87 protein-coding genes and 2 rRNA genes are annotated in these 114434 nt (G+C 38.3%); 58 read left to right on the top strand and 31 right to left on the bottom strand.

Annotated elements, in window-relative coordinates:
* Nucleotides 1–227: 227 nt before the first annotated feature.
* Nucleotides 228–2216 (bottom strand): heavy metal translocating P-type ATPase, encoded by a 1989-nt coding sequence (locus tag ASE74_RS07225; protein ID WP_055906310.1) that lies wholly within the window; start codon nucleotides 2214–2216, stop codon nucleotides 228–230.
* A 361-nt stretch (nucleotides 2217–2577) separates the two neighbouring features.
* Between ASE74_RS07225 and ASE74_RS07230 the strand changes: the two genes are divergently transcribed.
* The 3 genes from ASE74_RS07230 (at nucleotide 2578) to ASE74_RS07240 (ending at nucleotide 6288) form a co-directional block, all read left to right on the top strand.
* A complete protein-coding gene (locus ASE74_RS07230) occupies nucleotides 2578–4611 on the top strand; it encodes a M13 family metallopeptidase (protein WP_055906313.1) in 2034 nt (677 codons plus the stop codon).
* A 382-nt stretch (nucleotides 4612–4993) separates the two neighbouring features.
* Nucleotides 4994–5794 carry a DUF2625 domain-containing protein gene (locus tag ASE74_RS07235; RefSeq protein WP_055906316.1) on the top strand — a complete coding sequence of 267 codons (801 nt, stop codon included), beginning with the start codon at nucleotides 4994–4996 and terminating at the stop codon, nucleotides 5792–5794.
* Nucleotides 5795–5823: 29 nt separating this feature from the next.
* Nucleotides 5824–6288, top strand: coding sequence for a DinB family protein (locus ASE74_RS07240; RefSeq protein ID WP_055906319.1), 465 nt, complete (start codon nucleotides 5824–5826; stop codon nucleotides 6286–6288).
* A gap of 14 nt (nucleotides 6289–6302) precedes the next feature.
* On the opposite strand, the gene ASE74_RS07245 is transcribed toward ASE74_RS07240, so the two are convergent.
* Nucleotides 6303–6641, bottom strand: coding sequence for an MmcQ/YjbR family DNA-binding protein (locus ASE74_RS07245; protein ID WP_082458680.1), 339 nt, complete (start codon nucleotides 6639–6641; stop codon nucleotides 6303–6305).
* A 312-nt stretch (nucleotides 6642–6953) separates the two neighbouring features.
* Here ASE74_RS07245 and mnmD point away from each other — a divergent pair, with 312 nt between their 5' ends.
* The 7 genes from mnmD (at nucleotide 6954) to ASE74_RS07280 (ending at nucleotide 12795) form a co-directional block, all read left to right on the top strand.
* Nucleotides 6954–7634 (top strand): tRNA (5-methylaminomethyl-2-thiouridine)(34)-methyltransferase MnmD, encoded by a 681-nt coding sequence (gene mnmD, locus ASE74_RS07250; RefSeq protein ID WP_055906324.1) that lies wholly within the window; start codon nucleotides 6954–6956, stop codon nucleotides 7632–7634.
* Nucleotides 7635–7872: 238 nt separating this feature from the next.
* On the top strand, nucleotides 7873–8748 hold the full coding sequence (locus ASE74_RS07255; RefSeq protein ID WP_369800137.1) for an aldo/keto reductase: 876 nt from the start codon (nucleotides 7873–7875) through the stop codon (nucleotides 8746–8748).
* A 150-nt stretch (nucleotides 8749–8898) separates the two neighbouring features.
* Nucleotides 8899–10008 carry an AI-2E family transporter gene (locus ASE74_RS07260; RefSeq protein ID WP_055906328.1) on the top strand — a complete coding sequence of 370 codons (1110 nt, stop codon included), beginning with the start codon at nucleotides 8899–8901 and terminating at the stop codon, nucleotides 10006–10008.
* A gap of 2 nt (nucleotides 10009–10010) precedes the next feature.
* Nucleotides 10011–10307: a hypothetical protein gene (locus ASE74_RS07265; protein ID WP_055906331.1), complete on the top strand. Its 297-nt coding sequence runs from the start codon at nucleotides 10011–10013 to the stop codon at nucleotides 10305–10307.
* 11 nt (nucleotides 10308–10318) lie between these two features.
* On the top strand, nucleotides 10319–10768 hold the full coding sequence (locus ASE74_RS07270; RefSeq protein WP_055906334.1) for a hypothetical protein: 450 nt from the start codon (nucleotides 10319–10321) through the stop codon (nucleotides 10766–10768).
* Nucleotides 10769–10788: 20 nt separating this feature from the next.
* The gene (gene mazG / locus ASE74_RS07275; RefSeq protein WP_055906337.1) at nucleotides 10789–11595 is read left to right on the top strand and encodes a nucleoside triphosphate pyrophosphohydrolase; all 807 of its coding nucleotides are present in this window, start codon (nucleotides 10789–10791) and stop codon (nucleotides 11593–11595) included.
* Nucleotides 11596–11670: 75 nt separating this feature from the next.
* A complete protein-coding gene (locus ASE74_RS07280) occupies nucleotides 11671–12795 on the top strand; it encodes an ATP-binding protein (RefSeq protein WP_055906339.1) in 1125 nt (374 codons plus the stop codon).
* Here the strand turns inward: ASE74_RS07280 and ASE74_RS07285 are convergent.
* Nucleotides 12790–13173: a YchJ family protein gene (locus ASE74_RS07285; protein WP_055906341.1), complete on the bottom strand. Its 384-nt coding sequence runs from the start codon at nucleotides 13171–13173 to the stop codon at nucleotides 12790–12792. The two genes, ASE74_RS07280 and ASE74_RS07285, sit on opposite strands and share 6 nt — an antisense overlap.
* A 74-nt stretch (nucleotides 13174–13247) precedes the next feature.
* Between ASE74_RS07285 and ASE74_RS07290 the strand changes: the two genes are divergently transcribed.
* The 3 genes from ASE74_RS07290 to ASE74_RS07300 are packed head-to-tail and all read left to right on the top strand — an operon-like array spanning nucleotide 13248 to nucleotide 14931.
* Nucleotides 13248–14045 carry a tRNA pseudouridine(38-40) synthase TruA gene (locus ASE74_RS07290; protein WP_055906344.1) on the top strand — a complete coding sequence of 266 codons (798 nt, stop codon included), beginning with the start codon at nucleotides 13248–13250 and terminating at the stop codon, nucleotides 14043–14045.
* Nucleotides 14046–14081: 36 nt separating this feature from the next.
* The gene (locus ASE74_RS07295; protein ID WP_055906347.1) at nucleotides 14082–14531 is read left to right on the top strand and encodes a hypothetical protein; all 450 of its coding nucleotides are present in this window, start codon (nucleotides 14082–14084) and stop codon (nucleotides 14529–14531) included.
* A gap of 10 nt (nucleotides 14532–14541) precedes the next feature.
* Nucleotides 14542–14931 carry a hypothetical protein gene (locus tag ASE74_RS07300; protein ID WP_055906350.1) on the top strand — a complete coding sequence of 130 codons (390 nt, stop codon included), beginning with the start codon at nucleotides 14542–14544 and terminating at the stop codon, nucleotides 14929–14931.
* Between the two features lie 62 nt (nucleotides 14932–14993).
* Here the strand turns inward: ASE74_RS07300 and ASE74_RS07305 are convergent, their stop codons facing one another.
* Nucleotides 14994–16214 carry an FtsX-like permease family protein gene (locus tag ASE74_RS07305; RefSeq protein WP_055906352.1) on the bottom strand — a complete coding sequence of 407 codons (1221 nt, stop codon included), beginning with the start codon at nucleotides 16212–16214 and terminating at the stop codon, nucleotides 14994–14996.
* A gap of 179 nt (nucleotides 16215–16393) precedes the next feature.
* On the opposite strand from ASE74_RS07305, the gene ASE74_RS07310 reads away from it, so the two are divergent.
* The gene (locus ASE74_RS07310; protein WP_055906355.1) at nucleotides 16394–17662 is read left to right on the top strand and encodes an exo-beta-N-acetylmuramidase NamZ domain-containing protein; all 1269 of its coding nucleotides are present in this window, start codon (nucleotides 16394–16396) and stop codon (nucleotides 17660–17662) included.
* A gap of 149 nt (nucleotides 17663–17811) precedes the next feature.
* The gene (locus tag ASE74_RS07315) at nucleotides 17812–18018 is read left to right on the top strand and encodes a hypothetical protein (RefSeq protein ID WP_055906358.1); all 207 of its coding nucleotides are present in this window, start codon (nucleotides 17812–17814) and stop codon (nucleotides 18016–18018) included.
* 13 nt (nucleotides 18019–18031) lie between these two features.
* On the opposite strand, the gene ASE74_RS07320 is transcribed toward ASE74_RS07315, so the two are convergent.
* Together ASE74_RS07320 and ASE74_RS07325 are read right to left on the bottom strand one after the other, a co-directional pair.
* A complete protein-coding gene (locus ASE74_RS07320; RefSeq protein ID WP_055906361.1) occupies nucleotides 18032–19879 on the bottom strand; it encodes an ATP-binding protein in 1848 nt (615 codons plus the stop codon).
* 33 nt (nucleotides 19880–19912) lie between these two features.
* Complete coding sequence (locus ASE74_RS07325) at nucleotides 19913–20956, bottom strand: DNA topoisomerase IB (RefSeq protein ID WP_055906366.1); 1044 nt, start codon at nucleotides 20954–20956, stop codon at nucleotides 19913–19915.
* A 91-nt stretch (nucleotides 20957–21047) separates the two neighbouring features.
* Between ASE74_RS07325 and fmt the strand changes: the two genes are divergently transcribed.
* The gene (gene fmt, locus ASE74_RS07330; RefSeq protein ID WP_082458681.1) at nucleotides 21048–21956 is read left to right on the top strand and encodes a methionyl-tRNA formyltransferase; all 909 of its coding nucleotides are present in this window, start codon (nucleotides 21048–21050) and stop codon (nucleotides 21954–21956) included.
* 794 nt (nucleotides 21957–22750) lie between these two features.
* On the opposite strand, the gene ASE74_RS07335 is transcribed toward fmt, so the two are convergent.
* Together ASE74_RS07335 and ASE74_RS07340 are read right to left on the bottom strand one after the other, a co-directional pair.
* Nucleotides 22751–23590 carry an aminotransferase class IV gene (locus ASE74_RS07335; protein ID WP_055906372.1) on the bottom strand — a complete coding sequence of 280 codons (840 nt, stop codon included), beginning with the start codon at nucleotides 23588–23590 and terminating at the stop codon, nucleotides 22751–22753.
* A gap of 3 nt (nucleotides 23591–23593) precedes the next feature.
* On the bottom strand, nucleotides 23594–24622 hold the full coding sequence (locus tag ASE74_RS07340) for an RluA family pseudouridine synthase (RefSeq protein WP_055906650.1): 1029 nt from the start codon (nucleotides 24620–24622) through the stop codon (nucleotides 23594–23596).
* 103 nt (nucleotides 24623–24725) lie between these two features.
* On the opposite strand from ASE74_RS07340, the gene ASE74_RS07345 reads away from it, so the two are divergent.
* The 5 genes from ASE74_RS07345 to ASE74_RS07370 all read left to right on the top strand — a co-directional run bounded on the left by ASE74_RS07345 (nucleotide 24726) and on the right by ASE74_RS07370 (nucleotide 30362).
* Nucleotides 24726–25754 (top strand): DUF6588 family protein, encoded by a 1029-nt coding sequence (locus ASE74_RS07345; RefSeq protein ID WP_055906375.1) that lies wholly within the window; start codon nucleotides 24726–24728, stop codon nucleotides 25752–25754.
* 225 nt (nucleotides 25755–25979) lie between these two features.
* Nucleotides 25980–26849: a 1-aminocyclopropane-1-carboxylate deaminase/D-cysteine desulfhydrase gene (locus tag ASE74_RS07350; protein WP_055906378.1), complete on the top strand. Its 870-nt coding sequence runs from the start codon at nucleotides 25980–25982 to the stop codon at nucleotides 26847–26849.
* Nucleotides 26850–27468: 619 nt separating this feature from the next.
* Nucleotides 27469–28071, top strand: coding sequence for a TetR/AcrR family transcriptional regulator (locus tag ASE74_RS07360; protein WP_055906384.1), 603 nt, complete (start codon nucleotides 27469–27471; stop codon nucleotides 28069–28071).
* Nucleotides 28068–29216: an NAD(P)/FAD-dependent oxidoreductase gene (locus tag ASE74_RS07365; protein ID WP_055906387.1), complete on the top strand. Its 1149-nt coding sequence runs from the start codon at nucleotides 28068–28070 to the stop codon at nucleotides 29214–29216. The genes ASE74_RS07360 and ASE74_RS07365 overlap by 4 nt, the downstream gene beginning before the upstream one ends.
* Nucleotides 29217–29504: 288 nt before the next feature.
* Nucleotides 29505–30362 (top strand): SGNH/GDSL hydrolase family protein, encoded by an 858-nt coding sequence (locus tag ASE74_RS07370; RefSeq protein ID WP_055906653.1) that lies wholly within the window; start codon nucleotides 29505–29507, stop codon nucleotides 30360–30362.
* 431 nt (nucleotides 30363–30793) lie between these two features.
* Here ASE74_RS07370 and ASE74_RS07375 read toward each other — a convergent pair whose 3' ends face one another.
* The 4 genes from ASE74_RS07375 to ASE74_RS07390 all read right to left on the bottom strand — a co-directional run bounded on the left by ASE74_RS07375 (nucleotide 30794) and on the right by ASE74_RS07390 (nucleotide 37805).
* Nucleotides 30794–31876, bottom strand: a complete 1083-nt coding sequence (locus tag ASE74_RS07375) for a phytase (RefSeq protein ID WP_055906391.1) — start codon at nucleotides 31874–31876, stop codon at nucleotides 30794–30796.
* 1 nt (nucleotide 31877) lies between these two features.
* Entirely contained in the window at nucleotides 31878–33137 is a 1260-nt protein-coding gene (locus tag ASE74_RS07380) for a hypothetical protein (protein WP_055906395.1), read from the bottom strand.
* A gap of 23 nt (nucleotides 33138–33160) precedes the next feature.
* Nucleotides 33161–35938, bottom strand: coding sequence for a TonB-dependent receptor (locus ASE74_RS07385; protein WP_055906398.1), 2778 nt, complete (start codon nucleotides 35936–35938; stop codon nucleotides 33161–33163).
* A 262-nt stretch (nucleotides 35939–36200) separates the two neighbouring features.
* Entirely contained in the window at nucleotides 36201–37805 is a 1605-nt protein-coding gene (locus ASE74_RS07390; protein WP_055906401.1) for a tetratricopeptide repeat protein, read from the bottom strand.
* A 380-nt stretch (nucleotides 37806–38185) separates the two neighbouring features.
* On the opposite strand from ASE74_RS07390, the gene lat reads away from it, so the two are divergent.
* Genes lat through ASE74_RS07405 form a run of 3 tightly spaced genes read left to right on the top strand, consistent with a single transcriptional unit; the run spans nucleotide 38186 to nucleotide 40810 of the window.
* Nucleotides 38186–39517, top strand: a complete 1332-nt coding sequence (gene lat, locus ASE74_RS07395; RefSeq protein ID WP_055906404.1) for an L-lysine 6-transaminase — start codon at nucleotides 38186–38188, stop codon at nucleotides 39515–39517.
* Nucleotides 39518–39519: 2 nt separating this feature from the next.
* Nucleotides 39520–39921 (top strand): hypothetical protein, encoded by a 402-nt coding sequence (locus tag ASE74_RS07400; RefSeq protein WP_055906408.1) that lies wholly within the window; start codon nucleotides 39520–39522, stop codon nucleotides 39919–39921.
* Nucleotides 39922–39949: 28 nt separating this feature from the next.
* Nucleotides 39950–40810: a hypothetical protein gene (locus ASE74_RS07405; RefSeq protein ID WP_055906411.1), complete on the top strand. Its 861-nt coding sequence runs from the start codon at nucleotides 39950–39952 to the stop codon at nucleotides 40808–40810.
* A 788-nt stretch (nucleotides 40811–41598) separates the two neighbouring features.
* Here ASE74_RS07405 and ASE74_RS07410 read toward each other — a convergent pair.
* The gene (locus tag ASE74_RS07410) at nucleotides 41599–42960 is read right to left on the bottom strand and encodes an acyl-CoA dehydrogenase family protein (RefSeq protein ID WP_055906416.1); all 1362 of its coding nucleotides are present in this window, start codon (nucleotides 42958–42960) and stop codon (nucleotides 41599–41601) included.
* 153 nt (nucleotides 42961–43113) lie between these two features.
* Between ASE74_RS07410 and ASE74_RS24705 the strand changes: the two genes are divergently transcribed.
* Complete coding sequence (locus tag ASE74_RS24705) at nucleotides 43114–43488, top strand: YtxH domain-containing protein (RefSeq protein ID WP_157255367.1); 375 nt, start codon at nucleotides 43114–43116, stop codon at nucleotides 43486–43488.
* A gap of 70 nt (nucleotides 43489–43558) precedes the next feature.
* On the opposite strand, the gene bshB1 is transcribed toward ASE74_RS24705, so the two are convergent.
* Genes bshB1 through ASE74_RS07430 form a run of 3 tightly spaced genes read right to left on the bottom strand, consistent with a single transcriptional unit; the run spans nucleotide 43559 to nucleotide 45414 of the window.
* The gene (gene bshB1 / locus ASE74_RS07420) at nucleotides 43559–44275 is read right to left on the bottom strand and encodes a bacillithiol biosynthesis deacetylase BshB1 (protein WP_055906656.1); all 717 of its coding nucleotides are present in this window, start codon (nucleotides 44273–44275) and stop codon (nucleotides 43559–43561) included.
* Nucleotides 44276–44282: 7 nt separating this feature from the next.
* On the bottom strand, nucleotides 44283–44795 hold the full coding sequence (locus ASE74_RS07425; protein ID WP_055906419.1) for a glutathione peroxidase: 513 nt from the start codon (nucleotides 44793–44795) through the stop codon (nucleotides 44283–44285).
* 4 nt (nucleotides 44796–44799) lie between these two features.
* Nucleotides 44800–45414 carry a DUF4294 domain-containing protein gene (locus ASE74_RS07430; RefSeq protein WP_055906423.1) on the bottom strand — a complete coding sequence of 205 codons (615 nt, stop codon included), beginning with the start codon at nucleotides 45412–45414 and terminating at the stop codon, nucleotides 44800–44802.
* 109 nt (nucleotides 45415–45523) lie between these two features.
* Between ASE74_RS07430 and ASE74_RS07435 the strand changes: the two genes are divergently transcribed.
* From ASE74_RS07435 to ASE74_RS07450, 4 genes are all read left to right on the top strand, one after another.
* Nucleotides 45524–47731, top strand: coding sequence for a bifunctional (p)ppGpp synthetase/guanosine-3',5'-bis(diphosphate) 3'-pyrophosphohydrolase (locus ASE74_RS07435; protein WP_055906427.1), 2208 nt, complete (start codon nucleotides 45524–45526; stop codon nucleotides 47729–47731).
* Between the two features lie 153 nt (nucleotides 47732–47884).
* A complete protein-coding gene (locus ASE74_RS07440) occupies nucleotides 47885–48388 on the top strand; it encodes a Fur family transcriptional regulator (RefSeq protein WP_055906430.1) in 504 nt (167 codons plus the stop codon).
* A gap of 31 nt (nucleotides 48389–48419) precedes the next feature.
* The gene (locus tag ASE74_RS07445) at nucleotides 48420–49700 is read left to right on the top strand and encodes an adenylosuccinate synthase (protein ID WP_055906433.1); all 1281 of its coding nucleotides are present in this window, start codon (nucleotides 48420–48422) and stop codon (nucleotides 49698–49700) included.
* Nucleotides 49701–50051: 351 nt separating this feature from the next.
* The gene (locus ASE74_RS07450) at nucleotides 50052–51308 is read left to right on the top strand and encodes an anthranilate synthase component I family protein (RefSeq protein ID WP_055906435.1); all 1257 of its coding nucleotides are present in this window, start codon (nucleotides 50052–50054) and stop codon (nucleotides 51306–51308) included.
* A gap of 243 nt (nucleotides 51309–51551) precedes the next feature.
* On the opposite strand, the gene ASE74_RS07455 is transcribed toward ASE74_RS07450, so the two are convergent.
* The 4 genes from ASE74_RS07455 to ASE74_RS07470 all read right to left on the bottom strand — a co-directional run bounded on the left by ASE74_RS07455 (nucleotide 51552) and on the right by ASE74_RS07470 (nucleotide 54556).
* Nucleotides 51552–52358 carry a M48 family metallopeptidase gene (locus tag ASE74_RS07455; protein WP_055906438.1) on the bottom strand — a complete coding sequence of 269 codons (807 nt, stop codon included), beginning with the start codon at nucleotides 52356–52358 and terminating at the stop codon, nucleotides 51552–51554.
* Nucleotides 52359–52453: 95 nt separating this feature from the next.
* The gene (plsY, locus tag ASE74_RS07460) at nucleotides 52454–53101 is read right to left on the bottom strand and encodes a glycerol-3-phosphate 1-O-acyltransferase PlsY (protein ID WP_055906441.1); all 648 of its coding nucleotides are present in this window, start codon (nucleotides 53099–53101) and stop codon (nucleotides 52454–52456) included.
* Nucleotides 53102–53150: 49 nt separating this feature from the next.
* Nucleotides 53151–53996 (bottom strand): carboxylating nicotinate-nucleotide diphosphorylase, encoded by an 846-nt coding sequence (nadC, locus tag ASE74_RS07465; RefSeq protein ID WP_369800138.1) that lies wholly within the window; start codon nucleotides 53994–53996, stop codon nucleotides 53151–53153.
* Between the two features lie 161 nt (nucleotides 53997–54157).
* Nucleotides 54158–54556 carry a DUF4783 domain-containing protein gene (locus ASE74_RS07470; RefSeq protein ID WP_055906447.1) on the bottom strand — a complete coding sequence of 133 codons (399 nt, stop codon included), beginning with the start codon at nucleotides 54554–54556 and terminating at the stop codon, nucleotides 54158–54160.
* Between the two features lie 173 nt (nucleotides 54557–54729).
* Between ASE74_RS07470 and gpmI the strand changes: the two genes are divergently transcribed.
* Nucleotides 54730–56253, top strand: a complete 1524-nt coding sequence (gene gpmI / locus ASE74_RS07475; RefSeq protein WP_055906449.1) for a 2,3-bisphosphoglycerate-independent phosphoglycerate mutase — start codon at nucleotides 54730–54732, stop codon at nucleotides 56251–56253.
* Nucleotides 56253–56783, top strand: a complete 531-nt coding sequence (locus ASE74_RS07480; protein WP_055906452.1) for a hypothetical protein — start codon at nucleotides 56253–56255, stop codon at nucleotides 56781–56783. Before gpmI ends, ASE74_RS07480 begins: the two co-directional genes overlap by 1 nt.
* 51 nt (nucleotides 56784–56834) lie before the next feature.
* Here the strand turns inward: ASE74_RS07480 and ASE74_RS07485 are convergent, their stop codons facing one another.
* Nucleotides 56835–57455 carry a tetratricopeptide repeat protein gene (locus ASE74_RS07485; RefSeq protein ID WP_055906454.1) on the bottom strand — a complete coding sequence of 207 codons (621 nt, stop codon included), beginning with the start codon at nucleotides 57453–57455 and terminating at the stop codon, nucleotides 56835–56837.
* A 318-nt stretch (nucleotides 57456–57773) separates the two neighbouring features.
* Between ASE74_RS07485 and lon the strand changes: the two genes are divergently transcribed.
* Nucleotides 57774–60245, top strand: a complete 2472-nt coding sequence (gene lon / locus ASE74_RS07490) for an endopeptidase La (protein WP_055906457.1) — start codon at nucleotides 57774–57776, stop codon at nucleotides 60243–60245.
* Between the two features lie 81 nt (nucleotides 60246–60326).
* Nucleotides 60327–61277, top strand: coding sequence for a lipid A deacylase LpxR family protein (locus tag ASE74_RS07495; RefSeq protein WP_055906460.1), 951 nt, complete (start codon nucleotides 60327–60329; stop codon nucleotides 61275–61277).
* 180 nt (nucleotides 61278–61457) lie between these two features.
* Here ASE74_RS07495 and arfB read toward each other — a convergent pair whose 3' ends face one another.
* Nucleotides 61458–61865 carry an alternative ribosome rescue aminoacyl-tRNA hydrolase ArfB gene (gene arfB / locus ASE74_RS07500; RefSeq protein ID WP_055906463.1) on the bottom strand — a complete coding sequence of 136 codons (408 nt, stop codon included), beginning with the start codon at nucleotides 61863–61865 and terminating at the stop codon, nucleotides 61458–61460.
* A gap of 185 nt (nucleotides 61866–62050) precedes the next feature.
* Between arfB and cmk the strand changes: the two genes are divergently transcribed.
* The 7 genes from cmk to ASE74_RS07535 all read left to right on the top strand — a co-directional run bounded on the left by cmk (nucleotide 62051) and on the right by ASE74_RS07535 (nucleotide 72010).
* On the top strand, nucleotides 62051–62731 hold the full coding sequence (gene cmk, locus ASE74_RS07505; protein WP_055906466.1) for a (d)CMP kinase: 681 nt from the start codon (nucleotides 62051–62053) through the stop codon (nucleotides 62729–62731).
* A 194-nt stretch (nucleotides 62732–62925) separates the two neighbouring features.
* Complete coding sequence (locus tag ASE74_RS07510; protein WP_055906469.1) at nucleotides 62926–63756, top strand: DUF1080 domain-containing protein; 831 nt, start codon at nucleotides 62926–62928, stop codon at nucleotides 63754–63756.
* Between the two features lie 59 nt (nucleotides 63757–63815).
* Nucleotides 63816–65315 carry a YgcG family protein gene (locus ASE74_RS07515; RefSeq protein ID WP_055906472.1) on the top strand — a complete coding sequence of 500 codons (1500 nt, stop codon included), beginning with the start codon at nucleotides 63816–63818 and terminating at the stop codon, nucleotides 65313–65315.
* 9 nt (nucleotides 65316–65324) lie between these two features.
* Nucleotides 65325–66398 carry a hypothetical protein gene (locus ASE74_RS07520; protein WP_157255368.1) on the top strand — a complete coding sequence of 358 codons (1074 nt, stop codon included), beginning with the start codon at nucleotides 65325–65327 and terminating at the stop codon, nucleotides 66396–66398.
* A 187-nt stretch (nucleotides 66399–66585) separates the two neighbouring features.
* A complete protein-coding gene (locus ASE74_RS07525; protein ID WP_055906477.1) occupies nucleotides 66586–67584 on the top strand; it encodes an SH3 domain-containing protein in 999 nt (332 codons plus the stop codon).
* Between the two features lie 417 nt (nucleotides 67585–68001).
* Nucleotides 68002–69936 carry a 30S ribosomal protein S1 gene (gene rpsA, locus ASE74_RS07530; RefSeq protein WP_055906480.1) on the top strand — a complete coding sequence of 645 codons (1935 nt, stop codon included), beginning with the start codon at nucleotides 68002–68004 and terminating at the stop codon, nucleotides 69934–69936.
* A 400-nt stretch (nucleotides 69937–70336) separates the two neighbouring features.
* Nucleotides 70337–72010 (top strand): beta-N-acetylhexosaminidase, encoded by a 1674-nt coding sequence (locus tag ASE74_RS07535; RefSeq protein ID WP_055906483.1) that lies wholly within the window; start codon nucleotides 70337–70339, stop codon nucleotides 72008–72010.
* Here ASE74_RS07535 and ASE74_RS07540 read toward each other — a convergent pair.
* On the bottom strand, nucleotides 72007–72933 hold the full coding sequence (locus tag ASE74_RS07540; RefSeq protein ID WP_055906485.1) for an AraC family transcriptional regulator: 927 nt from the start codon (nucleotides 72931–72933) through the stop codon (nucleotides 72007–72009). The two genes, ASE74_RS07535 and ASE74_RS07540, sit on opposite strands and share 4 nt — an antisense overlap.
* A 333-nt stretch (nucleotides 72934–73266) precedes the next feature.
* Between ASE74_RS07540 and ASE74_RS07545 the strand changes: the two genes are divergently transcribed.
* The 3 genes from ASE74_RS07545 to ASE74_RS07555 all read left to right on the top strand — a co-directional run bounded on the left by ASE74_RS07545 (nucleotide 73267) and on the right by ASE74_RS07555 (nucleotide 75751).
* Nucleotides 73267–74772, top strand: a complete 1506-nt coding sequence (locus ASE74_RS07545) for an aldehyde dehydrogenase family protein (protein ID WP_055906488.1) — start codon at nucleotides 73267–73269, stop codon at nucleotides 74770–74772.
* Nucleotides 74773–74927: 155 nt separating this feature from the next.
* On the top strand, nucleotides 74928–75302 hold the full coding sequence (locus tag ASE74_RS07550; protein ID WP_055906491.1) for a DUF779 domain-containing protein: 375 nt from the start codon (nucleotides 74928–74930) through the stop codon (nucleotides 75300–75302).
* Nucleotides 75303–75550: 248 nt separating this feature from the next.
* Entirely contained in the window at nucleotides 75551–75751 is a 201-nt protein-coding gene (locus ASE74_RS07555; RefSeq protein WP_055906494.1) for a hypothetical protein, read from the top strand.
* On the opposite strand, the gene ASE74_RS07560 is transcribed toward ASE74_RS07555, so the two are convergent.
* Entirely contained in the window at nucleotides 75745–76140 is a 396-nt protein-coding gene (locus tag ASE74_RS07560; protein WP_055906497.1) for a thiol-disulfide oxidoreductase DCC family protein, read from the bottom strand. The genes ASE74_RS07555 and ASE74_RS07560 overlap by 7 nt on opposite strands.
* Before the next feature lie 370 nt (nucleotides 76141–76510).
* Here ASE74_RS07560 and pyrR point away from each other — a divergent pair, with 370 nt between their 5' ends.
* From pyrR to ASE74_RS07580, 4 genes are all read left to right on the top strand, one after another.
* Nucleotides 76511–77059: a bifunctional pyr operon transcriptional regulator/uracil phosphoribosyltransferase PyrR gene (gene pyrR, locus ASE74_RS07565; RefSeq protein WP_055906500.1), complete on the top strand. Its 549-nt coding sequence runs from the start codon at nucleotides 76511–76513 to the stop codon at nucleotides 77057–77059.
* A gap of 2 nt (nucleotides 77060–77061) precedes the next feature.
* The gene (locus ASE74_RS07570) at nucleotides 77062–77991 is read left to right on the top strand and encodes an aspartate carbamoyltransferase catalytic subunit (protein WP_055906502.1); all 930 of its coding nucleotides are present in this window, start codon (nucleotides 77062–77064) and stop codon (nucleotides 77989–77991) included.
* A gap of 416 nt (nucleotides 77992–78407) precedes the next feature.
* Nucleotides 78408–81431 carry a tetratricopeptide repeat protein gene (locus ASE74_RS07575; RefSeq protein WP_055906505.1) on the top strand — a complete coding sequence of 1008 codons (3024 nt, stop codon included), beginning with the start codon at nucleotides 78408–78410 and terminating at the stop codon, nucleotides 81429–81431.
* Between the two features lie 4 nt (nucleotides 81432–81435).
* The gene (locus tag ASE74_RS07580; protein ID WP_055906508.1) at nucleotides 81436–83133 is read left to right on the top strand and encodes a TonB-dependent receptor; all 1698 of its coding nucleotides are present in this window, start codon (nucleotides 81436–81438) and stop codon (nucleotides 83131–83133) included.
* Between the two features lie 1278 nt (nucleotides 83134–84411).
* On the opposite strand, the gene ASE74_RS07585 is transcribed toward ASE74_RS07580, so the two are convergent.
* The 4 genes from ASE74_RS07585 to ASE74_RS07600 are packed head-to-tail and all read right to left on the bottom strand — an operon-like array spanning nucleotide 84412 to nucleotide 90847.
* A complete protein-coding gene (locus tag ASE74_RS07585) occupies nucleotides 84412–86016 on the bottom strand; it encodes a SusD/RagB family nutrient-binding outer membrane lipoprotein (RefSeq protein WP_235526026.1) in 1605 nt (534 codons plus the stop codon).
* A complete protein-coding gene (locus ASE74_RS07590) occupies nucleotides 86016–89114 on the bottom strand; it encodes a SusC/RagA family TonB-linked outer membrane protein (protein ID WP_055906511.1) in 3099 nt (1032 codons plus the stop codon). Before ASE74_RS07590 ends, ASE74_RS07585 begins: the two co-directional genes overlap by 1 nt.
* A gap of 32 nt (nucleotides 89115–89146) precedes the next feature.
* Entirely contained in the window at nucleotides 89147–90160 is a 1014-nt protein-coding gene (locus ASE74_RS07595) for a FecR family protein (protein ID WP_055906515.1), read from the bottom strand.
* Between the two features lie 45 nt (nucleotides 90161–90205).
* On the bottom strand, nucleotides 90206–90847 hold the full coding sequence (locus ASE74_RS07600) for an RNA polymerase sigma-70 factor (RefSeq protein ID WP_055906518.1): 642 nt from the start codon (nucleotides 90845–90847) through the stop codon (nucleotides 90206–90208).
* A gap of 150 nt (nucleotides 90848–90997) precedes the next feature.
* Between ASE74_RS07600 and ASE74_RS07605 the strand changes: the two genes are divergently transcribed.
* The 11 genes from ASE74_RS07605 to ASE74_RS07655 all read left to right on the top strand — a co-directional run bounded on the left by ASE74_RS07605 (nucleotide 90998) and on the right by ASE74_RS07655 (nucleotide 109462).
* Nucleotides 90998–91894, top strand: a complete 897-nt coding sequence (locus ASE74_RS07605; protein ID WP_055906521.1) for an ROK family protein — start codon at nucleotides 90998–91000, stop codon at nucleotides 91892–91894.
* Between the two features lie 145 nt (nucleotides 91895–92039).
* On the top strand, nucleotides 92040–95150 hold the full coding sequence (locus ASE74_RS07610; protein WP_055906525.1) for a SusC/RagA family TonB-linked outer membrane protein: 3111 nt from the start codon (nucleotides 92040–92042) through the stop codon (nucleotides 95148–95150).
* 11 nt (nucleotides 95151–95161) lie between these two features.
* A complete protein-coding gene (locus ASE74_RS07615) occupies nucleotides 95162–96802 on the top strand; it encodes a SusD/RagB family nutrient-binding outer membrane lipoprotein (protein WP_055906528.1) in 1641 nt (546 codons plus the stop codon).
* A gap of 295 nt (nucleotides 96803–97097) precedes the next feature.
* Nucleotides 97098–98063: an endo-beta-N-acetylglucosaminidase H gene (locus ASE74_RS07620; RefSeq protein ID WP_082458683.1), complete on the top strand. Its 966-nt coding sequence runs from the start codon at nucleotides 97098–97100 to the stop codon at nucleotides 98061–98063.
* Between the two features lie 367 nt (nucleotides 98064–98430).
* Nucleotides 98431–100272 carry an SPOR domain-containing protein gene (locus ASE74_RS07625; protein ID WP_055906531.1) on the top strand — a complete coding sequence of 614 codons (1842 nt, stop codon included), beginning with the start codon at nucleotides 98431–98433 and terminating at the stop codon, nucleotides 100270–100272.
* Nucleotides 100272–100976, top strand: coding sequence for a MotA/TolQ/ExbB proton channel family protein (locus tag ASE74_RS07630; RefSeq protein WP_055906534.1), 705 nt, complete (start codon nucleotides 100272–100274; stop codon nucleotides 100974–100976). The genes ASE74_RS07625 and ASE74_RS07630 overlap by 1 nt, the downstream gene beginning before the upstream one ends.
* Nucleotides 100976–101377, top strand: a complete 402-nt coding sequence (locus ASE74_RS07635; protein ID WP_025144642.1) for a biopolymer transporter ExbD — start codon at nucleotides 100976–100978, stop codon at nucleotides 101375–101377. The genes ASE74_RS07630 and ASE74_RS07635 overlap by 1 nt, the downstream gene beginning before the upstream one ends.
* Nucleotides 101377–102216, top strand: coding sequence for a hypothetical protein (locus ASE74_RS07640; protein ID WP_055906537.1), 840 nt, complete (start codon nucleotides 101377–101379; stop codon nucleotides 102214–102216). Before ASE74_RS07635 ends, ASE74_RS07640 begins: the two co-directional genes overlap by 1 nt.
* 384 nt (nucleotides 102217–102600) lie before the next feature.
* The gene (locus ASE74_RS07645; protein WP_055906540.1) at nucleotides 102601–103890 is read left to right on the top strand and encodes a folylpolyglutamate synthase/dihydrofolate synthase family protein; all 1290 of its coding nucleotides are present in this window, start codon (nucleotides 102601–102603) and stop codon (nucleotides 103888–103890) included.
* Nucleotides 103891–103957: 67 nt separating this feature from the next.
* Nucleotides 103958–105616: an alkaline phosphatase PafA gene (gene pafA / locus ASE74_RS07650; protein WP_055906543.1), complete on the top strand. Its 1659-nt coding sequence runs from the start codon at nucleotides 103958–103960 to the stop codon at nucleotides 105614–105616.
* Nucleotides 105617–106066: 450 nt separating this feature from the next.
* Complete coding sequence (locus tag ASE74_RS07655; RefSeq protein ID WP_055906545.1) at nucleotides 106067–109462, top strand: methylmalonyl-CoA mutase family protein; 3396 nt, start codon at nucleotides 106067–106069, stop codon at nucleotides 109460–109462.
* Nucleotides 109463–109586: 124 nt separating this feature from the next.
* Here the strand turns inward: ASE74_RS07655 and ASE74_RS07660 are convergent, their stop codons facing one another.
* The 3 genes from ASE74_RS07660 to ASE74_RS07670 form a co-directional block, all read right to left on the bottom strand.
* Nucleotides 109587–110567: an acyl-ACP desaturase gene (locus tag ASE74_RS07660; protein ID WP_055906548.1), complete on the bottom strand. Its 981-nt coding sequence runs from the start codon at nucleotides 110565–110567 to the stop codon at nucleotides 109587–109589.
* A 601-nt stretch (nucleotides 110568–111168) separates the two neighbouring features.
* Nucleotides 111169–111280 (bottom strand): 5S ribosomal RNA (gene rrf / locus ASE74_RS07665).
* 140 nt (nucleotides 111281–111420) lie between these two features.
* Nucleotides 111421–114199: ribosomal RNA gene (locus ASE74_RS07670) — 23S ribosomal RNA — on the bottom strand.
* Nucleotides 114200–114434: the final 235 nt, after the last annotated feature.

Raw genomic sequence — 114434 nt, forward strand, 5'->3', positions numbered from 1 at the left:
TTAAATTTTCTTTTCTTTTAAAAAGGTGGTTGCACCATGAAATAGGAAAGCATGAGATTTGAGTATAGCTTCAAATTGGTATTAATTACGATTAATTGTTACTGAATGGACAGGTTTTTAGCTTTGTTTATCTTCTTATTTTTGGCATACCTCACTCACAATTAATAAATTAAGTTTTAAGTACATTCTTAATTACCTTAACTTCTTAATGGCAATAGTTTAAGGTATTAAAACTTCATTTTCTGAATCCTAACTGCATTTAAAATGGCCAGAAGTGCAACACCAACATCGGCAAAAACGGCTTCCCACATGGTGGCAATACCGCCTGCACCTAAAATTAACACCAATGCTTTTACTGCAAATGCCAATACAATATTCTGGATTACCACATTCTTAGTTGCCTTACCAATTTTAATCGCTGTTACAATTTTAGAAGGTTGATCCGTCTGAATAACAACATCTGCTGTTTCAATTGCGGCATCGCTGCCCATTGCACCCATCGCAATACCTATATCGCTAATGGCCAAAACCGGGGTATCGTTTATCCCATCGCCAACAAAGGCAACTACTTTGGTTTTATCCTTTTTAATTTCTTCAAGTTTCGCCACCTTATCCTCTGGTAATAAATCACCATAGTAAGCATCAATACCTAAGCCGGTTGCAACTTTTTTAACAATCGATGTTTTATCTCCACTCAGCATTACCACCTGTTTTATTCCAATTTCATGGAGCTGTTTAACGGCTTCGCCAGCATCTTCTTTTATCTCATCGGCAATGAGCACATAACCTGCGTATTTCTGATCAACAGCTACAACCACAATACTTTCTTCAATTGCTGCAATGCGGGTATCAAATTCAATATTAAATTTTTCTAAAAGTTTTACATTACCAGCTAAAACCTCTTTACCATTTACCACTCCCTTTAAGCCCATCCCTGCAATTTCCGCTATATTTTCTGCCGGATGGATTTCCTGATTACCCACATAGGCTACAATCGATTTGGCTATGGGATGCGTTGATTTTGCTTCTACAGCGGTTAATAAGTTCAAAAGTTCCTTTTCATCGATTACACTTTCTACTTTCTGAACATTAAAAACGCCTTTTGTTAAAGTTCCGGTTTTGTCCATCACTACCGTATTCAGTTTGGTAATCAGATCAAGAAAATTAGAACCTTTAAAAAGAATTCCGTTTGAGGATGCAGCACCAATTCCGCCAAAATAACCGAGTGGGATGGAAATAACCAATGCACAAGGACAGGATATCACCAGGAAAACAAGCGAACGGTATAACCAGGTTTGAAAATGATAATCGCTCCCTAAAACCAACATCGGAATGGTAACGAGTGCTAAAGCCAAAAAGAAAACAATTGGCGTATATACTTTAGCAAACTTGCGTATAAAAAGCTCAGTTTTAGCTTTACGTGTAGTGGCATTTTGTACCATTTCGAGTATCCGCGACAGTGCACTATCGGCAAAAGCCTTGCTTACCTGTACTTCTATTACTTTATCTAAATTAAGCATACCAGCTAAAATCGGCTCACCCTTATTAATTGTACGGGGTTTGCTTTCTCCGGTAAGTGCAGCGGTATTAAAACTGCTTTTATCACTCATCAATGCTCCATCCAACGGAATTTTCTCACCGGCTTTAATTTGTATCGTTTCGCCAATGGCTACTTTTTCGGGGTTAACATCCTCATATTTTCCATTGCGTAAAACGTGCGCTACATCGGCACGTACATCAAGCAAAGCTTTAATATTTCTTTTAGCCCTGTTTACCGCTGCCATTTGAAACAGTTCGCCAATGGTATAAAAAAGCATCACGGTTACACCTTCAGGATACTGACCAATGCCAAAGGCCCCTATTGTAGCAATTGACATCAGTGAAAATTCGGTAAAAAAATCTTTGGCTTTAAAAGTCTCCCAAACCTCGCGTAAAACCGGAATACCAACAGGCAGATAAGCTACAATATACCAATAAGGCCTTATGGTTTGAAAGGCAGGAACTTTAAAAATATTATCGAAAGCAATTCCGATCAATAACATAACCAGGGTTACAAGGGCCGGTAAGTAAGTTTTAAACGCCGATGGATCGCCTCCATGATCGTGGTCGTGCTCATCACCTTCTTCGTGATCGTGAACATGTTGGTGGTTATCTTTTGGTGCCGGATGTACTTTGGTGCTGCAACAGCTATCTTCTTTATCGTGGGTATGGCTCATTATATATTGTATACAAATACATTAGTTTTTATTTACCGCTAAACCTTGCGGGTTTCATAACCTGTGGGGTTTTGGATAAGTATTTCAAATTTATGGAAAATAAAATGCTTTATGCTGAATCATTCTTGATAGCAATAATTTTTACAAGCACACAATAAATTTTGTTAAAAAATGTTAATAGTGTATAAAAGATTTAAAATTATGAAATCTATTAAAATCCAATTTTCAGCATCCGAACTTATCAGACGTTTGGGTTTAGCAAAAATTTACTACTGGTTTAACAAGTAATATTATTAGTATATTGTTTCAGTATTAATTTGTATTTCATAAATTTCGCTTCAAATACTAACTTATTAAGCGAATGAAATACCAAAATTTGAAAAGATATTTTGCGGCACTGGGTATTATTGCTGCTGGCTTTTCTGCAAATGCACAAACCAAAAAGTTTATCGACCCTGCCAACATGGATCTTTCCGTTAAACCAGGCGACGATTTTTATACCTACGCAAGTGGTTCTTGGGTAAAAAACAATCCTGTTCCCGCTAAAGAAACACGCTGGGGTTCATTTAACGAACTGCGTGATTTTAACATTAACGCAGTAAAATCTTTAGTAGAAGATGCAGCCACAGATAAAGCTGCTCCGGCAGGCTCGGTAAAACGCAGAGTAGGCGATTTTTATACCGCTGCAATGGACAGCGCAACAATTGAAAAGCTAGGTTACACACCCATAAAATCAGATTTAGAAAAAGTTAAGCAAATTAAAAATGTTCAGGGCGTTTTAGATCAGGTAGCGTATATGCGTACCAACGGCCTTGGTGGTGGCATGTTTGGTTTGGGTGTTGGCCAAGACCGCAAAAACGTAAATAAATATATGGTAAACATTGGGCAAGGTGGCACTACCCTGCCCGACCGTGATTATTACCTGAAAGATGATGCCCGCAGCGTAAAAATACGCGAGGCGTACAATACTTACATGGTTACCTTATTTACGCTAACCGGAAGTACTGCCGAAGAAGCAAAACAAAAAGCTGCAACTGTTTATAAGATTGAAAAGCAATTTGCAGAGGCGCAAATGAGCCGTTTAGAAATGCGCGATCCTTACGCTACTTACAACAAAATTACTGTTGCCGAACTGAACAAAAAGACTCCTGATATTAACTGGACAACCTATCTGCCTAAATTCAAAATCAAAAATCAGGATACCGTTCTGGTTTCTTCGCCTAAGTTTATGGCAAGTTTGGATGGAATGCTAAAATCGGTTCCTGTAGAAGATTGGAAAACCTATTTAGAATGGAACATATTAAAAGGTTCTGCCTCAAGCTTAAGTTCTCCGTTTGTTAAGGCAAGTTTCGCTTTTACACAGGCACAAACCGGGCAAAAAGTACAAACACCACGCTGGCAGCGCATGTCATCCTTAACAGATGGTACCATAGGCGAATTGCTTGGTCAGCTTTATGTAGCCAAGTATTTTAAGCCTGAAGCAAAAGAACGCATGAACCAGATGATTGTAAACTTACGCAAAGCGTTCGAAATCAGAATCAATGGTTTAGAATGGATGAGTGCTGAAACCAAACAAAAAGCACTGGCTAAACTACACGCATTTACACCAAAGGTTGGTTATCCTGAAAAATGGAAAAACTATGATGGTTTAACAATTAATAAAGGTACTTATTTCCAGAATTTACGTAATGCAAGTGTTTGGGGATATAATGAAATGGTTGATCAATTGGGTAAACCGGTTGACCGTAAGCGTTTTGGCATGACGCCACCAACAGTTAATGCTTATTACAGCCCAACTTTAAACGAAATTGTTTTCCCTGCCGGAATTTTACAATTCCCTTTCTTTGATCCAAATGCAGATGATGCCGTTAATTACGGCGGAATTGGTGCGGTAATCGGCCATGAAATGAGCCATGGTTTTGATGATAGCGGCAGTCAGTACGATGCTGCAGGAAATTTAAAAAACTGGTGGACAGCTGAGGATAAAGCTAAATTTGACGCTAAAACCAAGGCATTAGGTGAGCAATTTGATGGTTATACTGTACTAGATACTGTTCATGTAATTGGTAAATTAACCATGGGTGAAAACATTGGCGATTTAGGTGGTTTAAATGCAGCTTATACTGCTTTTAAAATGACAAAACAAGGCCAGAGTAACGAAAAGATAGATGGTTTTACTCCAGATCAACGTTTCTTTTTAGCCTGGGCACAAGTTTGGAGAGGCAACATTTTACCAGAAAGCGCGGCACAGTTAATTAAAACCGATCCGCATTCTCCAGGTCCGTACCGTACCATTGGCGCGCCTGTAAATATGGATGCCTGGTACAATGCCTTTGATGTTAAACCTGGCGATAAATTGTACAAAAAACCTGAAGATAGGATTAGAATGTGGTAATTTAAGGCGAAAGCTTGGAAGGTTAAGGGCTAAAAGCTTTTTCATTTCACAGGCTAGCTTAAACTTAATAGTATCCCTATATTACAAACGCTCCGGATTATTCGGGGCGTTTTGTTTTTCCTGGTGTAAAATAATACCCTTGTACATTTTGGCTGCAATGATTAATTCCTTTTAGCTGGTTAGTTAATTTCCGATTGGTATCTAACAAATTATACCATGACAACATCTGACTGTAAGATTATTCATGCGACCTTGATTCATGTTTTCACGAATCAACAATTACCCCATGCTCAATATTCCTTCTGAACAATCAAAAATATTCAACTCCTTTCGGCAATTCTTAATTATCATCCTATCTTTGAAAAAACATAATCACCTTTTCATGAAAAGTGCATCCAGAACTATCTTTATCCTCGCTTTAACCTTATTTTCTGCAACAGTTTTTGCTCAAGACAATAAATTAATAAGCCTTGAGGCATTAGTAAATAAAACAGACCCTGCATGGCCTTTGGTAAAGAAATGGATTGATTCTGCCAAAAACAAGGTTGAGGTTTTACCTGTAGACTCTGCCAAAGCAAAAGAGGTTTTATACAATGCCCAAATGACAACCTATGCCACACTTGGCTCTGTAATTTACAATACCGGTGGTATTATGATTGATAACGGATGGATAAGAATTTTGGGCTCGGGAAGTGAGAGATTAACAAGAAATATAGCCGAATGGAACAAGGGAAAAACAATTAAAGAGTATGGCGACAATATCCCTTACCTTTTAATTGCTGATGATGCCGTTGGTGGCTTTTTCGCTATTAACTATGGCGGTTTAGGGAAAGACATTAAAAATGTGTACTACCTCGAACCAAATACTTTAACCTGGCAGCCATTGGGTGCTGGTTATGGTGAGTTTCTTGTTTTTTGTTTCGACAGTGATCTCTCTAAATTTTACAAAGGCCTGCGTTGGAATAACTGGAACCAGTTTATTGGAAATTTAGATGGCACCAAAACCTATAGTTTCCGACCGTATTTATGGCAAGAAGGTACAGATATTGAAAAATGTACCAGAAAACTTGTGGGCATTGAAGATATGTACCGTTTCAACATTATGAAATCGAAGGAGCTTAATGCTGATAAAGGCATTAAAAAAGACGAGAGTAAAAAACAAGAAACCAAAACTGAGCAGTAATACCGATTATTGCCTGTAAAAACAATTAAATGTTAAATACAACCGCTACCATTACACAAATTAAAAATACCAGGCTTTTCATTCTTGAGTTGGTTAAAGATTTAAGTATTGAGGCATTGAACAAAATTCCGACAGGTTTTAACAACAACATTATCTGGAATATAGCGCATTTAACCGCTGCACAACAAAATATGTGTTATGTAAGGTCGGGTTTGGAAATCACTGTTGAAGAAAATCATTTCGCCCCTTTTTTAAGTGGAACAAAGCCAGATACTTTTATTGATAAAGAAGCAATTGATGCTATTTTCAGCGCATTATTAAATAGTATAGATCGCTTAATGGAAGATTATACGCAAGGTATTTTTAAAAATTTCGATCCGTGGGACAAACGTTATGGCATGAAACTAAACTCGATAGAAGATGCCATAAATTTTATTCCCTTTCATGAAGGGATGCATATTGGTTACATTATGGCTTTAAAAAAGCTGATATAAAAACCTCGCAAAATTTAAATGTATTTGGCTTGTATTTTCTTTGGTAATTTGGCCATAACCATCGCTCTAGATTCTGCTACCCTACTTTTAAGTTCTTTATCGTTTAAAACATCCAAGTTTTCAATCTGTATCCATTGCCTTTTCGCCATGTGATACGCCTGCGCAATACCATCTCTTGCAGCAAGTTCATCAAACTCATCAGGATTGCATTTAATAGAAAAGCTATTACCCTCATCAATCGCAATGATAATGTATATTTTCTCCTCAATCATAAAACAAAGATGTTCCCATTTCATGCCCTCGGTTGTGCCTGGCAAACTCAAACAATATTCTCTGAAAGATTCGATATCCATATTTAGGGTTTAGGGTTTAGGGTTTAGGGTTTAGGGTTTAGGGTTTAGGGTTTAGGGTAAAACCAAAGCTAATAACAAAAGTTTAAAGCTGAAAGCGAAAATGTCCGGAGTTGGGAGCCAGTAGTCCAATGCCTCTTCGGCCAGGCAAAGCATGAAGCAGATTATCCTGAAATCTTAAAATCTTTCTTATCCTATTCCTGTTAGATCCTATAATCCTATAATCCTTTTTATCCTGATCCTTTTTTATCCTGATCCTTTCTATCCTATTCCTATATTTGCAATCTTAAAAATAATCAATCCAAATCCTAGCGCATGAATATTATAACCCCTACTGCTGATGGTTCGAATACACTTTACAATGAAACAATTGGCGAACATTACCATAGTAAGCATGGCGCATTGCAAGAAAGTAAACATGTTTTTATTGATGCAGGATTGAAATTTGCATCTTCCGACCAACCTCAGATTTCCATTTTAGAAGTTGGCTTTGGTACCGGACTTAATTTTATTTTAAGCTTCGAATATTGTGAAGCAAACAACATTAACCTTAATTACACCAGCATTGAAGCTTTTCCGCTTACCAGCGAAGTAATTGAGCAAACCGGTTATTCGGCTTATGTTCCGGATGAGATTTGGGCTCAATTTACCACCAATTATGCTAATGCGCTAAAATCTGAACAAAAACTCTCCTCACTTTGTACATTAGAAATTCCGCATACAACACTTGCCGAATACCATACTGATAAAAAGTTTGATGTAATATATTACGATGCTTTTTCGGTTCAGCATCAACCAGAAATGTGGAGCGACGAGATAATTGCCCATGCCTGCAGTTTCTTAAAACCTGGAGGTACTTTTGTAACCTATGCCATTACTGGGAAACTGAAAAGAGCAGTTAAAGCCTGTGGATTTACCATAGAGAAATTACCAGGAGCACCTGGAAAAAGAGAAATGCTGAGGGCGATAAAGTCTAGAGAGATTGAGACTGCTTAGGTTTTTGGGCATTTTACCGGAAAACACAAATAGCAGCAAAGGATTATTTACCTAAACCTGGGTGCAGCGGCAGCCTCCGTTTTTTCTACGGAGCTATAGCGTAAAACAGGACTGACGATAATTGAAATAGCAGGTTGCTTTCCAGGTAAAACATGCCCATCTCATTTTAATGCAAATTTGATCTTCTGGAAAAACCACAACTTCCAAAAATTGTTAGCATTAGATTAATATTCATATTATGGAAAAAAGAACTTTAGGAAAAACCGATTTAAATATTGCGCCCATTGTATTTGGAGGAAACGTTTTTGGCTGGACGATTGATGAGCAAAAATCATTTGAAATACTGGATCATTTTGTAGATAGCGGTTTCAATTTTATCGATACAGCCGATGTATACTCGCGTTGGGTACCAGGAAATAAAGGTGGAGAATCAGAAACAATTATTGGCAACTGGTTAAAACAACACAATAAACGCCACGATGTAATTATTGCAACCAAGGTAGGCTCAGATATGGGGCAGGGTAAATCACTTAAAAAAGATTACATCATCAACCAGGTAGAACATTCTTTAACGCGACTGCAAACCGATTATATCGATCTATATTTTTCTCATTTTGATGATGAGACCACCCCCGTAGAGGAAACTCTAAGTGCTTACGAAACATTAATTAAAGCCGGAAAGGTACGTTGGATCGGTGCTTCAAACTTCTCTGCTGACCGGTTAAAAGAATCGCTGATTTATTCTACCGAACATAACCTGCCACGTTACGAAGTTTATCAGCCAGGATATAACCTTTATGATAGAGCTGATTTTGAACAGGAACATGAAAAAATCTGTTTAGATCATGGTCTTGGTGTGGTAACTTATTATTCGTTAGCTAGCGGATTTTTAACAGGAAAATACCGCAGCGAAGATGACCTGAAGAAAAGCCAGCGCGGTGGAGGCGTAAAAAAATTCATGAATGAGCGGGGTTACAAAATCCTGGATGCATTGGATCAGGTTGCTGGTCAACATCAAGTAGAGCAGGCATCAGTAGCATTGGCCTGGTTAATTTACCATCCATCAATAACAGCCCCAATTGCCAGCGTTACCGATTTAAGCCAGCTAAAATAATTTGTTGAAGCTGCAAACCTGAAACTCACACCCGAAGATATTTCTCTTTTAGATAAAGCAAGTATCTATTAAAAATAATCCCTTATATTTAAATGCCCGATTAATGAAACAATTAATCGGGCATTTTGTATTAAACAGGATTTAAAATATATGAAAGACAAATTATCATTTCTACCAAAGCTTGCATTGGTTCTTTTCTGTTTAATAAGCCTAACCTACATAGCTATTTTAGGGCAATCGTTACTTGCTCCCTTACTTTTCTCCTTTTTAATGGCCATTTTATTATTACCAGTGGGTAATTTTTTAGAGCGGCGTTTAAAATTTAAGAGAGGTCTGTCTACCTTGGTTTCAGTTATTCTGATGATTGCCATAATTGGGGGCATTATATATTTCTTTGGTAACCAATTGAGTGATTTATGGGCCGATTGGCCTTTACTAAAAGAAAAAGCCAACGTTTCATACCATGAATTGCAAAAATGGATTTCGCATACCTTTGGCGTAAATTCTCAAAAACAGTTGGATTATTTGAATGATAGTACCGAAAAAGCATTGGCCACAAGTGCGGCCATTGTAGCCACAACTTTAGCTACCTTATCTTCTACCTTGTTGTTTTTGGGCTTTACTCTATTGTTTACGTTCTTCATATTAAATTACAGACGGGTATTATTTACTTTTTTAACCTCCGTTTTCAGTAAAGAACATAAAGAAAAGGTTACCGAAATTGTTAGTCAGATTCAATACATCATAAAAAAATACATCATTGGTCTTTTCTTACAAATGCTGATTGTTACTGTGTTAATGATCACCGTACTCAGTTTACTCGGCGTTAAATATGCTGTTTTACTAGGCTTGGTGGCTGGTATTTTTAATGTTGTACCTTATTTAGGAATATTCTTTGCCTTGCTGGTTAGCTGTTTAATTACTTTTGCCACGGCCGGAGCGGGCAAAGTACTTTTGGTATTAATTGCCTTTGTTGGCGTACATGCAATTGATGGAAATGTGCTGATGCCGCTTGTAGTAGGCTCAAAAGTTAAAATTAATGCATTGTTTGCCTTTATTGGCATTGTAGTTGGCGAAATGATCTGGGGCATTTCGGGTATGTTTTTATGCATTCCATACCTAGCCATGCTTAAAATAATTTTCGACCGCGTTGATAACCTGAAACCCTGGGGCATTTTAATGGGCGAAGAACATAAACCCGACAAAAAGAAACGCATTTACCGCATTACAAAAAAGATTAAATTAGAGGAAAAAGATTAAAAATGGCCGAAAATAGATCGCCACATATTTTAAGCACTTCTGCCAACCTGTTAGGCATCTGTTTTATTGTGCTTACCTCCTTAAAAAAACTTGCCCTTACCGATGGCTCTTTAATTGATGAATTTGCTGTGGCTGCAGTAATGTTTTTTATGACGAGCTGTATTTTATCTTTTGTTTCAATGAGAAGAGTAAAAACAGCAAGTCAAAGGTTAGAAAAAGTTGCCGATTTTGTTTTTCTTTCCGGTTTGGTAATCTTATTTGTAGCCACAATATTAATTGCTTTTAACCTGATAAAATAGGATATTCAGTCATGAAACCTTTATTTGTATTAGTTATAGTATATGTTGCCTTATTAGCTTTTGGCGGTCATACTACATTTGATAAGGGAAATATTTTTGCAGGCAATATTGCCATGGGCGTAATGTTGCTTTTTACGGCAATTGGCCATTTTAAGTTTAAAACCAGCATGGCCGCCATGATACCTTTATTCATTCCTAAAAAGGTAGAAATTGTACTTTTTACAGGTGTGCTTGAAATTTTATTTGCAATTGGTTTAGCCATCGATAATACCCGTTATTATACCGGAATAGCCTTGATTGTTTTCTTCATCGCCATTTTACCTACCAATATTTACGCAGCCAAACACAGCATCAACTATGAAGATTTGTACAAACCCGGGCCCGGGCCAAAATATTTATGGTTCAGAATTCCTTTTCAGCTTTTCTTAATCGCCTGGGTTTGGTACTTTAGCATCAGATAAATTTAGCTTAAACCCACAACATGCCCAACAACCCGATTCCTGCCAGTGCCAACAACCCAGCCGATGCTTTTACACGTTTACTTACTGTATTGGATACCTTACGTACGCAATGCCCCTGGGATAAAAAACAAACAATGGAAACCCTTCGGCACCTTACTATCGAAGAAACCTACGAGCTAAGTGATGCGATTTTGGAAGGTGATTTAGATGAAATTAAAAAGGAACTTGGTGATGTTATGATGCATTTGGTTTTCTATTCGCGGATTGCTTCAGAAACGAATCACTTTAATATTACAGATGTTTTAAACGGGGTTTGTGACAAACTGGTAAACCGGCATCCGCACATTTATGGAGATGTTGAGGTACAGAATGAGGAAGATGTAAAACGCAATTGGGAGCAGATTAAATTAAAAGAAGGCAATAAATCAGTATTGGCAGGAGTGCCTTCTTCTTTGCCGGCATTGGTTAAGGCCGCCCGTATACAAGAGAAAGCCCGTGGAGTGGGTTTCGATTGGGAAGATAAAAACCAGGTTTGGGAAAAAGTTGAAGAAGAACTGCAAGAATTTAAAGCTGAATTTAATGTAGCCGACAATACCGCTATTGATATAGAAAAAGCAGAATCAGAATTTGGAGATGTTTTATTCTCTCTGATCAATTATGCACGCTTCATTAATATTAACCCTGAAAATGCCCTTGAAAAAACCAATAAAAAATTCATTAAACGTTTTCAATACCTCGAAACCAAAGCCAAAGAAAACGGAAAAGCACTGGCCGATATGACGCTTGCAGAAATGGACATATATTGGAATGAAGCCAAGAAATTATAGCTAAAAGGCGTAAATTCGCAAAATTCATATGAATTTTGCGAATGGAATCGCAAAATTTATATTAAATTTGCGATTATGATTTCAAGAGTAATTTCGGATTCTATCGAAAAACACCTTAAAGATGAAAAAGCGATCATCCTTTTAGGCCCCAGGCAAGTTGGAAAAAGCACGTTGCTTCATCAATTGTCGCCAAAATTTGCTAAACAGATTATGTGGTGGAATGGAGATGATGCAGATGTTAGAACAATACTAACCAATACCACGTCTACTTCATTACGTGCGCTTTTAGGGAAATCAAAAACACTGGTAATAGATGAGGCACAAAGGATTGATAATATTGGTATATCGATTAAATTAATTATCGACCAGCTTAAAGATATAAAAGTAATCGCCACAGGTTCATCAGCATTTGAACTTGCCAACCATATTAATGAACCGCTTACTGGAAGAAAATGGGAATACCATATGTTTCCCTTTTCATTTGGAGAAATGGTAGAAGAACATGGCTTACTTACTGAAAAAAGACTATTAAATCACCGCCTTGTTTATGGCTACTATCCTGAAATTGTAAATAATCCGGGTGGAGAAGAAATCAGGTTGAAGCAATTATCAGACAGTTACCTTTATAAGGATATTTTAATCTGGGAAAAAATACAAAAACCGGATAAAATGGAAAGATTAATTCAGGCACTGGCTTTTCAGGTTGGGAATGAGGTATCGTATAACGAGTTAGGCCAATTGGCAGGATTGGATAACCAAACAACTGAAAAATATATCGACCTGCTTGAAAAAGCATTTATTGTATTCAGATTGGGATCTTTAAGCCGTAATTTAAGGAATGAGTTAAAGAAAAGCAGAAAAATATACTTTTACGATAATGGAATCAGAAATGCAGTAATTAATCAATTCAGTCCTGCAGTATTACGACAGGACATTGGTGCACTTTGGGAAAACTTTGTAATTAGCGAAAGGGTTAAGTTTCTTGCATACAAACAGATTAACTGCAACCAATATTTTTGGCGCACTCATGCACAACAGGAAATAGATTATATTGAAGAAAGAAACGGGCTAATGAATGCTTATGAAATTAAGTGGAATCCAAAATCTACTGTAAAGTTTCCGAAAACATTTTTAGGTGCTTATGAAAATGTAAATACCAAAGTAATTACGCCAGATAATATTAGCGAGTTCTTGTTATGAGTAATATTCACCATCTACATAATACCATTTCCCATCTTCCAGTCTGAAATTCGATTTTTCGTGCAATACCTCAGTTTCAAACTTCTTATTCAGGTAAAAAGCTTTAAACTCAACCACATCAAAGTCCGAAAATACAATTTCGAGTTTAAGCCATCTGGTATTTTTTGCGCTGTTTAAATACGCGTTTTTCGAATGATTTTTTCTTTTACTTTCATGCGTAGTTTGGAAAAGATAATCCGCATCGGCCACCACAAATGCCGAATACCTTGAGCGCATTAAAGCCTCTGCCGTGGGCGCTGGCTTCATTTTTAAATGATAAGGCTGGCAACATTGCTTAAAGGTTAATCCACTCCCACAGGGACAGGTTATTACATCCATGATTAAAATTTAAAAGGCAAAAATAGGATTTAATATTCCTGCTGCTAAAATTTCCGTAAAATTGCAGCAGAAAAATGAGGTATTTCTTTCACATCGCCTATCAGGGTCAGTATTTTAGTGGATGGCAAAAACAGCCAGGGGTTAAAAGCGTTCAGGAAGTTATTGAACAAACACTTTCAAAAATTTTAAAAACGCCGATTGCCATTAATGGTTGCGGGCGCACCGATGCGCATGTGCATGCCAGTCAGTTTTTCTTCCATGCTGATATCGAAAAAGAAATCACTTTTGATCTGCTTTATATCCTCAACAAAGCATTGCCATATAACATTGCCGTGTTCGACATTATGAAAATGGAAGGTAAACCTCATGCCCGCTTCGATGCCGTTCAACGGAAATACGACTATTTTGTTCATACTTATAAAGATCCTTTCCTCAGCACACAAAGTTCATTTTATCAAGTTAATAATCTCGATTTTGATAAAATGAAAGCTGTTGTAGCACTTTTACCTCAGTACAAAGATTACAGGGCTTTTTGCACCCATCCGGATAAATACGAACATACCATTTGTAATGTAATGGAAGCTGCTTTATTTGTAAATCCAAAAGGTGATAGGTTCAGGTTCCATATTGCGAGCAACCGCTTTTTAGGTAAAATGATCCGCATTATAATGGGCAAATTATTAATGGTTGGTAAAGGAGAACTAAGTTTTGATGAATTTGAGAGTGAGCTGATTACGTTAAAGGCTGCTAAACTATCATTACCCGCCCACCCTACAGGCTTATACCTTTCCAAGGTTACTTACCCTTACCTTAATTTAGCACCCCGTACAGAGTTTATCCATGGCGAGGCTACACAGTGGATTTTACTTTAACTGTAGCGTTTTTACTTCGGCCCACGTTTAAAGGGTATGAAAGTCCAAATCTGTATTCTTTTATTTGCTCTTGCACTGCTATCTTTTGGCTGTAAAAAAGCAACAACAGTCGATGTGCTATTGGATGGCCATTATACAGGTGTTTTAGTAATTACCAACAGCGTAAAATCTGTACCTGAAACCCGACCGATTTCAATTACCTTAAAAGATGGCAGGTTTAACATCATGCCTAACGCCAATTCGAATCTTAAACCCTACGGAGGCAAAGGAACTTATACTTTCGAAAATGGAACGGGTTATTTTACTGATGAAGGCATTTGGACAGCAGATTTCGATTGGAACATGATTTTAAATGGCGAATACGATATCAGAAGCAGTGGCGTAGATTTAACGCTCAGAAGAAAAAGTAAAACAAAAACAGATTTATCTCCGGCTACATCTTATGCTACGCTGGAATACGAATACATTTTAAAAAGAACAAATTAAACTCTTATATATGAAAAATTTAATACTCTCCATCATTATCCTCTCGGCATTAGCTTTTGGTTGTAAAAAGAAAACGGAAGGAACCACCACTGGTTATTCTTTCGAAATAAATACCTCAAAGCAGATTGATGAAGCCAATTTAATATTGACAAAAATAAACGATAGCCGTTGTACATCAAGTGCTTTTTGTATTGGTCCTAGTTCAACGCAAACCTATTTCAAGCTGAAATCAGGTAATACTGAGCAGGAGATCATTTTATGTAAAGGAGATTGCGGTACCATAGGTGCTACAGCCAAATTGAAAATTAACGGAGTGAATTACGTAATCAAATTAATAGAAGTTAGTTTTCGAGAAGAGAATACTGCACAGACGGTAAAGGTTGAGTTAACAAGATTTTAGGTTTAGGTTTGCTTGGGCATCGAAAATTGATCTGTTCGATGACCCAAGTTTTTTACTTCACGCTATTTAAACCTGATGGCCTTCAATGGAGAAACCTTACTTATTAATAGTGAAGGGATGATCAAAACGGTTAAACATACCACCACTGTAACCACGTTAAGCAACAGCACATCAATAAAATGAAATTCTATTGGTGCGTAAGCCAGAAAATAAGAGGCCTGGTTAAGTTTAAAAATATGTGTTGATTGCTGTAAAAAACCAAGGCCTAAGCCTAATATATTACCAAGCAAAAGACCGATACCAATTAGATAAGCTGCATTGTAGAGAAAAATCTTCATGATGCTCCAGTTAGTAGCCCCAAAAGATTTTAACATACCAATCATATTTGTTTTCTCTAAAATCATGATGAGTAATGCCGTTACCATGTTAATTACGCCAACAATAAGCATTAAAATTAACAGCACATTGGTATTTACATCCAGTAATCCTAACCAGGTAAAAATATTAGGGAAATTTTCTTCAATAGAATAAGAACGTAAATTACGTGGTAGCCCTTCGTAAATTTGATCAGCAATGGGTTTAAGTCTGTTAAAATCTTTAATCCTGATCTCTATGCCGCCAATTTCGTTGGCATTCCAATTATTTAAGCGTTTAATTATATTCAGGTTGCCCAGTACAAAACCCTTGTCGATATCTTCTACACCAATATCATAAATGCCTACAATTTTAAATTTACGCGGGCGTAACTGATTCTGAACAAAATACATGATAAAATCATCGCCAGTTTTGAGCTTTAGCCGGTTGGCTGTATAATTGGAGATTAAAAGTTCCTGCATGGCAGCGGTACTATCTGCAAAATCGATAATTGTGCCGCTGATGATGTGCTGTTTAATGTAATCCCACTTATAATTTTTATCTACACCTTTAAAATTAATCCCTTCTATTTCATTATTGGCCGAAAGGATGGCTGGTTTGGTAGCAAATGGATAATAATATTCTATATCACTATTGGTTTTAAGCATTTTCTGCGTTTCGGCATCAAGCACAAAAGGCGAATGTTCAAAAGAATTGTTCAAATCATAGCGGGTAATCTGCACATCGCCCAAATAGCCCCTCACCTTATCCTGAATTTCTGTTTTAAAACCTTTAATAATGGCGATTGAAAGAATCATAACAGCCAAACTCAACATTACCCCTGCTATTGCAATGCGAACAATCAGTTTTGAAAAAGTACGTTCAGATTTAATGGCTATCCGCCCTGCTATGAAATATTCGAAATTCAATTTAATCTATTTGTTAAGTAACAAAAATGCTCAATTCCTTTTAAAAAATGGCATTTTAAAAAATAAATAACCAACTTTAAAGATCCTTCATCAAGTTATAATGAGCCGGTACCATAGCATCAATCAAAATATTGGGTAAATTGTTTTGTTATAATACCGAAAGATAAGAATTACTGAATATGAAAAACTACATCAGCTTTGCTTTAACCAGTTTAATTGCATTATCGGCCTGCGGACAGCCAAAACCACTGGAGCAGGAAGTGCTTGGCAAAAAAAGCCCTGAAAACAGGAAATTGATGATCAGGAGTGTTAAGCTTCCATCAACCTTAAAAACAGGTGCCGAACAAACCGAAAAATACCTCTCTATTTTAAAAGGAAAGCGGGTTGGCATGGTGGTAAATCCAACCTCGGTTATCGGCACAGAAACTTCGGTTGACAGCCTATTAAAACTTGGCGTAAAAATTCAGAAAATATTTGGCCCTGAACATGGGTTTAGGGGCAATGCAAGCGCAGGTGTTACCGTTAATGACGATGTAGATACCAAAACAGGCATAAAAGCCATTTCGCTTTATGGTAAGCACAGTACCCCTACTGCAGAGGATTTGGCGGATATTGATATAATGGTTTTTGATATTCAGGATGTGGGCGTACGCTTTTACACGTACATAAATACTTTGCAGCACGTAATGGAAGCCTGCGCGGTAAACAATAAAACCTTATTGATATTAGATCGCCCTAATCCGAACGGCTATTTAATTGATGGCCCAATATTAGATCCTAAGTTTAAATCAGGTATCGGCGTACAACCCATTCCAATTGCACACGGCTTAACTGTGGGCGAATATGCACAAATGTTGAATGGCGAAGGCTGGTTAAAAGATAAAGTGAAATGTAAAATCACGATCATCAAAAATGCCAATTATAACCACGACATGGAATATACTTTGCCTGTTAAACCTTCTCCGAACTTAAACACACAGCAATCCATTTTACTTTATCCTTCTACCTGTTTATTTGAGGGCACTTATTTAAACCATGGCCGCGGAACAATGTTTCCTTTTACTGTGGTTGGCGCACCTTATTTAAAAGGTAAATTCGATTTCAGTTTTACGCCAAAAAGTATAAAAGGCATGTCGGAAACACCATTATTTCAGGATCAGGTATGTTATGGCCTGGATTTAAGAAATTACGACACCTCAATACTTGTAAAATCAAAGCAGGTAAACATCAGTTGGTTAATTGAATTGTATAATGCATCGCCAAGAAAAGAAGATTTCTTTAACAGCAAACTGAGTAAAGAGATGGGAACTATTGAGAGATTGGTTGGTGTGGCCGATTTTAGGCAACAGGTAATTGATGGAAAAAGCGAGGAAGAAATCAGGGCAAGCTGGGAACCTGGCTTAAGTGCTTACAAAACGATGCGTAAAAAATATTTACTTTATGATTAAGAGTTGAATGTTTGAGAGCTTGAATGGCAGAAGAAGTAATCCTTAAATTGCGCTGGCAATTCTTTTCAAACTTAACCGAAAGAGGTTTGTTGTTATAGATAATTGATAGGCACTGTGCCATTCAATCATTTAAACTCAATAATTTAGTTATGAGCGGTCCGAAAGTTAAAAGTGATAAACCTGGAAGCAATTACCAGGAAGAGGTGCCAAAAGGCAGAGAACCAGTTGACCATAAAACGGTTAGAAAAGAAAACGACAGTACGCCAAATAAGGCACCTAAAACCAATGATCCTGCTAAGCAGCGAGAACTGGAAGAGCAACCTGTTCATCCGATTAAAAAAGCACCAAAAGAATAATTTATGGTTCTACTTAAATTTTCAATGCAAAAGAAAAAGTAGAACCTTTACCTTCTTCGCTCTCCACCCAAATTCTGCCACCTTCATTTTTAATAATTTCTGAAGAAATATACAATCCAAGGCCTAAGCCTGGGTAGGTATGTTGTAGATTGCCGCCTACGCGATAAAACTGATCGAAAACCAGGTGTTGTAGTGCTTTGGAAATTCCGATACCATAATCGCGCACACTTAAAATCACTTGATTATGCTGCGTATAGGTAATTACATCAATCTGGTTGGCATCTGTAGAATATTTAATGGCATTTGATAAAAAGTTGGTAATTACCTGCCCAATACGTTCGCGATCAAAGTAAACTATACCATTACTTTTTAAATCAACTGTAATACGGTGTTTGGAAGTAATGTGCTGCATTTCATCAACAATCTCTGTCACCGCCTGATCGAAATCGAATTTTGTAGGATTAAAGGTCATTTTACCGGATTGAATTTTGGTTACATCAAGCAAATCACCAATTAAACCAGTTAAGCGGTTTAACTGAAGGTCCATTTTGTGCACCATTGCGGCCTTTTTATCATCACCTTCATTCCTGATCATTTTTTCCAACACCTGGGTATAGGCCTTAATACTGGTAACGGGTGTTTTCAACTCATGGCTTGCAATGCCTAAAAACTCATCTTTCTGTTGCTGAAGCTGCACCTGTTTGGTTACGTCCATTGCGGCATGTAAAATGGCGTAAACTTCACCATCCGCATTTCGTAAAGGTTTATAAGTAAAATTAAACCATAGTTTTTGCAGCTTACCATCTACAGGCAATATAGCTTCCTGTTGGTCGGCATGATATGGAACTCCGGTTCTATATACTTCTTTGAGGATATCAACAAAGGGTTGCCCTTTTAACTCCGGTATGGCATCTTCCATCGGTTTTCCAAGTACACTTTTATCTTTACCCCAAAACTGTAGCATTTCATCATTGGCTAAAGAAATAATAATATCTTCGGTTTCGTAATAACCTGTGGCCATTGGTGTATCGAGCAATAAATTTCTAAAACGCGCTTCACTTTTAGCCATCTCCATCCGCGAAGTTACCAGGGAGGTAATCTCATTGGCCACCACCATAATTCCGGTAACTGTGTTGTGCTGATCGCGGATTGGATCATAAACAAAATTGAAATAACAATCTTGTAAGGTGCCCTCACGCTCTATCCTCGCCATGGTTTCGTAACCATAGTGGGCAACCCCGGTAGTGTAAACATTGGTAAGCAAATCATGAAAAGGCTGCCCTTTAAGTTCGGGCAAACCATCTATTAAATCTTTACTGATTACATCTTCCGTTTTGCCCCACAATTTTAGTAGGTCTGCATTTGCCTGCTCAATAACAAAGTTTTCGCCCTTTAAAATTCCAATGGCTACGGGCGCATCCAAAATCATTTTGCGAAACAGTTCTTCACTTGCTTTTACTTTTAACCTGGCATTTACCAATTCGGTAACATCTGTAGCATTATTAAGAATCCCCCAAACATTGCCTTCTTCATCTTTTAAAGGTTTGTAAATAAAATCGAAGTAAAAAGTTTGGAGTATGCCGTTAATGATCAGCATTACGCGGTCTTCTTTTGTTTCGTAAGCAATGCCGGTTTGGCGAACATTTTGTAAAATCTCTAAAAAAGGCTGACCTTCCAGCTCTGGCAAAGCAATGGCAAGTTCTTGCCCTATAACATCACGCTCTCGCCCCCACGCTTTAAGAATTGCCTTGTTGGCTACTTTTATAACCATCTTTTCTCCGATATAAAGGCCAATTGGCATCGGAGATTCTTCAATTAAGGTGTAAAAAATAGTAGCGTTATCGTCAAGGTTAATTTGCATATGGGGGATAAAAAAACAAATATAATGGGTTTTCTATTTAGTATTTGATTTTAAAAACGACAATAAAACTTTTTCATCATGTGCTAAACCCAATTTACCCAGTTCTTTATTGTTATTCATTTTTTTCATGTATTTACCAAGCTCATTATTTTCGTAAGCGGTAAGCAGTAAAGGATATACGTACGAACTTTTACATACGGCTCTTGTATTTCCCAGTTTTTTGGCCACACAATCCAAAACAGAAACAATAGCTTTTTTCGAATTCAAACTTAAATGCTCGTCTATACTGCATTTGGAAAATTGGCGCAAAGCCTCAAGGGTACCTCCCCAGGTTCTAAAATCTTTAGCGGTAAAATCATCTCCGGTAATTTCTTTAATGTAGGCGTTTATTTTGCCAGAATCAATGCTTTTATGTTCTTTACCGTTTGAGTAAAACTGGAAAAGTTCCTGACCAGGAATATCCCTGCATTTTTTCACCATTTTGGCAAGCGATCTATCATTCAGTTCAACCTTTTGCTGTACCCCTTTTTTACCCACAAAATCCATGGTTATTTTACTGCCTTCTATTTTAACGTGCTTATCGCGAAGGGTTGTAAGTCCGAATGAGCCATAAAGCTGCTTATAACTCTCGTTACCTACACGGATTAACGTTTTTTGAAGTACATCTACTGAGATCGCTAAAACTTTGCGTTCGTCGAAATCTTTTCTGCGGAGGTCTTTTTCCAGGTTTTTACGTGCATTGGGCAATGCTTTTCCAAATTCAAGCAAGCGAAAATACTTATCTTCCGATCTGCGGCTGGTCCATTTTGCATGGTACCTATACTGCTTCCTGCCCGCAGCATCAATCCCCGTAACCTGTAAGTAGGCATTGGGTTTATTGGCTATCCATACATTTTGCCATGCAGGCGGAATAACGAGTGCTTTAATTCTGTCGAGGTGCTTTTCATCAGTGATTTTATCGCCATTCTTATCTTCGTAATGGAATTTTCCCGGTTTCCCTTTCCGGTAAATCCCAGGCATAGTATCAGTTACATATACCAATCCACTTGCTTTAACAACATCTTTGCCTTGTACCATTTTTGCCTGTAAGTATGGGTTTATTTTTAGTTATTTTGCAAAACTTTAACGCGGGTAGTCACGTTATTTTTTAGAAACACAACACTTTCATATGAAAATAGTTTTTATGGGTACGCCCGATTTCGCTGTAGCTTCTTTAGATGCTTTAGTTCAAGCCAATTTCGATGTAGTTGCAGTGGTTACTGCTCCAGATAAACCTGCCGGCCGCGGACAGAAAATGAATGAAAGTGCTGTAAAAAAATATGCTGTAGAAAAAGGGATTCCTGTTCTGCAACCAGAAAAACTTAAAAACCCTGAGTTTATTGAAGAATTAAGGTCGTACCAGGCTGATTTACAAGTAGTGGTTGCCTTTAGAATGTTGCCTGTAGTGGTATGGAGCATGCCTGCTAAAGGCACCATAAATTTACATGGTTCATTGTTACCTCAATATAGAGGGGCTGCACCAATTAACCATGCCATTATAAATGGTGAAAAAGAAAGTGGTGTAACTACCTTTTTTCTTAAGGAGGAAATTGATACCGGTGATATTATCCTTAGCGATAGTGTTGCCATTGCAGATAACGATACCGCTGGCGATTTACACGATAAACTGATGGTTATTGGAGCTAAACTTTTAGTAAAAACCCTACATGCAATTGAAGCAGGAGATGTAAACGAACAGCCGCAACCACAAAGCGGCGAACTAAAACATGCACCTAAAATTTTTAAAGAAGACTGCAAAATTGATTGGAACAATACTGCACAGCGCATCCATAATTTAATTCGTGGTTTAAGTCCTTACCCTACGGCTTTTACTCTACTAAACGATAAAAATTTAAAGGTATTTAAAGCAGAAATAGAAGATAAAGAACCTGGAATTGCCGCCGGTGGCTTTTTAACAGATGGTAAAACTTACCTTAAGTTTGCTGCAAAAGATGGTTTTATAAATCTTCTGGATATTCAGTACGAAGGTAAGAAACGGATGTTGATTGAGGATTTTTTAAGGGGAATGCGGTTGTAAAGGTATTTGGCATTCGAAGGATTTTAACCACAGATTTACAGCTCAGTTTGCCACGGAAACACAGAAAGCACGGAGGTAACATGATTTTAAGGAAATGAATATCCTTTGGGTATCGTCATTGCTGAGAAGGCTATTTTAGGCTATATCGTCCTCGTTTATAACGAGGATGTACGAGTAAAGCGATTCTATCGCTCCTAAAGGAATTATTTTCGCATTGCAAATGCGTACCTCTAAAATCCTCGTTACAAACGAGGACTATTTAAGTAAAAATCAATATAAGTGACATGATTTTAAGGAAATGAATATCCCTTGGGTATCGTCATTGCTGAGAAGGCTTTTTTAGGCTATATCGTCCTCGTTTGTAACGAGGATGTACGAGTAAAGCGATTCTATCGCTCCTAAAGGAATTATTTCGCATTGCAAATGCGTACCTCTAAAATCCTCGTTACAAACGAGGACTATTTGGGTAAAAATCAATATAAGTGACATGATTTTAAGGAAATGAATATCCTTTGGGTATCGTCATTGCTGAGAAGGCTTTTTCAGGCTATAACGTCCTCGTTTGTAACGAGGATGTACGAGTAAAGCGATTCTATTGCTCCTAAAGGAATATTTTCGCATTGCAAATGCGTACCTCTAAAATCCTCGTTTCAAACGAGGACTATTTAAGTCAAGCAATTTATCCTTAAGGTAATTAGCAGGAAAGATTGCTTCATCCCACGCAATAACGACCGCATTACTAAAGCCTGCTAATGGTAGCGGAGTAGAAGAGCAACCACTAATGAACCAAAGAACTAAATACCATTCAGCTTTTCGATCAAGAACTTCGAAACCTCATTGAAATAACGTTTCCTGCCGTAACCCATCACCCATTGAATGCCTTGTGTAGCATTGGTAATAAAAACTTCTTCTGCTTCTTTTAAAATTTCTGGATTAATCTGTGCTTCAACCAAAGGCATATCGTTCATTTTACACAATTGCATAATCGCGGTACGCATCACTCCACTTACGCAACCTTCAGCCAATGATGGGGTATAAATCTGTTTATTATACACCACAAAAACATTGGCACTGATGCTTTCGCAAAGAAAACCATATTGGTTTAAAATCATTGCTTCATCCAAACGGTTTTGACTTTTAAAAATTCCGGCCATTACATAAAGCAGCGCATTGGATGTTTTAAAATTGGAGAGCTTGTTTACGGGTTTGGTTATCTCGTCGAACACATCAATGATCAAACCTTTGCTGTTTAACTCATATGTGGATGCTTTTAAGGGAATTCCCTCCAAAACATAACCTGCTTTATTAATTTCGGGGGTATAAACCCCTGCTCCGCCCCTGTAAACCGAAAGGCGAAAGCGTACATTGCCGTTCCATTTATTTCTTTTGGTAAGATCGGCCGTTTTCTGGCGCAAAAAATAATCGTCCATAAGGGCATGACCGTCAATTTTCAACACTTTCATACCTGCAGTAAGCCTATCGGCGTGCAAATCGGCAAATTGCAGTTTATTATTGATCATGCGCATACTTTCGAACAGCCCGTCTCCAAATTTGAAACTTCTGTTCGAAGCTGTCAGAACAGGAGCATCTGCAGCATGAAATTCATCATTAAATATAAGGTACTCGTTAAGCATATGTTATGATGTAACGATATAATTTTCCCATTTGGTTAAACCAGCTTTAAAATCGGGTGGCAAAGGGGATTCGAAGTACATGTATTCTTTTGTGGTTGGGTGGATAAAACCTAAACTTTGTGCATGTAATGCCTGGCGGGGCAATAATTCAAAACAATTATCTACAAACTGCTTGTATTTATTAAACGTAGTTCCCTTTAAAATCTTATCGCCACCATACATGGCATCGTTAAATAAAGGATGGCCGATGTGTTGCATGTGCGCCCTGATCTGGTGTGTGCGACCAGTTTCCAGCTCGCAACTAACCAAGGTTACGTAACCCAGGCGTTTTAACACTTTATAATGCGTTACAGACCATTTTCCTTTCTCTTCATCATCGTAAATATCCATCACACGGCGATCTTTCACACTTCGTCCGATGTAGCCCGTTACCGTGCCATCATTTTCGATATCGCCCCAAACCAGCGCAATATATTTACGGGTAATGCTGTGATCAAAAAACTGCCTGGCCAAATGCGTAATCGACTTTTCATTTTTACTGATGAGTAATAAACCTGAGGTATCTTTATCAATCCGGTGTACCAAACCTGGCCGGCCATCATTACCCGGTAGCTGGGGAAGTTGTTCAAAATGGAAGGCCAAAGCATTAACCAGGGTTCCTGTATAATTGTTAAAGCCGGGGTGCACCACCATTCCGGCGGCTTTATTTACCACTAGGAGATCGCTATCTTCATAAATAATATCAAGCGGCAAATCTTCCGGGTAAACCTCCGTATCGCGTGGTGGATGAGGCAAAACAATAGAGATTTCATCAAAAGGTTTAACCTTATAGCTTGATTTTATCTGTTTTTGATTAACCAATACATTGCCTGCATCAATTGCATTCTGAATACGGTTACGCGAGGCATTTTCTACACGCACCATCAAAAATTTATCGATCCGAAGCAAAGATTGCCCCTTATCTACAATTATTTTGAGGTGTTCATATAATTCCTGCTCCTCTGATTCCTGCAATTCGACCACATTTTCCATGGCGCAAAAATAAACTTTTAACTTCAAGAATTTTTTAATGATTACAGTTTTCGATAAAACAGCATTATCTTTACCCTTAATCAAAACATTCTAAATTATTTATATGAAAAAATGCTACTCTTTAAAGGCTTTAGGGGCCTTATTTTTATTGGTAATATCGCAAAAAGCAAATGCTCAAAAAGATGTTGGAGGTTTATTTGTTGGTGGACCAGCAGATGCAACCAAATTGGTTAACGCCTATTTCGATCCTTTATACAAAGGTTTGGGCCTTGGTTTAACAGATGGGTGGACCAATACCGCAAAATCGAAAGGATTTTTAAAATTTGATGTAAGGGTATCTGTATCGGCAGCATTTGTACCACAATCGGCCAGAAGTTATGATGTAAATACTTTGGGCTTAAGTACCATTAAACCAGCTCCCGGTGCTTCTTCTATAGGGCCAACTGCCTTTGGCGATGACCATGAAGGTGGTAAAATGCAGGTATACACCAGCGGTGGAATTCCTACAGGAAAATTCTTCAACCTGCCTCAGGGCGTGGGTTTCCATGTGGTACCTTCAGCGCAGATTCAGGCTACTTTGGGTTTACCTAAAAATATTGAAGTTACCTTAAGGGCAATGCCTAAAGTTGGGATAGGCAGCGATCTTGGTGATTTATCAATGATCGGTTTTGGCGCAAAGGTTGAACTTTTGCCACTATTTATGGGTTCTACAACAGAAAAACTGATCCCGGTAGATATTGCCGTTGCCGGAGGATTTACGCAGTATAAATACAACCTGCCCTTAAATGTGAATAATACACAAAATTCAGATCAGCGTATTGATGCGAAATTTAATGGTGTTAATTTTGATGCAATCGTTTCTAAAAGCATCCTGTTTTTTACGCCATTCGCCAGCATAGGTTACCAAACTTCTAAAACCAATTTAAAAGCTTTAGGAACATATAAATTTGAAGATGGTATTAATAGTGCAACCTATGTTGATCCGATTTCGGTTAAACAGACAGATATTGATGGCGTGAGGGGTAGTTTAGGGTTTCAGCTGAAATTCGGTTTCTTTAAATTTTATGGTTCTTATACCGCAGCTAAATACAGTATGGTTAATGCAGGTATAGGCTTAGGTATTGGTAAATAGTAAATTACATCATTTAGAGCATAGCGCAACCGGGAAATCTGCCTTGCAATTTTGTTTTAACTCACAGATCGCTCGTTTTGCTGCACATCAGGAGATGCCAACCGCATCATCATAAAAAAACCTGTAAAGTATTTCTATGCTCCTTTCCTATAAATTGGAAAGGAGCATCATTACAAATTCTTAAAGAAATCAATTTTATCAACCATTCTTTATTTATTTTTACGCGTGTTCAAAGAAATATATAGCCCGATACAACACATAAAATTTGCCTCCCTTAACCAGCTTTTCGTTAAAAGGGACGACCTGATTGATCCTTATATTTCTGGAAACAAATGGCGGAAACTTAAATACATTTTAGCAAAGGCCAAAGCAGGAAACAAAACGCACCTGGTTACCTTTGGAGGTGCTTATTCTAACCACCTGGTGGCCACAGCCGCAGCTGCATCAAGATCGGGTTTAAAAGCAACAGCCTTTGTGCGCGGTGAAGAAGTAAAAAATGAAATGTTGTTACTGTGCAGTTTATTTGGCATGAAGCTCATGTTTACCGACCGCGAAAGCTATCGGAACAAGCCTGAGTTGTTTAAACAACATTTTGCTGATGATCCTGAAGCCTATTTTATTGATGAAGGTGGTGCATCCTTAGAGGCCACCATCGGTTGTGCAGAAATCATTAATGAACTTACAGAAACATACGACCACATTTTTTGTGCGGCAGGCACAGGAACTACTGCAGCGGGACTGTTAGGGGGCATTCAACAAAATGTATTGCATACCAAACTCCATATTATCCCGGTGTTAAAAGGTGGCTCGTTCATTAGCGATGAGATAGCAAAATATACACCCCTTTCCAATCACATCGAACTCCATCTTGATTATCATTTCGGTGGATATGCGAAAACCACACCTGAATTAATTGATTTTATTAAGGCTTTTACAAGTCGAACCGGCTTACTTTTAGATCCTGTTTATACCGCAAAAATGTTTTTCGCCATTGATGATTTACAACAAAAGCAAGTTATCGGTAGTAATGAACGCATCCTGGCTATTCATACCGGAGGATTGATGGGGCTTTTTGGCATGAAGGATAAGTTTTAAACATAAACCAGATGCCTAAGGGAATCAATATTTATTATTTCCCCAATTCAAGTGCCTTAAACCAACTATTATCAGCTTCAAACTAATGAAATAATAGAATTTAGTACCAAAAAAGATATCTCCAGATCAACATTAGCTTAAAACTATATCCTTTAGTTATCTCACCTTAATAAAAACCGCCAAAACAAAGCTTTTTTACTACCTGGGGAGCTAAATAACCTCAAACTTACACTCTAAAAATCCATTTTCGGACCTAATAAGGTCGGCACCGGGCCTATTAAGTACCAATGAGGGTGTAAAAGGGTCGGCACCGGGCCTATTAAGTACCAATGAGGGTGTAAAAGGGTCGGCACCGGGCCTATTAAGTACCAACAAGGGTGTAAAAGGGTCGGCACCGGGCCTATTAAGTACCAATGACGGTGTAAAAGGGTCGGCACCGGGCCTATTAAGTACCAACGAGGGTGAAAAAGGGTCGGCACCGGGTCTAATAAGTAGCTTAGGGAATGTAATTGCAATTGGAATACTGTTAGAGAATTGTCAGTTAAAGTTAATACTTTCGAAAAACATCATAAGTAAACAAACGTTTACTTACTTTTGATCCATATTGAAACATTAATATATGCGGCCAAAAAATTTAATCAAGGAAGATGCTATCCGATCGATTGCATTACAAATTATTTCTGAGGAAGGACTGGAGAATTTGAGTATGCAGAAACTGGCTAAAGCGGCCAATATTTCTCCCCGAACCATCTACATCAAATATGAAAACAAAGAAGATCTTTTAATTAAGCTCTTTATAGAGGAAGTACTTGGTGGATATGAAAAAGCCATCCTTGAAAATTTTGATCCAAAAATGGATTTCAGGGAAGGGATGAAAAGGTTATGGTTAAATACTTTCCATTACCTTAAAAACCACAAACCTTCTTTTTCCCTGCTCCAACACGGCAAATCATCCCCCCTTTTAAATAAAGCTTATCAGGAAAAAAACATCAGGCAAGGTGAATTTTTTGCGCCCATTCCTATCTTTTTAAAAACAAATATTGAGGCAGGCTTGATACCTGATTTACCACTCGATGTATACAAGGCTTTACTTTTTTCGCCTGTGAATGATCTGGTGGCAGAATATTTTGACCATGCAGACCGGCCAATTCAGATTATTACTGAAGAAATGATTTTAACCTGCTGTGAAACCGTGATTAAAGGAATAACTACATTAAAATGAAACAGATTAAAGATAAAAAAATTGCCATTATTGGGGCCGGCCCCGGAGGTTTAACACTTGCACGACTGTTACAAATGAATGGTTTTGAGGTGAATGTTTATGAACGCGATGTTGACGAAAATGCCAGGCCAAAAGGTGCAACTTTAGATTTACATGATGAATCGGGTTTAGCCGCACTTCGCGAAGCTGGTTTAATGGATGCTTTTAAAGCGAACTATCGCCCCGGAGCAGATCGGACCCGCATCATTGATCAACATGGCGAAATTATATTTGAAGACAACGATAATCAAAACAGAGAAGATTTCCGTCCTGAAATTGACCGTGGCCCACTACAAAAAATCCTTTTGGATTCTTTAAAACCAGAAACTGTAATCTGGAACAGCCATTTTGAAGGGCTTAAAAGAAACGGAGATTCGTGGCTGATTGAATTTAAAAACGGCAAATTGCTAGCGGCTGATATTGTAATCGCAGCAGATGGCGCAAACTCAAAAATCCGCCCGTACATTACCCCAATTAAACCATTTTACGCTGGCGTAACCATTGTGGAAGGTGCTGTTTATGCATCAGCAACTTCAAGTCCGGAAATGCATAAATTGCTAAACGGCGGCAAAATATTTGCACTAGGCGGTGAAAAATCGCTAATTGTGAGCTCAAAAGGTGATGGTAGCCTGGTATTTTACACAGGATGCAATACCACAGAAAATTGGGTTAAAGAATCGGGCATAAACTTTTCTGATAAACTGCAGGTAATTAACTGGTTTAAAAATGAGTTTTCAGATTGGGATCCGATCTGGCTGGAGTTGTTCGAAAATGCTTCAACTGGTTTTGTTCCACGCCCTCAGTATTGTATGCCGCTGGATCAAAACTGGTCGTCGCTACCAAATTTAACCATGCTGGGTGATGTAGCCCATTTAATGCCCCCTTATGCAGGCGAAGGTGTTAATATGGCCATGCTGGATGCATTGGAGCTTAGCAATTGCTTTAAAGATCCGCGTTACAATAATAGCGGGGAAGCCATTTTCGCCTATGAAAAACAGATGTTAAAAAGGGCTTCAGAAACGGCAGATATCACTATGCAATCTACCGCAGCACTTCATAGTACAGATGCAATCAATTTTATGATGAACATTATGGGAATGGAATAAAAAAAGGGCCCTCATTGCTGAGGAACCCCAATAAGATTTCTAAACCGTCCCGATGATTTGATTCTTAATGTAAATGTATTGCGCAAGGTTTCATAAAGAAATTAAAATAGAGCAATGGCATTAAATAATAGATGTAAGGTAGCTTTAGATACACATCTGTTTTACCAATAAAGAAATATTGCTAAAAACTAATGGAAATCTCCTTAAATTCATTGCCGATCGTTTACTTTTAGCCGAATTGCTGATAGTTGGTTGATCGCAAAGGAAATGAATTTAACATACTATTTTATGAACAAACGATCCTTTACACGCTTCAGCATATTATTACTTGCTATTACAATTATCAATTTCTCATTTATACCCGTTAAAGAAGTGAAATGGACAGCCATTGGTGACTCTATAACTTATCTGAATAATCATTTGGATGAAACTGGCAACCGGACAAAAAAAGGATATTTGGATATGGTTAAAGAACGGTTGCCAAACATTAACTACATTAACCAGGGGCATAATGGCTGGACAACCGTTGGCATAGCCAAAGCGATTGATAAATTAGGCATTGAGGAATCGGAACTTTATTCTATTTTTCTAGGCACGAATGATTGGTGGGCGGGTATTCCTGTAGGATCTATTAACGATTACATTAATGATACCGGCACAGCAACCAGCTGTGGTGCTTACCGTAAAATAGTTAATAAAATAAGGAGTATTAACCCAAAAGCTAAAATAGTGCTGATTACACCCATGCAGCGAAACGATTTTGTATATATAGCCAATGCAAACAACAATGCGTATGGATCTTACAAAGAAAAAAACGGTCAAACTTTAGAAAGCTTCGCGAATGCAATAACCGCAATCGGTAAGTATGAAAACTTTGTTGTGGTTGATCTATACCACAACAAAAAGCTTAAACTCGAAAAATTGGTTAAGTTTAAACGGCTAAAAAATCCTTCATCAGGTAATTACCAAAATTATAGCTATCCTGAATCCTCAACAATTCCATTCGATCCTAAACGTGATGATTACCCCTACCCGATTGATGCCATGAGGATGACCTATGATGGTTTGCACCCATCTGATAAAGGAAACAAAGTAATTGCAGAAAGTTTGGTGAGGGTTTTTAAGAAAATATTGGATGGGAAGTAAAGGAAGCAATCTTAATGGCTTATGGCCCACGCTTTTTCCTTAAACCAGTCACCCTGAGCGTAGTCGAAGAACCTTAAATCATTTAAGTCCCGTTCTTACGTCTTCCTGAACTTGTTTCAGGATCTTTCTTTTAAAGCATCTCAAATAGGTAACTACAAAACAAATTTCTCGACGGCATTGTACTCTGCTCGAAATGAGATCATTTCTATAAAACCTGTTACCTCTGGTACCGCATTCGTCATTGCGAGAAGGCTTTTTCAGCCGACGAAGCAATCTTAATGGCTCATGGCCCAAGCCTTTTCAATAAACCAGTCATTCTGAGCGTAGTCGAAGGGCCTTTTACATCACAAATGGTCTTCGACTCCGCTCAGACTGACAAATCAAGAACTAGCCTCATTGTAAATGGTTATAATCAACCATCTGCAATCACCTTAATTTACAGTAAGTTTTTTGCCAGCAATATCTTCCCATCTGTAATAATGAAAAGTTTTATCATCACTCATGGCTACGAGCAAACCATGTTTAAAATCAGCATTTAACGGTACAGATACCACATCAATTCCATCCGTTTGGTTTGCCGAATACTTAATTGTGGTTAATAATGGATGTGTAAAAACACCATCCTTCTGATCGGCCACTCTATTGTACACTTTAAGTTGTTTTGCACCTTGATCGGAAACGAGAATATAACCTTTATCTGCTGAGGTTTTGTATATCGCAATCCCTTCATTATCTACAGCAAAATCTCCCTGACCGAAAAATGAAAGTTCCTGGTTTCCTTTCTCCGGATCTACATAATATTTGCGTACGCCTACCTGTTCATCACAGTAATACACATAACCTAGCTCATTATCAACAGCAATGGCTTCAATTTCTTTTTTGCCACTGTATTTACCGAATTTCCGTACCAATTCTGCTTTAACGTTTCCCTTTCCATCATCAGTTAACAGGTATTGCCAAAGATAAGAACCCTCTTTTGGTCCGCTTTTACGACCAACTATGGCATAAATCTGTCCTGCTTTATTCTTATACATCGAAATGCCCATCAAATCGCGAAACTCAGCACCGGTTTCTCCCACAAAAACCTCAATTCCGCCATTGTCTACTGGCTTCATATCAGGCATGGAGAAGATTCTGAGCTTATGCGTCAACCGTTCTGTAGTAACTGCAATATCGGTCGGTTTTCCGGCTAAGGTTAGGCCATAAGCAATATCTACATTATCAGGTCTTTTTAAGCCTTTAACGGTTTTAGTTTTAATAATCTTCCCCTTAAGGTCAAATACATACAAACCACCATTTTCATCTTTATCGGTTCCAACCACAAGCGATTGTGCTGCATCGGCAGGGTTTACCCATATTGCCGGATCATCGGTATCAAAATCTACAGGGTCTGAAATGTACAATGGTTTTACTTCAGCTGTATTAATATTGTTTTTTGTTGTATTGTTATTGCAAGCTACGGTTATGCCTAAAACAGCAAGTATAGCGAGGTTTAAAATATTATTTTTCTTCATTTTACAATTTAGTTCCATAAGCGCCAACAAAGGTAGATGGCTGTGGTGAGGTATAGGTAATTCCGTTTTTCATTATGATACCTGCCTGATGGTGGCGGGTAAAGTTTGTTGTTCCTTTGCCTAATGCAGGAGAGTTTCCTTGCAGGTGAAAATCCCAGGCTGTATTAAAATCGGCAGTATTTACGGCAGTATTTACCGGATAATTTACAAATTTAGGGTCGTTGGCACCTGCTACATTGCTGATCACATCATTTTTACCGCCTACAATATCGCCTGTTGGCTGAAACTGGTTTACAGTGGCTTGATCGAAACCATAATACCAGTTATTGCTATAAGCAGAGCGGCTGTCTTCGGGCTTTTTAGGGTCTCTTTTCACCCCAAAGCGGGTATTGGCAAAAAGGTTATTGTAAAGATCGGCACGTACGTTACTTTCTAACCAAATCGATCCACCTTTGGCTGTAGGCCTTCTCCAGCCGGTATTTACCATGGTATTGTTATAGGCAATGATATAAGTTTGCGGTGTTTTATCGCCGGTATTGGATAATTTTAAGGCATTGGTATTGGTGCTATACACTAAATTATAGGCTATATCTGCCAGGCAACCTGATTTAAAATTCATGGCTTCTCCCCCAGTAACACCTGTGGTATAAAAAACATTGTTTGCAAAAATAATTTTTCCGCCCTCAATATAAGTGCAATCCTCCTGAAGGTTTCTAAAAATAGTGTTTTGAACAACAAGTTTGCCTTTTGCATTAGCGAACCAAAGTGCCGGCAAACTTTCGCCGGCAACAGCCTTGTAAAGTCCCATTTTGACAGATGTTGAGGCATCGGAAGTTTTAGCACCTCCATATTCAATAATCACATGATCTAACACCAATTCCTCGCAGGTTGGTCCGGCCAAAATACCGCCCCAAAGCTTGCCGAACTTAGTTGTTGGCGTTTTATAAAACTCATTCACGGTAAATTTAATTGGATTTTCTGTTGTTCCAAGGGCGTACAGATTGCCTTTTACAATAAACTCGGGTTTAGCAACTGTATCCATTAAAATCGTAACCCCTTCTTCAATGGTTAAGGTTTTACCTTCAGGGATAATTACATCACCTTTAATTACCTGTGTGCTGCCTTTTGCCCACACACCAGAAATTTCTCCGATTGCCGAGCCATTCACAGCAGTGGTATCTACATCGATATTGGCTTTTTCACATCCTGCAAGGGCCACTACAAGAAGGATTAATAATTTAAAAATCTGATTCGATTTCATGTCTTTGTATCTTTAAATTCTATTTAATTAAATTTATATCTGAAGCCAACAAGGTAGTTTTGGCCATAGTAATCACTTCTGATTAATGTATTTCCGTTTTTAACCAGGTCTTCATTAATCTTATCGTTTTCCGGATTGGTACCTTTAATAAATAATTTGGTTGGCGTATTTAAAATGTTATTTGCTTTTATAAATACGCTCATCCCCCCTTTAAAACGTTTCTCGGCTGATGCATCCATCTGGATAACTCCTTTCTGCCATAAGTCGTTATTTAAAAACTGGGAAACCGTGTTGATACGTTGACCTGTATATGCCCCTGCAACTTGCGCATCCCAACCTTTTTTAGTATCCTTAAATAATAAAGAGAGGTTGGCAATATGTGCTGACTGACCATAAAGCGGGCGTTCCTGATCAACAGATAGTGCCTGGATGTCTCCGGTGGTAGCGTTAATGGTTCTTGTTGTTTTAGTGGTAACAATGCGCGAATGTGTATAGGTATAATTGGCTTTTAAACCGATTTTGCTAAAATACTTGATATAATCTACCTCTGCACCATAGTTATTGGCTGTTCCAAAGTTTCTTGGGGTATAATAAATGTCCTGTCCGCGGGTGGCATCAGCCTGGAAAGTATATTCAATCGGATTTTTGATTTTCTTGTAAAAAGCACCGATCAACAACTGTTCTGATGCGCCTGGAAAAAGCTCATACCGTAAATCATAATTATCTGCCAGGGCACGTTGCAAATTCGGGTTACCACGTTCCTGAAACTCTTCATTTACTACTTTTCCGGGTGCAATTTCATAAAAACCAGGGCGGTTTAACGCTTTGTAATAAGAAGCGTGCAACTGGGCCTTTTCTGTTAGAAAATATTTGGCCGTTAAACTTGGCAACACATCTGTATAAACCTGATTTCCTTTCGGGAAAGATTCTCCTGCAGCGAAAAGCAGGTTATAGCCCTGGTTGGTGTGTTCTACCCTTGCCCCTCCCACTATTTCCAACTTAGCTGATGCGTATTTAAACATCCCATAACCTGCACCAATTTTTTCAGTTGCATCATAGGTAAGCGAATTGGCTACTGCACCGGTTGGGTTACTCACAACCAAGTTCAAATCAGTATAATTCTGGAAATTTATGCCATAAACATCAAATGCATTCGCCGCACTTGGAGCCATGTTGTAGTTGTTAAAAAAACTGCTTCTTTGCTTATCACGGTACAATCCTCCTGCCATAATATCCAGTTTATCAGTTCCGGTTAAAAGGTGGTAGGTTAAGTCGAGATATCCTGCTAAATCTTCGTCGGTATTGCGCTCCCACCTGCGTGTAACCGGATTGGTATTGACCAAAGTGGTGCGTTTGCGCTGGAAATTCTGTTCTACACCATTCAGAATGATACTTGTGTTTTCGGGTACATCATTTTTAGCTGAAGAATATACCGCCGACCATTGTACCTTAAATTTATTATCCAAAAAATGATGATCGCCATGCAATGTACTGTTGTAAATCTGCTGTTCGGTTAAACGGCTACGGGTATCGTAAACCAACTCTGCATTTCCTGCGGTAGGATTATACACACCGTTATAAGTAGTGAATACTGCATCTCTAACCTGTTGGTTTTTAAGGTTAACATACACATTGTAAAAGCTGATTTGGTGATCTTTGTTAAATACGTAATCAATTTTACCATGTAAACCGGTACGTTGCTGTTGTTCAGAAAACTCGCGGTAACTTTTACTGGTAATTGAAGCAAATGCATTGGTGCCAACTACAGCATTGTTGTAAAAAGTACTGTTGCTGCCGCGGTAAGTGTTTTGATAGCTTCCGGCCAAAATTACGCCCAGCTTTTCATCGAAGAAACGCTTACCTATAGATAAGCTTCCGATTAAATTTGGTGCCGGATTTTTATATTTATAATCAAGTGTGCCTTTTGTAAAATCGTTCTGTGTTGCAGTATAGTTTTTACCGTTTAACTCGTAAGGCGATTTATATTGAATGCCTGAAGCATTGTAACTGGTAAACTTACGATCGAAAAACAACTGGCTGTAACCGGTAGATACATTTGCATTTACCTGTAACTGACGGGGCGCATTTTTCATCACCATATTTATGGCTCCTCCAATGGCATCACCCTCTAAATTTGGTGTAAGTGTTTTATATACCTCTAAGCGGTCGAGAATGTCAGCAGGAAAAAGATCAAGCGGAACGTAACGGTATTTATTATCCGGACTAGGAATTTTAACCCCGTTTACCAATGTATAATTGTAACGTTTATCCATCCCCCTCAATATGGCATACTGTCCGTCGCCATTGCTGTTACGCTCTATAGATACCCCCGAAACGCGTTGCATTACATTTGCAACAGTTAAATCTGGTGAAATCTCTATGGATTTGCCTGATACGATATTCATCAGTTGGGTGGCATTTTTTTCCAATCGCCTTGCCCCCTGATCGGTAGAACTTACTGCATTGGTTTTAATGGTGATGTCATCAAGGCTTTGGGAATCACTTTCCATATAAAACTTTAAATGATCGTTATCCTCTTTCACCACAGTTACAGTTTTTACAATCGTTTTGTAGGTAATGTAACTTACACTAATTGTAGTAGCCCCAACTTTTACATCCTTAAATTCAAAGGTTCCATCCAGGCCTGTGTTGGTAATACGCCGTGGGTTATCTAAAACAACTGTAGCACCTACTATAGCCTCTCCAGTTTGCTTATCATAAACGTGCCCCTTCAGTTTTGTGGCATTGGCTGTGCCTGCACAAAAAAGAAGTAAAAACAGAATTTGTAATGATTTATTCATTGTGTTTGGTAATGTCTTTTTTATTTATCGACGGGCAAAGGTGTATACACCATTTTACACAAAGAAATTATGAGGGTTACATAAAGGCAACAGCGTTACATGAGGCATATATCAAAAGGCAACACCAATAATTAAAAAACTAATTATCAAATACTTAAGCACCTTAAAAAACGCCGTTATGCTTTTATTACCGTTACATTAACAAATTGTTAAGCCCTAAAAACCACTTAAAAAAGGTGATATTTTGATATAAATGTAACGCTTACAATGCCTGTATAAATGCAGATAAATTGTCGCCTTGCGCCAGGTTGAGCTTTTTACGGAGCCGGTATCTCGAAACCCTTAAGCTATCGGTAGAGATGCCAAGTAAGGTTGAAATATCTCCTGAATCAAGATTCATTTTGAGCAATGCAATTAAGCGCATATCAGCAGAAGTAAGTTCATTGCTATATTTCTTTAACCCTTCGAGAAACTGGTGATGCACCTGTTCAAAAGCAACAGTAAATTCTTTCCAGTTGCGTTCGTGGTTAAAACTCTGGTTAATCTCGGCCAAAATTTGGTTCATCTGCTTTTTCTGATCGCGTTTATCATCTTTTACCATTGCCTGTAAAGTTGTGCGAAGGTTTTCCAAAAACTGGTTCTGCTTAATCAGGTTTAAAGTATGGGTAGAAAGTTCTCTACTTTTAACCTCGAGCAATTGCTTTAAGTTATGCTCTTTCAGCTGTAGATTTTTTAACGCCAAACTCGTCATATCGTGTTCAATATCCTTTTGCCTGGCCAAAGTTTGCTGATCTTTGAGTTTAAACCTTTGCCTGCTGAAAACGACCAAACCCAATACCACCAATAATATAATGACTATGGTTGAAGCAAAAGCAATTATTTTATTAACTTTTCTATCATTTTCCAGCTTATTTATTTCGGTGGTTTTTTTATTGATATCGTATAATACCTGTAAAAAAGCCACTTGTTTGGCCCCATCCTGTGAGTAGAGATCGATTGTATATTTATAGCCAAGTTTAACATAATAATAGGCACTGTCCATTTGGTTTAACAGCTCATAAGCTTTACCCAGATCGCGGCAACAAGAGGCCAGTTGGTAGATATTGCCCAAATCGCCAGCCAGCTTCATCGCCGCAGCAGTTTGTTTAATGCTTTCTCGATAACGGCCGGTTTTACGCAAAATATCACCTAAATTGTTAATGACTTCGATGCTTCCCAAATTGTTATGATCGAGCCTGTAAAGATTTAGCGACTGTTTGAAATTCACATAAGCGAGGTCGTATTTTTCCTGATCTTCATAGATGCTTCCCAGGTTTTCGTAAATTTTAGCAGCACCACTTTTATCATTGATCTGTTCGTTTATTTTTAAGGCCAAATTCTGGTAATAAAAGGCACTATCGTAATTTTGCCGCTTTTCGTAAAGCTGCCCAATATTACCAAAAACAGCAGCCTCCCCTTTTAAATCGTCGTGCTGCTTGTAAATATTCAATGCTTTCCGATAGGCATTCGTGGCTTTATCGTGCTGTTTCATGTAATAGTACAAAATACCCACATCGGCTAAATTAGCTGCTATTAATAATGGCTTTTCTGCATTGTTGAAGATATGATCGGCTTTTAAAAAAAACTCCAGCGATTGGCTAAAATGCCCTTGTGTATAGCATACCTTACCCATTTGCTGTAAACACTTTCCTTCTAAAAGTTCATCATTTCCATCAATCGCCTGTGCATAAATTTTCTTCAGCTCAACCAATGCCTGTGTTGGGTTTCTTTGATTAACAGAAATTATAGACTCAAACTTTTCGTCTTGCGCTTTGGTAAATGAAATAAAACTTAAAGAGATGAGGAGGAGGATAACGTATTTTAACATGTCATTATGATCACCATTGCAATCTTTAACAAAAGAACATGATTCGTATTAAGTTAATGTTAACTCAAATAAAAGGGTTATTGTGATCCTTTTAGGTGTTCACTTTAGGATGATTAAAGTGTTGACTTAAAATATTGCGATGCAATGAAATATTAGCGGCTCAAATATCCATACGCAAGCAAATAGTTAGAAAAACGGCCCGTTATTTGGCAAATTATCATCAAAAAGTTTTCCACACCTGTGAAGTCCAAAACCTGAATTTGTCTATAATCTAACTTTAAACTGTTTAAACCTATTTTTTAACTAAAATGCACAAAAAGTGCTTAAATTTTGATTTCAGGCACATTTAACTAAATTTGAAATATACCAAAATCAAGTTTATGTATCAATTAACAGTACCTGCAAATCGCGTTAGCGAATCGTTAAGTAAGCACATTTTGGCTGATGGTTTCGACCTGACTTACGACATGGAAAAAAGTAATGGAGCGTACATTTACGATTCTAAATACAATAGAACTTTACTCGATTTTTTTACCTGTTTTGCTTCCGTTCCATTGGGTTATAACCATCCCAAAATGATCAATGATGAAGAGTTTAAGAAAAATCTTTTTCAAGCGGCTTTAGCAAACCCTTCCAATTCGGATGTATATACCCAGCAATATGCACAGTTTGTAGAAACATTTTCTAAAGTTGGTATTCCAGCTTACCTTCCTCATGCTTTTTTTATTGCCGGCGGTGGCTTAGCCGTTGAAAATGCAATTAAGGTGGCCATGGACTGGAAAGTACAGAAGAATTTTGCAAAAGGGTATACCGAAGAAAAAGGCTTTAAAGTATTGCACTTCGAAAGGGCTTTTCATGGCAGAACAGGCTATACTTTAAGTTTAACCAATACACTACCTGATAAAACCAAATGGTTTGCCAAATTCGACTGGCCCAGAGTTTCTGTTCCTGAGGTTAAGTTTCCACTTGTAAATGATAATTTAAATAACGCCATTCAAACTGAAGAAACATCTTTGGCACAAATTAAAAAAGCTTTTGCCGACAATAAAGATGATATCTGTGCAATAATTGTAGAGCCAATCCAATCTGAAGGGGGCGACAACCATTTAAGGGAAGAGTTTCTGATCCAGCTTAAAACTTTGGCTGATGAAAATGAAGCCTTTTTAATTTATGATGAAGTACAAACCGGCGTTGGTTTAACAGGTAAATTCTGGTGTCATCAGCACTTTAGTGAAAAGGCACAACCAGATATTATCGCTTTTGGTAAAAAAATGCAGGTTTGCGGCATTCTTGTTGGCAACAAGGTAGATGAAATTGAAACAAATGTGTTTAAGGTTCCAAGCCGGATTAATTCTACCTGGGGAGGAAACCTTGTAGATATGGTACGTTCTACCCAGATTTTACAAATTGTAGAAGAAGATCAACTTTGCGAAAATGCAGCTAAAGTTGGTGGATATTTAAAAGATCAGCTGACCCAATTTTCGCACAAATTTGATCAAATGAGCAATGTACGCGGCAGAGGCCTACTCTGCTCTTTCGATTTCCCTAACAAAGAAATACGGAACAATTTTATTAGTAAAGGACTGGAAAACAACGTAATGTTTTTAGGATGCGGAGAAAAAACAATCCGTTTCAGGCCCGCGCTATGTATCGAACAAAAGCATATTGACGAAGGGCTGACGGTTATGGAAAAAATATTGCCTTTATTGTAAGCATGAAGAAAAATTCGCTTACCTATATTATACTGGCTGCTGTTGTAATCCTAACTTTCTTCATTGTGAAGGATACGCTGAATCAAAAGGGAGTTGAAGATATGAAAGCTGGTTTTACAGAAATAGCTAAATACAGAAATGCCAATAATACTGGGCCTGTGCAACGCATTTATATTGTTACCGTTAAAGATTCGGTATGGAAAGAGATGGAAGATTATGGCAATTTAATGCCGCATACCAAATATGGAAATACAAAAGTTTACTTCTTTATGGAGCACACCAATGTGCCTAAAACATTAGAACCTGGAGAAGTGAACTTTGATCCTCAATACAATAAATCCTGCATGGCACTATTCGAAAAAAGTGCAATGAGCCAGGTGGCATTTAATAAACATCCGTTTTAAACGCAGATTTTTTTTGTTATAATTACAAATGAATCGTGATTATAGTTCGATAAGTCCTTCAGCGAAATCTTTGCTACTTGCCAAAAGTTTAACCAATATCCCCTTTGTTGCTGATGCTGTTAAATTAATTTATGGTAACCACGACCTTGAAAATTTGTACACTAAAGATTTTGATGAGATATTTTTAAAACGGCTGGTGCATTTCGAAAGCAGGTATTTATCGCTGGATAGTTTACTTTTTGCTTCAGGCTCCCTAAATATCCTTGAAATTTCTTCCGGTTACTCGTTTAGAGGGCTTGATCTTGTTTTAAGGCACCCAACTATTTATTACCTGGATACCGATTTACCGGGTGTAATCGACATTAAGAAAGATTTGGTTAACAGATTAATAGTTGAAGAAAAGTTATCATTAAAAGGAAAACTCAAAATTGAGGCCTTAAATGCCTTGGACGAGGATGCTTTTTTAAATGCCATAAATCAAATGCCGCTTGGCCCTGTAAGTATCATTAACGAAGGTTTATTGGTGTATTTAAATACCGAAGAAAAGATATCTCTTTGTAAAACTATCCACAAATCACTAAAACTAAGAGGTGGTTATTGGATTACCGCTGATGTTTACATTAAACGGCCAGACCTTAAAAATGACAATGACGATCATTTTTCTCAGTTTTTAGCCGCACATCATGTAGATGATAACAAGTTTGAAAGTTTTGAGCAAGCAGAACAGTTCTTCTTGGCACAAGGTTTCAAGCTGATCACCAAAGCAACCTCTGTTTGGCATCAACTCTCATCGCTAAAATATATTGATGCAGCGTTAATCAAAAAAATAAAAGAGCAGTCAAATAAAGTTGGGAGAATCCGCGAAACCTGGGTGTTAAAAGCGATTTAAATGATTAAGGCAGGGCTATAAACACTTCATTTTTAAAACATAAATTTTCTTAAGAAGCCCAAGACCTGTTCAAAAAATAAGTTTCTTCCCGTTTTACGCTTTCAATTTTATTAAGTTAAAAATTGTTAACCACAGATAGACACTGATAAACACAGATTTTTATACCTGTGTATATCCTTTTTACCTATGTTTAAAGTAGGATTGCCTTTTTATAGGGCTTAGCTTAATGGCATTGGGTTAAAAGGCGCACTACCTTTGTTTATAAACCTGACAGCAGCGAGCATCCCGATTCTTCATCGGGATAAAGCAAATGGCAGGACTACAGCACCTATGAAATGCTGACATTCGTTTCCTAAACCTAAAATCTTAAATAGTCCCACATTTGCAATGTAAAAATAATTCCTTTAAGAGCGATAAAATCGCTTTACTCGTACATCCTCGTTACAAACGAGGACGATGTAGATGATCATCTATAAATTCTCCGTGCTTTCTGTGTTTCCGTAGCAAAAACCGACCTCTGTGTAAATCTGTGGTTAAAGTTCTTAAGTAGTCCTCGTTTGTAACGAGGATTTTTGAGGTACGCATTTGCAATGCAAAAATAATTCCTTTAAGAGCGATAAAATCGCTTTACCCGTACATCCTCGTTACAAACGAGGACGATGTAGTATAATCATCTATAAATTCTCCGTGCTTTCTGTGTTTCCTTGGCAAAACCCATAAGTTCAGATTGAAAAATATCTTTTATGATTTAGCACGTGTTCCGCTTAAACAAACGAAGTTTCCCCACCTTAAACAAATGCTGAAAACCCGGTTATCGCCCGGCCAACAATCAGCGTATTAATTTCCTTTGTGCCTTCGTACGAATAAATGGCTTCTGCATCGGCCACAAATCTTGCTACATTATATTCAAGCAGAATTCCATTTCCGCCCATTACTTCCCGTGCTTTACTCACCACATCGCGTGTTCTTAACGAACAGAATACCTTTGCCAGCGAGGCATGTTCATCTTTTAATAATCCTTGATCCTGCAATTGAGATAAACGGAAACAAAGCGTTTGCATAGCGGTTAAATTGGATAGCATTTCTACCAAGTGGTTCTGAATCAATTGGAAAGAAGCAATTGGTTTTCCAAACTGTTTCCTGGTGCGTGTATATGCTAAAGCATTTTCATAAGCACCACGTGCACAACCTACCGCTTGCCAGGCCACTCCTGCCCTCGTCATTTGCAATACTTTAGCGGTATCTTTAAAAGAATTCGCATTTTGTAAACGGTCTGCTTCATCTACCTCGCAGTTTGTTAAGGTGATAATTCCATTTTGCACAATTCTCAAGGCCATTTTATCCTGCATTTTTTCTACCGCAAAGCCAGGATTATCTTTTTTCACAATAAAACCCTTCACCTCGCCACTATCTTCATCACGCGCCCAAATAATTAAAATATCGGCGAAAGTTGCATTGCCAATCCATTTTTTCTGCCCATTCAATACCCATTTGCCGTCTACTTTTTTACACGTTGTTGTTAAACCACCCGCAGCGGCAGAGCCAACTTCGGGTTCTGTTAATCCAAATGCACCTATAATTTTAAATTGCTGCATAAGCGGCAACCATTGTTGTTTTTGTTCTTCAGATCCGCATAAATAAATTGATCCCATTGCCAAACCACTTTGAACACCAAAAAACGTAGAAATAGAGGTATCAATCCGGGCCATTTCCATTGCTAAAATCCCTTCCATTAAATTCGACTTGCCCGGACAGCCATAACCTTTATAAGTTAATCCACAAATATTTAGTTCAGCAAGTTTTGGAATAATCTCAAAAGGGAATTCTGCTTTGTTCCAATAATGGTTCACTATGGGTTTTACTTCTTTTTCTAAAAAAGCGCGTACTTTTAACTGAAGTTCACGGTCTTCCTCTTTTAAGGCTTCATCACCCAAATGATAAAAATCACCTTCTATAGGAGGTAATTCTCTCTTTTTACCAGAGCCACCCATCATTTTCATCATGCCCTGTATCTGTTTATCATCTAAACTGGATATGGTTTCGACCATTTTTGGCAGGTCTACTTTTTTCGACAAAGCTTCTAACTTATCAAAATCTACGTGTTTGAAAAGATTGTATGCGTTTTTAAGAGAAGAGAATATGTTCGCCATTATTATTCGTTTTGAGAGTAACAAATGAAGGGTTGTTTTGTTGGGCGACGACCTAGATCGGTTACGTTATCTTGTAACTTCACAACCAAAAAGTGTAACATAAAACATTATCAACAAAGCGCTGTTCTATCGTTCTAATTTAAATTTAATTGTATGAGCACAGAAAATCAATTACCTGAAGAAGAACAAAGTTTCTTTGATAAGGCCAAGAGTAAATTAAGCGACTTAAAAGATAAAGCTGAGGATGCCTGGGACGATGCAAAAGATAAAGCTGAAGATGTTTGGGAAGATGTAAAGGACAAAGCCGAAGATTTAAAAGATAAGGCTGAAGATAAATATGATGAACTGAAAACGAAAGGCGCATTTGCTGCCGGAGAAGCCAAAGGTGAAGCAGAAACAACAGGCGAAACTTTGAAAGACAAGGCTAGTGATTTGGCCGAAAAAGCTGCTGATAAAACCGATGACCTAAAAACACAAGCTGCCTTTAAAGCTGGTGAGATAAAGGGAAATTTTGAGGCAAACAAATAATAGTTATTTATAACAAAAGCGCATGCCTGATAATGCAGGCATGCGCTTTCAATTTGTTAAAAAATTGTTTTTATTTTAAATCAAACAGATTATCAACCCCTAGCAATTTCCTTGAAGTAAAACCTTCGCCGAAAGTTGCACCAATGCTTTTGCCAAATTCTCTCGATCGGCCGATTACAGTTTCAAAAAATTCTGGTGAAGAAATATAGGTTTGTAAACCTTCAACATCAGGATTATAAAACTGCGTTTTAAAAGCCTTTATCGATTCAATTTTTTTATCCATATGATCAGATATATCAACAATAATATCAGGCTTTAAGTACCGATCCTGGATGTATTGCAACAATAACCTTGGGCGGTGTGCTTCCTGACTGATACCATCTATAGCAGTTTCTATTTTTGGTAAACCGGATAAAAAAACTGAATCATATACCAAATCGCCAGCTCTTCCATGATCGGGGTGGCGATCTTCGAGCGCATTGCTCAATATAATTTCGGGCTGGTATTTTCGGATTGCCTTAATTACTTCCAGGCGGTGAAATTCATCATTTTGAAAAAACCCATCCCTTAACCTCAAATTTTCGCGGGCATGTAAACCCAAAATTTTTGCAGAGTCGGCAGCTTCTTCATCTCTGGTTTCTGCTGTACCACGTGTACCCAGCTCGCCACGGGTTAAATCTACAATTCCAACTTTTTTACCAAGCGCAATGTGTTTCAAAATAGTACCTGAACAGCAAAGCTCAGCATCATCTGGATGCACGGCTATAACTAAAATATCTAATTTCATGATGTAATTATTGGGCATTTTGATTCAGCAATTGCTGAATTTTCTTTTTAATTTTCGAACTCAATGGTTTGGTAAACGGTAGAAAATAATCTTCCAGTTCACCATTTTTGTTCACAATATATTTATGAAAGTTCCAGCGGGGTTTGGAACTTAATTTTGAGTTTTGTTTTTTATCGCTCAAAAACTGGTAAAGCGGATGGGCATGTTCGCCACGCACCATAATTTTATCAAACACGGGGAATTTTACGCCATGGTTAATTTCGCAAAAAGAAGCTATGTCAGTCCCGTTTAAAGGTTCCTGTTTACCAAAATCGTTGGTAGGAAAACCTAAAATTTCAAAATCAGGGTTATTAACCTCATCTTTAAGCTGTTGCAATTCTTTTAATTGTGGTGTAAAACCACATTCTGAAGCTGTATTTACAATTAAAACAACTTTATTTCGGTAGGCAGATAACGGCTGTTCTTCGCCATTAATTTTCTTTACCTTAAATGAATAAATATTCGGAATGCGTTCCTGCATTATGTTATTGATAAAATCCCGAGGTACGGATAATGGATTCTATATCCTTATCCTCGTTCGGATCGTAAGTGCTTTTTAAATTATGGCCCACTACACGCGCAACAATCTGGTATGAAAATGCAGCAAAACCACCTTTGGTCTGCTTCACAATTTCATAAGTTGTTCTGCCCACTTCACGGTCGATCAGTTTCGTTAAAATCTGACCTTGGGTAATCGTTAAATCTTTTATTTCGCGGTTAAACATGTCTTTAATTTCCTTATCACATTGTTTAACCAACTGTTTTTGTTCCTTTTTTTCTGGTGTTTTTGCAATATCCTGCTCCAGTTGCTCATATCTCCGCTTTGCAAACAATGCATAAGGCATTACCTTTAATACATTGTACCGTAAACGGTTGTAAGCCGCTTGCTCTGCCGGCGATTTCCAGATTCGTGCAGCATAGATACTTACATCCTGCAACTGCATCCATGGAATCATTACACCATTATCATTTGTAGAGGCTACTCTTATTGTATCACTTTTCCCCATTTTAGGAAACATAGGGGCATTTGAATCCTGAGCCCGTAGCGAAAAGCTACAAATCATTACAATACAAAGAAAAAAGAGCCCTTTAAATTTCATAAATTTATACTTTTACAAAGTTAGGTGTTATTTCATATATTAGGTGTTTCACAAAACTAATATAAGTTTTATTCATAAATAAGACGCAATTTTTACGCAAAAAATACAAATGAAAACAGAGTTAGTGATTGATTTAGAGGCGGAAAAGCAAGAAATTCTAAAAAGATATAGGGCATTATTACGGGCAAGCAAATCTACTTTACAAAAGGGCGATAAAAAAGAAATCAGGAAAGCTTTTGATATGGCGCTGGAAAGCCATAAAGATATGCGCCGAAAATCTGGCGAACCTTATATTTATCACCCCATAGCAGTAGCGCAAATTGCGGCCGAAGAAATTGGGCTTGGAACAACCTCTATTGTTTGTGCGTTACTGCATGATGTTGTAGAAGATACCGATATAACTTTAGAAGATATTGAACGCGAATTCGGCAAAAAAACTGCTAAAATTATCGATGGATTAACCAAAATATCTGGGGTTTTCGATACCAACAGCTCTTTACAGGCCGAAAATTTCCGTAAAATGCTGCTTACCCTGGCCGATGATGTTCGTGTAATCCTGATCAAACTTGCCGATCGTTTGCACAATATGCGTACAATGGATTTTATGCCGCGCCACAAGCAACTTAAAATCGCATCAGAAACCATTTACTTATACGCTCCATTAGCCCATAGATTGGGTTTATATGCCATAAAATCAGAGTTGGAAGATCTTTCAATGAAATATCTTGACCCTGACACCTATAAATTTATCGCAAAGAAATTAAACGAGAAAAAAGCCGAGCGTGCGCTTTTTATTAAAAAATTCGTGGAGCCTATTGATGAAATCGTTCATGAACAGGGTTTAGTGGCCGACGTATATGGCAGGCCGAAATCAATACACTCCATCTGGAATAAAATGAAAAAGAAAAATATTCCTTTTGAAGAGGTTTATGATCTTTTTGCCATCCGGATTATTTTGGATTCTGCCCCCGAAAATGAGAAAGCCGATTGTTGGAAAGCCTACTCTATCGTTACCGATTTATACCGCCCTAATCCCGATCGATTACGCGATTGGGTATCTTCGCCAAAAGGAAATGGCTATGAAAGTTTGCACACCACAGTGATGGGGCCTCGCGGCCAATGGGTTGAGGTACAGATTCGTACACAACGCATGAATGAGATTGCAGAAAAAGGTTTTGCTGCGCACTGGAAGTATAAGGAATCGAGCAATGATAACGGTTTGGATCAATGGATTCAGAAAGTGCGCGAAATGCTGAGTAACCCCGAAGCCAATGCTTTGGATTTTCTTGATGATTTTAAAATGAACCTTTTCTCTGATGAGATTTTCATTTTTACCCCAAAAGGCGCATTAATCCAATTGCCATTAGGTGCTACCGCCCTTGATTTTGCTTTCGAAATTCATACAGATGTGGGTGCAACCTGTATTGGTGCTAAAGTAAACCACAAACTTGTTCCAATTTCGTATAAACTGCAAAATGGCGATCAGGTAGAGATTATCACTTCAAGCAAACAAACGCCTAAAGAAGATTGGCTTAATGTAGTGGTTACGGCGAAAGCCAAATCAAAAATTAAATCATCTTTAAAAGAAGAAAAGCGGAAAATTGCCGAAAATGGCAAGGAAATTCTGGAAAGAAAGCTTAAATCGTTAAAAATCACTTACAATACCGATAATTTACAAAAACTCAGTTATTTCTTTAAACTCCCTTCTACGCAGGAGCTTTTTGTTAATGTAGCCCTTGGAAAAATCGAACTGAAAGATATCAAAGAATACCTTTCGAGCGAAAAAGAAGTTGAAAACCGCGGACCAGAACGCCCTGAAAATCTCTCAGTTGATGGCATAAAAAGTAAAATTAAAGGCGGAGAATCTGACATTTTACTGATCGGAGAAGATATGCAGCGCATTGATTATACTCTTGCAGCCTGTTGTAACCCAATTCCTGGAGATGATGTTTTTGGTTTTATTACCGTGAGCGAAGGCATTAAAATACACCGTACCAATTGCCCTAACGCTGCCCAGCTGATGGCAAATTATGGTTATCGCGTGGTGAAAGCCAAATGGAACAAACAACAGGAACTCACTTTCTTAACCGGCTTACGCATTGTAGGCATTGATGATGTAGGTTTGATTAATAACATTACCAGGGTTATTTCTACCGACTTTAAAGTAAACATGCGGTCGATTACAGTAGATACCAATGAAGGCATTTTTGATGGTTCGATTATGATTTTTGTAAACGATACCGAGCACCTGGAAAACCTGATTAAAAATTTATTGAAAGTAAGAGGTGTTACCGGGGTAACGAGGTTTGATGCTTAGTTAGTTTGAAATTAGATGCCGGATGTTATTTGCAATTTAAACTTCTAACTTCCGGCCACGGCCCACTAACTAATTACAAATCTGTGTAATCATTTCATCGGTGTAATCATTTTTCAAAACAATTTACCTACCTTTGAATGGAGTTTAAAAACTATGTCTGAACAAAAAACAAATGAGCTCGTTCGCAAGATTTTTGAGGCTTATTTAGAAAACAAAAATCTACGTAAAACACCAGAGCGTTTCGCTATATTGGAAGAAATATATTCTAGAAACGACCACTTTGACGTAGAAACCCTTTATATCCATATGAAAAACCAAAAGTACCGCGTAAGTCGTGCTACGGTTTACAATACATTGGAGTTATTGGTTTCGTGCGATTTGGTTACCAAACACCAGTTTGGTAAAAACATGGCGCAATTCGAAAAATCTTATGGTTACCGCCAGCACGATCATGTAATCTGTATAGAATGTGGTAAAGTAGTAGAATTCTGCGATCCACGAATTCACCAGATCCAAACCATGGTTGGAGATCTTTTAAAATTTGATGTAAAACACCATTCGTTAAACCTTTATGGTTTCTGCTCTGATTGCAGTATGGCCAGAAAAGTTAGCGAAAGTGCAGCATCAGCTGAAAAAATCGAAGAAATTAAATCATAATACAAATAAAACCAGCTTAATTTATTAAATAATGACGCAAGTAGATGTACTTCTCGGCCTGCAATGGGGCGACGAAGGAAAGGGAAAAATCGTTGATGTACTAAGTCCAAAATATGATCTTATTGCCCGTTTTCAGGGTGGCCCAAATGCCGGACATACTTTAGAGTTCGATGGCAAAAAATTCGTTTTAAATACAATCCCTTCAGGAATTTTTAACGAAAAAACCATGAATCTTATCGGTAATGGCGTAGTAATCGACCCAATTATCCTTAAAAGAGAGTTAGATAATTTAAAAAAAGCTGGTCATGACCCTGTTGCAGATGGCAAACTGGTAATTGCCCGTAAAGCACACTTAATTTTACCAACCCACCAGTTATTGGATGCTGCTAATGAAGCACGCATGGGTAAAAATAAGATTGGATCAACCTTAAAAGGTATTGGTCCAACTTATATGGATAAAACCGGCCGTAACGGTTTACGGGTTGGTGATACTACACTACCTGATTTCAAAGAGCGTTATGCTAAATTGGTAGAAAAACACACTGAAATCCTTTCTCATTATGAAGGTTTTGAATACGAACTGGCAGAAAAAGAAGCCTCATTCTTTGAAGCAATCGAATTCTTAAAAACGATTCCTCATGTAGATAGCGAACATTATGTGAATGGTTTCTTAAGAGAAGGAAAAGCAGTTTTAGCAGAAGGTGCGCAAGGAACATTATTGGATGTGGATTTCGGTTCATACCCTTTTGTAACTTCAAGCAACACTACCACTGCTGGTGCCTGTACTGGTTTAGGTATTGCACCAAATAAGGTGGGTGCCGTTTATGGTATCTTCAAAGCGTATTGCACACGTGTTGGCGGCGGACCTTTCCCTACCGAACTTGATAATGAAGTTGGCGAAAATTTAAGGGCTTTAGGTCACGAATTTGGTGCAACAACAGGCCGTGCCCGTCGTTGTGGCTGGATTGATCTTCCTGCATTAAAATATGCCATCATGCTAAACGGTGTAACCGAGTTAATTATGATGAAAGCTGATGTTCTGGATACTTTCGATACGATCTATGCTTGTACACACTATGAATATAATGGTGAAACGATCGATTATATGCCATACGATATTATTTCAATCGAACCAAAACCAGTGTTAAAAGCAATTGATGGTTGGGCTACTGATGTAACCAAAATTACATCTGTAGATGAAATTCCTGCTAAATTGAACGATTATATAGCTTTCCTAGAGAAAGAGTTAGAAGTGCCGATTAAATTCCTTTCAGTAGGACCAGATAGAGCACAAACGCTTGAATTACGTTAAAACATAAGATTCCGTCGTCTAGAAATAAATTCAGGTTGACGGTTCATAAAAGAAAAGGCAACCCACAACCGGGTTGCTTTTTTGTTTTTTAGTTAATTATTATAAAAAAATCGTCATTCTCGCGCAGGCGGGAATCTTAATGCAATAGACTCCAGGGCTCTCTATCTACCCGAAATTTCATCTCGACCAAAGCGGAGAGATCTATCTAAACAGATTTCTCGACTGCGTTGCACTCCGCTCGAAATGACGATCTATCTGAATGAAATTGGCATGAGAAAATCAATAAGCCGTTCCAAAAGATAAAAATTAATTTCTTACAATTATCAACGCTATTTTTACCTTTGCCGAAGCTTGAAAACCACACAAAACATATCTAATTTTAAACAAAAAGCATTGCATTGGGCCAACCAATTTGAAGTGTGTTGCATTTTAGATTCAAATGATTACAAAGACGCCTATTCTGCCTATGATTTTATTTTAGCTGCCGATGCACATCATGAACTTAAATATACATCAGGCAATGCCTTTCAGCAGTTGAAAAGCTTTTATGCTGAACATAAACAATGGGTTTTCGGTTTCTTTAGCTATGATTTAAAAAATGAGATTGAAGCAGTCCATTCTAATAATCCAGACCACTTAAATTTTCCTGATCTTTACTTTTTTGTGCCAAAACATTTAATTGCATTTAAAAACGGCAAAGCAGAGGTTTTGCTTGGAGATCAATCCATACTAACAGAAATAGAGACTTTTAACTTACCAGGAAAAAAACTCGCGAAGGCCATAACAATTGCACAAAGATTATCGAAAGATCAATATATTAATAAGGTAGAAGCTTTAAGAGATCATATTATTAGGGGCGATATTTACGAGGTTAATTTTTGTCAGGAATTTTTTGCTAAAAATGCAGAAATACACTCAGTTGAAACTTTTGAGGCACTAAATCAATTATCCCCCACCCCTTTTGCTGGCTATTTTAAAGTTTACGATAAATATATTCTATCCGCAACACCAGAGAGGTTTCTTTGCAAACGAGGATCAAAATTGACCTCTCAGCCCATTAAAGGTACCGCAAAAAGAAGCTTAGATCCAATTGAAGACGAGCATATAAAAATGCAGCTCAGGAACAGTATTAAAGAACAAGCAGAAAACGTTATGATTGTTGATTTGGTACGTCATGACCTTACGAAATCGGCTGTTAAGGGTTCTGTTATGGTGGATGAGTTATTTGGTATTTACAGCTTTCCGCAGGTACACCAGATGATTTCTACCGTCAGCTGTGAATTAGATCCCGGGGTTAATGCTATAGATGCCATTAAAAACGCATTTCCAATGGGCTCCATGACAGGCGCGCCTAAAGTTAAAGCCATGAAACTGATTGAAGAATATGAAGTAACCAAAAGAGGCATTTATTCAGGCTCATTCGGCTGCATCAGTCCGGATGGAGATTTCGATTTTAATGTTGTGATCAGAAGTATTTTATACAACGCAACTTGCAAATACCTATCTTTTCAGGTTGGTGGTGCAATTACATATCAAAGCGATGCCGTTTCAGAATATGAAGAATGTTTATTAAAAGCCAGTGCAATTTTGAAGGTTTTGGCTAGTTAGTTCATTTCAGGATTGGTTTATTAAGTAATTGATTATAATCTGATCGTAACGCCTGGCTCCAACTTAACGAATAGAAATCCGTCATCGTAATCCGATAGCTATCGGATTTATTTCAGGATCTTATAGCAAGGAAGATGCTGATCCCGAAGCTTAGGGACGTTTTGAAGATTACGAAAACAAAAAGGTGGAAAATTTCTGCATGACGCAAAAACCTTCCACCTTTATACCTTCTGGCTTCTAACCTTATTTCTTATAATATTGTTGTGCTTCAGGCAAATATTTTTGAATCTGTGCAATACGCGTGGCATCACTAGGGTGCGTACTTAAAAACTCCGCTGGTTTTTGCGCACCTGCAGAAGCAGCCGACATTCTATTCCAGAAAGCAGTAGCACTTTGAGGATTATATCCGGCCATAGCCATGAAAATCAAACCCAAACGATCTGCTTCCAACTCCTGATTACGGCTGAATTTTAGCATTGCAACCGGTGTACCAACGCCATAAAGCGTATTGAAAATAGACTGTGTTTTAGGGTTTTTAGATAATGCTACACCTGCTGCCGCACCAACTCCCTGTGCAACCATCTCTTGCGACATACGTTCTGCTGAGTGACCTGCTATGGCGTGAGCAATCTCGTGGCCCATTACGGTAGCTAAACCTGCATCATCCTGTGTTACAGGTAAAATACCAGTATAAACTACAATTTTTCCACCGGGCATACACCATGCGTTTTTCTCGTTATTTTGAACAACATTAACTTCCCATTGGTAATCTGCAATCAGGTTACCATAATTATTGCTGTTCATATAAGATTTTACAGCTGTAATTAACCTGCTTCCAATGGTTTTCACTTTTAAAGCCTGTGCATTTGAGGCTGGTAAAACAGTTGATTTATTTTCTGTTAAAAACGTACTGTAAGCCTGAAAGGCCATCGGCAAAACCTGATCGTTACTCACTAAATCAAACCGGCTGCGCCCTGTTAAAGGAACGGTAGAGCAGGAGTTAAATAATAAGATCCCAGCAACACTTGCTGTTAAAAATAACTTTTTCATAATACGATTTTAAATGATTAGTAAATACTGATAAGCAAAACCGATGATTAAACAGCAAGCCTATAAATATGTTTTAGTGAAATGTGTTTTGTTAATTAATTAGTTTTCTTCCTAAACAAATACACTTTAGATTCTTTGCCTTTCAGCAATCTTTCGAGGTTTTTTTGGTGGGTAACCAGGATAAGAACACAAACTACCATCCCGTATAATACTTCAGATTTAATGGAAACCTGAAACAAAAACACAACGCTGAGCGGAAAAGTAAATCCTGCACAGATGGAGCTTAATGAAACGTATTTAGTTAATAACAATACCACCACAAAAACCAGAACACAAAGCATAGATGCCTCGAAGTTAACTGCCAAAATCATTCCAAAAAGTGTAGCCACACCTTTTCCTCCCCTAAAACCTGCAAAAACAGGGAATAAATGCCCCATTACTGCGGTTACCCCTAAGGCGAGTTGATAATTAACAAAAACGACTGAGTTTTGCGGTCCGGTTACCGACATGCCGATAAAATAGGCCAGATTGGTTGCGGTATAACCTTTTGCTATATCGATGATCATTACAGCGATCCCGGCTTTTTTACCTAATACCCTAAAAGTATTGGTTGCACCGGCATTGCCACTTCCATATTCTCTTACATCAACCCCATAAAAGGCCTGACCAAGCCATACAGCTGTTGGTATAGATCCAAAAAGGTAGGCAATTAATAGTGCGCTGAGAGAATAAACCGTAACCATAGCCTACAATGATACAAAAAATAAGCTTTTAATTTTATAGCAATTCACTTTAGTATGCTTTTAAACTCATATCCAGGCTTTTTACAGAATGTGTAAGCGCCCCCATCGAAATATAATCAACACCACAAGCGGCATATTCTGCAACATTTTCTTCTGTAATTCCACCAGAAGCTTCTGTAATAAATTTACCATCGATTAATGAAACCGCAGCCTTTAAATTTTCAAAGCTAAAATTATCTAACATAATGCGATCTACACCACCAATAGCCAAAACCTGAGCCAGTTCTTCTAAATTTCTTACTTCTATTTCAATCTGAAGCACTTTATTCTCATTTGACAGATATTGATGAGCCGCATTTATCGCATTCGAAATTCCTCCGGCATAATCTACATGGTTATCCTTAATCAAAATCATATCGTACAAACCAATGCGGTGATTTACACCTCCACCAATTCTAACCGCCCATTTTTCCAAATAACGAAGTCCTGGGGTAGTTTTACGGGTATCCAAAATTTTAGTTTTAGTTGTTTTTAGCAATGAAACAATCCGATGCGTTTTTGTTGCAATGCCACTCATGCGCTGCATACAGTTTAAAACTAAACGTTCGGCAATTAAAATAGCATGGGTACTGCCCTCAACTGTTAATGCAATATCACCTACTTTTACCTCCGCCCCATCATGCAATAAAACATCAACTTTCAAATTGGCATCTACTTCCTTAAAAATCTCAATCGCCAGTTCGATTCCGGCTAAAATACCATCCTCTTTGATGATCAGTTTTGCTTTTCCCTGTGTTCCTGAAGGAATGGTTGAAAGTGAAGTATGATCGCCATCACCAACATCTTCGGTAAGGGCATTTTTTATGAACTGATGTATAAGCTTAATATCCAAAATGTAGATTTTATGCCGCAAAAATAAGAAATATTTATTAGCAGACAATTTACTGAAGCTTTAAAGTGAGCTGTTAACTTCAGAAGTTTATATAATTGTCTCTACAACTTGGGGAGTCGGCAAAAAGCAAAGCGATGGTAAAATATATAATGGCTTTGGGACAATTAATCTTTTGCCGGTTCTATCCGTAATTCAGTAATTGAAAAACTGGTATTGAATTTTTTCATTGTGATGGAAATCCTGAAAGTTTCCTTTGCGGTACTCAGGATGATTACACCAAAGCGGTAGTTTGGATTGGTGTTAATTTTATGAAAAATACTTGTTTTAACTGGGGGGTGTTTGATAAAAAAATCTCTCAAAATTTGTTCACCCTGTGCTTTTGAGTATACATCTTCTTCATCAATAATGATAAGTTCGATAGTTGAGGCAAAATTTTTGGCTATTTCTTTTGAGTTTGCAGACTTAAAATACGAGGATAAATCATCAATTATATCAGCCTGGATAACTGTTGGACCATATAATGAAGATAAACTGATAATGAATAAAAATAAGCTCCGGATCATTTCTGTATTTTATACAGAACCCTCTAGCTAAAATTATGCCATTAGCACATCAAAAAAAGGATTTCTTAATTTGTATAAGCTTCAATAAAGCTATATTTGCGATATTAACAAAACACTAAAACATGTTATACATGAAAATGTTTTAATGTGGATCAATAAATTTTTCTATAAAGATGGTAAACGATAAAAAACTCGCGCTAATAATTCTAGATGGTTGGGGCTACGGAAAACAAGATAATTCCGATGCCGCCTATGCTGCAAATACTCCTTTTTTCGATTCGTTATTAAAAAACTATCCAAACTCTAAGCTCGAAGCATCTGGTGAAGCAGTGGGTTTACCAGCCGGGCAAATGGGTAATTCTGAAGTTGGGCATATGAATTTAGGTGCTGGCCGGGTAGTTTACCAGGAGCTTGGAAGAATAAACAAATCAATTACCGACAGAGAATTGCATACCAACCCTATTTTGTTAAACGCATTCGATTATGCAAAACAAAATAATAAAGCTGTTCATTTTATAGGCCTGGTTTCCAATGGTGGCGTACATGCCCACATTGAACATTTAAAAGCTTTGTGCGATGCCGCTAATGAAGCGCAAGTACCAAACACTTTTATACACGCATTTTTAGATGGCCGCGATACTGATCCAAATTCTGGATTGGGTTTTATAACCGACCTCGAAAACCACATTCAGCATACCAATGCTAAATTAGCAACTATGGTTGGCCGTTATTACGCTATGGACCGCGATAACCGCTGGGAACGCGTTAAACAGGCTTATGATGTGATGGTTAATGGAGTTGGTGAGAAAACTCAGGATGCTTTGGCAGCGATCAAAAAATCGTATGCAGAGGGCGTAACCGACGAATTTTTAAAACCAATAGTTTTAACGCAAGCTGATGGTGCTCCGGTAGCCACTATTCAAAACGATGATGTGGTGATCTGTTTCAATTTCCGTACTGATAGAGGCCGTGAAATAACAACAGCCTTAACTCAAAAGGATTTTCCAGAGCAACAAATGCACAAATTACCGTTGTATTATGTTACAATGACTACTTACGACGAAAGTTTTGAAAGGGTTAATGTAATTTTCACTAAAGATGATTTAACCCAAACGATTGGCGAAGTATTGGCCAATAACAACAAAAACCAGATCCGCATTGCAGAAACGGAAAAATACCCTCACGTAACTTTCTTTTTCTCAGGAGGAAGGGAAGCTGAATTTAAAAATGAGAAGCGACTTTTAATTCCTTCCCCAAAAGTGGCTACTTACGATCTTCAGCCGGAGATGAGCGCAGCAGGAATTACGGAAGCCATTACCAGAGAAATGGAAACTGGTTGGGCTGATTTTATCTGCTTAAATTTTGCCAATCCTGATATGGTTGGACATACAGGTGTTTTTGAAGCCGTAATAAAAGCAGTAGAAACCGCTGATAAATGTGCAGAAATTGTGGTAAACACAGGTTTAGCTCATGGTTATTCATTTATTCTTTTAGCCGATCATGGTAATTCGGAGTTTATGGTTAACGGAGATGGATCTGCAAATACTGCACACACCACCAATCTTGTTCCATGTATTTTAATCGATAAAGATTATAAAACCATTGCTGATGGAAAGCTAGGCGACATTGCCCCTACTGTTTTAAAAATATTAGGTGTTGCCATTCCAGAAGAAATGACAGGAAATGTTTTAGTATAATGGTTAAGAAACTGTATTTTCTGGTATTTGCTTTGGCCTTGTTTTCCTGCAATCAGCGGAAAGAAGCCGAAGCAAATACTGATTTATTGTATTTTGATGTTAAAGGATATTTCGAAAAGGAAATTAACCGCCTTCAAAAGTTAAATCCTGAGGTAAACAAAACGGTTAGCATAAATGGCGCGGCAGAAAATAAAATAGCCAAAATAGCCAACTGGACAAAAGAGCTGGCCATATTTGTTAATGCCGACATTAATAAAACCTCGTGGAAAGGAAGTTTTAAAATAAAAGAACAAAACGGAGTAGATAGTTATATTTCCGATAATAAAAAAATCCCGATCAAAAAGGTTTCTATAACATGGAAAGGTGAGAAAGCCGATAAAATAGAGATCATCGTCGATAATAAAAATATCTTATACCGATCGCTGGATACTTTAACTTATTTCCCGGATAGTTTGTATTCGATCAAAAAGCAGCAGAAAATCAGGTTGTTAAATGAGAAAAAATATTCGATAGTTGGTAAATTAAAATAAAAAAAGGGGACTCGAAAATATTCAAGTCCCCTTTTCTTTTTAAATATTATTCTATTTTAAACTCGCAATTTGCGCTTTATCATATGTTACCCAGTCAATAATATCTTTTCTTAGCGGTTGCAACGTTAATACCTTTTGAAAATCGACTATAGAGTTATTAAATAAAGCTACGCAAGCAGCCTTTTCGTCCTTTTTCTTTGCCTTAAAAGATTTAAAAATTGCGTAATCTTTGTAGGCTAATCCACGGTTTTGAAACATCTGGGCATCTTCATCACCATTTATTTCGATGGCTTTGGTAAAATCTTTAAGTGAAGCCAGGTAAAAATTTTCGCGCATGGTATTTAATGATTCTTTAGGATCATTGGCTATTTTCAACCTTGCTATCCCCCGGTAATAGTAGGCAGTAACTTCGGTAGGCTTTATGGTTAATAAGCGGCTATAAGTTGCAATGCATTTCTCATACTCATGGTTCTGAAAATAAGAATAACCAAGCATTTTTAATACGTTGGCATTATCAGGTGTTTTGGTATCGGCTTTTTCTAATTGAGCGGCGGCAGTTTTATAATCACCTTTCATCATGGCCTGCATACTTCTTTCGTAACTGCTTTGGGCAAAACTACTGGTTGATGAAAAAATAATTAATCCTAAAATAGCCTTTTTAAAATAGTTCATGTATGAGTAATAAGTTTAACAAATCAAACGCCTAACGTAATTTTATAGGAGAAATTTTTTGCAATATAATCCTATTCTGATAATTTAAAAGTTTTTAATTATCTTTCATTTAAAACCAACTGTCCTAAACATTAGCTTAAACGCTAAAATATGCTTTATATGATAGTGGCTGAAATATTTATGTTACTCTGCCTTTTTAACATAAGATTAATGTTATTTTCAGTTTGGCACAAGAGTTGAATTTATTAACTTAATACCAAAATTAAACAAAGTGAATACGATTAAACTGCCAGTTTGTCGTTAGCGGAAAATGTGATAATGAGTAAACAAGATATATTTGATTTCCATACAGCAATGCCAATTATAAATGAGGATACCGAATTTTTCCCTTTAATGTCTCAACAAGACGAGGAGGAAATGAACAATGAGGAAACACCGGATACATTGGCGATATTGCCTTTGCGAAACACAGTTTTATTTCCAGGTGTGGTGATTCCCATCACAGTTGGAAGAGATAAATCAATTAAATTAATTAAAGAAGCTTACAAAGGAAATAAAATCATCGGGGTTGTTTCTCAGAAGGATGTTTCTATCGAAGACCCTACTTTTGAGCAACTTAACACTGTTGGTACGGTTGCAAACATCATCAAGCTTTTGCAAATGCCTGATGGTAATACTACGGTAATTATCCAGGGTAAGCAACGTTTCAGCCTGATTGAAGAAGTGCAGAACGAGCCTTACATTAAAGCGGTTGTAAAAAAATTCGAAGAGCAGAAACATAAAGCAGATAAAGAGTTTAAAACGCTGATTGCATCTATCCGCGAAATGTCAGCCCAGATTATACAGCTTTCTCCAAATATACCGAGTGAAGCCAGTATTGCACTTAAAAACATAGAGAGCAATTCGTTTCTGATTAATTTCATTTCGTCAAACATGAATGCCGAAATGTCCGATAAGCAAAAAATCCTGGAAATGGATAAATTGCAGGAAAGGGCACAAAAGGTAATGGAACTTTTGATGGTTGAATTGCAGATGCTCGAATTGAGAAATCAGATTCAATCGAAAGTACGTACTGATTTAGATAAGCAACAACGTGATTATTTCCTAAATCAGCAATTAAAAACCATTCAGGAAGAACTTGGTGGCAATTCTGCCGATTTAGAATTTGATGCTTTACAGGAAAAAGCCAAAAAGAAAAAATGGGCCCAAACTGTTGCAGATCATTTTGATAAAGAACTTGATAAGCTGGGCAGAATGAATCCGGCTGCACCTGATTATTCGGTACAGTTAAATTACCTGGAGTTACTTTTGGATTTGCCCTGGAGTGAATTTACCAAAGATAATTTCGACCTAAAAAGAGCACAGCGGATTTTAGATAAAGATCATTTCGGTTTAGAAAAAGTTAAGCAGCGCATTATCGAATACCTGGCTGTATTAAAATTAAAGCGCAATATGAAAGCGCCAATTTTATGTTTGGTTGGCCCTCCGGGAGTTGGTAAAACTTCATTAGGAAAGTCAATTGCAAAGGCATTGGGCCGTAAATATGTGCGTATGGCTTTAGGTGGCATCCGCGATGAGGCAGAAATTCGCGGTCACCGTAAAACTTATATTGGTGCTATGCCAGGCCGTATTATTTCTTCCATTAAAAAAGCCGGTGCAGATAATCCTGTTTTTGTATTGGATGAGATTGATAAAGTAGGAACTGACCACCGTGGCGATCCATCATCAGCTTTGCTTGAGGTTTTAGATCCTGAACAGAACAATGCTTTCTACGATCATTATGTAGAGGTAGATTACGATTTATCAAATATTTTGTTCATTGCAACCGCGAACTCTTTAAGTACCATACAACCTGCTTTGTTGGATCGTATGGAAATTATTGAGGTAAACGGCTATACCATTGAAGAAAAAATAGAAATTGCCAAAAAATACCTTTTGCCAAAACAGAAGGAAAATCATGGTTTACAAACGAAAGATATCAGCTTAAAAACTGCATTGATTGAGAAAGTGATCGAAGATTATACCAGAGAATCGGGGGTTCGTGGCTTAGAGAAAAAAATAGGTTCATTGGTGCGTGGTGTTGCTACAAAAATTGCCATGGAAGAAACCTATGATGCCAACTTAAGCAATGATGATGTTGAACGTATTTTAGGCGCACCGATTTACGATAAAGATTTATATGAAGGTAACGAAGTGGCTGGTGTTGTTACGGGTTTAGCCTGGACAAGCGTTGGCGGTGACATTTTATTTATCGAATCGAGTTTAAGTCCGGGTAAAGGAAAATTAACGCTAACGGGTAACCTTGGCGATGTAATGAAAGAATCGGCGGTTATTGCCCTGGCCTATTTACGAGCGCATGCTTCAGAATTCGACATCGATTATTCATTGTTTGACAATTGGGATGTTCACGTTCACGTGCCTGCAGGTGCTACACCAAAAGATGGTCCATCGGCTGGAGTAACTATGCTTACCGCATTAACTTCTGCATTTACACAACGTAAAGTTAAACAACACCTGGCCATGACGGGAGAAATTACCTTACGGGGAAAGGTGCTTCCTGTGGGCGGAATAAAAGAAAAAATACTTGCTGCCAAGCGTGCTAATATTAAAGAGATTATTCTTTGCAAAAGCAACCGCAAAGATATTTTGGAAATTAAAGAAAGTTACATCAAGGATTTAAAATTCCATTATGTAACCGAAATGAGTGAAGTAATTGAGCTGGCTTTAACCAAAAACAAGGTTAAAAAACCATTGGATTTGAGCGTTAAAATTGCGCCAATTGTTAACTAAATTGTAATTCTTTTGGATTATCATCAAAAATCCAATAACAATAAATACTTTTATAGCCTGGGTAATTGCCCGGGCTTTTTTATGAAATCATTTTTATTTGCCATAGTTTTTTGTTTGGTTGCTTCAACCAGTTTTGCGCAGTCGTTTAAAAACGAATTTGGTTTTAAAACCGAAAACGATGCTTATCTGGCTACGTTAAACGATCGCTATTATACAAATGGGTTGTTTATTTACTTCCGCCATGCGATAAATACCGAAAAACTATCGGATAAAATTGAGAAAAAGACTTATGAAATTTCTGCGGGCCAGAAAATGTATACGCCTTATTGGGGCATGGTAGCAAACAAGGAAGATCAAGACCGACCTTTTGCAGGTTATCTGTATGCTGGCGGTGCTTATTCTATTTTTTACAAAAACGAAAGTGTTTTAAAAACCAGTGTAGAATTAGGAACGGTTGGGCCTAATTCGCTCGCTCAAACAGCACAACGTTTTTTACATAAAACAGTTGGTTTTTATACGCCCGCAGGTTGGGATTATCAGATTAAAAATGAATTGGCCATAAATCTTGCTGCAAATTATAGTAAATTGCTTTTCAGGCCGGAAGATCCGATTGTGGATATCAGCGCCCAGGGTTATGCCAATTTGGGTACAACATTTTCTGGCTTGGGAACATCGCTTTTATTCAGAATTGGTAAGGTAAACCAATTATTCAATAGCGCATATCATAATGCAGTAATCGGAAATGCCAAAACGAAAAGCTTACACAATTCAGAATTTTTCTTTTATATAAAACCACAGCTTAATTTTGTAGCTTATGATGCCACGATTCAGGGCAGTCTTTTTAACAACAATAGCCCGGTTACCTTTGGTGTTAAACCGATTGTTTTTGAGCAGCAATTTGGTGTAAATTATAGTTCGAAAAGGTTTACAGCTGATTTTAATGTAATTTTTAAAACTAAAGAAGTAAAAAGTGTAGCTAAGGCACAGAATTACGGTGGCTTAAGCTTGTACTACAGGTTTGGGAAGACTTAGAATTCCTATATTGTTTGGCATTCATTGCTAAGCTTATTACCAGCCGCGATTGCCATGTTGACCCGAAGATTGGGGATCATCATCTCTCCTGCGTTAAAGGCCCTGAAATAAATTCAAGGTGACTTTACTAAGAACAACTATATAAATGTAATGGCAAATATTTCCATCTGATATTTTATTTCAAAAATCAGTTATTTTCCGGTTTTTTTTCTTTTCTGCTGTGGAGGCTTTATTTTTCAACCTCTTTTCGATAACTCCTTTAGGAATTTTAGTTGGTTTTCTCTTTTTCTGCACAATAAGTGACCGTTTTAACAAATCGATCAATTTAGCAATCGTTTTCTCTTTATTTAAAAGCTGGCTCCTATCCTCCTGCGAAACAATATGCAACAGGCCTTCACTATCCAGGCGATTCGATAATTTTTCTTTTAAAAGAGTCTTCTCGTCATCACTTAAACTTTCATTGGCATCAAGATCAAAGATCAGTTCTACCTTGCTCGAAACCTTATTTACATTCTGCCCGCCTTTGCCCCCGCTTCTGGAAGTTTTGAAAGTAACAGACCGTAAAATTTCATCTCTTGTAGGTAACATGTACCAAAAATAGGAATTTGAAACAAATTTCGTCCCTTCCCTAATCACCTCAACTTACAATTTTGTATTTTATTTAATTAATTATCAGCTGCCAAACCATTTATTTATTAAAAATTTTATCAGATTTTATCTTTATAGTGCTAAAAATTGAGCATTCTGTTTCTATTTTTTACCTTTGCGCTACGATGAAGAAAAACCTTGTAATCGCAATTGATGGCTACTCATCTTGCGGAAAAAGCACATTAGCAAAGGCATTAGCAAAAAAATTAGGCTTCATCTATGTAGATAGCGGGGCAATGTACCGTGCCGTTACGCTATATTTTTTAAGAAACAACATTGATGTTACCGATGATGCCAAAGTTGTAGATGCATTACAGCACATCGAATTGAATTTTCACTCACGCGATTACGAATCGCACATTACCCTAAACGGCGAAGAAGTTTCTGATGAAATCCGTTTAATGCCTGTTTCAGAAAATGTAAGTGAGGTTTCTGCACATAAAATTGTACGCCATGAGATGGTTAAACAACAACAGCGCATGGGCAAATCAAAAAACATAGTAATGGACGGTCGCGATATCGGCACAACCGTTTTCCCGGATGCGCCTGTAAAATTCTTTATGACGGCTGATCCAAAAATAAGGGCCGAACGAAGATTTAAGGAACTTGAAAGTAAAGGCAATAATAAAACCACTTTGGAAGAAGTTTTTGAAAATCTTGCACACCGCGATTACGCTGATACCACCAGAAAGGAAAGTCCTTTGGTTAGGGCAGATGATGCGGTTATTTTAGATAATACTGATCTTACACAAGAAGAACAACTGGCATTCGCATTGGAAAGAGTTCAGCCTTTTTTAGCTCATTAAGTTTTGGTTAACTGTTGTAATTGGTTAATTAAAAATTGCCTTTTGTAAATTGTCAACTGAAAACCTGTTTTTGATCTGTATGCTCCAAGGATAAACTATCAACATTGGACTACATACGCTTTAATCTCTAACTCACTCTTGTTTCCTGAAACGAAAAAATTTCATACTTTTAGCACCTAACCCAAATGCTAACCATGAAATTAAAATCAATTTACCTTTCAGTATTATTTTTATCCCTAATAATCTCAAACGCCAGTGCCCAAAAAGGCTGGATCAATCTTTTTAATGGAAAAGATCTCAAAGATTGGAACATTAAAATTGCAAAACACGACTACAAAGAGAATTATGCCAATACTTTTCGGGTAGAAAACGGAGTAATGAAAGTAAGTTACGACGGATACTCGGAATTTGACCAGCAATACGGCCATATTTTCTATAAAAAGCCTTTTTCTGCCTACCTTTTAAAAGTTACATACCGTTTTGTTGGCGATCAGGCTAAAGGTGGCGAAGGTTGGGCCACAAGAAATAGCGGTGCGATGTTGCATTGTCAGGATCCGGCAACCATGTTAAAAAATCAGGATTTCCCGATTTCTATTGAAGGTCAAATTCTTGGCGGTGATGGTGAACATGAACGCCATACCAGCAATGTATGTACACCAGGCACCTTAATTAATTACAATGGCAAATTGTTTACCCCCCACTGTTTAGATTCAAAATCTAAAACATACGCTGGCGACCAATGGGTAACTGCAGAATTTTTAGTTTTAGGCGATTCGGTAATAAAACACATTATAGCAGGTGAAGTGGTGTTGGAGTATACAAAGCCTCAAATTGGTGGCGGTAGCGTTTCCAATTTTGATCCGAAGGTTAAAATAGATGGAAAACCATTAACTTCAGGTTATATTTCATTACAAAGCGAAAGCCATCCGATAGAGTTTAAAACGGTGCAGCTTTACGATTTGGAAGCTTATATGAAAGATAAAGCTAAACTGGACAAGATTTTGGCAAAAATCTTAAAAGAGTAAACCATATTCGCACTTAGCTGTTAAAAGATGATGTAAAAGCTTACACCTAAATTTGTACGATGCTCAAACTTCATCTATTTAAATCGCTTTCCTTATTATTTTTCCTTTTTGCTGTTAATATTTCTTTTGCTCAAACCGCTTATAAGGTTGCAGATATTCCTGATCCCAAGAAAAATGGCGGCGGTTATGTAAGCGATCCTGATAAAATTTTGGATGAAGGTGCAATTTCTTCGTTAAACAGCACTATCGCCCACTTTGAACAAGAAACCAATGTTCAGGTGGCGGTGGTAATTGTTAACGATTTTGACCCTGATCAAGAAGACTTTGATTTTGCATATGAGCTGTTTAAAACCTGGGGCATTGGCTCCAAAACCAGTAACAATGGCTTACTCCTTTTTATTGCCAAAGACAGGAAAAAATACCGTTTCATTACCGGTACTGGAATTGAAGGTGTATTGCCAGATGTAAAGCTCAAACACATTGCCGAGCAGCAGCTCCTGCCGGCTTTTAGGAAAAATGATTTCAGTACCGGTATTACGAACACCATTAATGCAACTGGTGAAATTATTTTAAATCCAGAAAATAAATCGGAACTAAACCAGTTTTTTACCCAGCGAGATGGTAGCAATGCGCTAAATATTTGGTGGCTGCCATCAATTGCCATTATACTGGCCTTTTTTGGTGTATTTAAAATTTTAAACAGGCAAGGTAAAAACGGTTTATATATAGAAGGTTTTGACAAGAATAACAGTAGGGATACTACCATAGCAAAAGGCTGTGGAGTAATTATATTTATTGTATTTGTTTCGGTATTTATCTTTGTTTTTTCAGGCTCTTTTAATATTTTCAGCAACATAAGGGGTGCACATATACCTTATATCTTATTCGCCGTTTTAGCCATCGGTCTTTTTTTCAGGTATCTCTTCTGCATTTCTGCCCTGCGGAAAGCTCATCAGGATGATAAAAATTTCTTCGATTCTGTTTTGGTTTTCCATAAGAAAAACTGGTGGTTAATACTTTTTTCGCCAATTATTCTCTTTGCTATTATAATCCATTTCATAAAACGCGCCAAAACAGTTGATCGTTTTAAACCGGTTATGGACAGTAAAAACAATCCGATGACGCGTATTGACCGTGATATTAATATTGAAGGCAAACCATTTTTAACTGAAGGACAACGAAAAGAAGAAGTTGTTTTAGCTTACGATTATGATATATGGGAAAGTGCCGACCATAAAGAACACATCATTAAAGCCTGGCCGGCAGAAAAATACAGTAGCTATATAGAATGCCCTGAGTGTACTTTTAGAACTTATAAATTAAATAAACAGGTAACGGTTAAGCAAGCTACATATAGCCACGACGGACAGGCAAAACTGATTAATGAATGCAGTTTCTGTAAAAAAACAGAATTTATTAAATGGATCACTCTTGCGATGCTGGTGGAATCCAGTTCTTCATCAAGCTCATCATCAGGCGGCAGTTCATCATCTTCATCCTCTAGCAGTAGCTGGGGCGGTGGCAGCAGCAGTGGCGGTGGTACCGGGGGTAGCTGGTAAACTAATTTTATGACAAAGAAAAGGATGTTGATTTTTTTATCTGTATTGTCCACATTATTAATAGTTTACCTTATTAAATTTACAGCCATTAATATATCATTATCGAATATCTTCTTCCCAAATGCACTTAAAAATTATCCATATTTAAACAATCGTGCTGGATCAGCAAATTTCGAAGTTGAATACCTGTTTTTTGATCCTGCAAATATTGATTATGATACCAAAACCGATGGTTTTATCATCACCACCGCTCATGTAAACCAGGATTTTGAAGTTTACCATAAACTTGATGCAAAGGGGAATGTAACGGACTCTTTAATTAACGATACCACTGCGATACATACTTTCCGCAATGAGGGTGTTGTTTTTGGGGCAAACTATTTTATTGATTGGTATACCTCTGGCAACAAAAGCAAGCAACCTTTTATCAATTTTTTAAACAAAGATTTTAAAATGGAAGGGAACGCCTGGGAAGAAAATTTTGAGCGTAATTACAAAAATGCTTTAGCGGTTACGTATAAACCCGGTAAAGATTGGGATTATTTAACCTTCTACTTTAAAACATCCGATGGATGGATGGCCATGAATACTCAAAAGAATGATAATAGAATTTACCAGGATACGGGATCAGATAACGAGTTGGATTTTAAAGGTTTTCCGGTTAAAGGCAATAGATTTATTCCTTTAAAAAGCAGTATTGATGGAAAATACCCATTGTTGAGCTATAAAAACCGCAATAATGAGGAAAAACTCAGTTACAATTGGAAGGACAATACAAATCCGGTTGTGCTAAAATATTTTAAAAAGGAACGTTTGCAAGGCCGGGCGCCTTACAGCGGCTTGCCCCAAACCTGGGGTGGAGATGCTTACCTCACATTAAAACATAAGAATGAAGAAATTTGCTTTAAGGAAATTGCAATAAAAAACGTTGGTTTTTTTACCGAACCAATAATTAGTGTAGATTTATATAAGGTACCAAAAGCATTTGAAAATAAATCGGAGGTTGCCTTTATTATCCTTTCTTATGGAACAAATATTGGCGATCGTGGTGCAAATGGACTATACGTAATCAAAAGAAAATAGTTTTTGCAGCTATTTTAGGATAAGTTTTTATTGTTGTTTAACCGGCAAACTGAAAAATCTTTTAAATCTTCTGGAAGCTTTACTAAAAGAATTTCTATTTTTGGCATAATAATGGCTCGCCAGGCATCTTAACATTGATGCTTTTTTTGCAGTTAACGCTCTGTTAAAGCATCTATAAAAAAACAACATGACCAGAATCTTATTTATTCTTATTGCCTTCATTACTTTTTCGATCACTTTAAATGCGCAGGATATTTACCGTGTAAAAGCAGATAAACTACGCGTTAGGGCATCAAGCGATCCGAAAAGCAAAGTTATTGGTAATATTGCTCAAAGCGAAAATATAACGGTTACAGATGCCAGCAATGCCAAATTCTATAAAGTAAAGTTTAAGAACAAAGAGGGATGGGTGAGCAAAGATTTCGTTGAAAAAATTGCTCCTGTGGCTAAACCAGCCGCCACGCAACCTAATGCAGTGCAACCAAGTGCTGCTCAACCCAGTACCACCGCCCAGGCAGCAACAAATGTTGACATGTACCGCACTACTACTGATGATTTGCGGGTTAGAGAAAAAGCTGATGCCAAAAGTAAAATTGTTGGACACCTGCCGAAAAATGAAAATGTAGCTGTTATCGATTCATCAGATGCAAGTTTCTATAAAATAAAAGTGACCAATGGTGAAGGCTGGGTGAGTAAAGAATTTTTAGTACGGATTTCGCCAATAAATAAGCCTGCTGCAAATAAAGGAACTGTTGCTGCATCGGTACCACACGAAAATAAAGATTATACAAACGTTGTTTTTTTTGTTATAGTGGCCTTAATTCTGATTGCCATTTTATATTTCTCGATTAAATATGCGAGTGGCAATAAGGCCCTGATTGGTTTCTCGGTGGTAATTATTCTTGTTACCGGGTATTTCTGCTACATTACTTTTATCCAAAAAAAGGTAGTTTCTGGCACATTTGCGAGCAATGAAGATATACAATATAAAACCTTTGATTTTAAATCTAAAGATTCGGTAACTGTAGCCGATGCTTATAAGGATTCGATATTCACATCCAAATATGTAATTGATGGGGATATGATTAAATTGTATGATCAGCAAAATACGATCATGCTCTTAATCAGAGATGAAAAAACATTAATAGGCGAAGGTTTTACAAGAGGTACGTTTACGAAAAAGTAGAAGATTGATTTATTAATCTGGAGTTTGAAAATAGTACACAGCAAGCAATGAGTGGATTTATTTCCTTCAAATGTGTCACTTATTTTGATTTTAATAATTAATCTTTTTTGATTCCAACCTTTATTGTTAAGCAACGAGCCGTCCCATGGAGACGCTTGCCAGGTAGCCAATAATTTTGTTATTGGCCATTTTCAAAATAGTATGAAAAAACGCGAATTTTTGCTAAAAAGCATTCATTTTTCATCATAAAGACCGTGCAAAAGAAAAAGACCACCCTGCCTGTGAGGCACCCCTCCATGAGAGGAGAATTATAAAGCGCTAAAAATCAGCAAGATTTATTAAAAAAATCTTTCCTATTAATTAAAATATTTTTACCTTTGCAGTCCCTAAATAGGGAAAAAAGGAGAAAATTAATTAATGGCTAAAAAACAAGTAGCAGAAAAAGAATTAGCAGCAAAAACAGCTGAACTTCAGGGAGAAGGCGGACGCCTAACTGAAAAAGAAACTATTGAATCAGAAGCTGATTCAGTTTCGATCGAATCGATCAAATCATCATTGGCTACACCATCGGAAGATTTCGATTGGGATGCAGATGAAAAAGTTTTCGGTAATTACAATGATGCAGACCGTAAAAAGTTTGAAGATATGTATGCTGGAACATTCAATCAGATCACTAAAGGTGAAATTATCAGTGGTATTGTTGTTTCAATCAACAACAAAGATGTAGTATTAAACGTAGGTTTTAAATCAGACGGTTTAGTTTCTACTTCAGAATTCCGTGATACACCAGATCTTAAAATCGGCGATTCAGTTGACGTTTTCGTTGAAGCACCAGAAGATGCTAACGGTCAATTGATCCTTTCTCGCAAAAGAGCAAAAACCCAAAGATCATGGGAAGCGATTAACGAGGCTCTTGAAAATGATAGAATCATCAACGGTTTCGTTAAGAGCCGTACTAAAGGTGGTTTAATTGTTGATATCATGGGCGTTGAAGCTTTCTTACCAGGATCTCAAATTGATATTAAACCTATCCGCGATTACGATGTATACGTGGGTAAAACAATGGAATTTAAAGTTGTTAAAATTAACCATGAGTTTAAAAACGTAGTTGTTTCTCATAAAGTGTTAATCGAAGACGATTTAGAAAGCCAAAAAGTAGAGATCGTTTCTAAATTAGAAAAAGGTCAGGTACTTGAAGGTACTGTTAAAAACATTACTGATTTCGGTGTGTTCATCGATTTAGGTGGTGTTGACGGTTTACTTCACATTACTGATATTTCTTGGGGCCGCATAGAGCATCCAAAAGAAGTATTATCATTAGATGAGAAAATCAACGTTGTTGTTTTAGATTTCGATGATGAGAAAAAACGTATCGCTTTAGGCTTAAAACAATTAACTCCACACCCTTGGGAGAACTTAAGCACCGACATTCAAGTTGGTTCTAAAGTAAAAGGAAAAATCGTAACAGTTGCAGATTACGGTGCTTTCTTAGAAATCATCCCAGGTGTTGAAGGTTTAATCCACGTTTCTGAAATGAGCTGGTCGCAAAACTTAAGAAATCCACAAGAATTCTTAAAAGTTGGTGATGAGATCGAAGCTGAAGTTTTAACTTTAGATAGAGACGAGCGCAAAATGAGCTTGGGTATTAAACAATTATCTAACGATCCATGGCAAGAAGTTGCTGCTAAATTCCCAGTTGGAAGCAAGCACAAAGCAACTGTTAAAAACATGACTAACTTCGGTGTTTTTGTTGAAATCGAAGAAGGTATTGATGGTTTAATCCACATCTCTGATTTATCATGGTCTAAAAAAGTAAACCACCCTAACGAATTCACTAAAGTTGGTGATGTATTAGATGTTGTTGTTTTAGAACTTGATGTTGATAACCGTAAATTAAGCTTAGGTCACAAACAATTGGAAGAAAACCCTTGGGATACTTTCGAAACGATCTTCACTTTAGATTCGGTTCACCAAGGTACTGTTGTTAAAGTAACTGATAAAGGTGCTGTTATTGCTTTACCATATGGTGTAGAAGGTTTCGTACCAACTAAACACATGGTTAAAGAAGATGGTACTTCAGTTAAAGCTGAAGAAACCAATGACTTCAAAATCATTGAATTTAACAAAGAAGCAAAACGCATTGTAGTATCTCACGCCCGTATTTGGGAAGAGGTTAAAGCTGAAGCTGTAGCAGAAGAAAGAAATGCTAAGAAAAAAGAAGCTAAAGCTGCTGTAACTGCGGTTAAAAAAGTTAAAGATTCTGTAGAGAAATCTACTTTAGGAGACTTAGACGTATTGGCTCAATTGAAATCGCAATTAGAAGGCGAAGAAAGCAAAGCTAAAAAAGGCTAGTTCTTTTTAACTGATTATATTAATCCCGATAGCGAAAGTTATCGGGATTTTTTTTTGATCATGCTTTTGCCACGGAAACACAGCACGCACGGACTTCCTCCTATGAATAATCATCCGATAGCTACCGGATACAGGAAGGCTTTTCAGCTGCCGAAGCAATCTCATTAATGCAATTGAGAACAAAGCAGGAGCTTATATTTTCTTAAATCCTGATATGGTAAATAATAATAATTAGAAAATGAAAGCTAGTGCTCATCGGTAAATACAGCCCCGCTATACTTTCTGCCGTGAAAAACGGCATTCATCCTATCGGGTTTATGTAACATAGTAGTTCGTTCTACCAAACCTTTTCCTTTCATCCGTCTATAATTATTATTTTTGAAAAGGAAAATCCCTTGTAATGAAGAAATTTATCTTTTTGTTTTTATCAATTATTTCGTTTAAACTTTCTGCACAGGAAGTGAATATAATTCCCCAACCCGTAGAACTAAGGCCTGGAGCTTTTCCGTCAGATAAATTCAAAATTAACAATAGTACCACGATCAGAATATTGGATTCTACAGCGGTGAACGCTGCTATCTTTCTTAAAAATTATATTGCCAATCATTATAATCTTAACTTAGAAGTAAGTAATAATCTAGTGGGAACTAAGGGAAATGCCATTAATCTCATTATTTCAGATCAATTGTATAAAAACTCCGATAAATACTTTGTATCTGTATTATCTTCCACAGTTAATGCAGGTGCTTCTTCTCCACAGGGTTTGTTTTACGCAGTTCAAACCATTATACAGTTATTACCAACAAATGCTGATAAAGAAATCAGTATTCCTTCAGTAGATATTATCGATTATCCCCGCTTTGGTTACCGTGGCATGCACCTCGATGTTAGTCGCCATTTTTTTAATGTAGATTTTGTAAAACAGTACATCGATTATTTAGCATTACATAAAATGAATTATTTCCATTGGCATTTAACTGATGACCATGGCTGGCGGATTGAAATTAAAAAATACCCAAAACTTACCGAGATTGGTGCCTGGCGAGATGGAAGTATTATTGGCTTATGGCCTGGAAAAGGAAACGAGAATATAAAATATCAGGTATTGCCAAAAACAGTGAAGATTACACCAAATGATGCGGTACTCAAAACTGATGGTATTAAACACGGTGGATTTTACACCCAGGACGAGATTAAGGATGTGATTGATTACGCTGCCAAACGCTACATCACGATTATACCTGAAATTGAAATGCCAGCGCACAGTATGGCTTTATTGGCTGCTTACCCTGAATTAGGAACCGAACCAAATAAGAAGTATGAAGTTGCCCAAACCTGGGGAATGATGAATAAATACAATAATGTACTTCAGGCATCGGATACCACTTTTAAATTTCTGGAAAATGTATTAACAGAAGTAATGGCTTTATTCCCCTCGCAATACATTCACCTTGGTGGAGATGAAGCTTCTAAAATATGGTGGAAACAATCTGCCGCTTCTCAGGAAATAATGAGCTCAAACGGTTTAAAAAATGAAAGCGAACTTCAGAGTTATTTTATCCGTCGAATGGAAAAATTTGTAAACAGTAAAGGTAAAACGATTATTGGCTGGAACGAAATTTTACAGGGAGGATTGGCACCAAATGCAATCGTAATGAGCTGGCAGGGGGAAAAAGGTGGTGTTGATGCGGCCAAGCAGAAACACAAAGCCATTATGACGCCCGAAGATAAAATGTATTTCAATCACGCTCAATTTGTAAAAGAAGATAGCCTTACAGCAAATAAATTTTCGCCATTAATTGATGTGTACAATTATGAACCTGTACCTGCTGAACTCACGGCAGAACAGGCTACATATATTTGGGGCGGACAAGGCTGTTTGTGGAGCGAATACATTACCAGCCGGGAAAAGGTTCAGTATTTATTATTCCCAAGATTAGATGCCTTGAGCGAAATTTTGTGGAGTCCAAAAGGAAAACGGAATTATCCGGATTTTCAAAAAAGGTTGAAAACACAGTTTAAACGCTACGATTTAATGGGAATTACTTACTCCAAACGGTACCTGGAAAATTAGTGAATCAATTGTTTAGCAATCTGAAGCTGATAAGCTCCGGGGGTAATGCCTACTACCTTTTTAAAAGCCCTGATGAAATAATTAGCATCACCAAAACCCAGCTCATAACTAATCGACGCGACTTTTGTGCCAGGCTGTGCGAGTAAAATTTTAGCTTTATTAATTTTTTCTGTTAAAATAAAATCGTTTGGACTGATTCCCAATTCCCGCTTAAACAGCCTGTAAAAAGTAGCTTTGCTCATGCAGGCCTTATCACTCAAACTGTTGATACTAATTTTCTCACTGAGGTTTGTTTTAATATAATTCAACACAAAAGCCAATGGATTTTGATTCAGGTTATAACCTTCATCGCTAATGGTTTTAAGGTTTTGAGTTTGCATAATGCGTACCAACAGTTCTTTTAAAGTTAAATCTGCCAAAACATCCTTCTCTTTTGTCCGTTCGGAACAGATTCTGATTACTTTATTAATGAGGTATGCAATTTCTTCGTTGTTATAAAAATGGTATTCATCATAATTAAGCAACCACTTTTCGTTACTTCCATCTTTTGGAAAAAATTCGTTCAAATAAACAATTGTTTTCTGAATCTGTTCCTGATCAATCGCAAGGGCAATACATTGGGTAGGATTAATGTTTGTGGCTTCAGGAAAATCTATTTCCATGGTAACGGCAGGCGGAACAATCACGGTTTGACCGGGAAAGTAATCAAAACCTTTTTTATCGAATAAATGCATTACTTTTTTACCCCTCAGCATACTGGTAATAACAAAATCGTTAAAAGTAAGCGGTACCTTGTACGATTGGGTATAGGTTTCAAAAACATTCAATTCGCACCGCTCCAGGGTATAGGATGTTCTGTTTTCTACCAAAGTTTGCAACGTTTCCGAAGCACTTAGTTTCACCTGATCTAATGTATGTTGCATAAACCGAGAAAATTTGGTTAGATATGTTTTACTTAAATCAAATATAACTATTTCAATCAGCAAATTGCAGTCGCCAATATAAGCAACCTATATAATTCTACCTTAATGTTGCCTATAACTCTCTCCTATCACTATGGTTTCAAATTGGTTACAACAGCTGAAATAATAGTGCTACCAATTGATTCGATTGTACTATCTGCACCATTGGCATTGCCATTAGGTTTGTATTAACCAAATCTAATTACCGCAAAAATCATTATGAGCAATCAATTAAAATTTCTTGTTACAATTTGCTCATAATGGCTTTTGAGGTATAAATAATCAATAATAATTATGGAAAATTTAATTGAGAAACCATCATTCAAGTCCCATTACGATAATTATATCGACGGGAAATTTGTAGCTCCTGTTAAAGGTGCTTATTTCGATAATATTTCACCCATTGATGGTAAAGTTTTTACCAAAGCCGCACACTCTACTAAGGAAGATTTAGCATTAGCCGTTGATGCCGCGCATGAGGCTTTTAAAACCTGGAGCAAAACCTCTTCAACCGAAAGAAGCATTATTTTAAATAAGATTGCACAACGGATGGAAGACAATTTGGAATACCTGGCCACGGTAGAAACCATTGATAATGGCAAAGCGGTTAGGGAAACCTTGGCTGCAGATTTACCTTTGGGTATAGACCATTTCAGGTATTTTGCTGGTGTAATTCGTGCCGAAGAGGGTTCGTTATCTGAACTCGACCACAATACCGTTTCGCTTATTGTACACGAACCAATTGGCGTAGTGGCACAAATTATTCCGTGGAACTTTCCATTATTAATGGGCATCTGGAAACTGGCTCCTGCCCTTGCCGCCGGGAATTGCGTGGTGTTAAAGCCAGCAGAAAGTACGCCAATTTCGATTATGGTTTTAATGGAATTAATTGGCGATTTATTACCTCCAGGTGTGGTAAATGTGGTAAACGGATTTGGTGCAGAACTTGGCCGGGCATTGGTAACCAACCCTAAAGTTTCTAAAGCCGCATTTACAGGCTCTACCCCTACCGGCCGTTTGGTGATGCAATATGCTACCGAAAATATTATCCCGGTTACACTGGAACTTGGTGGAAAATCGCCAAATGTATTTTTTAGTTCGGTAATGGCCGAAGATGATGCCTTTTTAGATAAGGCGGTAGAAGGAGCGGTAATGTTTGCCTTAAACCAGGGCGAAATTTGTACATGCCCATCACGGTTATTGATCCAGGAGGATATTTATGAAAAATTTATCGCCAAAGTTATTGAAAGAACTGAAGCCATTAAAATTGGCAGTCCTTTGGATAGAACAGTAATGATGGGTGCACAGGCTTCGAAAATTCAATACGAAAAAATTGCTCAGTACATTAAATTGGGAATAGAAGAAGGTGCAGAAATTTTAACTGGCGGAGAAGTAAACGAACTGCCTGGCGAACTGGGCGGTGGTTACTACATTAAACCAACCATTTTTAAAGGCCACAATAAAATGCGGATTTTTCAGGAAGAAATTTTCGGCCCCGTATTGGCTGTAACCACCTTTAAAACCGTTGAAGAAGCTATTGAAATTGCAAACGATACTTTATATGGTTTGGGTGCCGGCGTGTGGACTCGTGATGCCCACGAGCTGTATCAGGTTCCGAGAGCTATCCAGGCTGGCCGGGTTTGGGTAAACCAATACCACGCTTATCCTGCAGGTGCTCCTTTTGGTGGCTACAAGCAATCGGGTGTAGGAAGAGAAAACCATAAAATGATGTTGGGGCATTATCGCCAAACTAAAAACATGCTGATTTCTTATGATAAGAATAAATTAGGTTTCTTTTAGTAGATACTAGTTAATGGTTTGTTGGTTCATGGTTAATGGCTGATTGGTTCATGGCTTATGAGTTATTACAGTAGCTTAGCAGATTAGAAAACAGACATGCGATAGGCAACATGGCTATCAACCATCAGACTATTAACTCTTAACAATAAATAATCATGATCGAGCGAATAGACAGTACGGAAAAAGCGAAAGAACTGATTGAAGTACTAAAAGAAAAACACGGAGCACTCATGTTTTATCAGGCAGGCGGATGTTGCGAAGGAACACAACCACAATGTTTCGAAAAAGGTGGTTATTACCTGCGCATGCGTGATGTTTGTTTGGGCGAAGTAGAAGGCTGTGAGTTTTGGGTAGACAGGGATTTATTTGAGTACTGGAAATTCTCTCATTTTACATTGGATGTATTGGATGGATTTGGTGTTGGCGGCTTCTCGCTGGAAACGCCCCTTCAGAAAACGTTCAAGATTCATTACCGTTTATTTACAGCAGAAGAGTTGGATAATTTAGTTCCTGTAAAAACGGCAGAATAGTTTTAGATAGTTAGTTTAAATAGAGGTCAGTTTGGAGCAATCCGCCTGGCCTTTTTATTTTTATTACCTCACCTTGAATTTTTTAAGGGTCCAGGCACGATAGATGCAAAATAAATTAATGCCCAGCTTTACGCTGCGCTACAGTTCGCAGGAGAATACATATAAAGTATATGTTTTGGAGTTAACTCCCAATGAATACCTGCTTAAATTTTAAAAATAAATGCAATCTTTGCATTCAAAACAAAATCATGCGTAAACTATTTGCCGTCCTTTCTACCATCATTACCTTGTTTGCCATCAAAGAAGCGGTATATGTTTTCTTATCTCATGAGGCAGACATGGTGAAGCAGCGTCCGATTTTAATTGTAATTTCTTTAAGTATCTGCATTCCACTTATTCTCCTGTCGCTTTGGTTATGGTCTCCCGGCAGGAAGAAAAACAATCAGTAAAACTTGCTTTTCAGTTCAGGAGTAGGCACCCAGCAGCTTTCTTCTTTTCCCCACCAACGGTAACGGTTTTTGGCAATGATATCGTAAAACCAATCTCGGATAAATTTTGGAACAATCAGAAATAAGGAAAGCACTGGAATAAATCCATTGAGTTTTTTAGCAATTCTTAATGCCGCTGACGATTTGGTATATACTTTATCACCCTCCAATAATAAAATTGTATTAAGCTTTTCTGGATTTACATTAAATTTCGCCAAGATTTCTTTTGCATAATCTCCCTGTAATGCCGAAAAATGAAACTGGTTTTTTACATCATGTTCGATTACAAACTGCACGGATGCATTGCATAAATTACAAACACCATCAAAAAAAATTACCGGTTGCTCCATAAAATAAAGTTAGCCAATAACGCAGCAATAAAAATCAGCTTTATGTATTATTCCAATTTATTTTAATTGCTTTATTGGCGATAAGAGGGATAATAATGTACATTAATCATCAATTACCAAAGTTTAACAAGCATATTTTTCTATTATTTTCCGAAAACAATTAACCGTACTCCTATTTTTATTCAGGATTGCTTCAACCGTTTTTATAATCTGGCAAAAGAAGTCGATCTAAACATCGAATGAAAGAAAACACAGCCTGGATCGAATTTTTAATACTGGAATAGAACCTTTTAGCAATCAAAATTAAAACAATCCGATTTCAACTTTCCTACCTTAAAACATTTTTATATATTTGCCCAATCCTTCTTCAATGCAAAAGAAAACACTTCTTGACGGACAAAAAATTCAGATTACAATTAAGAGGCTTTGCCATCAATTAATTGAAAACCACGACGATTTCGCAAATACCGTTTTAATTGGCATCCAGCCGAGGGGTATTTTTTTGGCAGACCGTATTCACCAGGAACTTGAACAGATTCTTAAAAGCAAGAAAATATTAAAGGGAAACCTTGATATTACCTTTTTTAGAGATGATTTCCGTCGTAAAGACGGTTTGGTTACGGCGAGCAGCAATTCTATCGATTTTATAATTGAAGGCAAAAAAGTAATTTTAATTGACGATGTACTTTGGACAGGCAGAACCATCAGAGCGGCACTTGATGCCTTGCTTGCATATGGCCGCCCGGAGAAAGTAGAACTTTTGGTTTTAATAGACCGCAGGTTTAGCAGGCATTTACCTATCGAACCCGATTATATCGGACAAAAGGTAGATAGCTTAAATTCGCAACAGGTAAAAGTAACCTGGGCGAGTGAAGGAGGTGAAGATAAAGTGATTTTAATATCGGAAAACAATAAATAAAAATGGCAGCAGAAAAACTATCAACCCGACATCTTTTAGGCATTAAAGATATTAACCGGAATGATATCGAATTGATTTTCGAAACTGCAGATAATTTTAAGGAAGTGATTAACCGACCGATTAAAAAGGTTCCATCGCTCCGCGACATTACAATTGCCAATATTTTCTTCGAAAACTCAACCCGTACCAAACTTTCGTTCGAACTTGCAGAAAAAAGGCTTTCGGCCGATGTAGTGAATTTCGCTGCTTCTTCTTCATCAGTAAGTAAAGGCGAAACCCTTATCGATACGGTAAACAATATCCTTTCCATGAAGGTTGACATGGTGGTAATGCGACATCCTTACGCTGGTGCTGGTCAGTTTTTAAGTAAACATGTTAAAGCACAGATTGTAAATGCAGGCGATGGTGCGCACGAACACCCAACGCAGGCACTACTGGATGCTTTCTCCATCCGCCAGAAACTGGGCGATGTTGCAGGTAAAAAAGTGGTAATTGTTGGCGATATCCTGCACTCTCGCGTAGCCATTTCAAACATCCTCTGCCTGCAGCGTTTAGGTGCCGAGGTAATGGTTTGCGGACCGACAACATTAATTCCAAAACACATTCATCAATTGGGTATAAAAGTAGAGCACAACTTAATTAAGGCCTTAAACTGGTGCGATGTGGCCAACATGCTGCGTATTCAACTGGAACGGCAAGACATTAAATATTTTCCTTCATTGAGAGAATATGCCATGATGTACGGCTTAAACAAACAGATTTTAGATAACCTGGATAAAGAAATCATTGTAATGCACCCAGGCCCGATTAACCGCGGCGTAGAGATTACCAGTGATGTTGCCGATAGTAAACAATCGATCATTTTAGAACAAGTAGAAAATGGTGTTGCCGTACGAATGGCTGTGCTGTATTTATTGGCAAGCCAGGGGTAGTTTTGAGTTGGGCGTGTGGAGTTTGGAGTCCTCAGTGCGAAGTCATTAGTCCTGAGTCTTAACGTTCATTAGTGGATATTAAACTACGCCAATCCATAAAGTTTTTGTTAATAGTCCATGGTCAATAGCTGGATAGTCATAATGGATAACCAGAACACTTTGAACCATCTACACTAAGCGATCTACTCATAAACTGTTAGTTTAATCACTTGGTCATCAACTATGAACTATCAAACCATCATCCGTAGGCAACCAACCATTAAACCAATGAACCATTCAACTTTTCCACATTCGTATACCCTTCAATACCAAACCAAAAATCCCGTCGTTAATTTGTGTTATTAACAGATGTTAATTACTTCTGTTGATAAGCTTTGATACTATTTATAATTTAGTACCAACCATATTTGAAACCAATGCAGAAAAAATACTTACTAATTCCGCTATTTTTAGCTGGAAGTTTTAGCACCTACGCTCAGGTTAGCGCTGTGCAGAACCTCAACAAAAACTATCAAACGGGCTTAGAATTATTAGACAAAGAGAAATACACTGCGGCTGCACAACAGTTTAAACTAGTTGAGCTGCAACGTTATAAACCTTCTACCCAAACTGAAAGTAATGCCGAGTTATCTTTACTTAAAGAGAATGCAAAATTCTATGCTGCTGTTTGTGCACTGGAGTTAACCAATGCTGATGCCGAAAGTTTATTTCAGGCATTTATCCGTGATTACCCGTTAAACCCGAACACTAAACTGGCTTATTTCTACGTTGGAAAAACTTATTTCAACCAGAAAAACTATAAAAAAGCGTTAGAGTGGTTCGAAAAAACAGATCCTTCTACGCTTTCAGGTAAGCAAAGAAACGAATACCAGTTTAAACAGGGTTATGCTTACTTCGAATTGAAAGAATATGATAAAGCAGAACCATTATTCGAAAAAGTTAAAAAAGATGAGGGCGATTTTCAGGAAAGCGCCACTTACTATTTTGCTTACATCAACTACTTAAATAAAGAGTATAAAACAGCATTAGCCAATTTCGAAAAGTTAAAGGGCTCCCCTACTTATGAGGCAAGCTATCCGTATTACATCACTTCGATGTACTATCTTGATGAGCGTTACGATGATGTAATCAGCTATGCTTTGGCTTCTATTCAAAAAACAAAGCAGCAGTTTGAACCAGAAATGTTAAGTTTGATTGCAGCATCTTACTTTGCAAAATCTGAATTTAAAAATGCAGAAAAATATTTTGCTGAATATTATGCAAAGGATAAAAGTGAGACTAAAAACAACCTTTTCATTTATCAATACGGTTACTCCTTATTCCAGAATAAAAAGTACAAAGAATCTGTTGCAGTTTTAGAAAAACTGAATAACGACGATATATACCTGCAAAACGGTATGCATACCCTGGGTAAAGCCTTTATCCAGCTGGGCAATAAACAAAAAGCGCAGAGTGCCTTTTTCAGGGCTTCGCGTTTAAGTTTTGATAAGGGTATACAGGAAGAAGCATGGTTAAACTATGCCAAATTAAGTTACGAATTGGAATTTCACCAGCAGGCTTTAGAAGCAACACAAGGTTTCTTAAAAACTTTCCCTAAATCGCGTAAGATTAATGAAGCCAAAACTTTATTGGGTGAGGTTTTATTAACAACCAAAAATTATCAGGCAGCAGTTGATATCCTCGAACCCATTCCGGATAAAAATTTAGAGGCTAAAGAAGCTTATCAAAAGGTTACGTATTTCCGTGGACTGGAGTTTTATAACGAAAGAGCATTCCCGAATGCATTATCAATGTTTTTACGGTCAGAAAAGTTTCCTGAAGACAATGAAATCAATGCTTTAAATACTTATTGGAAAGCTGAATCGATGTACGAATTGCGCAAATTTGGTGAAGCAGTAAGTACTTTTGAAAAGTTTTTGAAAATGCCTGATGCTGATAAAACCGGCGTTTACAATTTTGCAAATTATGCCCTGGCTTATGCGGCTTTCGAAGATGAGAAATATAGCAAAGCAGCTACCTACTTCGAAAAATTCCTTTCAGGAAATGATAAAGACCAAAAAACAATTGATGATGCCACCATCCGTTTAGCCGATTCGTATTTTGTAAATAAAAGTTACGGCGATGCAATGGCAAATTACAATAAGATCATCAGTCGCAAAACCACCTCAGAGGATTATGCCACTTTCCAGAAAGGAATGATCCAGGGGTTGGAAAACCAGTATGATGCAAAAATTGCAACCATGCAGAGTTTATTAAATACTTTTCCAAATTCAAACTATGCTGATGATGCTGGTTTCGAAACGGCTTATACTTATTTCAATAAAGGCGATTTTGATAAATCTAAATCAGATCTTGTAGCGCTTGTAGCCAAATACCCACGCAGCAGTTATGTGGCAAAGGCTTTGGTAACCATTGGTTTGGTTCAGTATAACCAGGACCAGGACGATGCTGCTTTAGAATCATTTAAAAAGGTAATCCGCGATTACCCTACTGCTGATGAAGCCAAACAAGCCATGGAGTCGATCAAAAATATTTATATAGACCGAGGCGATGCAAACGGTTTTATTACTTATGCAGCCACTACCCCTCTTGGAAATTACTCTGGCTCTGAACAGGATAATATCGTTTTTGCTGCCGCCAACAATACTTATTTAAAAGGCGATGCCAATGGTGCATTTCAGGCTGTTAATGCTTATTTTGATAAATTCCCGAAGGCAAACCATGAGAAGGAAGCTAAATTTATCAGGGCAGAATCGCTTGTTAAACTTGGTCGCCCTGACGAAGCCATTCCTGATTACGAATTTATTTTAAACGATTGGACAAGTGATTATACGGAACGCTCATTGGTGAGTATTTCGACCTTGTTTTTAAATCAAAAGAAATACAACGAGGCAATAGTTTACCTGAAAAGATTAGAAACCACAACCGATTACAAATCGCACTATAGCTTCGCCATCAATAACCTCTTAAAAGCTTATACGGCTTTAAATATGCCTGATGACATGCTTAAATATGCCCAGCTTACCAAAGAATCTGAAAAGGCTTCTGAGGAAGAAAAAAACAGTTCTAGCCTATACTCTGGTAAAGCTTATTTGTTAAAAGGCGATACTACTACTGCGGTAAAAGAATTTAAAAATGTAGTGGCTAAAACAAAAACCATTGCAGCAGCAGAAGCAAAATACAATCTGGCTTTATTAGAATACGATAAAGGTGATTTCAAAACTTCATCTAAAACCTGTTTCGATCTGATCAATAACATGGCTTCTTACGATTATTGGGTAGCAAAAGCTTTTATCCTTTTATCTGATAACTATGTGGCACTGAAAGATAATTTACAGGCAAAAAGCACACTTCTCAGTATAATTGATAATTACGAAGGCAAGGATGATATCATCCCTACAGCCAAAGAAAAACTTGAAAAACTAAACCAGAAGAAGTAGCATTATGAAATCAATTAAATATATATATAGTTCACTGTTTTTGTTAGCTGCTGGATTAATGACTGCACAGGCGCAGGATAAAAAGCCTGAAGAAAAAGGTGTTGTAAATGAAGAAATTGAGGTAGTACGCCCTTATAAACCAATTTTGGCAGAGGCTGTAAAGCTGAGAAGAAGTCCGAATTTAGACGATGTTAAAACCTATAAGGCAAAACTGAACTACAGCATTCTGGATAGGAAGCTGGAATTGAACAGTGATATTCAGAAGTTACAGGCACAGGCCCTGGCTGAAGAAAAAGAAAGCATTTTGGTTAACAATTATGTAAAAGGTGCATTCGGTTCACTGGCTACCCTTTTGGGCGAAGCTTATTTTAACACCGGTAAAGATGAAGGTTTACAGGTTGGTGGTTATTTTAAACATTTTAGTCAGGAAGGAAAGCTGAACAAACAGAACAGCAGCAACCAGCAGTTGAGTGTTTTTGGTCGCAGTATTTTAGACCAGAATACCGTTAGTGGCCGCATTAACTTTGAACGTAATGGCACGTATTTTTATGGTATAGATGATGCCCGCCCAACGTTAAACCCTAATCCTGATAAACAGGCACTCACCACAATTGAACTGGAAGGTGAACTGGTAAAAAACTTTACCGAAGATGAGGATGCTTTTAGTTATGCCTTAAAAGCGAATGGCTACATCTGGAACGATAAGTTTAGTGCAAAAGAAAACTACCTGAGCCTAAACGGCTATGTTAACAAACGCATTAATTCTTTAAACCTGGGCCTGGCTGCATCAACCGAATTTGGGAATACTAAAGATGCTTTAACCAGCGTTGGCAATAACCTTTTGCGTTTAAACCCATACATCCGTTTACAGGTTAAAGGAGCTAAAATAACTGCGGGAATTAACTTTGTACAGGAGTTTGGTGCCTATAGCAGCTCTAAAATATTCCCTGCTGTTACTGCCGACTTTACTTTAATTCCTGATTATTTACAGGTTTTCGGAGAAGTTAAGGGTGATGTAAACAGAAATTCGTTAAAAGGCTTTACTGATGAAAACCCTTGGTTAAACAGTAACATCTTAGTTAAAAACACAGTAGAGAAATTAAGTTTCAGTGCGGGTATTAAAGGTACTGGCGGACCTGGCTTTGGTTACAAAGCGCGTATCTATGTAAAACAATTTGATGATATGCCATTGTTTGTAAACAACTTTACTGATTTTAACAAGTTTGATGTAATTTACGATTTTGGTAAAACAAAATTGACAGGATTGGAAGGTGAAATCTCGATACAGGTAAGCGATGCATTAAAATGGACCGGTAAATTAAACCTTGATGATTGGAAACCTGCTTCGGAAACTTACTCATGGTTTAAACCAGGCTTAAAAGTAAGTTCGAATTTTATGTATACCTTCAATAAGAAATTAAGCTTTAATGCAGCGGTTGTTATACAGGATGATGTAAAAGCTAAAGTGTATACCGGTACACCTGTTCCTGCCTCACAATACGTGATTCCAAACACCAATATTGAATTAATTGAAACTGTTAAAGGATATGTAGATTTAGGTCTGGGTGCTGATTACAGGATTAATAAAAAATTCTCTGTTTTTGCCAAAGCAAACAATATCTTAAATACCAATTACAGCAGGTACTTATTTTACCAGGCAAATGGATTTAACATTTTCGGCGGTTTGACTTATTCTTTCTAAAACAAGAGACTTCCAAATCATAATAAAATGCCTTCCAAATTCGGAAGGCATTTTTTGTTTAAAGGGATTTTTAATTTGATGAAATACTGTCGTCATTCTCGCGCATGCGGGAATCTTAATGCCGTAGCTATGTTTTACAAACATGTTTGCCGCTATGCCTCAGGTGATCGTCTACTAACTGTCGTCATTCTCGCGCATGCGGATCTTAATATTTTCGCTTCGCTCTGGCTTGCCTCGGTTAGCCACCGAAGGGCTTTTACCTTTTTCTTGATAAAAAGGTAACCAAAAATCGAGGCTTGGAACTGATGTCGGATAAATTCGTTAAAGCTTTTTGGTCGTCAGCACAAGTTCCGCCGAAGGGGCGAAAAGTGTGTGCTGCCTCAATGCAGTGATGAAGGAATAGGTAACGATAAAGCTTTAACGTTTTCTCCTTCCATCATTTCCTATGCCGGAATGCAGGGAGCAGAAAGCAGGGTGCAGATAGCGGGGGTTTAAATAGCATGATGCAGGGAATGCGTTAAATCCGTCATTGCGAAGCTGGAGGAGAGCGAGCTGAAGCAATCTTTTCAGTTTTAAATTCGTTAAAGCTTTTTGGTCGTCAGCACAAGTTCCGCCGAAGGGGGCGGAAAGTGTGTGCTGCCTCAATGCAACTATGGAGGGAAAGGTAATGATAAAGCTTTAACGTTTTTTCCTTCCATCATTTCCTAGGCCGGAATGCAGGGAGCAGAAAGCAGGGTGCAGATAGCGGGGGTTTAAATAGCATGAAGCAGGGAATGCTTTAAATCCGTAATTGCGAAGCTGGGAGAGCGAGCTAAAGCAATCTTTTCAGTTTTAACTTGCGGTCGTCATTCTCGCGCATGCGGGAATTTTAATGCATTCGCTATTTTCACAAACCTGTTTGCCGCTATGCCTGAGGCGATCGTCTACTAACTGTCGTCATTCTCGCGCATGCGGGAATCGTAATGTTGTCGCTATGTTTTACAATCATGTTTGCCGCTACCCCTAAGGCGATCGTCTACTAACTGTCGTCATTTTCGCGCATGCGGAAATCGTAATGCATTAGCTAGATTTTTACTCACTAAATCTCTACGCATGTTCCCGTCTTAAATTTTCTTCCTTGGTCGGTGAGACACCGACCGATAGAAAAAAATCTTACACTGGAAATTATCTTATCGCATTAGAAATGCAAATCTCATCACTCCTCATTATAAATGGGAACTATATAATACAGATAGTTTTTAAGTTGCAGTAGCTAGGTTTGAAGTGGCAGTTAATTCATCACTTATCCCACCAAACCCTGGCGGTAAGCACGTCTCCTCCCGCTATCCTGGCCACAGCATCTTTATAATTCTGAGGGTTGTTCAGTACCTCTGTTGATAGGTATATCATCCGGCGTAGAATGGTCGCATTGGTAACGTTGCCTTTATAATTTACAGGAATAAGTTTAGGGTAGTCGCTCCTTTTCCAATTTAACCACGCTTCTATAAAATTAAAATTAGTACCTGTAGCTACCCAATATTGCGTATTAATGGTACCTAAAGCTTTTTCGCTATTGCTTTCATCAAGCGGGTTCTGGTTTACAAATGCAGTAATTTTATTGGCATCAACCGCAGCCAAAGGATCGAGTTGGGCAAGCGACTGTATTGCTCCCGTTAATCCATTCGTATAATGCAATTTTGCTGTCCCGTCAATATTCCACCCCCTCACCTTTGCTTCGGCAAGCAAAAACTCTGTTTCGGCAAAGCTCAAAATAAAAATCGGACCTCCAAGTTTCAGGTACATTTCGGTACGCGGCCTCGAATATTTACCAAGTGGTGCAAAATCACTCCCATTTCCCGTTCCACCAGGATAATCAGGAGAATGACTAATATCTGTAGCCCCACCCTGCAGATCAAATCCGTTTGGCATCCCCAATTGAACAGCCGGATCTGTATTGCCACTTAGGTTCTGATCTGCATTTTTAGCCAATCCATCTTTCGGCACCTCACCAATTATGCCCAACCTTGGGTCGTTTGTATTTTTTAGCTGATCTATCAGCGTTTTGCTCCAACGTACTTCCAGGTAATCCGAATACGTTCTTAAAGCAAGGGATGTACCATTCTGGCTGTTAAAAGAAGAAGCATCAGTTAACAAAATTGCATTATCGTTTATGCTGCCAAAGGTTTTGCCCGCAGCTTTTTCTGCCCATAATTTAGCCTTAGCCGCATCGATTTTTGTTAACCGCATTGCAACCCTAAGCATTAAAGAATAACCAAATTTTTTCCACTTTACAATATCGCCTTTATAAAAAAGATCTGCGCTTGGGGCAGGTTTATCAGCGTCGAGTTGGGCGGTAGCGGCTTCAAGATCGTTGAGCATTTGGGTGTAAATATCTTCCTGACGGTCGTAGATTGGGTATTTTATGCCCTGCATCGCTTTAACCGCTTGCGAATACGGCACATCTCCATAGGTATCGGTAATCCTTTGCAAAACCAGCACATACATAATATCACCTATTGCAATTAGATTCTGATAAGCTGCCGGATCTTTAAGTTTTGCCAGTCGCTGCATTTCCCTGATGTAGGAAGCATCGGCATAACCCTCGTCGAAAATTCGCCCCTGGTAATCGGTAAAGCTGCCAATATTGATGTATTTATCGCCATTATTATAATAGTAATAACTTGATGCCAGTAACTGCATCATGGTACTTTGGTACAGCAGCTGGTAATAACCCAGGTTGGCATATTTAAGTTGTGCCTGGGCCAGCAGGCTGTTCGGATCGTAATTGTTTTCAGTAAGTTTGGTGGGGTCGGTATTAATTTCATCGAGCTTTTCTTTAGAACAGCTGCCAGCTAACAATAACAATAGCACAACAATAAAATAGATCCTTATCCTGCCCATCATTATTTAAATTTAAAGTTAAAATTAATCCCAAAGCTGCGTGTGGCAGGCAATGAAGCTCCCTCAATACCAGCATAGCCAAGCGTAGGCGAAAATTGCGATTCAGGATCTATATTTTTGGTGTATTTAAGCAAAGTAAGTACGTTGCGCGCCACAAGATCAATCCCAATACTGCTGAAAGGTGTTCTTTTTAAAAAATTATTGCTGAAAGTATAGCCCAATGTGGCCTGCCTTAACTTAATAAAACTTCCGTTAAGCACCGCCAGTGCCGAAATATTGGTGGCCAGTTCAGGGTAGTAAGCATAAGCCGGAACATTTATATTATTCTTCTGGCCATTTTCCAACACACCATCAGCAACAATACCAGTTTCCCTGCCAATTAAAGTGGCCTTGTTTAAACCAAGCACATAGCTATAATATTCTGTTGCCGATAAAATTTTATTTCCAAAACGGTAATCAATCAGGAATGAAAAATTAAATTGTTTATAACTGAAGCTATTGGTTATACCGCCATATAAAGTAGGCATGGTACCACCCATGGGAATAAAATTGCCACGCTTGGGTATCCCATCCGAGCCAATAATTATGTTCCCGCTGGCATCGCGCTGGTAATCGTAAGCCATAATCTGCGTAATCGGTTTGCCTACCACCAATGCAGTATTGGCATTTAGTGGTCTGTAGGTACCGGTAAGTGTATAATTACTATTGCCATCGATAGCGCGTAAGGTATTTTTCACCTTGGTTACATTTAAGTTAATCTGCCATTTACTGTTCGAGGTTAGCACTGGTGTGTAACCCAAAGCCACCTCTATGCCAGCATTGCGGGTTTCGCCAAGGTTAACGTAAGCAGAAGTAAAACCTGTAGTAACTGATTGTTTTGCATTGATGATTTCGTTGTGCGTAAGCCGGTTAAAATATGTAAAATCTACATCAAGCCTGCTGTTAAAAAACTTAAGGTCGAGGCCGGCTTCTATCTCATTCAGGGTAAAAGGCTTTAAGTTATAATTGGGCAAATCGCCCGAAAAGCCACCAACAGGAATGCCGTTAACCTGGTTATCTACCGTATAATAGATCTGCGTGGTATAGGGAACAATGGGTTCGCCACTGGTTTTGGCAAAATCAATCCGTAGTTTACCAAAATCCAAACCTTTCATTTTCAATAAGTCTGAAAATATAAAACTGCCCGATATACCTGGCACAAAAATACCGCGGCTATTGGCCGGCAGGGTAGAATAAATATCATAACGCCCCGTAACCGATAAATTGAGGAAACGATTATAACTCAAATCTGCTGTGTAATAAGCCGATTCTGTTACAATCCTCGAAATGGCGAGGGTTTTGGTACTGGTAATCAGGTTTTCGGGAACATACAGATAAGGAACCTTAAATTGAGAGCCTTTTAACTTTTCGCTGTTCCCTTTTCTTTCGCGGTAGTTGGCACCCATTGAAAGTTCGACGTTAAGTTTATCGCTCAGGTTTTGGCTGGCACTGAACAAAATATCACTATTAAGTTCTGAAGTATGGTTTTGATCGTATGCATTAATTCCCCCCTGCCTGTTGATGGAGAAAGCTGTGCCTGTAGGTAAAATACTCACCACTTCATCCTTGCTCGAATCATAACCAATCCGCCCCTGAAGTGATGCCCAACTGGCCAGCTGATATTTTAACACAGCAGATGTGATGTAGCGGTTCCGGTTGGCATAATCGGCCTGTTTGTTCATCAAAAAATAAGGATTTGTTTTGTATTCATCTGCATTCCAACGACTTTCAAAACCTGTTTCGGCATCGAAGCCAGGTGCCAGGATGGATTGATCCAAACTGGTTGCCAATGCTGAAATACCATAATTGGGATTTAACGGACCATCGCTCAGATAGCTTTTATTTTTGTTTCTTTCGTAGATGTAATTCCCTGTAAGGCTTAGCGATAAATGCTTACTTAGGGCCACTGTACCGTAAAGGTTAAACGTTTTACGGTTTAGTGCACCGTTGCTTAAAACAGAATTGTAATCCAGGTTGGAAACCGAAACCCGGTAATTGTTCCTTGTATTTCCGCCCACAACAGAAAGCGTGTTAATGAAAGCAGGAGCAGTGCGGTAGAAATTTTGAATGTTATTTTTTACCGGCGAATAAGGCCGCATTGAACCATCTAGCTGGGGCGTTAATTTACCATCCATCATTTCACCCCAGCTCAACAAACCTGTAGAAATGGCATTGTATAAATCGGCCGGACGTTTATTCTGCATTCCCTGACCATATATATATTGGAAATCAGTAGCATTTACCGGAACATCGAAAGAGAGGTTAGTATTGTATTCGAGCTTCGGCTCAGCATTTTCGCCACCACTTTTAAGGTTAATGAGTATTACCCCATTTGCAGCCCTGGCACCATATAGCGCTGAAGCCGCAGAACCTTTTAAAATCGTTATCGTTTCAATATCATCGGGGTTGATGTTGCTGATACCATCGCCATAATCGGCACCACCATATTCGTTTGCACTCCCTCTGATGCTGTTATCAATTGGTACACCGTTTACAATAAATAATGGCGAAGCAGCTGTCATACTCGAAACCCCACGGATCAGTACACGCGCAGCAGAACCGGGACCACCGTTTACCCCGGTAATATTTAAACCTGCTACCCTACCCTGCAAGGCCATAATCATATTACTTTCGCGCGCTTTGGCAATGGATGAGCCTTTAATGGTGGTTAAAGCATAGCCCACTTTCTGGTTATCTTTTTCTATGCCCAAAGCAGTAATTACCACTTCTTTTAAAAAACGTACGCTATCTCCAGCCTTGCCCTCTGTATACTTTCTGATCACGATCAGATTGTTGGGCAAAACGGAATAAGTATAACCACTGCCAACCAGCAGCTGATCGATCACCTTTACGGCCTCTTCTTCTTCGGCCTTAATACTTACCCGGTGTTTGGGAATTTTAGATTCGCCGTAAGCGAAATGATAAACTGTTTGTTGCTGTATTTCTTCAATTACCTGTTCAAAACTGGCATTGGTAAAGTTTAAGGTAACCTTGGTTTGCGCCTGTACACCCAGCGGAAAAATCAATCCAATTAACAATATAAGCCGCTGCGCAAAATTCATGGCTACAAATATACGCGGCTTAACTTATTGTGCTAGCGATAGATGTACACATTTTTACCTTTTATCGAATAATTGAAGTTTTCGATCGATTTTAAAACATTCAACGCTTCATCAAGAGTTTCTTTATCTACATAGCCGGTAAATCTCACCGTTTTCAGTTCAGGTTCTTTAAAAGATATATTAATGCCATACCAACGCTCGAAAAGTTTGGCTATTTCATCGAAACGGTTATTTTTATAAATAAGTTCGTGGTTTGTCCATGCCGTTTCAATTACCCGGTTTGCTCCTGTTCCATCGTAATGGCTAAGCTTACTCATATTTGCTTTCCCATTTGCAAGGGTAAATTTATCGTTTGGCTTTAAGATAAAACTTGCGGTGCCGTTGTGCTTAAGTGTGATGGAAACCCTTCCCCTGATTAATGTAGTTTCCGTGAAGGCATCATCTCGGTACGCTTTAACATCAAATGCAGTGCCCAGTACTTTTACCGCAAGTTGCTCGGTGTGTACAATAAAAGGATGTTTAGGATTTTTTTTTACATCGAAAAAAGCCTCTCCCGAAAGGTAAACATTCCTGGTATTGCCAGTAAAATGTGCAGGATATTTCAAACTGCTGCCCGAGTTTATTTTAACGGTAGAACCATCGGCAAGTACAATCGTTTTTACCTCAGCAGCCTTCGTTGTTGCTTGTGTTAAGGTTGGTAAATTGTTATGATTAAAAAAAACAGCTGCTTTATTGTATACCAGTAAGCCTGCCAAAACAATGGCCGCTACAGCAGCTACTTTAAGCCAGATGCTGTAATTATTGCGCTTAACAACGTTTAAACCAGCCTCTGCAGAAACATGAATTTGCGCTTTAATCTTTTCAAAAACAGAATCTATATTTTCATCTGAAGTACTTACGGCATCGAAATAGCTTTGCAACTTTTCATATTCAGATCGGTGCGCAGTACTTTCTGCTAAAATAGTTTTCAGTTCAACAGATTCATCTGATGATATTTCATCAGCCAATTGTTTTCCAAGCAATTCTGTAAATCTTTGATCTGTCATTTTTTTCCGTCCTTTATTGTATGTTCCTTTTTATGTTAAAATTGCCTACAAAAAATATAAAAAAGATAAAGTACCACCTAATATAATCAGTGAGATTAATTTTCCGAACTTCTTTTCATCATTTCCTTTCTCGTGCAAAGGTTGTAGCACCAACCGTAACTTTGCAATGGCCCTGAACAATTGGGTTTGCACTGTACGTGGCGAAATATTAAGCAGCTCTGCCACTTCCTTATATTTCATTCCACTTTCCTTAATCAACCTGAAAACGGTTGCAGCCTGCGGTGCTAAACCTGCAATTGCCTTATCAAGCTGTTTATGCAGTTCTTTGGTTTCCATGAGGTAAACTGGCGTTTCCATACTCACCTGCAAATCGTCTTCAGCATCTACTAAATCGATAAACGTAACAGAAGAATTTTTTTTAATGTATTTAAGCGATTGATTTTTAACTGCAATAAAGAAATAACTTTCAGGGTTTAGCACATGGGTGCTTGCTGCACGGTTTTCCCAGCATTTCACAAATACTTCGGTAACCAGATCTTCTGCTGCCTGCTTATCAACAACATAGTAAACGGAAAACTTTAATAGCCTGCTGTAGAGGAAGCGGTAAAGCTGCTCAAAAGATTTAAGGTCATCTTCGAGGCAAATCTTATTCCATAAAACGACTAGATCTGGCTTCCCTGCTTTCAACTTGGTTAGTTTTAGAATCAAATGTAAGGTAATAAAAAATATTTCTAAAAAAATGTTCCAGCTGTAGGCAATTCAACATTAAAAAGGATTCTTATTAGTGGTGCAGTACTCTGGCACCAGCCATTTATAGATCTATATAAGCAGAATACAATGAATAAAAATAAATATGTACTGGGCATTGATATCGGCGGCTCGCACATTACAGCGGCAGTAATTGATATGCAGCAGCGCAATATCCTTAAAAACTCCTTTACCCGCGAGCGTGTTGATTCTCATGGTACAACCGAACAGATTATACACACCTGGTGCACGGCAATTAAACTGGCCTATAAAAAAGTTAATATGGAAATCGGCACTTTAGGCATTGCCATGCCAGGGCCCTTTGATTATGAAAACGGCATTTCTTATATCGCCGGGAATGATAAATATGCTGCTTTTTATGGCCTTGATGTAAAAGAAATGCTGGCCAGTGAACTCCAGATTAACCGCGAGCAGATTTTGATGAGCAATGATGCTTCATGCTTTTTAGCAGGCGAAATATTTGCAGGCGAAGCAAGATCTTATCAGAACCTTATTGGCATTACACTGGGTACGGGTTTAGGAAGTGCAGTATATACCGAAGGGAAAGTTAACGATGCCAACCTCTGGTGTTCGCCTTTTTTAGATGGGATGGCAGAAGATTATCTTTCTACCCGTTGGTTTTTAAAACGCTATTACGAACTTACCGGACTAAACATTTTAAACGTTCGCGAGCTTACCCTGCTCTACAGTGATAACCAAACCATCAGGAAAATATTTAATGAATTTGGCCATAACCTGGGTCTTTTCCTTAAAGATTTTCAACAGAAAAATTCCGCAGAAGCAATAGTTATAGGTGGCAACATTGCCAATGCTTCCGATCGTTTTATACCCCATGTACTTAAATATCTACTATCGCAGGGAATAAATGTTCCAATCCATATTTCTAAACTGAATGAAGATGCAGCGCTGCTTGGCGCGGCAGGTTGTTGGGCCGCCCAGGCTAAAGAAGCAGTTGAAAAACCATGACAAAAAAAATATTTTTAAATAATTCAATTTCCTTGTAGGCAATTTGTGCAAACAAAATGCTCTTCACTATAAAACCCTAAGAATGGAAATTCGGAGGGTGGCAAACAATTAACCAAATACTTATTCAAATTTATTCATAATGAATATGAAAAAATCTTTACAGCTCACATGCTTGTTGCTTTATGCATCGGCAGGTCTGTATGCAGCTACACCAGCAGATCATTTTAAACGTGCAGTTTCTTATCATTCCGTTTATCAGGATGTAATTAAAGGAACAGTAAAAGATGAAGCCGGGAATCCGGTACCGGGTGCAACCATTACCGTTAAAGGCGCACAAGGTGGAACACAAACCAATACTTCAGGCCAATATAGCATTGCAGCTAAAACAGGCGATGTGTTGGTGTTTTCATTTATCGGTTACCAGAGCAAAGAAGTTACCGTTGGCACGCAAAGCACACTTGATGTATCGTTAACCCCGGATTCTAAAAATCTTGAAACCGTTGTGGTTACAGCATTAGGGATTAAAAGATCAGAGAAATCTTTAACTTATACCACTCAACAGGTATCTGGAGAAGAACTGAATAAAGTGAAAAGCCCCAACCTGGTAAATTCGTTAAATGGTAAAGTTGCCGGGATGACGATTAGTCCGAGTTCTTCAGGTGTTGGTGGTTCGGCTAAAGTAATTTTAAGGGGAAGCCGTTCAGTAAGCGGTAATAACCAGCCTTTATATGTAATTGATGGGGTACCCATCAGCAATAACGGTAATGCCAATGCACAACAGAACAGTGTTTTTGGTGGTGGCCAGGATGGTGGTGATGGTATATCGAACCTAAATCCTGATGATATTGAAAGCTTAACCGTTCTTGAAGGTGCATCGGCTGCAGCCCTTTATGGTAGCCAAGCACAAAATGGTGTAATTTTGATTACCACTAAACAAGGTAAAGCAGGTAAAACACAGATTGGTTTTTCATCGAGTTTAACTTTTGATAAAATTGCGTACAAACCGGAATTCCAAAATAGTTATGGCCCTGCATCTGACAAAACACGCGACAGCTGGGGAGGTGCAATCAGCAATGCGACTGATAACCTTGATCAGTTTTTCCAAACCGGAACAAATGCAACCAATTCAATCAATTTTTCTGGCGGGTCTGAAATCGCACAAACTTACTTTTCTTATGCAAATACTTATGCAAGCGGCATACAAGAAGGTAACAAGTTAAACAGGCATAATATTAACCTGCGCGAAACTGCCAAGTTTCTAAACAATAAATTAACTGTTGATGGAAATGTGAGTTATATTAACCAACGCATCAACAATAGCCCATCAATTGGTTTGTACAACAACCCATTGGTTGGATTGTATCTTTTCCCTAGAGGTGTTGACATTACACCTTACAAAGATAATTATCTGCTTGCCGGCAATGTGGGTACAGCACGCCAGAACTGGTTAGGTGGTTCGACAGATTTAAGTCAGAACCCTTGGTTTTTAACCAATTTAAACCCAAATACAGCCATCAGAAACCGCTTCTTATTAAGTGGAAATGTGAAATATGAGTTTACACCATGGTTAAACCTTCAGGTAAGGGGAAATATAGACCGTACTACTGATGATTTCGAGAACAGACGTTATTCTGGTATCAACGGAAACTTTAACTCAAACGGTAAAGGATACTTATCGCAGAACACTCAAACTTATGTTCAAAAATATGCCGACGCGATATTAAATGTTACTGTGCCATTAAAAGGATCAGACTTCAAAATTAACGGATTAATTGGTGGTAGCATCAACGATCAGAAAACAAATGGATTATCTTTAGCTGGCGATTTATCTGCTGTTGATTTATTTACACCAAATAATACAATTGTAGCAAATGCAGGTACTTACACTTCAGATGTATTAAATACCACTAAAGCAAATGATGCTTTCCACAGCCAGTTGCAAGCTGTATTTGCAAATGCCAACTTATCGTACAAAGATTGGGCTTTTTTAACCTTAACAGGTAGAAACGACTGGTCATCAAACCTTGCCTATACACCAAATAGTTCTTATTTCTATCCATCGGTAGGCTTATCATTTATTGTATCACAAATGGTTAAACTGCCAGAAGCTATTACCTATGCCAAAATTAGGGGTACTTATGCCGAAGTGGGTAATACCGTGCCACCTTATTTAACCTTTATTCAAAATACTTTGGGTAATGGCGGTGCACTTAACATTAACACCAACAGGGCTTTTGCTGAGTTAAAACCAGAAAGAACAAAATCATTTGAGATTGGTACTGACATGCGTTTTCTGGCCAACCGCTTAAACTTTAGCTTTACCTATTATAAAACAAACACTAAAAACCAATATATTCCGGTTAAACCAGCACCTTCTGGCCTGGTAGCTACGGGCTATTTAAATGCAGGCGATGTTCAAAATCAGGGTATACAGTTTACTTTGGGAGCAGATGTATTAAAAGGAGATGGCCTGAACTGGAATACCGCTATAAACGGATCATTAAACAGAAACAAAATTATTGATGTTGCTGCTTCACAGGGTCTAAATTCGATTGATTTAACAGGTGGTGGCAACAATGCGTATATCTCTCGCATTGCAGCCGGTGGATCTTATGGCGACATTTATGGCTATACTTTACAAAGAGATGCAAATGGCCGTATCCTATTAAGTGGCGATGGAACAACTGCAAATCCTTACTTTCCGGTTAAAAGCAATGATTATAGTCTGATTGCAAATGCAAACCCTAAATTTCAGTTGGGTTGGAACAACAGTTTTAATTATAAGGATTTCAGCTTAAGCTTTCTGGTAGATGGTAAATTTGGCGGTAAAGTACTTTCGCTAACCGAAGCATTGATGGATCAGGCTGGTGCTTCAAAAGCATCAGGAGATGCGCGCGCGCAAGGTGGTGTTAAAATTGATGGTGTAGATGCCAGCGGAAAAGCAGTTTCGGCTACCATTAATCCCCAAAGCTATTATTCTTTCTTAGGGGATAGAAACGGTGTAACCGGAGAATATGTTTACAGTGCTACCGTGGTTCGTTTGCGCGAAGCTTCAATAGGTTACAACTTACCTTTGAAAGGAACATTTAAAAGCATGCGTCTTTCGCTAATTGGTAGAAACCTGTTTTACTTCTACAAAAAAGCTCCATACGATCCAGAGGTAACCATGTCTACCGGTAATGGTTTATCAGGAATAGATGTTTTTAACCAACCGGTTACCAGAAGTTTTGGTTTTAACCTTAATGTTTTATTTTAATTACAACAAACATGAAATCGATATATCATTTATCACAACATAAAATTAAAGGCTTGTCTTTAGTTTTACTTTTAGCCGTAGCAGGTTTAAACCAGGGCTGTAAGAAAAACTTCGAAAGTTTTAACACCAACGATAATTTACCAACAACCGAGCAGAGTTTAGCATTATTGCGATCGGCAATCGGGCCCATCCAGCAAAATATATTTTCCAACTATCAAATTGCACAGAATTTAAGTTCTGATGTGTTTAGTGGTTATATGATGCCTCCAACACCATTTGGTGGAGGTATTAACAACATGAACTATTCGCTTAATAACGGATGGAATGAAACGGGTTTTAACGACCAATACACCAATGTAATGGCGCCGATTTCTAAAATTGCCATATCTCCGTTGAAAACAACCTCGCCTGAATCATGGGGAATATCTCTTTTGGTGCAGGTAATTGCAATGGATAGGGTAACTGATAAATTTGGCCCAATTCCGTATACACAAGCAGGTAAATCGTTAATTTCTCAACCATACGATGACCAGAAAACGGTTTATACCGAATTTTTTAAACAGATTGATACTGCGGCAAATAATCTTCAAGCTTTTATCGCAGCCAATCCGGGTAAAAAAGCATATTACGACACTGGCGATCTGGTTTATGGTGGCGATGTTGCCAAATGGCTTAAATTGGCCAATTCGTTAAGGTTACGTTTGGCCATGCGCATTGTTAAAGTTGATCCGGCTACAGCAAAGTTGCAGGCAGAAAAAGCAATGGCTGCAACAGGTGGATTAATGACCGTACCAGGTGATAATGCCGCAGTTGCCCAATCGGGTAATAGAAATAACGACCTTTGGAATGTAACTGTAAATTACGATGGAGATAACGCAATGGGTGCTGCATTACAATCATATATGGTTGGTTATACTGATCCTCGATTACCGATATACTGTACGCCAGCAACTGATCCACTGTTTTCAGGACAATATGTAGGGATCAGATCAGGAGCCAATACCTCTTTTAATGGTTTAGGTAAAGCTGGTTATAAAACCTATTCAAGTTTGAACTCTTCTACTCCAGATAACTCAAAAGCACCTATCGGACAAAAAGCACCGCAAATATTAATGACGGCTGCCGAAGTTTGGTTTTTAAAAGCTGAGGCTGCTTTACGCGGCTGGACAGGTGCCGGAGATGCACAGACCAATTATGAAACCGGTATTACTACATCAATGCAACAATGGAATGCCAACATCAGCAACTACCTAAACAATAGCACAGGTAAACCAACTGATTATGTAGATCCAAAAAACCCGGCTAACAATGCGGCTGCAGCAAGTACCATTACTGTTAAATGGGATGGAACTGCATCTAATGAAGTAAAATTAGAACGCATTATTACACAAAAATGGTTGGCTATTTTTCCTGACGGAGCTGAGGCTTGGGCTGATTTCCGCAGAACTGGCTATCCAAAACTGTTTACAGTAGCCAACAACAACAGTGGCGGTACAATTAATACCCAATTACAGATTCGCAGGTTGCCATACCCAACGGCAGAATTTGGAAACGGAAACAAAGATGAGGTACGTAAAGCCGTTACTATGCTTGGTGGCCCTGATAACGGTGGCACCAGATTATGGTGGGATGTAAACAAAGGCAATTTTTAACACACAAACAATACCAGGTAGGATGACGAAAGTTATCCTACCTTTTTTATATCAAACCAATTTCTAACCAAAATTTTTAAACCTATGAGAAAACTTACTGTTTTCGGCGTACTGCCGTAAACTCAATTCCCCCTTACTTACACATTTACATTTATTTAATTGCACTGGAAAAGCAAATCCATCCTTCAAAAACCTATGTTATGGGATGAATATCAGTAAAAATAAATATCTCTCCTTCATAAAAACCTGTTTGTAGCGATTACAATCAATTTCTAACCAATTTAAAACAAAAATTATGACAACTACCAAATTGTTAACATGCAAAAATGCTGCACTAGCCGTTGCATTCTTTTTAACCGTTTCTATCAGCGGCTGTAAGAAAAAAGACATTACCCAAGATGAAACCTTAACTGGTCCGGCTAAAAAAGAATCAACCGCATCACCATCGGCAATCGGTGTAACCGGTCCAAAAGGTGTATGTTATGTAGAAGTAAACAATGCCGATATCCGAAACGTAGGAAAGTACAAACTTTCTACCGGGCAACAGCTGTTCGATATTGCGATTATTTTTGCTGCCAACATCAATTACAACACCTCAACTCAAAAAGCAGAATTGTTTTTTAACACAAATGTATCCAATGTTTTGAACAATAAAACAACCTACATTAAACCTTTACAAGACAAAGGCATAAAAGTGTTGCTTTCCATTTTGGGTAACCACCAGGGTGCAGGTTTTTGTAATTTCACATCACAAGCCTCGGCACAGGCCTTTGCGCAACAATTGGCAAATGCTGTTAACACTTATGGCCTTGATGGGATTGATTTTGATGATGAATATGCAGAATATGGCAACAACGGTACAGGCCAGCCAAACTCCAGTTCATTTGTATACCTGGTAACAGCATTAAGATCACTACTGCCGAATAAAATCATTTCATTTTACTTCTATGGCCCGGCAGCTTCAAGATTATCATATAACGGTGTTACCGTAGGATCTAAAGTAAACTATAGCTGGAATGCCATTTACGGAAGTTATTCTGTTCCAAATGTACCCGGATTGGCAAAAGCAAATCTAGGCCCGGCAGCAATAGATATTCAGGCTACCAGTTCATCTACAGCAGCATCTTTAGCCACCCAAACCGTAAATAATGGTTATGGAATTTACCTTTATTATAATTTACCCAACAGCGATGTGCATACTTATTTATCAAGCATATCAAGCAACTTATATGGTGGCAAAACCACTACATACACGCCTTAACAGGTAAATCCTAATACTTATAAGTAAGAGATATAATTTAATAAATCAGTAATCGCTATAAATACAAGCAGTAGGGCGGCATAAGCTGTCCTACTTTTTTATTCCCCCATCTTATTACGTACCATGCCATTCGGCATTATATCGATTTAGCCATTTGCTTACTAGCATACCATTTCTATCTTTGTAACCGTTATCTTTGCACGGATACAGCTAAGAGGTTATAAAAACTATGAAATTTCATGATTATAACAATAAAACTGTAACCGTTTTTGTCCCCTTTTTTGGAATATGGTGCGTAACAACATCAATAGACACTATTTGAAGGTAGAATATATTTTTTAATTTTAAAACGCTTAATTTTACCCGAATGGATATCTTATCATACCTGTTAGAACTCTTGCAGCAACGCAAAGAAGTTGGTATTACCGGCTTGGGCACCTTCTATAAGAAGAAATACCCAGGAAGATACGATAAGGAAAAACAAACGTTTTTACCTCCTGGATATACCCTGCAGTTTGCTACGGATTTAACTGAAGAAGCAGCCTTAGCTGATTTCATCTCTGCAAAAAGAAATCTCTCAACCGATAGTGCCAAATACTATATCGAACAGTTTGTTGAGGAAGTAAATCAGAAACTGGAATTAAACCACGAAGCCGAACTTGAAAATACCGGACGATTATTTTTTACCGAACAGGGTATAGGTTTCGAACCTGTAAAAAACATGAACTATGGTTCTGAATTTTATGGACTACCATCATTGGCAGAAACCGCTACTGATGAAGTAACCACCAGTTTACCTAAAAAAGATGAAGAAGTTTACGACGAAATTGCCGAAGCACCCGTTGCCCCTTCACCTTTTGGAAATAAATCTTATCAACCTCCTGTTATCGAGAATATCGAACTTGATGAAGTAAAAGATGACCTTAAAAACACCTTAAAACATACGGAAGAGGTTGTTGAGGCACCAGAGTTTATAAAAGAACAACACGAAGAACACCCCAACCGTTTTGGTCATAGGCCAGAATCGGAATCAGAAAATATTTCCGCAGAACACCTTGCGACTGAAACTACTGAGGATCAGAACAATACAGATCATACTGATGAAATTGAGGTTCCGGATTCGATTGTAAATCAGCATGAGGAACATCCAAACCGTTTTGGACATACTCCTGAATCGGAGGTAGAAAATATTGATCCTACAAATGCTGAAAATGAAGTAACTGAGATTGAAAATACAGTCGAAGCAACCCACCATACTGAAGAAGTAGAAGTTCCAGAATCCATTATAATTCAGCATGAAGAACACCCGAACCGTTTTGGGCATACACCAGAATCTGAGGTAGAAAATATTGCAGCAGCGCATCATATAATTGAAACACCTGAATCAGACAATGCACAGCATGATGAATATCCTGAAGTAATAGAAACAATTCTTGCACCAAAAGATACGCCAAGCCGTTTCTCACTTCGCTCAGAAACAGAGGAGCCTAAAACGTACATCAATTTAGATGAAGAAACCAAGGAAGAAGAACCTGTAATTGAAGCACCTGCCTTTATTAAAGAACAACATGCCGAACACCCCAACCGTTTTGGCCATGATCCGATTGAACATGGAGGTGATACGAGGCAAGGCATGTCTACCTGGTTAATGATCACCATTGCAATTTTAGCATTGGCGGTTATAGCAGCGATAACTTATTTGGTTAAACCCGAATTATTCTCGAGTCAAATTGCTGAGCCTGCAAAACCGGCACAAACTGTTGTAGATTCGCCAAAAGTTGCTGTAGATACTTTAAAGGCAAAGCAAGATTCGATAGCTAAAACCGACAGTATTTTAAAGGCCAATCAGGTTCAGCAAAAAGCAGATACCGTAAAAAAAACTAACGTTAAAACAGTTGAAAAACCAGTAACGGCTCTACCTGTTGAAACACCAAAAGAAAATAAAATTGTACCAAACCCAGGTCCTTCTACGTTCTACGTTATTGCAGCCTCTTTCCAATCGGAGAAAAAAGCACTTGTGTTTATTAAACAAATGGAAAAAATCGGTTTAAAAGCCGAAATTGCAAAAGTACCGGGCCGTTTAAAAAAAGTAAGTATAGCCAGTTACAAAACAGAAAAAGAAGCGAAAGAACAAAAAGAAATTTTACAGAAAAAATTAAAGGGAAAAGGTTATTTCGTACAACAAGAATCTAACAACACACAACCATAATGATAACTTTATTAATTCAGGACACCACACAAGCATTACAAGACACAGCAAATGCGGTTAACCAAGCAGTAACACAACCACAGCCAGAACTACATTTTATCGATCTGCTTTTTAAAGGCGGTTGGGTAATGATTCCACTGGCTTTTCTGGCTTTTTTAGCCCTAATCATCTTTGTTGAACGTTATTTAACCATTAAAAAAGCAACCAAAGACGAATCAAACCTAATGGGACAGATCAGGTCTTATATCCAATCGGGAAATTTAGATGGTGCAATGTCACTTTTAAGAAACAACAATTCGCCCCTTTCGCGCATGTTGCAAAAAGGTTTAAAACGCATTGGCCGCCCGATTAAAGATATTGAAGGTGCAATTGAAAATGTGGGTAAATTGGAAGTTTCCAAATTGGAAAAAAACATTAGCATATTGGGTATTGTTGCGGGTATTGCGCCAATGCTTGGTTTCGTAGGAACAATTGTGGGGGTAATTACCATTTTCCACCAGGTATCAATAAAAGGTGCTATCGAAATCGGTACCATCTCGGGCGGTTTATATACCAAAATGATTACCTCGGCAACCGGATTGATTATCGGTATCATCGCATACGTATTGTACCACATTTTAAACATTATGGTCGAAAAAATCATTCTTAAAATGGAAACCGATGCAATTGATTTTATTGATTTACTAGAAGAACCAGGCAAATAATGAATTTACGCAAGAGAACAAAAGGATCGGTAGAAGTACATACTTCAGCGTTGAACGATATTATGTTCTTCCTGATGCTGTTTTTCTTATTGGCCTCAGCTGTGGTAAATCCTACAGTAGTTAAACTATTGTTGCCACAATCTTCAAGCGGACAACAATCTACCGCCAAAAAAGCAGTAACGGTTACCATAGACGAAAACCTTAAATATTTCGTTGAAAAGAAACCAGTTAGTATTGAAGAATTAGAGCCTACATTGGCATCGTACCAAAAACTGGCACCAGATATGACGATCCTTTTATATGTATCGCGCAATGTGACTTATCAGGATGGATTTGTGGTAAACGATATTGCCAATAAATTAAAGTTGAAACTTGTTGTAGCCGTTGAGCCTAAAAAATAATGAACTACAAAGCACAAATACCTAACGAGGAAAATAATTACCCAAAAGCCATTGCTATAGCAAGCGGAATTATGGGCTTTTTATTGTTGATCAGCTTTTTTATCGTGATTGGTTCTTTCCAGCCACCTGAAGAAGTGGGTATGGGCGGTATGGTTGTAAATTATGGAACTTCAGCAGAAGGTATGGGCGATGATTACACCAGTATTGAAGAGCCATCAGCAGATCCGAACGCGAATGGAAAACCACCTGAAAAAGTAACGCCCGAAGAAAAAGTTACACCAACTACCTCTACCGAAAGTAGCGATAAAGAAGTGCAAACACAAAACACCGAAGATGCGATAGCCGTTAATACCAAGCCTACAAAACAACCAACTAAGGCGGCACCAACACCGGTAACCGAAGATAAACCTGCCAAACCGGTAATTAACCAAAACGCGCTTTACAAGGGTAAAAAGAACACAGGCCAGGGCCAGGGTGATGGAACCGGAAAAACGCCAGGTAACCAAGGCGATAAAGATGGCGATCCATTAGCATCTAATTATGGCGAAGGCGGCTCCGGAAATGGAAATGTTCAGCTTTCGTTGGCCAGTAGAAAATTTATTGATATCCCCAGGATACAGGATGATGGACAAAGTGCAGGAAAAATTGCCGTTCAAATCCGTGTAGATAAAAATGGTAAAGTTGTTCAGGCGCGTGCAGGTGCAAAAGGCACTACCCTATCTGATTTAGCCTTATGGCGGAAATGCGAACAGGCGGTATTGGGAGCTAGTTTAAATAAATTAGAATCGGCACCCGATGTGCAAACCGGAATTGTAATGTTTAACTTCAAGGTGAGGTAAAAAATACTTAAATAAATTCAGCAAAACGATAGCTTAAAAAATATACCCATGGTCTGTATCTCCACAGACCATTTTTTTTATTGCGAAAGATGCTAAAATAAATTCAGCAAGACGATAGCTTGCAAAATATACCCATGGTCTGTGTCCCCACAGATCATTATTTTTTATTSCKAAAGATRYTGAAATAAATTCAGCAAGACGATAGCTTATAATCATATCCATGGTCTGTGTCCTCACAGACCATTATTTTTATTGCGAAAGATATTGAAATAAATTTATAATCATATCCATGGTCTGTGTCCTCACAGACCATTATTATATATTAACAAAATCTTCCCAATTCGTTCCATAATAACTTCAGTCAACTTATATTTGACACCTATTATGAACTACCAACAAACGCTTGATTTTTTATACAGTAAACTTCCCATGTTTACCCGCGTTGGCGCATCTGCATTCAAAAAAGATTTAACCAATACCATAATTCTTTGCGAAGCTTTGGGTAACCCTCAGCATAAATTTAAAAGCATCCATGTGGCTGGTACAAATGGAAAGGGATCAACCTCCCACATGTTGGCTTCAGTACTACAATCGCAAGGCTATAAAACCGGACTATACACTTCTCCGCATTTAAAAGATTTCCGTGAGCGCATCCGCATCAATGGAAAAATGATCAGCAAAACAGAAGTCGTATCATTTGTTAAAGTACAACAAAAACTAATCGAGAAAACCGAACCTTCATTCTTCGAAGTAACTGTTGCCATGGCATTCGATCATTTTGCAAAACACGAGGTAGATGTGGCCATAATTGAAGTGGGTTTAGGCGGAAGGTTGGATTCTACCAATATCATCATGCCCGAAATTTCGGTTATCACCAACATCAGCCTTGATCATATGAATATGCTTGGCAATACGGTAAGGGAGATTGCAGGCGAAAAAGCAGGAATTATCAAAAAGAATATTCCGGTGGTTATTGGCGAAACACAGGAAGAATCCGCTCCGGTATTCATTACCAAAGCAAAAGAATTGAATGCACCAATCGTTTTTGCCGACGCAATATTAAGTGCAAAAGATTTCAAAATAAAGCAGAATAAATTAATCTTATCCATTTATCAGGGAAGTAACATCAAATACAAAAACCTGCAAAGCGATCTTACCGGCGTTTACCAGCATAAAAACATTTTAACCGTTTTAGAAACCCTCGCAGTGCTTAATAATGAAACTGATATTAAAACCGATCAGAACGCGATTTATAAAGGAATCAGTCAGGTTAAAAAGCAAACCGGTCTGCAAGGCCGCTGGCAAACTTTAGGTAAAAATCCATTGGTTATTTGCGATACCGGGCATAATGAAGCCGGCATAACAGAAGTAATCAAAAACATCAATCAAACGCCTTATCAAAACCTGCACATTGTTTTCGGGATGGTAAACGATAAAGACATTTCCAAAGTTTTATCGCTGATGCCTAAACATGCCACTTATTATTTTTGTAAACCAGATTTAGAAAGGGGCTTGGCAGCTGATGAACTAAAAAAACAGGCAAATTCATTTAATTTGGAAGGAAACAGTTATCCATCAGTAGCCAAAGCAAAAGAAACTGCGATTCAATCTGCCGGAGTTAATGACCTGGTTTTTATTGGCGGAAGCACTTTTGTAGTGGCCGAAGCGATATAAAATCTTTACATAAACTTCAAAGTAGCTTTACCTAAATTTATTACTTTAGCCGTTTAACAAAAACACAATGAAGAAAATATCTTGTCTAATCTTTTCCATTTCTATTTTTTCAATCGCTTTTACCTCAGCCCAAACTAAAAAGACCATTTCAGCACAGCCTAAGGCATTTCCTGCAGAAGTTTCACGCCCAAAATTAGTGGTTGGCCTGGTGGTTGATCAAATGCGTTGGGATTACCTTTACCGTTATTATAACCGATATACCAACGGAGGTTTTAAAAGATTAATTAATGAAGGTTTTTCTGTAGAAAATACATTTATTCCTTATACTCCAACCTACACCGCCTGCGGCCATACCTGTATTTACACCGGTTCAGTGCCTGCGGTACATGGCATTATTGGTAACGATTGGTACGATCCGGAAACCAAAAAGAATGTTTATTGTACGGAAGATTCTTCAGTATCAACCGTGGGCAGTACACCTTCATCAGAAGGAAATATGTCTCCTAAAAATATGTTAACAACAACCATTACCGATGAATTGAGGTTAGCCACAAATTTTAGAGGTAAGGTAATAGGCATTTCATTAAAAGATAGAGGCTCAATTCTTCCTGCCGGGCATGCAGCAAATGCGGCATATTGGTATCAGGGCAGCACCGGAAACTGGATTACCAGTACTTATTACATGAAAGAAGTACCAACCTGGATTGCAGATTACAACAAGCTAAAATTAGCGAATAAGTTTTATGCAAAAAACTGGGAAACACTTTATCCAATGAATACCTACGTAAACAGTACAGCTGATGAGAAAGCTTACGAAGGTAAAATGAGCACTTTTCCACATCAGCTTACCCAAAATATTGATAAAAACTATGATGCCATCAGAAGCACGCCGTATGGCAATACCATCACTTTGGATTTAGCTAAACTGGCCATCCTTTCTGAAGATTTAGGTCAAGACAACATTACCGATTTCCTGGCAGTAAGTTGCTCCTCAACCGATTATGTAGGTCATGCTTATGGTCCGAATTCGATAGAAGCTGAAGATACGTATTTGCGTTTAGACAAAGATTTTGAAGAGTTTTTCAACTACCTGGATAAAAAAGTTGGTAAAGGAAACTATACTGTATTTTTAACTGCAGATCATGGTGCAGCACATGTACCCGGATTTATGCAAGAGAACAAATTACCTTCAGGTGTGGTGAGCGATAGGGATGTTGCAACTAAGCTAAATACATACCTAAATGATAAATTTAAGGTAAACAATGTCGTTTTGAAATCTCAGAACAATCAAATTATTTTTGATCACGAAAAAACCGATAAAGGCGATGTTAGCTTCGATGTAATCAAAGCAGCTTCTGTAGAATTCTTAAAAAGATTAGATGGTTTTCAAAATGCAGTTGATATTGCCAAAATATCACAGTCTACCTTGCAGGAAATTCAGAAAAAAATGATCACCAACGGATACAATGCCCGTAGAAGCGGCGATATCTATTACGTATTACAGCCAAACTGGTTTAACGGTGGCAGTACAGGAACAACTCACGGAAACTGGAATCCATACGATTCACACATTCCATTGGTTTTTATGGGATGGGGAATTAAAGCTGGTGCAACAAACAAAATGCACTACATGACAGACATTGCACCTACCCTGGCTGCTCTGCTCCACATTCAAACACCAAACGGAACCGTAGGGGAGCCAATTACAGAGATAACTAATAAATAATTCGAAAAAGCTATGCCCACCAGCATAGTTTTTTTGTTTTAATACAACAGTGATATGTCCTTAAAAGTATTTTGATTGCGAGGAGGAACGGACTAAGCAATTCTTCAACTATCGCTACTAGCGAGCGCATTAAGATTGCTTCGTGCCAGCAATAACGGCAACCTGCAGGAGATCCATTCCCTTTAAGTTCATCTCCTATCCCAATGATTTTTATGTATAAATCATGTACCTGTTATCCAATCGAGATTTTACTATAACATCAGGGAAGTTTGCATTTACGATAATCATGGCTGTTTACTGTAATTGGGCTGGATTTATAACTGAACCAAAAGCCATAACGGTATAGGGTATGCGCGCTTTAAACTGCTTAATTTAGTACATTTGCATACCAAATATTTTTGGAAACAAGGATCGGTCAATAGCGCATCCCGATCTTAAAAATCCCATAGTATGCAACAAGTAGAAATCTATAAACCTAAAAATAAAATTCGTTTCGTAACCGCTGCCTCCCTTTTCGATGGTCACGATGCAACCATAAATATCATGCGCCGTATTCTACAATCTTCAGGTGCCGAAGTGATCCATCTTGGCCACAACAGATCTGTAGATGAAGTAGTAAATTGTGCCATTCAGGAAGATGTTCAGGGCATAGCAATGACTTCTTATCAGGGCGGACATATCGAATATTTTAAATACATGTACGATCTTTTGCAGGAAAGAGGATCAAGCCATATTAAAATATTTGCAGGTGGTGGCGGGGTAATTTTACCTTCAGAAATTGAAGAATTACAAGCCTATGGAATCTCAAAAATCTACACGCCTGATGACGGCAGGAAAATGGGTTTACAGGGAATGATTAACGACATGCTGATCCAAACTGATTTCGTTACCAAAGCAAATATAACCAACGAACTCCAAACCATTCCAACAAAAGATGTCAAAGCCATTGCAGGAGCCATTACTGTTGCAGAAAATGATCCCGAAGGCGCTCAAAAGTTTGTTGATGAATTAAAAAAACTTTCAAAAAATAATACTGCCCCTATTTTAGGCATTACAGGAACCGGTGGAGCAGGAAAATCATCTTTGGTAGATGAACTCGTACGTCGTTTCCTCGTAGAAGTGAAAGATAAAACGCTAGCCATCATCTCCGTTGATCCTTCAAAAAGAAAAACAGGTGGCGCTTTATTGGGCGACAGGATTAGGATGAATGCCATTAATAATCCAAGGGTTTACATGCGTTCGTTAGCCACCAGGCAGGCCAACCTTGCGCTCTCTAAAAATGTGCAAGAAAGTATCGACATCTGTAAAGCTGCCGGCTACGATCTAATTATTGTAGAAACCTCGGGTATTGGACAATCAGACACCGAAATTACTGAACATTGTGATGTTTCACTCTATGTGATGACGCCAGAATTTGGTGCCGCTACCCAATTGGAAAAAATCGATATGCTTGATTTTGCCGATCTGGTAGCCATTAATAAATTTGATAAAAGAGGCGCTTTGGATGCTTTGCGGGATGTGCGTAAGCAATACAAGCGTAACCATAACATTTTCGACGCTAAAGACAATGAAATACCTGTTTATGGTACCATGGCCTCGCAATTTAATGATCCGGGGATGAATAATCTGTTTGTTGCCTTAATGGAGCAGATTAAACTAAAAACCGGAACTGATTTTAAGGCCAAAATGGAACTCACCTCCGATCAGTCTGAAAAAATCTATATCATCCCACCCGATCGCATCCGTTACTTGGCAGAGATTGCTGAATCAAGTCAGCTGTACAACGAATGGGTTAATAAACAAGCCACAATTGCCCGTAAAATGTACCAACTCAAAGGAGTAATCAATCTATTAGGCGATAATAATTCCCCTCTACCAGATGGTTTTCAGCAGGAGGAGGTGTCTAAGAGTTTAAGCACAACTTACAATTTCTTCGAGGAGCAGTTGGATGGCGAATGCAGACGCTTATTGCGCCAGTGGCCAGATACCAAAAGGGCTTATAAAGAAGAATTTTTTATCTATAAAGTTCGTGATAAAGAGATTAAACAACCCTTATTTTACGAATCCCTTTCAAAGCTGAACATTCCTAAAGTCTCTTTGCCGAGATATAAAGATTGGGGCGATATTTTAAGGTGGCTTTTAACTGAGAACCTTCCAGGCGAATTCCCTTATGCAGCAGGTGTATTTCCGTTAAAAAGAGAAGGTGAAGATCCAACAAGAATGTTTGCAGGGGAAGGTGGCCCCGAAAGAACAAATAAACGTTTTCACTATGTTTCTTTGGGTCAGCCGGCACACCGCTTATCTACCGCCTTCGATTCGGTTACCCTTTATGGCGAAGATCCGCACATCCGGCCCGACATTTATGGGAAAATCGGTAATTCAGGCGTAAGCATTGCAACTTTGGATGACGCCAAAAAACTCTATTCAGGGTTTGATCTTTGTGCACCTTCAACTTCTGTATCCATGACTATTAATGGACCGGCACCAATGTTACTGGGCTTTTTCATGAATGCGGCAATCGATCAGCAATGTGAAAAATACATTATCGAAAACGGTTTGACCGAAGAAATTAAGGACAAAATCGATGAGATCTATAAAACGAAAAACATTGAAAAACCCACCTACAATGGTGCACTTCCTGAGGGAAACAACGGCTTAGGATTAATGCTTCTAGGCGTTACAGGAGATCAGGTTTTGCCTGCGGATGTTTATGCGCAGATTAGAGCCAAAGCAATCAGTTCGGTTAGAGGAACCGTTCAGGCTGATATTTTAAAAGAAGATCAGGCACAAAATACCTGTATATTTTCAACTGAATTTGCCTTACGCATGATGGGCGATATTCAGAAATATTTTATAGATGAGAAAGTAAGAAATTTTTATTCAGTCTCTATTTCGGGCTATCACATCGCCGAAGCTGGGGCAAATCCCATTTCTCAACTTGCTTTTACGCTAAGTAACGGTTTCACTTTTGTAGAATATTACTTAAGCAGAGGCATGCATATCGACGATTTTGCCCCTAACTTATCCTTTTTCTTTTCTAATGGAATCGACCCTGAATATGCAGTTATTGGGCGCGTAGCAAGGAGAATTTGGGCTAAAGCCATCAAAAACAAATATAAGGGTAATGACCGCTCACAGAAACTGAAATACCATATCCAAACTTCTGGTCGTTCTTTACATGCCCAGGAAATTGATTTTAATGATATCCGTACCACTTTACAGGCACTTTACGCCATTTATGATAACTGCAATTCGTTGCATACCAATGCTTATGATGAAGCCATTACCACACCTACCGAAGAATCAGTAAGGAGAGCAATGGCCATCCAATTGATCATTAACAGAGAATTAGGACTGGCAAAAAATGAAAATCCTCTACAGGGTGCTTTTATCATCGAAGAATTAACTGATTTAGTTGAAGATGCTGTTCTTGCCGAATTTAAACGCATTAACGATCGTGGGGGCGTTTTAGGAGCAATGGAAACGATGTATCAACGTGGAAAAATTCAGGAAGAAAGTTTGTATTATGAAACGCTGAAACATACCGGTGAATATCCGATTGTAGGAGTAAATACATTTTTAAATAAAAATGGATCGCCTACTATTGTTCCTGGCGAAGTAATCCGCGCTACTGAGGATGAAAAACAATACCAGATTTTAGCATTGCAAAAGTTTCAGGATCGTAATGCCGACCGTTCTACAGATCTCTTAAAACAACTTCAAAAGTCAGCTATAGCAGGCGATAATATCTTCGAACAATTGATGGAAATCTGTAAAATCTGTTCATTGGGCCAAATCAGTAAAGCACTTTACGAAGTGGGTGGGCAATACAGAAGAAACATGTAACGTTAATTTTTAATCACAATGCTTTATCAAGTCGTGAATCAAAATTAACTCATCAAAAATTACAACAAAAATAAAAAGCCTCTCGATGTAATATCGGGAGGCTTTCATATCTTAATGATTACTGTTAACCAGCAATCCAGCTAAATTTATAATCAATAGTTGGCGTTTTCATTCTTTCTGCCACACGTAATAAACGAGAAGGTAAAGCCATGATGTAATCACGGGCTTTTTCACCAGCTTCATTTAAATCGCGCATCCCTTCAATTTTCCAGTCAACAATTAACTGCTGCATAATTTCAACATAATCAATTGCAGTATAAACGCCTAAACGTTGTGCAGCATCGGTGAAGTGGCCAAATGTTTGACCAATTTTTAAGCCTACCTCACGTAAAAAATGTGCTGGCATCACAATTTTCTGGCGCATCATATCTTCAAAAGCTAACATTGCTTCATTAGGGTCAACCTCAAAAATACGGTTCATAAAATCTTTATAGGCTTTTGCGTGTCTCGCTTCATCAGAAGCAATCACACCACACATTCTAGACAATAAAGTATCGCCATCTTTTTTAGCTAAAGAGGCTACTCTTCTGTGCGAGATGTTTGTTGCCATCTCCTGAAAAGAAGTGTAAATAAAGTTACGGTATGGATCATGACCGGTTCCAATATCGAATCCATCAGCAATAAGGTATTGAGTAGAAATTTCCATTTGGCGCATATCAACGCGACCAGATAAATACAAATATTTATTCAACAAATCACCATGACGGTTCTCCTCTGCAGTCCAATGACGGTTCCATTTCATCCATCCACCATCTTCCTTCATACTTGGACCTTGTACCATTGCTAACCACGATTCGTAAGTAGGTAAAGCTTCTTCAGTAATGGTATCACCGATCAATACAGCCACAAGATCATAAGAAAGGTCCTTTGCATTATCCCTTAATATTCTGATATCTTGATAAAATGTATCACTAGTAGAATCGGGAAGAAAATCAGACGGTTGCCAGTTAGTATCAATTGGTTTTAGATAGGTATCCATCATCTCCAGCATATACTTTTCAATATGCACCATTACTTCCCTTCTTTTATCTGCAAAAAAACTCATTACTTTTGTTTATATATTGTTAACAACAAAGATAACCAAATATTACGGCAAACCTTGTGATATTAACATATTTAGCATGAAAGTAGTTTTAAATGTGACCTAAATCATTTAGAATCATTGAAAATCTTTAACGCAAAGATCATCTGAGGCACAAAGCATAATCTTCATAATTATATTTCCAGATTGCAGTTCGTGTAAGAAGCAGGAAAATTGATTTCTTTTAGCCATTCATCCTTACTAATGAAATCCAACTAATTCCAATTTAGCTTTAGAAATCTTTTTTAATACTATACCTTAACTTCTTAATATACTCTACATAATCAGCTGGAATAAAGCCTATATTAAGGTCATTAAGAAGAATTCGTTACGATATAATACCTTAATCTTACTTAACTCCTTAATGGTTGAAAAAAAAATCTGCGGAGATCTGCATAATCTGTAGGAAATACCCTCTTTACCAATAAGAAATTATGGTAATGAAGAAAACGGTTCCAAGTTAACATAGTGCTTCTTAATGTTGGGAAGGAAATCGGAAATGCTGATAGGATTGCCWTAAACGAAGAAAACCCTTCAGCATTTCTGCTGAAGGGTTTCTTTTAAGATTTGGCACCGACCTACTCTCCCACGTGTTACCGCAGTACCATCGGCTCTGGTGGGCTTAACTTCTCTGTTCGGAATGGGAAGAGGTGGACACCACCGATATAGGCACCTAAATATTTTTATTTGAGCTGAAAGGAYAAAGCTCAAAGCTTAAAGCTCTGTATTCCGCTTTGGTCTCTGGTCTTTTGGCTTTCCGCTTAAATGACATATTATTGAAAGAAGTTATTATGAAGAACAAACAACAGTCTGTTTGCTTTGAAAGCTTCGGATGATTAGTACTACTCGACTGTGCTGTCACCAGCTTTACATCTGTAGCCTATCAACGTAGTAGTCTTCTACGGTCCTATATGGAATTCTCATCTCGTGGCTAGTTTCGCACTTAGATGCTTTCAGCGCTTATCTATTCCCAGCGTAGCTACTCTGCAATGCCCCTGGCGGAACAACAGATTCACTAGAGGCTGGTCCAACCCGGTCCTCTCGTACTAAGGTCAGCCCCACTCAAAATTCCTACGCCCACAACAGATAGGGACCGAACTGTCTCGCGACGTTCTGAACCCAGCTCGCGTGCCACTTTAATCGGCGAACAGCCGAACCCTTGGGACCTTCTCCAGCCCCAGGATGTGACGAGCCGACATCGAGGTGCCAAACCTCCCCGTCGATATGAGCTCTTGGGGGAGATCAGCCTGTTATCCCCAGCGTACCTTTTATCCTTTGAGCGATGGCCCTTCCATGCAGAACCACCGGATCACTATATCCGTCTTTCGACCCTGATCGACTTGTCTGTCTCACAGTCAAGCAAGCTTATGCTATTGCACTCCSCGTACGGTTACCAAGCGTACTGAGCTTACCTTTGAAAGCCTCCGTTACCTTTTTGGAGGCGACCACCCCAGTCAAACTACCCATCAAACAATGTCTCCCGMATGATCGGGATTAGACACCGAATACAGAAAGGGTGGTATTTCAACGTTGGCTCCACGACGCCTAGCGACGCCGCTTCAAAGCCTCCCACCTATCCTACACATCCTGTATCCAATGTCAATGTTAAATTGTAGTGAAGGTGCATGGGGTCTTTCCGTCCCGTTGCGGGTACCCGGCGTCTTCACCGGGACCACAATTTCACCGAGCTCATGGCTGAGACAGCGCCCAGATCGTTACACCATTCGTGCAGGTCGGAACTTACCCGACAAGGAATTTCGCTACCTTAGGACCGTTATAGTTACGGCCGCCGTTTACTGGGGCTTCGATTCAATGCTTCTCTTACGATGACATCCCCTCTTAACCTTCCAGCACCGGGCAGGTGTCAGGCCTTATACCTCATCTTTCGATTTTGCAAAGCCATGTGTTTTTGTTAAACAGTCGCCTGGGCCTTTTCACTGCGGCTTACATTGCTGCAAGCGCCCCTTCTCCCGAAGTTACAGGGCCATTTTGCCGAGTTCCTTAGCCATGATTCACTCGAGCACCTTAGAATCCTCTTCCCGGATACCTGTGTCGGTTTGCGGTACGGGTTTTTATAACCTGAAGCTTAGCGGTTTTTCTTGGAACTTTAACGATCTATTCCGTCAGATCGCGGCAGTGTCACTACTCCGTCCCCACATCGCAGTTATAAAAAGTACTGGAATATTAACCAGTTGTCCATCGAATTTCCCCTTCGGGTTCTCCTTAGGTCCCGACTGACCCTGATCCGATTAGCGTTGATCAGGAAACCTTATCCTTTCGGTGGGCGGGTTTCTCTCCCGCCTTATCGTTACTTATGCCTACATTTGCTTTTCTATACGCTCCAGCACCCATTACCAGATACCTTCGCTGCATATAGAATGCTCCCCTACCGATATATTTCAATCCCATAGCTTCGGTGAACAGTTTAATGCCCGTTTATTATCCATGCCCGATCGCTCGACTAGTGAGCTGTTACGCACTCTTTAAATGAATGGCTGCTTCCAAGCCAACATCCTAGCTGTCTGTGCAATCGGACCTCGTTAGTTCAACTTAACTGTCACTTGGGGACCTTAGCTGATGGTCTGGGTTCTTTCCCTCTCGGCGCGTGACCTTAGCACCCCGCGCCTCACTGCAGATCATATTTCATAGCATTCGGAGTTTGTCTGGATTTGGTAGGATTTGACTCCCCCGCACCCAATCAGTAGCTCTACCTCTATGAAACTTAATATCCACGCTGTTCCTAAAAACATTTCGGGGAGTACGAGCTATTTCCCAGTTTGATTAGCCTTTCACCCCTACCCACAGATCATCCGGAAACTTTTCAACGTTTATCGGTTCGGTCCTCCAGTACGTGTTACCGCACCTTCAACCTGTCCATGGGTAGATCACAAGGTTTCGCGTCTACCCCCTCTGACTATACGCCCTGTTCAGACTCGCTTTCGCTTCGGATCCGTGCCTGAAGCACTTAACCTTGCCAGAGAGGAGTAACTCGTAGGCTCATTATGCAAAAGGCACGCCGTCACACCACTTGGATGCTCCGACCGCTTGTAAGTACACGGTTTCAGGTTCTATTTCACTCCCCTGTTCGGGGTTCTTTTCACCTTTCCCTCACGGTACTGGTTCACTATCGGTCTCTCAGGAGTATTTAGCCTTACCGGATGGTGCCGGCAGATTCCCACAAGGCGTCTCCGACCTCGCGGTACTCAGGATACTACTAGACTGGTATTCTATACGTGTACAGGGCTATCACCTTGTCTCGCCGGGCTTCCCATCCCGTTCCACTTCTGTTTACCAATGCCACATCGTAGTCCTACAACCCCCACTTTGCCGTAACAAAGTAGGTTTGGGCTCTTTCCCTTTCGCTCGCCACTACTTAGGAAATCATTGTTATTTTCTCTTCCTCTGCTTACTTAGATGTTTCAGTTCGGCAGGTTTGCTCATTATATGTGACTAGTCTTCAACTAGCCGGGTTGCCCCATTCGGAAATCTTCGGATCAGTTCCTATTTGCAAATACCCGAAGCTTATCGCAGCTTATCACGTCCTTCATCGCCTCTGAGAGCCAAGGCATCCCCCGTGTACTCTTTATTACTTTCTTCTACTCATATGCCTTTTGCGCCATATGGTATGCTTTTTTTGCTCTTGTCATGATGTCTCAYACTTATYGGTTTCTTGCGATCCCTTTAAGCGAGCACAAACACAACAGTCGCCTATTGTTGTTTGCTCTTCTTTTTTAACTTCTTCCAATATGTCAAAGAACTTTACTGAGGCTGAAGGCCGAAGGTATAAAGGMGGAGGGTTTCATTGTCCCCAACCTAAGCTCCGTTTCAGCT

It is taken from the genome of Pedobacter sp. Leaf216 (genome assembly GCF_001421515.1).
Lineage (GTDB): Bacteria > Bacteroidota > Bacteroidia > Sphingobacteriales > Sphingobacteriaceae > Pedobacter.

Coding starts and splice junctions, on each gene's coding strand:
- ASE74_RS07225 (WP_055906310.1), bottom strand. CDS start 2,216: ATGAGCCATACCCACGATAAAGAAGATAGCTGTTGCAGCACCAAAGTA.
- ASE74_RS07230 (WP_055906313.1), top strand. CDS start 2,578: ATGAAATACCAAAATTTGAAAAGATATTTTGCGGCACTGGGTATTATT.
- ASE74_RS07235 (WP_055906316.1), top strand. CDS start 4,994: ATGAAAAGTGCATCCAGAACTATCTTTATCCTCGCTTTAACCTTATTT.
- ASE74_RS07240 (WP_055906319.1), top strand. CDS start 5,824: ATGTTAAATACAACCGCTACCATTACACAAATTAAAAATACCAGGCTT.
- ASE74_RS07245 (WP_082458680.1), bottom strand. CDS start 6,641: ATGGATATCGAATCTTTCAGAGAATATTGTTTGAGTTTGCCAGGCACA.
- mnmD (WP_055906324.1), top strand. CDS start 6,954: ATGAATATTATAACCCCTACTGCTGATGGTTCGAATACACTTTACAAT.
- ASE74_RS07255 (WP_369800137.1), top strand. CDS start 7,873: ATGGAAAAAAGAACTTTAGGAAAAACCGATTTAAATATTGCGCCCATT.
- ASE74_RS07260 (WP_055906328.1), top strand. CDS start 8,899: ATGAAAGACAAATTATCATTTCTACCAAAGCTTGCATTGGTTCTTTTC.
- ASE74_RS07265 (WP_055906331.1), top strand. CDS start 10,011: ATGGCCGAAAATAGATCGCCACATATTTTAAGCACTTCTGCCAACCTG.
- ASE74_RS07270 (WP_055906334.1), top strand. CDS start 10,319: ATGAAACCTTTATTTGTATTAGTTATAGTATATGTTGCCTTATTAGCT.
- mazG (WP_055906337.1), top strand. CDS start 10,789: ATGCCCAACAACCCGATTCCTGCCAGTGCCAACAACCCAGCCGATGCT.
- ASE74_RS07280 (WP_055906339.1), top strand. CDS start 11,671: ATGATTTCAAGAGTAATTTCGGATTCTATCGAAAAACACCTTAAAGAT.
- ASE74_RS07285 (WP_055906341.1), bottom strand. CDS start 13,173: ATGGATGTAATAACCTGTCCCTGTGGGAGTGGATTAACCTTTAAGCAA.
- ASE74_RS07290 (WP_055906344.1), top strand. CDS start 13,248: ATGAGGTATTTCTTTCACATCGCCTATCAGGGTCAGTATTTTAGTGGA.
- ASE74_RS07295 (WP_055906347.1), top strand. CDS start 14,082: ATGAAAGTCCAAATCTGTATTCTTTTATTTGCTCTTGCACTGCTATCT.
- ASE74_RS07300 (WP_055906350.1), top strand. CDS start 14,542: ATGAAAAATTTAATACTCTCCATCATTATCCTCTCGGCATTAGCTTTT.
- ASE74_RS07310 (WP_055906355.1), top strand. CDS start 16,394: ATGAAAAACTACATCAGCTTTGCTTTAACCAGTTTAATTGCATTATCG.
- ASE74_RS07315 (WP_055906358.1), top strand. CDS start 17,812: ATGAGCGGTCCGAAAGTTAAAAGTGATAAACCTGGAAGCAATTACCAG.
- ASE74_RS07320 (WP_055906361.1), bottom strand. CDS start 19,879: ATGCAAATTAACCTTGACGATAACGCTACTATTTTTTACACCTTAATT.
- ASE74_RS07325 (WP_055906366.1), bottom strand. CDS start 20,956: ATGGTACAAGGCAAAGATGTTGTTAAAGCAAGTGGATTGGTATATGTA.
- fmt (WP_082458681.1), top strand. CDS start 21,048: ATGAAAATAGTTTTTATGGGTACGCCCGATTTCGCTGTAGCTTCTTTA.
- ASE74_RS07335 (WP_055906372.1), bottom strand. CDS start 23,590: ATGCTTAACGAGTACCTTATATTTAATGATGAATTTCATGCTGCAGAT.
- ASE74_RS07340 (WP_055906650.1), bottom strand. CDS start 24,622: ATGGAAAATGTGGTCGAATTGCAGGAATCAGAGGAGCAGGAATTATAT.
- ASE74_RS07345 (WP_055906375.1), top strand. CDS start 24,726: ATGAAAAAATGCTACTCTTTAAAGGCTTTAGGGGCCTTATTTTTATTG.
- ASE74_RS07360 (WP_055906384.1), top strand. CDS start 27,469: ATGCGGCCAAAAAATTTAATCAAGGAAGATGCTATCCGATCGATTGCA.
- ASE74_RS07365 (WP_055906387.1), top strand. CDS start 28,068: ATGAAACAGATTAAAGATAAAAAAATTGCCATTATTGGGGCCGGCCCC.
- ASE74_RS07370 (WP_055906653.1), top strand. CDS start 29,505: ATGAACAAACGATCCTTTACACGCTTCAGCATATTATTACTTGCTATT.
- ASE74_RS07375 (WP_055906391.1), bottom strand. CDS start 31,876: ATGAAGAAAAATAATATTTTAAACCTCGCTATACTTGCTGTTTTAGGC.
- ASE74_RS07380 (WP_055906395.1), bottom strand. CDS start 33,137: ATGAAATCGAATCAGATTTTTAAATTATTAATCCTTCTTGTAGTGGCC.
- ASE74_RS07385 (WP_055906398.1), bottom strand. CDS start 35,938: ATGAATAAATCATTACAAATTCTGTTTTTACTTCTTTTTTGTGCAGGC.
- ASE74_RS07390 (WP_055906401.1), bottom strand. CDS start 37,805: ATGTTAAAATACGTTATCCTCCTCCTCATCTCTTTAAGTTTTATTTCA.
- lat (WP_055906404.1), top strand. CDS start 38,186: ATGTATCAATTAACAGTACCTGCAAATCGCGTTAGCGAATCGTTAAGT.
- ASE74_RS07400 (WP_055906408.1), top strand. CDS start 39,520: ATGAAGAAAAATTCGCTTACCTATATTATACTGGCTGCTGTTGTAATC.
- ASE74_RS07405 (WP_055906411.1), top strand. CDS start 39,950: ATGAATCGTGATTATAGTTCGATAAGTCCTTCAGCGAAATCTTTGCTA.
- ASE74_RS07410 (WP_055906416.1), bottom strand. CDS start 42,960: ATGGCGAACATATTCTCTTCTCTTAAAAACGCATACAATCTTTTCAAA.
- ASE74_RS24705 (WP_157255367.1), top strand. CDS start 43,114: ATGAGCACAGAAAATCAATTACCTGAAGAAGAACAAAGTTTCTTTGAT.
- bshB1 (WP_055906656.1), bottom strand. CDS start 44,275: ATGAAATTAGATATTTTAGTTATAGCCGTGCATCCAGATGATGCTGAG.
- ASE74_RS07425 (WP_055906419.1), bottom strand. CDS start 44,795: ATGCAGGAACGCATTCCGAATATTTATTCATTTAAGGTAAAGAAAATT.
- ASE74_RS07430 (WP_055906423.1), bottom strand. CDS start 45,414: ATGAAATTTAAAGGGCTCTTTTTTCTTTGTATTGTAATGATTTGTAGC.
- ASE74_RS07435 (WP_055906427.1), top strand. CDS start 45,524: ATGAAAACAGAGTTAGTGATTGATTTAGAGGCGGAAAAGCAAGAAATT.
- ASE74_RS07440 (WP_055906430.1), top strand. CDS start 47,885: ATGTCTGAACAAAAAACAAATGAGCTCGTTCGCAAGATTTTTGAGGCT.
- ASE74_RS07445 (WP_055906433.1), top strand. CDS start 48,420: ATGACGCAAGTAGATGTACTTCTCGGCCTGCAATGGGGCGACGAAGGA.
- ASE74_RS07455 (WP_055906438.1), bottom strand. CDS start 52,358: ATGAAAAAGTTATTTTTAACAGCAAGTGTTGCTGGGATCTTATTATTT.
- plsY (WP_055906441.1), bottom strand. CDS start 53,101: ATGGTTACGGTTTATTCTCTCAGCGCACTATTAATTGCCTACCTTTTT.
- ASE74_RS07470 (WP_055906447.1), bottom strand. CDS start 54,556: ATGATCCGGAGCTTATTTTTATTCATTATCAGTTTATCTTCATTATAT.
- gpmI (WP_055906449.1), top strand. CDS start 54,730: ATGGTAAACGATAAAAAACTCGCGCTAATAATTCTAGATGGTTGGGGC.
- ASE74_RS07480 (WP_055906452.1), top strand. CDS start 56,253: ATGGTTAAGAAACTGTATTTTCTGGTATTTGCTTTGGCCTTGTTTTCC.
- ASE74_RS07485 (WP_055906454.1), bottom strand. CDS start 57,455: ATGAACTATTTTAAAAAGGCTATTTTAGGATTAATTATTTTTTCATCA.
- lon (WP_055906457.1), top strand. CDS start 57,774: ATGAGTAAACAAGATATATTTGATTTCCATACAGCAATGCCAATTATA.
- ASE74_RS07495 (WP_055906460.1), top strand. CDS start 60,327: ATGAAATCATTTTTATTTGCCATAGTTTTTTGTTTGGTTGCTTCAACC.
- arfB (WP_055906463.1), bottom strand. CDS start 61,865: ATGTTACCTACAAGAGATGAAATTTTACGGTCTGTTACTTTCAAAACT.
- cmk (WP_055906466.1), top strand. CDS start 62,051: ATGAAGAAAAACCTTGTAATCGCAATTGATGGCTACTCATCTTGCGGA.
- ASE74_RS07510 (WP_055906469.1), top strand. CDS start 62,926: ATGAAATTAAAATCAATTTACCTTTCAGTATTATTTTTATCCCTAATA.
- ASE74_RS07515 (WP_055906472.1), top strand. CDS start 63,816: ATGCTCAAACTTCATCTATTTAAATCGCTTTCCTTATTATTTTTCCTT.
- ASE74_RS07520 (WP_157255368.1), top strand. CDS start 65,325: ATGACAAAGAAAAGGATGTTGATTTTTTTATCTGTATTGTCCACATTA.
- ASE74_RS07525 (WP_055906477.1), top strand. CDS start 66,586: ATGACCAGAATCTTATTTATTCTTATTGCCTTCATTACTTTTTCGATC.
- rpsA (WP_055906480.1), top strand. CDS start 68,002: ATGGCTAAAAAACAAGTAGCAGAAAAAGAATTAGCAGCAAAAACAGCT.
- ASE74_RS07535 (WP_055906483.1), top strand. CDS start 70,337: ATGAAGAAATTTATCTTTTTGTTTTTATCAATTATTTCGTTTAAACTT.
- ASE74_RS07540 (WP_055906485.1), bottom strand. CDS start 72,933: ATGCAACATACATTAGATCAGGTGAAACTAAGTGCTTCGGAAACGTTG.
- ASE74_RS07545 (WP_055906488.1), top strand. CDS start 73,267: ATGGAAAATTTAATTGAGAAACCATCATTCAAGTCCCATTACGATAAT.
- ASE74_RS07550 (WP_055906491.1), top strand. CDS start 74,928: ATGATCGAGCGAATAGACAGTACGGAAAAAGCGAAAGAACTGATTGAA.
- ASE74_RS07555 (WP_055906494.1), top strand. CDS start 75,551: ATGCGTAAACTATTTGCCGTCCTTTCTACCATCATTACCTTGTTTGCC.
- ASE74_RS07560 (WP_055906497.1), bottom strand. CDS start 76,140: ATGGAGCAACCGGTAATTTTTTTTGATGGTGTTTGTAATTTATGCAAT.
- pyrR (WP_055906500.1), top strand. CDS start 76,511: ATGCAAAAGAAAACACTTCTTGACGGACAAAAAATTCAGATTACAATT.
- ASE74_RS07570 (WP_055906502.1), top strand. CDS start 77,062: ATGGCAGCAGAAAAACTATCAACCCGACATCTTTTAGGCATTAAAGAT.
- ASE74_RS07575 (WP_055906505.1), top strand. CDS start 78,408: ATGCAGAAAAAATACTTACTAATTCCGCTATTTTTAGCTGGAAGTTTT.
- ASE74_RS07580 (WP_055906508.1), top strand. CDS start 81,436: ATGAAATCAATTAAATATATATATAGTTCACTGTTTTTGTTAGCTGCT.
- ASE74_RS07585 (WP_235526026.1), bottom strand. CDS start 86,016: ATGATGGGCAGGATAAGGATCTATTTTATTGTTGTGCTATTGTTATTG.
- ASE74_RS07590 (WP_055906511.1), bottom strand. CDS start 89,114: ATGAATTTTGCGCAGCGGCTTATATTGTTAATTGGATTGATTTTTCCG.
- ASE74_RS07595 (WP_055906515.1), bottom strand. CDS start 90,160: ATGACAGATCAAAGATTTACAGAATTGCTTGGAAAACAATTGGCTGAT.
- ASE74_RS07605 (WP_055906521.1), top strand. CDS start 90,998: ATGAATAAAAATAAATATGTACTGGGCATTGATATCGGCGGCTCGCAC.
- ASE74_RS07610 (WP_055906525.1), top strand. CDS start 92,040: ATGAAAAAATCTTTACAGCTCACATGCTTGTTGCTTTATGCATCGGCA.
- ASE74_RS07615 (WP_055906528.1), top strand. CDS start 95,162: ATGAAATCGATATATCATTTATCACAACATAAAATTAAAGGCTTGTCT.
- ASE74_RS07620 (WP_082458683.1), top strand. CDS start 97,098: ATGACAACTACCAAATTGTTAACATGCAAAAATGCTGCACTAGCCGTT.
- ASE74_RS07625 (WP_055906531.1), top strand. CDS start 98,431: ATGGATATCTTATCATACCTGTTAGAACTCTTGCAGCAACGCAAAGAA.
- ASE74_RS07630 (WP_055906534.1), top strand. CDS start 100,272: ATGATAACTTTATTAATTCAGGACACCACACAAGCATTACAAGACACA.
- ASE74_RS07635 (WP_025144642.1), top strand. CDS start 100,976: ATGAATTTACGCAAGAGAACAAAAGGATCGGTAGAAGTACATACTTCA.
- ASE74_RS07640 (WP_055906537.1), top strand. CDS start 101,377: ATGAACTACAAAGCACAAATACCTAACGAGGAAAATAATTACCCAAAA.
- ASE74_RS07645 (WP_055906540.1), top strand. CDS start 102,601: ATGAACTACCAACAAACGCTTGATTTTTTATACAGTAAACTTCCCATG.
- pafA (WP_055906543.1), top strand. CDS start 103,958: ATGAAGAAAATATCTTGTCTAATCTTTTCCATTTCTATTTTTTCAATC.
- ASE74_RS07655 (WP_055906545.1), top strand. CDS start 106,067: ATGCAACAAGTAGAAATCTATAAACCTAAAAATAAAATTCGTTTCGTA.
- ASE74_RS07660 (WP_055906548.1), bottom strand. CDS start 110,567: ATGAGTTTTTTTGCAGATAAAAGAAGGGAAGTAATGGTGCATATTGAA.